The 115,343-nt window shown below is 57.3% G+C and carries 104 protein-coding genes, 1 tRNA gene, 1 other RNA gene and 2 pseudogenes (1 of these 108 running past the window's edge); 73 read left to right on the forward strand and 35 right to left on the reverse strand.

Annotated elements, in window-relative coordinates; all coding sequences use genetic code 11:
• From QP888_RS01935 to QP888_RS01955, 5 genes are all read left to right on the forward strand, one after another.
• Window positions 1–261 (forward strand): transposase (locus QP888_RS01935; RefSeq protein ID WP_284811861.1); only part of this gene is annotated, 261 nt, incomplete at its 5' end.
• A 24-nt stretch (window positions 262–285) separates the two neighbouring features.
• A complete protein-coding gene (locus tag QP888_RS11235) occupies window positions 286–969 on the forward strand; it encodes a recombinase family protein (RefSeq protein ID WP_502869100.1) in 684 nt (227 codons plus the stop codon).
• A 144-nt stretch (window positions 970–1,113) separates the two neighbouring features.
• Entirely contained in the window at window positions 1,114–1,695 is a 582-nt protein-coding gene (locus QP888_RS01945; RefSeq protein ID WP_193387120.1) for a hypothetical protein, read from the forward strand.
• Window positions 1,696–2,687: 992 nt separating this feature from the next.
• Window positions 2,688–3,074 carry a phospholipase A2 gene (locus QP888_RS11055; protein ID WP_350338212.1) on the forward strand — a complete coding sequence of 129 codons (387 nt, stop codon included), beginning with the start codon at window positions 2,688–2,690 and terminating at the stop codon, window positions 3,072–3,074.
• A gap of 14 nt (window positions 3,075–3,088) precedes the next feature.
• Complete coding sequence (locus QP888_RS01955; RefSeq protein ID WP_284811863.1) at window positions 3,089–3,490, forward strand: hypothetical protein; 402 nt, start codon at window positions 3,089–3,091, stop codon at window positions 3,488–3,490.
• 138 nt (window positions 3,491–3,628) lie between these two features.
• Here the strand turns inward: QP888_RS01955 and QP888_RS01960 are convergent, their stop codons facing one another.
• A complete protein-coding gene (locus QP888_RS01960; RefSeq protein WP_284811865.1) occupies window positions 3,629–4,231 on the reverse strand; it encodes a superoxide dismutase in 603 nt (200 codons plus the stop codon).
• Between the two features lie 188 nt (window positions 4,232–4,419).
• Here QP888_RS01960 and msrA point away from each other — a divergent pair, with 188 nt between their 5' ends.
• Genes msrA through QP888_RS01975 form a run of 3 tightly spaced genes read left to right on the forward strand, consistent with a single transcriptional unit; the run spans window position 4,420 to window position 6,777 of the window.
• The gene (gene msrA, locus QP888_RS01965; RefSeq protein WP_419145610.1) at window positions 4,420–5,082 is read left to right on the forward strand and encodes a peptide-methionine (S)-S-oxide reductase MsrA; all 663 of its coding nucleotides are present in this window, start codon (window positions 4,420–4,422) and stop codon (window positions 5,080–5,082) included.
• 35 nt (window positions 5,083–5,117) lie between these two features.
• Complete coding sequence (locus QP888_RS01970; protein WP_284811867.1) at window positions 5,118–5,846, forward strand: glycerophosphodiester phosphodiesterase family protein; 729 nt, start codon at window positions 5,118–5,120, stop codon at window positions 5,844–5,846.
• A gap of 10 nt (window positions 5,847–5,856) precedes the next feature.
• Entirely contained in the window at window positions 5,857–6,777 is a 921-nt protein-coding gene (locus tag QP888_RS01975; protein ID WP_284811869.1) for a DUF5926 family protein, read from the forward strand.
• Window positions 6,778–6,842: 65 nt separating this feature from the next.
• Here the strand turns inward: QP888_RS01975 and QP888_RS01980 are convergent, their stop codons facing one another.
• Complete coding sequence (locus QP888_RS01980; RefSeq protein WP_502869101.1) at window positions 6,843–8,147, reverse strand: LCP family protein; 1,305 nt, start codon at window positions 8,145–8,147, stop codon at window positions 6,843–6,845.
• A 916-nt stretch (window positions 8,148–9,063) separates the two neighbouring features.
• Between QP888_RS01980 and pheA the strand changes: the two genes are divergently transcribed.
• Complete coding sequence (pheA, locus tag QP888_RS01985; protein ID WP_284811873.1) at window positions 9,064–9,984, forward strand: prephenate dehydratase; 921 nt, start codon at window positions 9,064–9,066, stop codon at window positions 9,982–9,984.
• Between the two features lie 37 nt (window positions 9,985–10,021).
• Window positions 10,022–10,675, forward strand: a complete 654-nt coding sequence (locus tag QP888_RS01990; protein ID WP_284811875.1) for a histidine phosphatase family protein — start codon at window positions 10,022–10,024, stop codon at window positions 10,673–10,675.
• Between the two features lie 114 nt (window positions 10,676–10,789).
• On the opposite strand, the gene QP888_RS01995 is transcribed toward QP888_RS01990, so the two are convergent.
• Together QP888_RS01995 and QP888_RS02000 are read right to left on the reverse strand one after the other, a co-directional pair.
• Window positions 10,790–11,137, reverse strand: coding sequence for a metallopeptidase family protein (locus QP888_RS01995; RefSeq protein WP_018121566.1), 348 nt, complete (start codon window positions 11,135–11,137; stop codon window positions 10,790–10,792).
• Window positions 11,138–11,169: 32 nt separating this feature from the next.
• On the reverse strand, window positions 11,170–12,192 hold the full coding sequence (locus tag QP888_RS02000) for a septum formation family protein (RefSeq protein ID WP_284811877.1): 1,023 nt from the start codon (window positions 12,190–12,192) through the stop codon (window positions 11,170–11,172).
• 44 nt (window positions 12,193–12,236) lie between these two features.
• Here QP888_RS02000 and serS point away from each other — a divergent pair, with 44 nt between their 5' ends.
• The 4 genes from serS to glpK are packed head-to-tail and all read left to right on the forward strand — an operon-like array spanning window position 12,237 to window position 16,771.
• On the forward strand, window positions 12,237–13,487 hold the full coding sequence (serS, locus tag QP888_RS02005; RefSeq protein WP_284811879.1) for a serine--tRNA ligase: 1,251 nt from the start codon (window positions 12,237–12,239) through the stop codon (window positions 13,485–13,487).
• A complete protein-coding gene (locus QP888_RS02010; RefSeq protein ID WP_284811881.1) occupies window positions 13,484–14,362 on the forward strand; it encodes a lysophospholipid acyltransferase family protein in 879 nt (292 codons plus the stop codon). The genes serS and QP888_RS02010 overlap by 4 nt, the downstream gene beginning before the upstream one ends.
• Entirely contained in the window at window positions 14,359–15,213 is an 855-nt protein-coding gene (locus tag QP888_RS02015; protein ID WP_284811884.1) for an HAD family hydrolase, read from the forward strand. The genes QP888_RS02010 and QP888_RS02015 overlap by 4 nt, the downstream gene beginning before the upstream one ends.
• Window positions 15,214–15,220: 7 nt before the next feature.
• Window positions 15,221–16,771: a glycerol kinase GlpK gene (gene glpK / locus QP888_RS02020; protein ID WP_284811886.1), complete on the forward strand. Its 1,551-nt coding sequence runs from the start codon at window positions 15,221–15,223 to the stop codon at window positions 16,769–16,771.
• 19 nt (window positions 16,772–16,790) lie between these two features.
• On the opposite strand, the gene QP888_RS02025 is transcribed toward glpK, so the two are convergent.
• On the reverse strand, window positions 16,791–19,070 hold the full coding sequence (locus tag QP888_RS02025; RefSeq protein WP_284811887.1) for an N-acetylmuramoyl-L-alanine amidase: 2,280 nt from the start codon (window positions 19,068–19,070) through the stop codon (window positions 16,791–16,793).
• Between the two features lie 276 nt (window positions 19,071–19,346).
• Between QP888_RS02025 and glf the strand changes: the two genes are divergently transcribed.
• From glf to rarD, 14 genes are all read left to right on the forward strand, one after another.
• Entirely contained in the window at window positions 19,347–20,537 is a 1,191-nt protein-coding gene (glf, locus tag QP888_RS02030) for a UDP-galactopyranose mutase (RefSeq protein WP_284811889.1), read from the forward strand.
• A gap of 95 nt (window positions 20,538–20,632) precedes the next feature.
• Entirely contained in the window at window positions 20,633–22,567 is a 1,935-nt protein-coding gene (locus QP888_RS02035; protein WP_284811892.1) for a glycosyltransferase, read from the forward strand.
• Complete coding sequence (locus tag QP888_RS02040; RefSeq protein ID WP_284811893.1) at window positions 22,557–23,087, forward strand: phosphatase PAP2 family protein; 531 nt, start codon at window positions 22,557–22,559, stop codon at window positions 23,085–23,087. The genes QP888_RS02035 and QP888_RS02040 overlap by 11 nt, the downstream gene beginning before the upstream one ends.
• Entirely contained in the window at window positions 23,088–24,071 is a 984-nt protein-coding gene (locus tag QP888_RS02045) for a decaprenyl-phosphate phosphoribosyltransferase (RefSeq protein ID WP_284811895.1), read from the forward strand. It begins immediately after the preceding gene.
• A gap of 228 nt (window positions 24,072–24,299) precedes the next feature.
• Window positions 24,300–25,322 carry an alpha/beta hydrolase gene (locus QP888_RS02050; protein WP_284811897.1) on the forward strand — a complete coding sequence of 341 codons (1,023 nt, stop codon included), beginning with the start codon at window positions 24,300–24,302 and terminating at the stop codon, window positions 25,320–25,322.
• 389 nt (window positions 25,323–25,711) lie between these two features.
• A complete protein-coding gene (locus QP888_RS02055; RefSeq protein ID WP_284811898.1) occupies window positions 25,712–27,712 on the forward strand; it encodes an alpha/beta hydrolase-fold protein in 2,001 nt (666 codons plus the stop codon).
• 98 nt (window positions 27,713–27,810) lie between these two features.
• On the forward strand, window positions 27,811–28,377 hold the full coding sequence (locus QP888_RS02060; protein WP_284811900.1) for a DUF732 domain-containing protein: 567 nt from the start codon (window positions 27,811–27,813) through the stop codon (window positions 28,375–28,377).
• A 98-nt stretch (window positions 28,378–28,475) separates the two neighbouring features.
• Window positions 28,476–29,387, forward strand: coding sequence for a cutinase family protein (locus QP888_RS02065; protein WP_284811902.1), 912 nt, complete (start codon window positions 28,476–28,478; stop codon window positions 29,385–29,387).
• 155 nt (window positions 29,388–29,542) lie between these two features.
• Window positions 29,543–31,387, forward strand: a complete 1,845-nt coding sequence (locus tag QP888_RS02070) for a FadD32-like long-chain-fatty-acid--AMP ligase (RefSeq protein ID WP_284811904.1) — start codon at window positions 29,543–29,545, stop codon at window positions 31,385–31,387.
• Entirely contained in the window at window positions 31,388–36,445 is a 5,058-nt protein-coding gene (pks13, locus tag QP888_RS02075; RefSeq protein WP_284811906.1) for a polyketide synthase Pks13, read from the forward strand.
• Complete coding sequence (locus QP888_RS02080; protein WP_021353479.1) at window positions 36,446–37,990, forward strand: acyl-CoA carboxylase subunit beta; 1,545 nt, start codon at window positions 36,446–36,448, stop codon at window positions 37,988–37,990.
• A 662-nt stretch (window positions 37,991–38,652) separates the two neighbouring features.
• Window positions 38,653–38,955, forward strand: coding sequence for an alpha-amylase inhibitor (locus QP888_RS02085; RefSeq protein WP_284811908.1), 303 nt, complete (start codon window positions 38,653–38,655; stop codon window positions 38,953–38,955).
• A gap of 319 nt (window positions 38,956–39,274) precedes the next feature.
• Window positions 39,275–39,694, forward strand: coding sequence for a hypothetical protein (locus QP888_RS02090; RefSeq protein WP_284811910.1), 420 nt, complete (start codon window positions 39,275–39,277; stop codon window positions 39,692–39,694).
• 130 nt (window positions 39,695–39,824) lie between these two features.
• A complete protein-coding gene (gene rarD / locus QP888_RS02095) occupies window positions 39,825–40,772 on the forward strand; it encodes an EamA family transporter RarD (protein ID WP_284811912.1) in 948 nt (315 codons plus the stop codon).
• A gap of 42 nt (window positions 40,773–40,814) precedes the next feature.
• Here the strand turns inward: rarD and QP888_RS02100 are convergent, their stop codons facing one another.
• The 5 genes from QP888_RS02100 to trmB all read right to left on the reverse strand — a co-directional run bounded on the left by QP888_RS02100 (window position 40,815) and on the right by trmB (window position 46,256).
• Window positions 40,815–41,213, reverse strand: a complete 399-nt coding sequence (locus tag QP888_RS02100) for a DUF3054 domain-containing protein (protein ID WP_284811914.1) — start codon at window positions 41,211–41,213, stop codon at window positions 40,815–40,817.
• A 5-nt stretch (window positions 41,214–41,218) separates the two neighbouring features.
• Entirely contained in the window at window positions 41,219–42,256 is a 1,038-nt protein-coding gene (locus QP888_RS02105) for a lysylphosphatidylglycerol synthase transmembrane domain-containing protein (protein ID WP_284811916.1), read from the reverse strand.
• A 12-nt stretch (window positions 42,257–42,268) separates the two neighbouring features.
• Window positions 42,269–44,680 (reverse strand): MMPL family transporter, encoded by a 2,412-nt coding sequence (locus tag QP888_RS02110; protein WP_284811917.1) that lies wholly within the window; start codon window positions 44,678–44,680, stop codon window positions 42,269–42,271.
• Window positions 44,681–44,688: 8 nt separating this feature from the next.
• On the reverse strand, window positions 44,689–45,348 hold the full coding sequence (locus QP888_RS02115; RefSeq protein WP_018121543.1) for an NYN domain-containing protein: 660 nt from the start codon (window positions 45,346–45,348) through the stop codon (window positions 44,689–44,691).
• Window positions 45,349–45,470: 122 nt separating this feature from the next.
• Entirely contained in the window at window positions 45,471–46,256 is a 786-nt protein-coding gene (gene trmB / locus QP888_RS02120; protein ID WP_026168083.1) for a tRNA (guanosine(46)-N7)-methyltransferase TrmB, read from the reverse strand.
• 277 nt (window positions 46,257–46,533) lie between these two features.
• On the opposite strand from trmB, the gene QP888_RS02125 reads away from it, so the two are divergent.
• From QP888_RS02125 to QP888_RS02150, 6 genes are all read left to right on the forward strand, one after another.
• On the forward strand, window positions 46,534–48,366 hold the full coding sequence (locus QP888_RS02125) for a phosphoenolpyruvate carboxykinase (GTP) (RefSeq protein ID WP_239258455.1): 1,833 nt from the start codon (window positions 46,534–46,536) through the stop codon (window positions 48,364–48,366).
• A gap of 234 nt (window positions 48,367–48,600) precedes the next feature.
• Window positions 48,601–48,846, forward strand: a complete 246-nt coding sequence (locus QP888_RS02130; protein WP_147579101.1) for a helix-turn-helix domain-containing protein — start codon at window positions 48,601–48,603, stop codon at window positions 48,844–48,846.
• Window positions 48,846–49,478, forward strand: a complete 633-nt coding sequence (locus QP888_RS02135) for a type II toxin-antitoxin system HipA family toxin (RefSeq protein WP_284811925.1) — start codon at window positions 48,846–48,848, stop codon at window positions 49,476–49,478. Before QP888_RS02130 ends, QP888_RS02135 begins: the two co-directional genes overlap by 1 nt.
• A gap of 22 nt (window positions 49,479–49,500) precedes the next feature.
• Window positions 49,501–50,001, forward strand: a complete 501-nt coding sequence (locus QP888_RS02140; protein ID WP_261792541.1) for a HipA domain-containing protein — start codon at window positions 49,501–49,503, stop codon at window positions 49,999–50,001.
• Window positions 50,002–50,037: 36 nt separating this feature from the next.
• Window positions 50,038–50,400 (forward strand): transposase, encoded by a 363-nt coding sequence (locus QP888_RS02145; RefSeq protein ID WP_222703922.1) that lies wholly within the window; start codon window positions 50,038–50,040, stop codon window positions 50,398–50,400.
• The gene (locus QP888_RS02150) at window positions 50,397–51,317 is read left to right on the forward strand and encodes an IS3 family transposase (RefSeq protein ID WP_284811930.1); all 921 of its coding nucleotides are present in this window, start codon (window positions 50,397–50,399) and stop codon (window positions 51,315–51,317) included. Before QP888_RS02145 ends, QP888_RS02150 begins: the two co-directional genes overlap by 4 nt.
• On the opposite strand, the gene QP888_RS02155 is transcribed toward QP888_RS02150, so the two are convergent.
• Both QP888_RS02155 and QP888_RS02160 read right to left on the reverse strand, forming a co-directional pair.
• Window positions 51,210–51,905, reverse strand: a complete 696-nt coding sequence (locus QP888_RS02155) for a peptidoglycan recognition protein family protein (protein WP_082936066.1) — start codon at window positions 51,903–51,905, stop codon at window positions 51,210–51,212. The genes QP888_RS02150 and QP888_RS02155 overlap by 108 nt on opposite strands.
• A gap of 11 nt (window positions 51,906–51,916) precedes the next feature.
• Window positions 51,917–52,411 carry a phage holin family protein gene (locus tag QP888_RS02160; RefSeq protein WP_064833205.1) on the reverse strand — a complete coding sequence of 165 codons (495 nt, stop codon included), beginning with the start codon at window positions 52,409–52,411 and terminating at the stop codon, window positions 51,917–51,919.
• 559 nt (window positions 52,412–52,970) lie between these two features.
• Between QP888_RS02160 and QP888_RS02165 the strand changes: the two genes are divergently transcribed.
• A complete protein-coding gene (locus tag QP888_RS02165) occupies window positions 52,971–53,285 on the forward strand; it encodes a hypothetical protein (RefSeq protein ID WP_187114733.1) in 315 nt (104 codons plus the stop codon).
• Window positions 53,286–53,503: 218 nt separating this feature from the next.
• Here QP888_RS02165 and QP888_RS02170 read toward each other — a convergent pair whose 3' ends face one another.
• Complete coding sequence (locus tag QP888_RS02170) at window positions 53,504–53,707, reverse strand: hypothetical protein (protein ID WP_064833206.1); 204 nt, start codon at window positions 53,705–53,707, stop codon at window positions 53,504–53,506.
• A 541-nt stretch (window positions 53,708–54,248) separates the two neighbouring features.
• Between QP888_RS02170 and QP888_RS02175 the strand changes: the two genes are divergently transcribed.
• The 11 genes from QP888_RS02175 to QP888_RS02225 all read left to right on the forward strand — a co-directional run bounded on the left by QP888_RS02175 (window position 54,249) and on the right by QP888_RS02225 (window position 68,241).
• Entirely contained in the window at window positions 54,249–55,940 is a 1,692-nt protein-coding gene (locus QP888_RS02175; protein ID WP_064833208.1) for a hypothetical protein, read from the forward strand.
• A gap of 80 nt (window positions 55,941–56,020) precedes the next feature.
• Window positions 56,021–57,544 carry a YcaO-like family protein gene (locus QP888_RS02180; RefSeq protein WP_284811936.1) on the forward strand — a complete coding sequence of 508 codons (1,524 nt, stop codon included), beginning with the start codon at window positions 56,021–56,023 and terminating at the stop codon, window positions 57,542–57,544.
• Between the two features lie 8 nt (window positions 57,545–57,552).
• The gene (locus QP888_RS02185; RefSeq protein ID WP_064833210.1) at window positions 57,553–59,085 is read left to right on the forward strand and encodes a nitroreductase family protein; all 1,533 of its coding nucleotides are present in this window, start codon (window positions 57,553–57,555) and stop codon (window positions 59,083–59,085) included.
• A complete protein-coding gene (locus tag QP888_RS02190; RefSeq protein WP_064833211.1) occupies window positions 59,082–61,676 on the forward strand; it encodes a lantibiotic dehydratase in 2,595 nt (864 codons plus the stop codon). Before QP888_RS02185 ends, QP888_RS02190 begins: the two co-directional genes overlap by 4 nt.
• A complete protein-coding gene (locus QP888_RS02195; RefSeq protein ID WP_064833212.1) occupies window positions 61,669–62,730 on the forward strand; it encodes a lantibiotic dehydratase C-terminal domain-containing protein in 1,062 nt (353 codons plus the stop codon). The genes QP888_RS02190 and QP888_RS02195 overlap by 8 nt, the downstream gene beginning before the upstream one ends.
• Window positions 62,731–62,806: 76 nt before the next feature.
• Complete coding sequence (locus tag QP888_RS02200; protein WP_284811941.1) at window positions 62,807–63,814, forward strand: hypothetical protein; 1,008 nt, start codon at window positions 62,807–62,809, stop codon at window positions 63,812–63,814.
• A gap of 34 nt (window positions 63,815–63,848) precedes the next feature.
• A complete protein-coding gene (locus QP888_RS02205) occupies window positions 63,849–64,031 on the forward strand; it encodes a thiazolylpeptide-type bacteriocin (RefSeq protein WP_082936067.1) in 183 nt (60 codons plus the stop codon).
• Between the two features lie 273 nt (window positions 64,032–64,304).
• Complete coding sequence (locus tag QP888_RS02210) at window positions 64,305–65,213, forward strand: ABC transporter ATP-binding protein (RefSeq protein WP_064833214.1); 909 nt, start codon at window positions 64,305–64,307, stop codon at window positions 65,211–65,213.
• The gene (locus tag QP888_RS02215; protein ID WP_284811944.1) at window positions 65,210–65,941 is read left to right on the forward strand and encodes an ABC transporter permease; all 732 of its coding nucleotides are present in this window, start codon (window positions 65,210–65,212) and stop codon (window positions 65,939–65,941) included. Before QP888_RS02210 ends, QP888_RS02215 begins: the two co-directional genes overlap by 4 nt.
• 211 nt (window positions 65,942–66,152) lie before the next feature.
• Window positions 66,153–67,595: a YcaO-like family protein gene (locus QP888_RS02220; RefSeq protein WP_147579106.1), complete on the forward strand. Its 1,443-nt coding sequence runs from the start codon at window positions 66,153–66,155 to the stop codon at window positions 67,593–67,595.
• The gene (locus tag QP888_RS02225) at window positions 67,549–68,241 is read left to right on the forward strand and encodes a hypothetical protein (protein WP_156519527.1); all 693 of its coding nucleotides are present in this window, start codon (window positions 67,549–67,551) and stop codon (window positions 68,239–68,241) included. Before QP888_RS02220 ends, QP888_RS02225 begins: the two co-directional genes overlap by 47 nt.
• 103 nt (window positions 68,242–68,344) lie before the next feature.
• On the opposite strand, the gene QP888_RS02230 is transcribed toward QP888_RS02225, so the two are convergent.
• The gene (locus QP888_RS02230; protein WP_222703923.1) at window positions 68,345–68,503 is read right to left on the reverse strand and encodes a hypothetical protein; all 159 of its coding nucleotides are present in this window, start codon (window positions 68,501–68,503) and stop codon (window positions 68,345–68,347) included.
• Window positions 68,500–68,676 (reverse strand): hypothetical protein, encoded by a 177-nt coding sequence (locus QP888_RS02235; RefSeq protein WP_222703924.1) that lies wholly within the window; start codon window positions 68,674–68,676, stop codon window positions 68,500–68,502. Before QP888_RS02235 ends, QP888_RS02230 begins: the two co-directional genes overlap by 4 nt.
• A gap of 238 nt (window positions 68,677–68,914) precedes the next feature.
• On the opposite strand from QP888_RS02235, the gene QP888_RS02240 reads away from it, so the two are divergent.
• Window positions 68,915–69,352 carry a hypothetical protein gene (locus tag QP888_RS02240; protein WP_147579108.1) on the forward strand — a complete coding sequence of 146 codons (438 nt, stop codon included), beginning with the start codon at window positions 68,915–68,917 and terminating at the stop codon, window positions 69,350–69,352.
• Between the two features lie 5 nt (window positions 69,353–69,357).
• On the opposite strand, the gene QP888_RS02245 is transcribed toward QP888_RS02240, so the two are convergent.
• A complete protein-coding gene (locus tag QP888_RS02245) occupies window positions 69,358–70,131 on the reverse strand; it encodes a class I SAM-dependent methyltransferase (protein WP_064833219.1) in 774 nt (257 codons plus the stop codon).
• Window positions 70,132–70,955: 824 nt separating this feature from the next.
• On the opposite strand from QP888_RS02245, the gene QP888_RS02250 reads away from it, so the two are divergent.
• The 5 genes from QP888_RS02250 (at window position 70,956) to QP888_RS02270 (ending at window position 75,423) form a co-directional block, all read left to right on the forward strand.
• Window positions 70,956–71,216 carry a hypothetical protein gene (locus tag QP888_RS02250; protein ID WP_284811947.1) on the forward strand — a complete coding sequence of 87 codons (261 nt, stop codon included), beginning with the start codon at window positions 70,956–70,958 and terminating at the stop codon, window positions 71,214–71,216.
• Window positions 71,217–71,322: 106 nt separating this feature from the next.
• On the forward strand, window positions 71,323–72,444 hold the full coding sequence (locus tag QP888_RS02255; RefSeq protein ID WP_284811948.1) for a glycosyltransferase family 4 protein: 1,122 nt from the start codon (window positions 71,323–71,325) through the stop codon (window positions 72,442–72,444).
• A gap of 62 nt (window positions 72,445–72,506) precedes the next feature.
• Entirely contained in the window at window positions 72,507–73,454 is a 948-nt protein-coding gene (locus tag QP888_RS02260; protein ID WP_284811949.1) for a siderophore-interacting protein, read from the forward strand.
• A 658-nt stretch (window positions 73,455–74,112) separates the two neighbouring features.
• On the forward strand, window positions 74,113–74,298 hold the full coding sequence (locus QP888_RS02265) for a recombinase family protein (RefSeq protein ID WP_283774549.1): 186 nt from the start codon (window positions 74,113–74,115) through the stop codon (window positions 74,296–74,298).
• Between the two features lie 447 nt (window positions 74,299–74,745).
• Window positions 74,746–75,423: a hypothetical protein gene (locus tag QP888_RS02270; RefSeq protein WP_249606114.1), complete on the forward strand. Its 678-nt coding sequence runs from the start codon at window positions 74,746–74,748 to the stop codon at window positions 75,421–75,423.
• Window positions 75,424–75,600: 177 nt separating this feature from the next.
• Here the strand turns inward: QP888_RS02270 and QP888_RS02275 are convergent, their stop codons facing one another.
• Window positions 75,601–76,974 carry a YibE/F family protein gene (locus QP888_RS02275; protein WP_238632809.1) on the reverse strand — a complete coding sequence of 458 codons (1,374 nt, stop codon included), beginning with the start codon at window positions 76,972–76,974 and terminating at the stop codon, window positions 75,601–75,603.
• Window positions 76,975–77,105: 131 nt separating this feature from the next.
• Between QP888_RS02275 and ffs the strand changes: the two genes are divergently transcribed.
• Together ffs and QP888_RS02285 are read left to right on the forward strand one after the other, a co-directional pair.
• Window positions 77,106–77,202, forward strand: an RNA gene (gene ffs / locus QP888_RS02280) — signal recognition particle sRNA small type.
• A gap of 117 nt (window positions 77,203–77,319) precedes the next feature.
• On the forward strand, window positions 77,320–78,135 hold the full coding sequence (locus QP888_RS02285; protein ID WP_284811950.1) for a hypothetical protein: 816 nt from the start codon (window positions 77,320–77,322) through the stop codon (window positions 78,133–78,135).
• A 23-nt stretch (window positions 78,136–78,158) separates the two neighbouring features.
• Here QP888_RS02285 and QP888_RS02290 read toward each other — a convergent pair whose 3' ends face one another.
• From QP888_RS02290 to QP888_RS02305, 4 genes and pseudogenes are all read right to left on the reverse strand, one after another.
• Complete coding sequence (locus QP888_RS02290) at window positions 78,159–78,404, reverse strand: hypothetical protein (protein WP_284586904.1); 246 nt, start codon at window positions 78,402–78,404, stop codon at window positions 78,159–78,161.
• A gap of 73 nt (window positions 78,405–78,477) precedes the next feature.
• A pseudogene (locus QP888_RS02295) lies at window positions 78,478–79,234 on the reverse strand (amino acid--tRNA ligase-related protein); the annotation flags it as partial.
• Window positions 79,235–79,255: 21 nt separating this feature from the next.
• The gene (locus QP888_RS02300; protein WP_021353505.1) at window positions 79,256–80,464 is read right to left on the reverse strand and encodes a globin domain-containing protein; all 1,209 of its coding nucleotides are present in this window, start codon (window positions 80,462–80,464) and stop codon (window positions 79,256–79,258) included.
• A 19-nt stretch (window positions 80,465–80,483) separates the two neighbouring features.
• Window positions 80,484–80,969, reverse strand: a complete 486-nt coding sequence (locus QP888_RS02305; RefSeq protein ID WP_023018828.1) for an RrF2 family transcriptional regulator — start codon at window positions 80,967–80,969, stop codon at window positions 80,484–80,486.
• Between the two features lie 501 nt (window positions 80,970–81,470).
• Here QP888_RS02305 and QP888_RS02310 point away from each other — a divergent pair.
• Window positions 81,471–82,323 (forward strand): annotated as a pseudogene (locus tag QP888_RS02310) (transposase); the annotation flags it as partial.
• A 96-nt stretch (window positions 82,324–82,419) separates the two neighbouring features.
• On the opposite strand, the gene QP888_RS02315 reads toward QP888_RS02310, so the two are convergent.
• Window positions 82,420–82,674 carry a DUF6968 family protein gene (locus QP888_RS02315; protein ID WP_284811951.1) on the reverse strand — a complete coding sequence of 85 codons (255 nt, stop codon included), beginning with the start codon at window positions 82,672–82,674 and terminating at the stop codon, window positions 82,420–82,422.
• A gap of 838 nt (window positions 82,675–83,512) precedes the next feature.
• On the opposite strand from QP888_RS02315, the gene QP888_RS02320 reads away from it, so the two are divergent.
• The 8 genes from QP888_RS02320 to recR all read left to right on the forward strand — a co-directional run bounded on the left by QP888_RS02320 (window position 83,513) and on the right by recR (window position 92,370).
• On the forward strand, window positions 83,513–84,703 hold the full coding sequence (locus tag QP888_RS02320; RefSeq protein ID WP_284811952.1) for an ABC transporter substrate-binding protein: 1,191 nt from the start codon (window positions 83,513–83,515) through the stop codon (window positions 84,701–84,703).
• Window positions 84,704–84,712: 9 nt separating this feature from the next.
• Window positions 84,713–85,606, forward strand: a complete 894-nt coding sequence (locus QP888_RS02325) for an ABC transporter permease (protein WP_284811953.1) — start codon at window positions 84,713–84,715, stop codon at window positions 85,604–85,606.
• On the forward strand, window positions 85,599–86,423 hold the full coding sequence (locus QP888_RS02330) for an ABC transporter ATP-binding protein (RefSeq protein WP_284811954.1): 825 nt from the start codon (window positions 85,599–85,601) through the stop codon (window positions 86,421–86,423). Before QP888_RS02325 ends, QP888_RS02330 begins: the two co-directional genes overlap by 8 nt.
• A gap of 151 nt (window positions 86,424–86,574) precedes the next feature.
• Window positions 86,575–87,843: an aspartate aminotransferase type Ic gene (locus QP888_RS02335; RefSeq protein WP_284811955.1), complete on the forward strand. Its 1,269-nt coding sequence runs from the start codon at window positions 86,575–86,577 to the stop codon at window positions 87,841–87,843.
• Window positions 87,844–87,898: 55 nt separating this feature from the next.
• Window positions 87,899–88,402 carry a suppressor of fused domain protein gene (locus QP888_RS02340; RefSeq protein WP_350338214.1) on the forward strand — a complete coding sequence of 168 codons (504 nt, stop codon included), beginning with the start codon at window positions 87,899–87,901 and terminating at the stop codon, window positions 88,400–88,402.
• 78 nt (window positions 88,403–88,480) lie between these two features.
• Window positions 88,481–91,243, forward strand: a complete 2,763-nt coding sequence (locus QP888_RS02345) for a DNA polymerase III subunit gamma and tau (protein WP_284811957.1) — start codon at window positions 88,481–88,483, stop codon at window positions 91,241–91,243.
• A gap of 128 nt (window positions 91,244–91,371) precedes the next feature.
• Window positions 91,372–91,710 carry a YbaB/EbfC family nucleoid-associated protein gene (locus tag QP888_RS02350; protein WP_018121069.1) on the forward strand — a complete coding sequence of 113 codons (339 nt, stop codon included), beginning with the start codon at window positions 91,372–91,374 and terminating at the stop codon, window positions 91,708–91,710.
• Window positions 91,711–92,370 (forward strand): recombination mediator RecR, encoded by a 660-nt coding sequence (gene recR / locus QP888_RS02355; RefSeq protein WP_284811958.1) that lies wholly within the window; start codon window positions 91,711–91,713, stop codon window positions 92,368–92,370.
• 32 nt (window positions 92,371–92,402) lie between these two features.
• Here the strand turns inward: recR and QP888_RS02360 are convergent, their stop codons facing one another.
• The 3 genes from QP888_RS02360 to QP888_RS02370 form a co-directional block, all read right to left on the reverse strand.
• Entirely contained in the window at window positions 92,403–93,344 is a 942-nt protein-coding gene (locus QP888_RS02360) for a siderophore-interacting protein (RefSeq protein WP_284811959.1), read from the reverse strand.
• An 81-nt stretch (window positions 93,345–93,425) separates the two neighbouring features.
• Entirely contained in the window at window positions 93,426–94,307 is an 882-nt protein-coding gene (locus QP888_RS02365; RefSeq protein WP_284811960.1) for a type 1 glutamine amidotransferase, read from the reverse strand.
• A gap of 13 nt (window positions 94,308–94,320) precedes the next feature.
• On the reverse strand, window positions 94,321–95,562 hold the full coding sequence (locus tag QP888_RS02370) for a Mur ligase family protein (RefSeq protein ID WP_502869085.1): 1,242 nt from the start codon (window positions 95,560–95,562) through the stop codon (window positions 94,321–94,323).
• Here QP888_RS02370 and QP888_RS02375 point away from each other — a divergent pair.
• Entirely contained in the window at window positions 95,561–95,746 is a 186-nt protein-coding gene (locus QP888_RS02375; RefSeq protein ID WP_284812173.1) for a hypothetical protein, read from the forward strand. The genes QP888_RS02370 and QP888_RS02375 overlap by 2 nt on opposite strands.
• A gap of 21 nt (window positions 95,747–95,767) precedes the next feature.
• Here the strand turns inward: QP888_RS02375 and QP888_RS02380 are convergent, their stop codons facing one another.
• Together QP888_RS02380 and leuA are read right to left on the reverse strand one after the other, a co-directional pair.
• Complete coding sequence (locus QP888_RS02380) at window positions 95,768–97,093, reverse strand: DNA polymerase III subunit epsilon (RefSeq protein WP_284811961.1); 1,326 nt, start codon at window positions 97,091–97,093, stop codon at window positions 95,768–95,770.
• Between the two features lie 59 nt (window positions 97,094–97,152).
• Window positions 97,153–98,976: a 2-isopropylmalate synthase gene (leuA, locus tag QP888_RS02385; protein WP_284811962.1), complete on the reverse strand. Its 1,824-nt coding sequence runs from the start codon at window positions 98,974–98,976 to the stop codon at window positions 97,153–97,155.
• Between the two features lie 374 nt (window positions 98,977–99,350).
• Between leuA and QP888_RS02390 the strand changes: the two genes are divergently transcribed.
• Window positions 99,351–100,616: an aspartate kinase gene (locus tag QP888_RS02390; RefSeq protein WP_284572080.1), complete on the forward strand. Its 1,266-nt coding sequence runs from the start codon at window positions 99,351–99,353 to the stop codon at window positions 100,614–100,616.
• 36 nt (window positions 100,617–100,652) lie between these two features.
• The gene (locus QP888_RS02395) at window positions 100,653–101,690 is read left to right on the forward strand and encodes an aspartate-semialdehyde dehydrogenase (protein WP_284811963.1); all 1,038 of its coding nucleotides are present in this window, start codon (window positions 100,653–100,655) and stop codon (window positions 101,688–101,690) included.
• 145 nt (window positions 101,691–101,835) lie between these two features.
• On the opposite strand, the gene QP888_RS02400 is transcribed toward QP888_RS02395, so the two are convergent.
• Both QP888_RS02400 and QP888_RS02405 read right to left on the reverse strand, forming a co-directional pair.
• Window positions 101,836–103,143, reverse strand: a complete 1,308-nt coding sequence (locus QP888_RS02400) for a YkvI family membrane protein (RefSeq protein ID WP_284811964.1) — start codon at window positions 103,141–103,143, stop codon at window positions 101,836–101,838.
• 88 nt (window positions 103,144–103,231) lie between these two features.
• The gene (locus QP888_RS02405) at window positions 103,232–103,780 is read right to left on the reverse strand and encodes an RNA polymerase sigma factor (RefSeq protein ID WP_284811965.1); all 549 of its coding nucleotides are present in this window, start codon (window positions 103,778–103,780) and stop codon (window positions 103,232–103,234) included.
• Window positions 103,781–103,932: 152 nt separating this feature from the next.
• On the opposite strand from QP888_RS02405, the gene QP888_RS02410 reads away from it, so the two are divergent.
• Both QP888_RS02410 and QP888_RS02415 read left to right on the forward strand, forming a co-directional pair.
• The gene (locus QP888_RS02410) at window positions 103,933–105,480 is read left to right on the forward strand and encodes a catalase (protein ID WP_284811966.1); all 1,548 of its coding nucleotides are present in this window, start codon (window positions 103,933–103,935) and stop codon (window positions 105,478–105,480) included.
• A gap of 261 nt (window positions 105,481–105,741) precedes the next feature.
• On the forward strand, window positions 105,742–107,259 hold the full coding sequence (locus QP888_RS02415) for a hypothetical protein (protein ID WP_284811967.1): 1,518 nt from the start codon (window positions 105,742–105,744) through the stop codon (window positions 107,257–107,259).
• Between the two features lie 113 nt (window positions 107,260–107,372).
• Here the strand turns inward: QP888_RS02415 and QP888_RS02420 are convergent, their stop codons facing one another.
• From QP888_RS02420 to QP888_RS02430, 3 genes are all read right to left on the reverse strand, one after another.
• Window positions 107,373–107,663 carry a peptidase M23 gene (locus QP888_RS02420; protein ID WP_284811968.1) on the reverse strand — a complete coding sequence of 97 codons (291 nt, stop codon included), beginning with the start codon at window positions 107,661–107,663 and terminating at the stop codon, window positions 107,373–107,375.
• A 300-nt stretch (window positions 107,664–107,963) separates the two neighbouring features.
• A tRNA-Pro gene (locus QP888_RS02425) sits at window positions 107,964–108,037 on the reverse strand.
• 123 nt (window positions 108,038–108,160) lie between these two features.
• Entirely contained in the window at window positions 108,161–109,063 is a 903-nt protein-coding gene (locus tag QP888_RS02430) for a metallophosphoesterase (RefSeq protein WP_284812153.1), read from the reverse strand.
• A gap of 109 nt (window positions 109,064–109,172) precedes the next feature.
• Between QP888_RS02430 and QP888_RS02435 the strand changes: the two genes are divergently transcribed.
• Complete coding sequence (locus QP888_RS02435; protein ID WP_284811969.1) at window positions 109,173–109,724, forward strand: GatB/YqeY domain-containing protein; 552 nt, start codon at window positions 109,173–109,175, stop codon at window positions 109,722–109,724.
• Here the strand turns inward: QP888_RS02435 and QP888_RS02440 are convergent.
• Window positions 109,721–112,132, reverse strand: coding sequence for a transglycosylase domain-containing protein (locus tag QP888_RS02440; RefSeq protein WP_284811970.1), 2,412 nt, complete (start codon window positions 112,130–112,132; stop codon window positions 109,721–109,723). The genes QP888_RS02435 and QP888_RS02440 overlap by 4 nt on opposite strands.
• A 152-nt stretch (window positions 112,133–112,284) precedes the next feature.
• Here QP888_RS02440 and QP888_RS02445 point away from each other — a divergent pair, with 152 nt between their 5' ends.
• The 4 genes from QP888_RS02445 (at window position 112,285) to QP888_RS02460 (ending at window position 114,261) form a co-directional block, all read left to right on the forward strand.
• Window positions 112,285–112,638, forward strand: a complete 354-nt coding sequence (locus QP888_RS02445; RefSeq protein ID WP_284811971.1) for a WhiB family transcriptional regulator — start codon at window positions 112,285–112,287, stop codon at window positions 112,636–112,638.
• Between the two features lie 139 nt (window positions 112,639–112,777).
• The gene (sp36, locus tag QP888_RS02450) at window positions 112,778–112,933 is read left to right on the forward strand and encodes a Sp36 family protein (RefSeq protein WP_018121090.1); all 156 of its coding nucleotides are present in this window, start codon (window positions 112,778–112,780) and stop codon (window positions 112,931–112,933) included.
• A 2-nt stretch (window positions 112,934–112,935) separates the two neighbouring features.
• Complete coding sequence (locus tag QP888_RS02455) at window positions 112,936–113,412, forward strand: RidA family protein (protein WP_049167812.1); 477 nt, start codon at window positions 112,936–112,938, stop codon at window positions 113,410–113,412.
• A 3-nt stretch (window positions 113,413–113,415) separates the two neighbouring features.
• Window positions 113,416–114,261 (forward strand): MBL fold metallo-hydrolase, encoded by an 846-nt coding sequence (locus tag QP888_RS02460; RefSeq protein ID WP_284811972.1) that lies wholly within the window; start codon window positions 113,416–113,418, stop codon window positions 114,259–114,261.
• Window positions 114,262–114,430: 169 nt separating this feature from the next.
• On the opposite strand, the gene glxR is transcribed toward QP888_RS02460, so the two are convergent.
• Together glxR and QP888_RS02470 are read right to left on the reverse strand one after the other, a co-directional pair.
• Window positions 114,431–115,114 (reverse strand): CRP-like cAMP-activated global transcriptional regulator GlxR, encoded by a 684-nt coding sequence (glxR, locus tag QP888_RS02465; RefSeq protein ID WP_018121093.1) that lies wholly within the window; start codon window positions 115,112–115,114, stop codon window positions 114,431–114,433.
• 108 nt (window positions 115,115–115,222) lie between these two features.
• Window positions 115,223–115,343 carry the 3' portion of a hypothetical protein gene (locus tag QP888_RS02470; protein ID WP_018121094.1) on the reverse strand. Its footprint extends 2 nt past the window's final position, so only the last 121 of its 123 coding nucleotides appear in the window; only part of the start codon is in view: it crosses the right edge, with 1 base visible at window position 115,343; it ends in the stop codon at window positions 115,223–115,225.

Genomic DNA, 115,343 nt, shown 5'->3' on the forward strand with positions numbered 1-115,343 from the left:
GCCCCGAAATCAGTGTGGAAGAAAGTCTGGTCGAATAACCCTACTGAACGGCTCAATCGTGAAATCCGCAGGCGTACAGATGCTGTAGGAATTTTCCCCAATCGTGACGCTGTCGTGCGCCTTGTTGGCGCTGTCCTGGCAGAACAACATGATGACTGGATTCAGCAAAACCGCTACATGTCACTAACCAGTCTGGCGCAAACCAGGGCGATGATCACCGCGAACGTCATTGATGCTGATACCACCAAGGAGGTCGCATGAACCAGTTAGAGCACCGAGCACGTGATGGCCCCTGACATCATCACACTGCATGCTTTATCGAAAGATAGAAACACCACTCAAACGGACTTGACCTCTGGTCGCAACATCGAGCGCGCCGGCCTTGGGCAGGTGATTGTGGCGTGCCGTGCGGGGGACACGCTTGTTGTGACGAAGCTGGATCGGCTGGCTCGTAGTGTCCACGATGCCTCTGGCATTGCGCAGGACTTGCAGCAGTGCGGAGTCGCGCTGCAGATAGGCCGTGATGTCTATGATCCGGATAATCCCACGGGGCGCTTGCTGTTTAATGTCTTGACAATGGTTGCCGAGTTTGAATCTGACCTTTCCCACACATTGTCTGGATCTAATCCACGTAGAGGGGCAAACGTCCACAGCAAAGACGCGGCAGGCGCGATCAGGTCAACCCGATCGGCATACAACAACGAGCTTCGAACAAGGCGGAGTTCATTGTGCAAGGCAACCGCACCACTAGCACTTCGACTTGTGGGAGCGGCCCCCACCGTGGGCGTAAAACCGCGGTCTAACCGCTGCTGTTTCCGGCGAGTATGGCGCAAGGGCCGACCTGGCTTCTTTCCCATGGAATCATTATCTCACCGCGGTAGCCCCCACCCGTCCTCGCTTCGAAAACAACAGGGCCGCTTTGCTTGGTGCCATCTCGTCACGGAACGGCTACAGCCGAAAAGCGGCTAGTGTCCTGGCGGTAAAGCACCTTCTTCTCCTTATGCACGGATAGCAGCTGTCTAATTCCGCGGTGGCTGTTTCCTGGCCGCAGCTCTCGTGGTTTGCACCCCACCATCATGGACGTTGGATGTGAACACTGGCTACAATTTCAGGGTGGAATCCCAGCTAGTCGCCTACATCGATGAGTCCTCCGCCCTCAGGCCCCCAGACCGGCAGGAGTACATGGTGTGTGCGGCCATCATCGACGCTCAAGACCTGGAACGAGTACGCGAGGAGCTGCGTCCACTGCGCCTTCCCGGCCAGGTCAAACTTCACTGGACCGACGAACGCAATAGCCGACGCCGGAAAATCGTGGAAACACTTTCTGGAATCGACTCTATGCACGCGATCATCACCCACCAGAGCGAAGTAAGCAAGAAGACGGAGAGACACCGCAGGAAATGCTTGGAGCAGATGTACTTCGAGCTCTCCGAGATGCACGTCCATAACGTCACTTTGGAAAGCCGGCAAGAGGCACAAAACAAGCGAGACCTCGCCCATATCGTTGCTTTGCAGGGCCAAGGGCAAAGTGCTGGCATCCGACTACGACACGTACGTGGTGGCGATGATCCACTGCTCTGGATTCCAGATGCCGTTCTCGGAGCACTTAACTCCGTTCATCTGGGCGAGGAACAGTACTGGGAGAAGCTGCATGAGAAAGTGGTCCTCAACCGTCCCACCCCGGATTCCCTCTAGAGACAGGCGAAGACCCTGGGTCCAGTCGTCCGGCTGGGGTCCCAGGGTCTTCTTCCGATCCTGTCGTAACAGGTGGCAATGACCCTAGGTTAGCACCCTTTGTCACCGTCTGTCACCCTTTGTCACTGCCATACAGAACCAGCTCGTCGTCGCTTACCTGGGCCGGCGGCTTCATTGAAGTGCCCTGGGTTTTGATCCTAGGCATTTGCCTTGATCTCCATTATTTCTTGACTGGGGTGATGTTCCCAAAAACTCGGCTTCGACTTCAGCCGGGGTGCGGTAGCCCAAGCTCTGGTGGAGCGGTGATTCGTTCCACCATTTGCCCCACTCGAACGTGGCGATTTCCACATCCACAACATCGCTCCACCTGCGGGTATGGATCAGTTCGTTCTTGTGAGGAGCCGTTGACATTCTCAGCCAAAGCATTGTCGTAGGAATCCCCAACAGTCCCGGTAGACGCACTAATTCCGTGTTCTTCCAGGCGCTGGTTGTAGACAATGCTCACATACTGCGACCCGTGATCTTCAATGGTGAATCAGAACCGTCGTTTCCATCTACTCAAACGGAACAAAACCTGGGACACTTCAGGTGCTGGTTTTCCGACCTTAGATTAGGAGTGGGGCAGGCATCGACGGATCTTAGTATTAGTCGCTAACCCTAGGGTAAATAACGTGGATCATTATAGGTTAAACAAGGGGGTCTTGACTTTGTGGCCCTTTTCGGTATTCTCTGTTTAAGTGATTAGAGTCACTTAAACAAGATTTGTTAATCAAGGAAAGAGGTAAGGTCTCATAATCGAACGTTTGAAAGGTTTGGTTATTTTTCATGCTTGATGAATGTGTCGAAGTCCGGATTTTGGGACGTTTTTCGTGTGAACTGACTGCGGAAATTGCTGCATGAGGTTTATCAGTTGGAAATGGTCCGTCAAGGGATTCAACGCCTTGCGGGGCTGAAGTGGTGAGCCTTAAAGTCCACCAATAAGGGTTTTAGTTATGTTTAGTTTGGATGAAATTTCAACGACTATCGAAATCGAACAACTTGTGGCTGTCATTGAGGCTCCTGAAGTAGTTGGGCAAAATAAAATTGCTACACGTGCTGTAGCCACTCGACAAAATGGTTGCTCGTTTACGCCAGATCGGTGGGGAAGTGCCAATTTTAAACCAATTTGTGACCGGCATGATATTTGTTATGGCCCTTCGAGTAGGACAAACCGTATCGACTGTGATAAACGATTTCGTGCGGGGCTGATAGCTGAATGCGTCCGGGCGTATGGATCGGGAGTTCGATCAGGGGCTTGTAAAGGAGTGGCTGAGGCTTATTATCGCGGCGTTCGTGCAGCCGGCTCGAGATTTTATAAGGGGCGAGGGCTCAACAATTAGGGAGTGGAATAAACATGCTGAAACCTCTGGAACGCATCACAATTTTTTCGGTTCTCGTGGCCCTCGCGCTCTATGTATTTATGAGCATTATTGCTGCCTCGGGTGACGGTTTTCCGTTTCTTGTTGGCGCATTATTTCTTCTAGCCACCGCTATCGCGGTTGTGCTTGTCGGGATAAATATTTCGCTCTGGAGTCATAAGCGGGCGCGGCATTGTTCATCCGCGATAGGAAAAATCGGCGCGTGGATAATTACCACCGGAATTGTTATTGCAGTTGCTTCTGTTATTACTCAGCTGTTTCGCGCCGGTGGTTTTTGGGAACCGCTGTTTAGTGAGCTTTTATGGGTAATAACTGCAGCCACCGGACTATTGTGGCTGGGGTTTATTCTACTTATGGTTTCCGGGAGAACTCGCTAAGCCAGAACGGTTGCCCGCGAGATAAAAACACCGAAAATAAAACCACCACTAAAAACCGCCATGAAAAAACGCCGTGTCCGGCACGTAAAGTGCGCGGGCACGGCGTTCCTTTAAGTCGCAACGGTGATGCGACGGAAGTTACTTCTTCGCTGCTGCGAAACGCTCTGCAACGTCGTCCCAGTTGAAGACGTTCCAGACAGCCTTGACGTAATCAGGCTTGACGTTCTTGTACTGCAGGTAGAAAGCGTGCTCCCACATATCCAGCATCAGCAGCGGGGTGAAGTTCACGGAGGTGTTGCCCTGCTGATCGGTTAGCTGCTCAACGAGCAGGCGGCCAGCGATATGGTCGTAACCCAGCACGGCCCAGCCGGAACCCTGCAGGCCGAGTGCTGCTGCGGAGAAGTGCGCCTTGAACTTCTCGAAGGAACCAAAGTCGCGGTCAATAGCCTCTGCCAGCTCACCGGTTGGCTCGCCGCCACCGTTAGGGCTCAGGTTCTTCCAGAAGATGGAGTGGTTGGTGTGGCCACCCAGGTTGAAAGCCAAGTTCTTGGACAGCGCACGGATGCGGTCTGGGTTGGCTTCGCCGTTGCGCTCTTCTTCCAGGGCGTCCAAAGCTGTGTTAGCACCCTGTACGTAAGTGTTGTGGTGCTTGGAGTGGTGCAGCTCCATGATTTCGCCGGAGATGTGTGGCTCCAAAGCGTTGTAGTCGTAATCGAGTTCTGGGAGTTCGTAAACAGCCATTATCGCTAAATCCTTTCGTTGGGTACATCGCCCATAATAGGCACGTATAAGAATTTCGCAACATTTTTATGACATAAAACTATTCACGCGATGCCAAGCATCAGAGAACGCTCTTATGAACAAATACACAGTTGCACGCGAGCTCCTTTCACAGTATTTAGCGAGCTACGCGGGCGTAGAATATCGGCATGTGGATGTTTGGAAATAACCCAGAACTCGTCGCCGAAGAAGACGCCCTGCATGGCGGAAAGCACCCGGTCCTAGAAAACCCACGCCCGCATGCCGTGTTGGGTACGCCAATTACTGGCATCTGGGAAGACGGCCAGGCCAGCCTGATTGTGGGCTTGGGGTGTTTCTGGGGCGTGGAAAAGCTTTATTGGAACCTCGACGGCGTGGTGTCTACGTCGGCTGGTTATGCCGGTGGCGTGACGCCGAACCCGACGTACCGCGAAGTCTGCACAGGGCGTACTAATCACGTGGAGGTTGTGCGCGTGGTTTATGACCCGTCGCGGGTTTCCTTGGAGGATCTGGTACGCGTCGGCCTCGAAGCGCACGATCCGACTCAGGGCTATCGCCAGGGCAACGACGTGGGTACGCAGTATCGCTCGGCGTTTTATACCGAAGGCCCACACGCGGCGGAAGAAAAACAGACCGTCGACAAGCTTGTCGACGCCTACGGTAAGAAATTGCAGGCCAACGGCTACGGTGAAGTCACCACGGAGATCGCTACGCTGGCCGAGACCCCGGCGGGCGAGTACTACTTGGCGGAGGACGAGCACCAGCAATACCTGGAGAAAAACCCACAAGGCTATTGCCCGCACCACGGCACGGGCATTGCCTGCAGCATCTAGAGTTGTTCGCGCACACTAGCGCAGGCGCAAATACTATGTTGACCGGCTGTCATATCGTTGCCCACCGTGGCTATTCCGGGAAGTACCCGGAAAATTCGCCCGAGGCGTTTCAACAAGCCTTGCAACTGCCTATCCATGGCCTGGAATGCGATATTCGCGCCAGCCGCGATGGGCAGGCGGTGGTGATCCATGATCCCAGCGTGGACCGCACCAGCACTGGCACGGGCATGGTCGCGCGCATGATGTGGCCCGAGCTGCAGCGGCTGAATATCGGTTCCGAGGATGCGCCACAACAACTCATGCTTGTCGACGATTTGCTGCGCATGCTCGGGAATAACTCGCACCACCTTTATATTGAGACCAAACCGCTGGTGCGGCAGGGGGCTGCGCTGGAAAAAGCTCTGGCGCGGGCGTTGCATCGTACCGGCATGGTTGCGGACCCTCGTGTGCACATCATTTCTTTTTCACATGCTTCGCTGCGCAGGCTCGCGAGTCTCGTGCCGCAGGTGGACCGGATTTATTTGCGCCGCGGTTGGGAACGGCGGTGGAACAGCCGCGATTTGATGCTCTCACGCCCGCATGCGCTGGGGCTTTCTCTGGACCACGGCAAAGCCAACCCGGCTGCGATTGGTGTGGGAGGCCGTCGGACGTACATGTGGACCGTCGATAAGCCAGAAGATATGCGCTGGGCGCGCGATCACGGGGTGAACCTCTTGGCGACGAATTGGCCGGAGCTTGCACTCAAGGTGGTCGGCGACCAGTAAACTGGCGCGCATGGCGAAGAAGAAAAAGAAGCAAGAAGACCTCCCAGAGGGAATGTCGCGTCGGCAAGCAAAACTTGCAGCCCGGGCTGCAGAACGTGCCAAGCTGGAAAAGGACCCACGCCCGTTCGCCGGGTTCGCGTGCGAAGCCGAACTAATTGCACTGCAAGAATTTGTGCCCTCCGGCTACGCGAAAGTAGATATCGCAGGCATCGACCGCACCGTGTGGCTGTGCAGCGTTTTGCCAGGAGCATCCGCAGCGATGATCCGCGATGAGCAATACGGCGGCGATGCCTTCGTCGCGCTGCAGGTGCAAGCCCACGGCGTGAACCCGCACCATGACCTGGCCTACGCCCTGAACTGGGTGAAAGAGCACTCGGCGGGTGAATCGCTGGTGTCCACGGCGGCCGACGGCAACCAGCCGGAACTCACGGAACTGCTGCCGCACGACACCACGCTGGATATCCAGTTAGAGCAGGACTTTTCCTGGTGGATGCCAGAAGGCGCACCCATGCCGGAGCAGGTTGCGCAGTCGATGCAGATGGCCAACGATTCCGTCATTGAAACCCACGCGATCGACGCCGACGCGCCGGGTACTTTGTGGTGGTCGGATACCGGTAGCGGTAAGACACACATCCGCTGGGTACGCCCGGTGGACAACGAAAATGATTTCCTGAACGCCCTGGCACGCGTGGCCGCCCGCGGTGACCTGCACGTGGGGGAAGACACCAAGTTTGCCGGTGTATTCCGGACCCACGGTGTGATTGCCCCAGTTTTTGATGTCACCCCGGAGCCAGCCGCGGATTCCTACCGCGAGCAGCTAGAGCGCGTGAACCAGGCTTTGGAAGAAGAAATCTCCAACGACGCGCAGCTTTCTGCCGACGAGCGCAAGCAACTGCAAAACATTAAATCGCGGCAGGTCACCATCCGCTAGATCTGCGGATGGTGGGGATTCTCACCGCGCCAGTGTGTACCACGCCAGTGTGCAGTCGGTATGCGCTAGCGCAGTGAGTTCCAGAGGTTTTCTGCCTCAATTTCGTCCCATAGCACCACGTTTCCGACGTCAGTATCAGCAAATCCACCGACCGGTACCGTCTTGGTTTCCACACCAGTACCCATTGACAATGCCAGACGGGCCAGGTGCCATACGTGATCGCTTTCGCCGACGGTAAACGATTTCGATACCGAGCTAATCATTGGGAATACGTCAAAAGGGTTGAGCAGTGTCGACGGGTTGGTGGCCTCATGCATCAGCGCAGAGAAAAACTCGCGCTGCCGTTCCACACGGTCCAAATCTCCCATCGCAGTGGCGCGGGTACGCACATAGCCCAGCGCGTTGGCACCATCCATTTCTTGGCATCCTGCGCCAACGTTGAGATTCGCCAACGGATCGTCGATCGGTTCGGATGGGCACAATTCCACTCCGCCGATGGCGTCGACAATATTGGCCAAACCGCCCATGCCCACTTCGGCGTAGTGATCAATGCTGACGCCGGTGTTGGCCTCAACGGTGTGCGTCAATAGCTGCGGGCCGCCATAAGTAAAAGCCGCATTGATCTTGTCTTGCCCAAAACCGGGCACGTCGACGTAACTGTCGCGAGGAATGGAAATCAGCTGTGCGCTGGTGCCTTCCAAGTGCAGCAACATGATCGCGTCGGTGCGACCCGTTCCAATATCGCCACCGGTACCCAGGCGTGCGATATCTTCTTCGCTTAAGCCCACGCGTGAATCCGAACCAACCAACAACCAGTTCGTGCCCTTGGTGGATCCGATAGGTGCCTCAGGCTCCGAAGCTACGCGGGTGAGCTGGGCATCTGCCCAAAAAGCGATGACCAGCAGTAGAACTATGAGCACTGCCAACGGCCAGCCCAAGCATCCAGCACAACCGAATTTTGGTCGGCGAAGTTTTGCGCGCAACCCGGCTGCGCTGAACTTTCCGAAACCGCACCCAGCGGTTGCGCCGGGGTGTGGATTACGTACATCGGCGTGGGCTTGCTGGTACTGCTGGCCTGGTTGCCCATACCCGCCATCGGGGTGTGGATAGTACTGTCCAGGCTGTTGGGCATACGGTTGCCCCACATAATTTTGTGGCGGGCGTTGTTGTGGTGGTCGTTGCTGTTGCAGCGGCTGCTGATACGGAGACTGCTGCCCAGGAGGCTGTTGCCCTGGCCGCTGGGGAAATTGTTGTGCGGCACGACGCTGCTGCACCTCGCCGTGACGGTCCTGCCCTGCAGTGCGGCCCTGTGCGTACCCTGCTGCGGCGCCACCGGCAGCACCGCCCGCTACTGATCCGCCCAAGTCCATGCGGGTCGGTTCCGAAGGGATTCGCCTCTGGTTGCGCGACTGGTGCAGTTGCTCGCGGTTGACCGGGCGGGCACCCGGGTGTTTGCGCCCGGAGCCTGGACGTGCACCATGCCCAGCATCGTGATTTGTGCTCTGCCGAGCAGAATTAGCCCGTTGCGCATCATAAATAGCGCGCTCACGGCGCAGCTTGTCCCGGTCAATCGGCGGGCGGTTCGCCCGCGAATCTTGCCGGTTGGTGCGCGCCGGGCGCGCAGAACGAGGGGTACGCGAAGGTTCCTGTGGAACTTCGGGCTTGGCATGCCGCCCGCCACCAGCAGCATGACGGCCGCTTTCCCGTGCACGGTCGGGCGCTGGGCGCGGGCGCCGTCGTACTGGCCGACCGTAGCGATCCAGCAGCGGTTTACCGTCGCGTCCCAGGACGACGTCGCCTTCTGCAGGCCCGTGGGATGCCCCGTGCCGTTCAGTTGGCCGTTCTCCGCGATCATTCATGGCAGATACTTTACCCACCCTTGCTCGCAGGCTGCCCGTTAGCCAAAAATCAGGCGTGCACATCAAGTGCGAGTCCGAGCAGCTCGTCGTCGCGGACGGGTATCAAACCCTAGTCTGAGCCCGCGCCATTGTTCGTTGTCGTCATCAAGCGGTTCGACCCATGCAGGCCATGTCGCTGCTTGAATTCCATCTTCTATGCTGATGCCATGTTTAGAAGCTGATTTTGTAACTCTCATGCAGCCGTCATTGAAGTAATCGCTTGTCGCATGAGTTCTGAGCGTGATAAATGCGTTTCTGCAGCTGTAACGGGCATGCCTATATCGGATAACGAAAATGTCCTCAACGGCACTATGTGCTTCCGTGCTTTCAATCGCACAATAATATGAAATCTCAGAATGATGTGAAGTAGCAGGGTAATCTAGCGGGCATGAGCACCGTGGCATACCTGGGACCCGCTGGAACTTTCACCGAGGCTGCACTGCACAAGCTACAGCGCGCCGGGGCGTTTGCTGGCGAAGGACAAAGTGCAGAGCCAAGTAATGGCTCCGGTGCCAGCGCTACTCGTGCTAGCGACGCTGCTCAGGGTATCACTGCTGTTCCGGTGGCTTCGCCGGGTGAGGCTTTACGACGCGTCAGCGCAGGCGAGGCCGACTATGCCGTCGTAGCCGCAGAAAGCTCCGTCGAAGGCGCAGTGACTGCTACGCACGACGCGTTGGTGGAAAACCCCGGATTGCAGATTTTCGCTGAGGCCACACTGGATATCCAATTCAGCATCCTGACTGGTAGCGAGGAAATCGCGGCAAAGCCGCAAGCGATTACCAGCATTGCCACGCATCCGGTGGCGTATCAGCAGATCCGCACCTGGGTGGACAATCATTTGCCGAATGCCGAGTTCATCCCAGCCTCATCCAATGGGGAGGCCGCGCGCATGGTCGCGCAAGGCCGTGTTGATGCCGCTGCCGCCCCGGATAATGCCGCTGATCTGCATGGGCTCGCGCGGCTAGCACAAGGGGTGGCTGATGTTTCCGGTGCCCAGACTCGTTTTATTGCACTTACTGCGGCGCAACGAAGTTCTGCACCCCGCACGGGGAACGACCGCACCGGAATTATTTTTCACGTGCACAACGAACCCGGCGCACTGGCCGACGTACTGCAGGAAATCGCTGGTCACGGGGTGGACCTATCGCGCATTGAATCCCGGCCGACGCGCACCGGACTGGGCACCTATCGCTTTCACGTCGACATGCATGGCCATATCGACGACGGACCGGTGGCCGCGGCAGTCGCCGCCCTGGAGCAGCGGTGCGAGAAAGTGCAATTCCTGGGCTCTTGGCCCAAAGCACGGTAATTCATAGGCACGGCAACTCATAGGCAGGGGTTTAAGCATGGGAAAAATCATTTTGCTCCGCCACGGGCAAACGCATTCCAATATCCACGGCTACCTGGATACTCGCCCGCCGGGAGCAGAACTCAGTGAGCTGGGGCGTCGACAAGCCCACGCTGTTGGTGAGGAATTCGCCCGTGATCTGGGAGAAATCCCGCAGTGGTGGTCGTCGATGGCCATCCGCACGCAGCAAACCTCTGAGATCGCTGCCCGTGCCTTCGAGCAATTCCGTGGGCTCGAGCCCTACACCATCCCGGTGCAGGTGACCCCGGGGCTGTTTGAGGTATTCGCTGGTGACTACGAAATGAGCCAAAACATGGGGAAAATCGCCGAATACCATCAGTGTTTGCTGCGGTGGCTCGAAGGCGACGAACAAGCAGCAACCCCTGGCGGTGAAACCTACCCCGAGATTCTGGCGCGCTATTTACCAGTGATGGAACAAGCCGCAGCCAGCGATAACACCACGGTCATTGCCAGTCACGGCACCGTGGTGCGCGTTGTGGCACGTTACCTCACAGGCCTGGATGCGAGGCAAGCATTTGAATGGTATCTGCCGAACTGCCGCTATATCGTGCTAGACCCGGCAGGGCGGAAATTTGGGCAGTGGAAGCTCGAACGCTGGGGCGATTATGATCTGGGGGCGCTGTATACCTGAGCCGTGCAGCTTACGGGCGCCGACAGTGCCGAACGCGCCAGCAATCAGGTTTAAGGTTGGAGCCAGCACAAAGGCTAGAGCTTAGGGCTTAGGGTTTGAGGCACCAAGCAACTGTTACCCAAAACCAGCGGCATGTAGCTGCTCTTCGTCCATACCGAAATAATGCCCAACCTCATGAAACACAGTCACCTCGACTTCGTCGGCAAGCTGCTGCACGCTGCTGCAATAACGCTTCAGCGCCTCGCGGTAGACAAAAATCGCATCCGGTAAAAACCCCGTGTGGTGGTGGGTGCGTTCCACCAAGGACACGCCCTCATACAGGCCTAAAATCTCGGGGTTTTCCGGGTGAAAATCCTCAATCAAAATGGCCACATTGCGCAGGCGATACGCAAAATCATCCGGGATTTTATCTAGAGCATCCAGCACTAGCTCCTCGAAATCCTCGTCGCTGATGTCCACCATGATCAGTTACCGCGATCCGTTACCACGACCAGCTACCGCCGCGGGTTACGCTTCGGACGTTCTTCCGGCGGGCCGCCATCGATTGTCAACGCACCGCGGCCTTCACGTGCCGTGCCTTCAATGGTGGAAAAACCGCCGCCATCGCGGGCATGCACCAGCGTGCAATTCACCGAATGGGAACCGTTGCGCCAGGACTCCTCACTCATTGCACCCCAATACGGTTGCAGCGTCGACTGATACAGGTTTTCTTCGCCGCCTACGTAATCCTCGGCGGCACGGGTGCAGACGTCGGCAAGAAACTCATCTTGCGCTTCTTCGGCCGGGTAGCCGTCTGAGAAATTTTCCAACAGATTGACCGTGGAAGTCACCTCCATCTGGTGCGGCTCGCCACAGGCGACCTCCGTCAGTGTCTGGGATTCCTCGATACGCAGGCATGATTGCGTGCTGTACACCCGGGCCTGGTCGCGCTCGGAGACTTTGCCGGTGGTCAACTGCGGAACGCCGCGTGAATCAGTGCTTTGCAAACCGCACAGCATGGTCCGGTCCCCGTTTTCCCAGGCAGGAGCGGGCGGCAAGATCGGCGCAATGGAATACTTCCCGGAAGAATCAAAGCGTCCATCCAGGTACCGCAACGTTGGTGTCCAGCAGAGCTCCTCACGTAATTGGGCCTGACGGGCGGTGCCAGGAATCTCCGCTTCCGGGCCGAACTCGGCAGTCGGGTAAGCACTCAGATCCTCGCGCGCGGAAATTTCAAAACGGTGTTCTTCGGCGCAATCGGCCTGCTCGAAGCTATTGATCTTGCCGTCGGCGTCAATATTCCAGGTCAGGCACGCGCCAACATCAGCGGTGGTAAACGATGCCACCTGTGGTTTCCGCTTCTGCGTAGACTCCGTTGTCGGGTCGGCGTTGACGGTGCCGTCGTTCGCCTGGCCTGTGGAGGCGGCGCCGTCGTCGGAAAACAGCCCGTAGCCGGTTAATGCCGTTGCGCTGGCGAGCGCAGCCACCAGCGCGGTGCGCACTGCTGCTGCTGATCGCCATGATGCCTGAGTACTCATCGGCAGCTAGTTTACCTTGTCGTTTCACGCTAAACTCTGGAGGCGTGATTGATCTGAAGTTTTTGCGCGAAAACCCTGACCTTGTCCGACAGTCGCAGCGCACCCGCGGCGAGGACCCGCAGCTTGTCGACGAGTTGCTGGCTGCTGATGAAAAGCGCCGTCGCGCCATTGCCACCGCGGATGATCTGCGCGCGGAACAAAAGGCATTCGGCAAAAAAATCGGTCAGGCTTCTGCGGAAGAACGCCCAGCGCTCCTGGAAGGTTCTTCGGAGTTAAAGCTCAAGGTCAAGCAGGCATATGAAGAGCAAAAAGCGGCCGAGGATGAGGTCACTGCTATCCAGTACCGGTTGCCTAATATCGTCGAAGGCGCACCGGCGGGCGGTGAAGAAAATTTCATCGAGATCGAGCGCGTTGGCGAAATCCCGAGCTTTGATTTCGAGCCGAAAGACCACCTGGAACTCGGCGAAAAACTGGGCCTGATCGATATGGCCCGCGGTTCCAAGGTCGGCGGTGCGCGTTTTTATTACCTGACTGGCGACGGTGCCTTCTTGCAGCTGGGCATGATGATGCTCGCCGCGCAGAAAGCCCGCGAAGCAGGTTTCCAGTTGATGGTGCCGCCGGTTTTGGTGCGCCCAGAAATTATGTCCGGCACTGGCTTTTTGGGTGAGCACGCCGACGAGATTTACTACCTGGAACGCGATGATATGTACCTGGTGGGTACCTCGGAGGTGGCGCTGGCGGGCTACCACAAGGACGAGATCATTGATCTTGCCGACGGCCCGATTCGCTATGCCGGCTGGTCGTCGTGCTTCCGTCGGGAGGCTGGTTCCCACGGCAAGGACACCCGCGGTATTTTGCGTGTGCACCAGTTCGACAAGGTAGAAATGTTCAGCTACTGCAAGCCTGAGGATGCAGCAGCCGAACACCAGGCTCTGCTGAACCTGGAAAAAGACATGCTGGCGGCCATCGATGTTCCATACCGCACCATCGACGTCGCTGGCGGCGATTTGGGCACTTCGGCTGCACGCAAATTCGACAACGAGGCCTGGGTGCCATCGCAGCAGACTTTCCGTGAATTGACCTCCACGTCGAACTGCACCACCTTCCAGGCGCGCCGCTTGTTGACGCGCTACCGCGATGAGCAGGGAAAAACTCAGACTGCCGCGACGCTCAACGGCACATTGGCCACTACTCGCTGGCTGGTCGCGATTCTGGAAAACCACCAGCAAGCCGACGGCACCGTGGTGGTTCCAGAAGCCCTGCGGCCGTTCGTCGGCAAGGAGATCCTGGCGTGACGCGCTACCGCAGCCGCGCTCGGCTCCGTGTGCCGGAAAACCTGCCGAAGCTGAAAAAGCACCCGAAAGAGGCCCGCGAGTTTCCATATGGCATCCCGGTGGTGCCGATGGCTCGCTGGCTGATGTTTCTGCAGGGCATCGAAGTGACCGTGGACGGCGCCGAAAATATCCCTGCTGATGGTGGCGCGCTTCTGGCGATCAACCACACCGGCTATTACGACTTCATCTTGGGTGGCTACCCGGCCTATGTGCGCGGACACCGCACCGTGCGCATGATGGCGAAAAAGGCGATTTTTGATACTCCGGTGGTGGGCGCTGCACTGCGGATGATGGGCCACATCAGCGTGGACCGTTCTGCAGGAAAAGGTGCTGCATCCAAAGATGCAGCGGTGCAGAAATTGCGTGAGGGCAAGCTGGTGGGGATTTTCCCTGAGGCTACGATCTCACGCTCATTTGAGATCAAAGACCTGAAAACCGGTGCTGTGCGCATCGCCGACGAAGCAGATGCGCTGTTGCTGCCAGTGATTATTTGGGGTTCACAGCGCGTCTGGACCAAAGGCTTACCGAAAAATTTACTGCGCCCCAATGTGCCTATTCGGGTTGCCGTCGGCACGCCCATTGACGTGAGCGGTTCTGCAGAAAAAGACACCGCAGTACTCAAAGAAGCGATGGAAAAGCTGCTGGAAACCACCCGCGAGAAATACACTGAGCGCCACGGGCCTTTCGAGCCTGGCTTGCCGTGGCTGCCCGCATCGCTGGGCGGGGCCGCACCCACCCTGGAACAAGCCGCCGAGATTGATGCTGCCACACGGGCCGAACGCGACCGGAAGAAAGCTGCGAAAGCAGCGAAAGCGGGAAAGAAAGACCACAAGTGAGCCAGCCTTGCGGAACCGACGCCGTCGGCCCGGCCCCGCGGCTGATCGTGAGTGACATCGACGGTACATTTCTGAACTCGGCAGACCGCGTTCCACAGCGAGTCCGCGATGCCGTGCACCAGGCCACCGCGCAGGGAATGCACTTCGCACTTGCGACGGGGCGGCCTTTTCGCTGCTTGCAGCCGGTGCTGGAGCAACTCGTCGTGCGCCCAGTGTGCGTAACATCCAACGGTGCGGTGATTTATGACTGTGCCGCCGATGAGGTACTTAGCGCCGCGGAAATTTCGCCAGAGTTGATGGAAGAGGTCTACTACACTGCGCAAGAAATCTTTGCCCCCTATGGCGGGGTCAGTATCGCTGCAGAATACGCAGGGTATTCTGTGCGGCAAGACCCCACCGAGCTATTTATTGCCGCGGAAAATTATGCGCACACGTGGGCGGATTCGCAATTTATTACCACTCCCACGGAACAGGTGTGGCACAAACCCGCCGTGAAATTCCTGCTGCGTAACCCGGCTATGACCGCCAATGAGATGTACGCGTTGCTGGCAGATCACGTTGATAGCCGTCGGGCACACCTGACGTATTCCATCGACGCGGGATTGTTGGAGGTCGCAGCACCAGGCGTAAACAAGGCCGCTGGCCTGGAATTTCTCGCCAAGCACTCGGGGGTCGCCGCCCAGGAAGTGGTGGCTTTCGGCGATATGCCCAATGACATCGAAATGTTGCACTGGGCCGGTTTAGGGGTTGCGGTAGAAAACGCACACCCGAGAGTGCGCGAGGCGGCTGATATGGTGACTGGGTCTAACGACGATGCCGGGATCGCCGAAATCATAGAACGGTGGCTGTAGAACAACCATGTATATCGCTGCACTCGACCAAGGCACCACATCCACGCGGTGCCTTATTTTTGACCGCGACGGGACAGTGGTCTCGCAGGCTCAGCTGGAACACCAGCAGATTATGCCGCGGAAAGGGTGGGTGGAGCATGATCCGAATGAGATTTGGACGAATTCGCGCCGGGTGATCTCGTCCGCGATGGTGGAATTAGATATCACCGCCCGCGACGTGAAAGCCTTGGGGGTGACCAACCAGCGCGAGACCGCCGTCGTCTGGGAGAAAGCTACCGGTAAGCCTATTTATAACGCGATTGTCTGGCAGGATACCCGCACCGGCTCGGAGTTTTCTGATGCGACGGTTTGGCAGGCGAAGACCGGGCTATTGGCAAATTCCTACCCCGCGGGACCGAAGATTGCCTGGATTTTGGATCATGTCGACGGCGCACGTGAGCGCGCTGAACGCGGCGAGCTATTGGCCGGCACCATTGATTCGTGGCTGGTGTGGAACCTCACTGGAGGGACCGAAGAAAACAGCAGCGCCGACGATGATCGGGGCAGTGAGTACGACCGTGACAATGGTTCCTGCGAAGCGCTACACATCACCGACGTGACTAATGCCTCGCGCACCTTATTGCTCGACCTGCACACTCTGGATTGGGACGATGAACTCTGCGAAGCTTTACGCGTGCCTAAGCAGATCTTGCCGACGATCGTCCCCTCGATTGGAGAGCTAGGCGAGGTCCGCCATCGCGGTTCATTGACTGGTGTGAAAATCACCGGAATTTTGGGTGACCAGCAAGCGGCGATGTTCGGACAACGGTGCTTCCACCCCGGTGATGCAAAAAATACCTATGGCACTGGTTTATTCTTGCTGTTGAACACCGGCACAGAACCGAAGTTTTCTGAGCATGGGTTGCTCACCACGATCGCGTACCAGCAGCAAGGTGAAGAGCCAGTGTATGCGCTGGAAGGCTCGGTTGCAGTTGGTGGCTCATTAATTCAGTGGCTGCGTGACCAACTGGGAATTATCCCAGACGCTGCCTCAAGTGAATCGGTTGCGGCTGATGACAATGGCGGGGTGTATATTGTCCCGGCGTTTTCTGGGTTGTTTGCTCCGCGTTGGCGGCCCGATGCTACCGGTGTAATCGTGGGATTAACCCGCTATGCGGACCGCAGCCACATTACTCGTGCTGCTTTGGAAGCGACGTGTTTTCAAACCAGGGAAGTGGTTGAAGCCATGCAAAAAGATGCCGGACGGGAGTTATCGGGTCTGTGTGTTGATGGTGGAATGGTGGCGAATGATCTGCTCATGCAGATGCAGGCTGATATTTTGGGATCGTCGGTACAGCGTCCGGAAATGATTGAGACGACCGTGTGGGGTGCCGCTCTGGCCGCTGGCATTGGTATTGGGTGGTGGGATTTTTCGAATGACGACTACGCTGCTGATCGGATTTGGGAACCAGAGATGCCAGAAGCCCGGCGTGAGCAGCTCTACTACATGTGGAATCAAGCGGTAGAACGCACGTTGGGCTGGGAAAATGCCGCAGACGATACTGGGGCTGGGCAGTAACGACTACGGCTAGTTGTGACTAATCAGCGTTGATTTCCAGCTCGCCGGTGGACGGATCATACGTGATATTCCCGCCTTGGAAGTTCACGCGAATCTTTTGCCCATGCTGGTACTGCTCACTGGTCGGCAGGCCTAGTTTCTCAAATCCGCCGTCGGCCCAGGCCTTGGCGATATCTCCCCAGAGGGCATTGGTGCCAGCGGTATCGGAATCGATGATTATGCCGTTATCGAATAATGCAAAGTCTATGTCATCCGAGGCACGTACGATACCGGTGGCAGGTGAGCCTAATACAGGGCCAATCACTTTATTGATGCGGGCCCAGTTCTGCTCAATTTTGCTGTTCCCGGTTAGTTCTACAACCTGGGTGATCAGAGCGGGGACGTCGCCAAGCTCTATGCCCGATGAGGTGGCCAGACGCTGCAAAGTTTCGCCGGTGGACTCGTTTGGTGCTTTGTCGGCAGCACTATTGGCTTGTTGCAGAACCGCCATGACTAGTGGGGCGATGATTCCGATGGTTTTGCGCGCGGTTTGTAGCGGTCCATCGCTATCCGAGTTTGAGCTTGCCTGCGAACTTTGCGAGCTTTGGGCGCTGCTCTGGTTTCCCTGGTCTGTGGTGCCAGACTTGGTGCCAGATTTCGTGGCCGAGTCGCTGTCCTTGGAGTTGTTGTCCTTAGAGTTGTTGCTGGCCGAGTTCTTACTGTCGGAGCTCTTGTCGTCGGATGTAGTACTCTCCGATTTGCTGTTTCCGGAGTTGTTGCTGCCGGAATTCTTGCTGTCTGAGTTTGTGCTCTCAGAATCTCCGTCGTCTGAGTTGCTGGCGGCTGACTGCGACTGCCCGGTGGTGTTGCTTGCAATCTGACTTGCCACCTGCTGGTATTTCTTGTTGGTAGCAGTGCGGATATCGTCCCAGCGTGCCACCGCGTACTGACCTGGGCACGTGGTCGCTCCTACATCGCGGTGACCATGGAAACGCTGGAAAGTGCGGGTGTCACCGGATGGGTATTTCGCGTGGCCACCGCCGCCAGAAGTCATCTGAATGGTGCCGGATGGATCAAAATCGGAGTGCGCGGCGCGCCACCCGGCGATCTGGCCGACGGATTGCACGATCGCCTCGTTAATCGGGGCAATATCGTAGTTACCCACCATGGAAATGCCAAAGGTTCCCTGGTTGTAACCACCGGCGTGGGCGCCCATCACGCCTTCGCTGAGGCCACCACGGCGGCCTTCGTAGATGGTACCGAACTTGTCGACGAGCGCGTGGTATCCGATATCGCACCAACCCAGGGTTTGGGTGTGGTACTGGTATGCGCCACGGACCTGCGCGGCGGCGCTAGCAGGGCCATAGTTATTCGATCCCGCGGTGTGGTGCAGGGTCAAGGCGTTGTAGTCCATGCCAGTGTCGCCGCAGTTACCCCGATAAGACTCATTGGCGCCCCAACCTTGGCGGGTAACCACACTGGGCATGCCGACGGACAGGTTAGCGGTGTGCTCGATCGCGTTTTCTGCTTGGCCCGCGCCAGCTGCGGCGTTGCCGTTGACGAACACAGCGTTGAGGTCATCGGCGCCGGTAGCACCAGAGTCTGTACCAGAGCCCGTACCGGCACCTGCGCCGTCGGTGAGGTCTACGTCGTCTGCGACCGGTTGGATAACACCAGCAGAGGTTTCCAGGCCAGCTTTCGGCTGGGAAGCGGCGCCATTTGGGGTGGTGGTGCGCGCAGCTGTTCCGTTACTAGCAGAGGCGTCATCAGCAACAGCAGCGTCGTTACCAGTAGTAGCAGCGTCGTTACTAGCAGAGCCGTCGTCAGTAAACAGGTCCAGCCCGGCCACGGAAACCTGCACGGTGTGGGTCGGTTCGACGTAGATCAGCTCGGTGCCCTGTTGAGTTGCTTCGGCTGGGTTTGGGAGCGCATCGGCTTCGAACCATTCGGTCCAGCTGCCGTCGGCACGCTTCGAACGGAAATGTGCGTTGATATCGCGGTCGCCGCTCCAAGTCAGGGCAAAAGAATCGAATTCCTCATCCTTCGTGAATTCCTGAACCGCGCGGGACGGAGCCGGGCCATCGCCTTGGGTAGCGACAGCTGGGTCATCCACGACGGTGGCGGTACCACTACTGAAATTGGCGGTACTGATGCTGGCTTCGGCTTGTCCGGAACCGGCGTTTTGGGTCTGCAAAACCTGGTGGCCTCCGAAGGCAGCGGTGACCACGAGGGCCGCCGTCGCGGTGACAGCGACGACTGGGCTGGCGCTGGCCCAGTTTCGCAGCGACCCGGAGGTGCCAATACGGCGACGTAAGTGCATGAATACTCCTGTTTCCTTGAATGATTCAGCGAATCAATCAGCAACACACCCCTGAAAGCTGTGACACGCATATTCGTGTGAATTGTGTGTCGTATGTGTCAAGGGTGAAGATACAGAACCAAAGTTACCGACGACAAGATTGTTATTGATGTTGCGACACGCGGAATCATGCGCGCGGTTGCACAGGAAAAGTTTCCCGAAAAACTCTGCGCAACTTCCAGCGCGCGCCTTAGTTGCTCCCACTAGTGCGCGTAGTGCTCCACTAGTCTGTAGTGCATGACTGCATATGACCTCATCGTTGTCGGATCCGGATTTTTCGGCCTCACCATCGCAGAACGCGCGGCCAATGAGTTAGGTAAAAAGGTGCTCATCGTCGAAAAGCGCCCCCACCTTGGCGGAAACTGCTACACCGAGACAGACGAAGAAACCGGCATTGAGGTGCATAAATACGGTGCACACCTGTTCCACACCTCAAACAAGAGGGTCTGGGATTACGTCAATAAATTCACGGACTTCACGGACTACCAACACCGCGTTTTTGCCATGCATGATGGCACCGCCTACCAATTCCCGATGGGGCTGGGCCTGATCAACCAATTTTTCGGCCGCTATTACAGCCCGGAAGAAGCGAAAGATTTGATCGCGGAGCAAGCTTCGGAATTTGACTCGGACAAAGCCGAGAACCTGGAAGAAAAAGCAATTTCGCTCATCGGTCGCCCGCTGTATGAGGCGTTTGTGAAAGGCTATACCGCTAAGCAGTGGCAGACTGATCCGAAAAACCTCCCGGCTGGCAATATCACCCGACTGCCGGTGCGTTATACCTTTAATAACCGCTACTTCAATGACGCTTATGAAGGCTTGCCAGTTAACGGCTATACCACGTGGCTAGAGAATATGGCGGCCTCGGACAAGATCGACGTGCAACTGGAAACGGATTGGTTTGCAGTCCGCGATGACATCCGCGCGCAGTCGCCGTATGCTCCTGTGGTCTACACCGGCCCACTGGACCGCTATTTCGATTATTGCGAGGGGCGTTTGGGCTGGCGCACCGTGGACTTCGACAAAGAAATCCATGACGTGGAAGATTTCCAGGGCACCGCGGTGATGAACTACAACGACCAAGACGTAGACTACACTCGCATCCTGGAATTTCGGCACTTCCACCCAGAGCGCAACTACCAGCGCGATAAAACGGTGATTTTCAAAGAATATTCCCGTTTCGCTGGTGACGACGACGAGCCGTACTACCCAATCAACACCCCGGAAGACCGCGAAAAACTCGCTGCCTACCGCAAGCATGCGGCGAAAGAGGTCACCGACAATAATGTGCTGTTCGGGGGTCGCTTGGGTACCTACCAGTACCTGGATATGCACATGGCCATCGGCGCGGCGCTGTCGATGTTCGACAACAAGCTGGTGCCGTATTTCCAAGACGGTAAAGCGCTGGAACAAGAACGCGGCCACTAAGTGAGCGGCCACTAAGAAATAAGTTGTGCAGCACTTTTTGTGCATATTTTTCAGCACTGCCCATCCATGAACCAACCCCTGTGAACTGGAGAACCGTGAACCATCGCGAAGCCCTGCAACGCATTCTTTTACCGAAGCGCGGCGAACCTTTCGATGTCTGTATGCTTTACCTCATCGAATCCCCGCAGAACAAAGAGCGTTTGAGCTGGGATACCCGCACTGATGTGACCGTGCCCGCCGGCGCGGAGGCCAGCTTCGAAACCTACTTTAACGCCTTTCCGGCATCGTATTGGCGCCGCTGGTCGCAACTCGATTCCGTCGTGTTGACCATGAAGATCGAGGGCACAGCCAATATCTCGGTGTACCGATCCAAGGTCGATGGCACCCGCGTTGGCGTGAGCAACCACTTGGTCGTCGACGACACCCTGGACATTGAACTATCGCTGAAAAACTTCGAAGACGGCGGCTGGTACTGGTTCGACGTCACCGCAGAAACTGACACCAGCATCAGCGACGCCGCCTGGTGTGCCCCACACGCCCCGAAGCCACAAACGCTTCCCGACGGCTCCACCATTGAGCCTTCGGAGAAGAAAGTCGCCGTCGGCATCCCGACATTTAACCGACCGGACGATGCCGTCGCCGCACTGCAGGCCTTGGGGGAGGACCCTGTCGTCGAACAGGCGATTTCTCACGTGCTCATGCCGGACCAGGGCAACCAACACCCAGCTGACGAGCCGGGATACGATGACGCCGTCGCGGTCTTCGGCGAGCGCTTCCATGAATTCCGGCAGGGCAATCTTGGTGGCTCGGGTGGCTATTCGCGGATTATGTACGAATTCGTGGAGAACACGGATGCGCCTTTCGTGCTGTTCATGGACGACGATATCGCCATTGAGCCGGATTCTATCCTGCGTGCCGTGCAGGCAGCCCGTTTTGCGGCCAGCCCGATCGTCGTCGGCGGACAAATGTTGAACCTGCAGCAGCGTGCCCAGCTGCGCACCACAGGCGAGACTATTCACGGCCGCGATTTCATGTGGGGACCAGCCCCCTATGGCGTATACGATCACGATTTTTCTCAATACCCGCTGGGCTACACACTCACCGAAGAACAACAGCGCAACCCCCATGCGAAAAGCAGTGCAGACTTACACCGTCGAGTTGACGTCAGTTACAACGGCTGGTGGATGTGCCTGTTCCCGCGCGTGGTTGCCGAAACCGTCGGCCAGCCGTTGCCGCTGTTTATCAAGTGGGATGACACAGAGTATTCGCTGCGCGCTTCCGAATTTGGCTTCCCGACGGTCACTTGGCCGGGCGCTGCCATTTGGCACATGGCCTGGGCAGATAAAGACGATGCTATCGACTGGCAGGCGTATTTCCACCTGCGTAACCGCCTGATCACCGCCGCGATGTACCACCGTGGCAGCTTTAAAGGCGTGGCACGCTCGATCATGAAATCCAGCTACAAGCACGCGATGTGCATGGAATATTCCACCATGGCCATCCAGATTGAAGCCATGCGTGATTTCCTGGCGGGCCCGGAGCAGCTTTTCGACGTGCTAGAGACCTCGCTGCCAAGGATCCAGAAGATCCGCCACAACTACGATGATGCCGTGATCTATGAATCCGCGGCGGATCTGCCCGCACCAACGGGAGCCGATGTGCCCCTGCGCAATGTGGGCGGGCGCTTAGGCAAGGTGAAAAAGATCCCATGGGCGCTGAAAACCCTGCGCCACATGGCGCGGGAAGCGGATCCAGCCCACCACGAGGCACCACAGATTAATCTGAATCCGAACGAGGCACGTTGGTTCAACCTATCCCGAGTCGATTCGGCAACCGTGACTACCGCCGGTGGCACCGGCGTGGCCTTTAGAAAACGTGACAAGCAGCTGACCAGCGATTTGCTTTCACAAACCCGGAAGCTATTGAAAGATATTGCGGCTCGTTTCGATGAGCTGCAGACCACCTACCGGAGTGCGCGTCCGCAGCTGACCGCACGCGAATCGTGGAAGAAGGTCTTCGATGCCCAATAAAGCCAGCAAAAACGAACCCAACAAACTGAGCCGTGCAGAATCACGTGTTCTGCAGAGCATTCAGGCGGTGGCATTTGAGACGCCAGGCGTGTTGCCGACCGCACGTGGGCTGTCGCATTTCGGCGAGCACGCTGCGGGATGGATCGCCAGTGCAGGTGTTGGGGCAGTCGTCGACAAGCAACGACGCGGCCAGTGGGTGCGGGTTGGTGCCTCGGCACTGACTGCGCATGCCGCATCTGTGGTGCTCAAACGCATTGTGCGGCGTCGTCGTCCGGATTATCCGTATGTACGCGTCGGGGTAGCAACGCCGTCGAAATTGTCGTTTCCGTCGTCACATTCGACATCCACGGCAGCATTTTGTACTGGGGTTTCGGAATTGACGGGTTCGAAAACGCCGTTGGCTGGTATCCCGGTGATGATGGCATCGCGTATGGTGTTGGGGGTTCATTACCCGACAGATACTCTGCTGGGTGCAATGATTGGTTATGCGACCGCTAAGCGAATGATGAGGCAAGGCTAGATGGAAAACGACGGTCACCAAAGCGTGTTTCACTCGGAACCACACACCTCCGGCGTGGATACCGGCCGGAAGCGTCAACCTCCGAAAAATCTGCTTGATGGCATGATCAAGGCGCTGCGTCCGAAGCAGTGGGTGAAAAACAGCCTGGTGGTTGCCGCGCCGGCTGCTGCTGGCGCCGGTGTTTTGCTGGATGGTCGCACGCTTGCCGACGTCGCGTTGGCGTTTATCGTCTTTTGCATGGGTGCATCCTCGATTTATTTGGTCAACGACGCCCGCGATGTGGCATCGGACCGGGCGCACCCAACCAAGCGTTTCCGCCCGATCGCTGCCGGTGTGCTTCCGGTTGGTCTGGCCTATGCGATGGCCGTCGGATTGATTATCGCAGCCGTCGGCTTGTCGTTCTTGGCCTCTGATGGGCTGGGTCTGGCCGCGGTGATTGCAGTGTATATCGCGCTGCAGCTGGGGTATTGCTTTGGCTGGAAGCATATGCCGGTGATTGACATTGCGCTGGTTTCATCCGGTTTTATGCTGCGTGCCATGGCCGGTGGCGTGGCCGCCGGTATAGAGCTTTCGCAGTGGTTCCTACTGGTAGCCGCGTTCGGCTCGCTGTTTATGGCGTCTGGTAAGCGCTACGCGGAGCTGCTGCTATCCGAGCGCACCGGCGCGAAGATCCGCAAAGCCTTGGAAGGATACACCCCGACCTATTTGCGTTTCGTGTGGACGCTGGCGGCTACTGCCGTTGTCATGTCCTATGCCCTGTGGGGCTTTGAGCTTTCCGAGGCTACTGAGGGCTTGGCGTCGATCATGTATCAGGTCTCGTTGGTGCCGTTTACCATCGCGATTTTGCGCTATGCCTCGAATGTGGACCGTGGTGAAGGTGGCGCGCCGGATGAAATCGCCTTGGAGGATCACGCCTTGCAGGTGCTGGCACTGCTGTGGATCGCCTGCATCGTGGTGGCAGTGTATATCGTTCCAGCGGTCTAACGGCTAACAACCGTTTTCAAGTAGCGATTATTTTTTGCCCCTAAACTTGCCCCAAGCTGTGTAACGAAATTATCTTGGTTATCGATACACGTATCAGAATCCGTTGCCGCCCTGGTTTTGCTGCTGGCACTCGCCGGACATTGCCTTGCTGGTTATCGCGTGCGGGTGTTAGCCCGAAAACCATGGAGCATACAGGCGGCAAATGAATAATTTCCGTGAAGGGGAGTAATGACGTCGATCGTGAATATGCGCCGCGCGGTGGTCACAATGGTGACTGCCGTGGCGGTCGCGCTGGGGATGATGGCCAGCCCTTCGGTGGCGACCGCACAAGATAATCGGCACTGGTTGCGGCCAGATGCCACCGGCACGTGTGAGTGGGACCCAGATGTTGCTTACTGGATCCAGCGCTGTGATGTGTACTCGCCCGCCATGGGCCGCAATATTGCTGTCCAGATCCAGCCTGCCTCCCGTGGCGGCAACGCTGGCCTGTACCTGCTGGATGGCCTTCGTGCGAACAACCAGCAGAATGGCTGGAACCGTGAGGGCATTGCTCACAAACTCTTCGCAGATGACAACATCACTTTGGTTATGCCGATCGGTGGTGAAGCATCTTTCTATGCGGATTGGAAAGGTGCTCCGAAGTATTTCTCTAGTGACACAGTCGGCCCCTATATGTGGGAAACTTTCCTCACTTCTGAGCTGCCCGCTTATCTACAGCAGCACTTCGGTGTGGCTCCCAATAACAACTCGGTTGCTGGTCTTTCCATGGGGGCCACAGCAGCAATGAGCCTGGCCGGTAAGCACCCGGATCAGTTCCGCCAAGCTTTATCATATTCCGGTTACCTTTTCACTACCGCGATTGGCATGCAAACGCTAATGCGTGTGGCACTCCTCGATGCCGGTGGCTACAACATCAACGCGATGTACGGCACGCTGATCAACCCGGCTCGTTTCCGGAACGACCCTTTCCACTTGGTCGGTAATCTGCGGAATACCGATGTCTATGTGTCGGCTGCTTCAGGTATACCTGGACCGCCAGATCTGCAGTTGCCACCGCATTACCAGGCACCTGGCATCGCCCTGGAGTTCATGTCTATGATCGGTAGCCGTACCTTTGAAGCGAACGCTCGCTTGCAGGGTGTCCCGATTACCACTGATTATCCAGCTCAAGGCCTGCATAACTGGTACCAGTTCAACTACCAGCTGGAACGGACTCGGGATCGCATCTTGGATGTCATGGGTGCTCGCTAAGCGATTATTCCGCCCAGCATTTCTGGAGATCTCTGGATCTTTCTAGACAGCCCTTAGGAATCTCTAGGTCCGTACAGGGGGGGGGAGAAGCTTCTACAGCCAGATTGGTTGTCGCAACACGGCGACGCTAGTCTGGCTTTTCTTGTGCGTCGGGCTCATGTCTGTTGGGGTCAGCCCTGTGCATGAAACGGAATTGCGCGGCAGAAAGTGCCGGGCGAGAATTTTTCTGGGAATTTGCGGAGTGTCTTACCAACAGCTGTCTAGTTAAACCTAAACTTTAGACTTGAAAACTACACGAGTAGGCCAGCCGTATCCCGGAAGCGGGGAACTTCCGGGGTGCGGACAGGCCTGAATTTTGGCTACCCTGCACATACTTTCAAGGAATCACTATGCGTCTAGACCTGTCTTCTTCCCCGCACGTTCAACCACAGACTACCGGTCAGCAGTCACGTGGTTTCCGCGGTCGCGCCTGGTTTAAGGCCTTGGCGGTGCCTACCGCCGTTGCTACCGGATTGGCTGTCGTGCCTATTTCTACGCAGGCTCCTGTAGCGCAGGCACAAAGTTCATTCCCGGGAAGCCCGAATCTGCTGCCACAAAATGAGGGCATTACCGATTCGATTCTGCCGGGAGAGGCCCCGGAGCGCAGCACCATTGAGACGGAGTACCCGAGCTCCGATGGTCTGCCAGAAGGCGTCGAGATAGATCGTGTGGAATACAAATCACCGCGTCACGCATTCGTCTACGTTAAATCCGCTGCTATGCCGGATCAGGAAATGAAGTTCCAGGTGCTGCTGGCTCGTGATTACTACGCTAAGCCGAACCAGAAATTCCCGGAATTGTGGTTGATGGACGGTCTGCGCGCCCGCGAAACCGAATCTGGGTGGACCATCGCGACTGATGTGGAACGTTACTTTTCTGACAAAAATGTCAACGTCGTCCTACCGATCGGTGGCGAGTCCTCTTTCTATTCCGATTGGCAGCAGCCGGATAACGGTAAGCACTACAAGTGGGAAACTTTCTTGACCAAGGAAGTTATCCCGATCATGGACAACAAGTTCCGTTCCAATAAGCAGCGCGCAGTTGCGGGTCTGTCCATGGGGGCAACTTCTGCTATCAACATGGCTGAGCGTAACCCGCACTTGTTCAATTTTGTCGGCTCTTTCTCCGGTTACTTGGATACCACCAGCAAGGGCATGCCAGAAGCTATTCAGGTCGCGATTGCCGACGGCGGTGGATACAACGCCGAAGCAATGTGGGGTCCGCTGTATAGCCAGGGCTGGATTGATCACGATCCGAAGCTGGGCATTGAACAATTGCGCGATATGACCGTCTACGTCACGGCTGGAAGCGGACGGCCAGACTTTGGTGATCCGAACTCCGTCGCCAAGCACAGCCCAAGCCTGCCGGGTGTCGGTTTGGAAGTAATTTCTCGCATGTCGACGCAGACCTTCGTCGACCGTGCCAAGGCCCAAAACGTGGATGTCGTCGCGAAGTTCCGCCCGACCGGTATTCACACGTGGGAATACTGGGAATTCGAACTGAAACAAGCATGGCCATACATTGCGAACGCACTGGATATCCCAGATGAAGGCCGCACTGCTCATTGTGAAGTCAAGGGTGCTATTGCCGCTGACGTGTCTGGCCAGGCGCACTTTGAAAAGTGCCTGACTAACGAGTACCAGGTGGGTGAAACCGACGGCGTGGCACAGGACTTTACTGGTGGTACTGCTTATTGGTCGCCAGAAACCGGCGCGCATGGGGTGTACGGCGCGATTAACGCGCGTTATGCGCAGCTGGGTGGAGCAACCTCGTGGTTGGGCTTTCCGAAGTCTTCTGAACTGGGTGCTCCAGATGGCAAGGGCCGGTTTGTACAGTTTGAAAACGGCAATATTTATTGGCACCCAGATACTGGTGCTTGGGAAGTGCCGAATGATTTGTTGGAAGGCTGGAAAGAATACGACTACGAGCGTGGCCGTTCCGGATACCCTACTGGCAAGGATGAACACGTGAGTGGCGGCAAGCTACAGCCGATGCAGGGTGGCTTCCTAGCGCGTAACCGCGAGGGTAAGACCCACCTGGTCATCGGTGCAATCGCTAAGAAGTATGCATCCGTGGACAAGGCTGACTTGGGTCTGCCGATCAGCAATGAGTACAAGATCGATGGCGGATGGTTCCAGAAGTTCGAAAACGGCAATATTTATTTCTCGCCAGAATCCGGAGTTCAGGTGATCAAGTACGGCAAGATCTTCGACGAGTGGGGTAAGTACGGTTACGAGAAGGGCAAGTATGGCTGGCCAACCGCTGATTATGAGTCCAAGCCGGGCGTGAATGAGCAGAAGTTCCAGAACGGAACCTTGCAAGAGATCAACGGCGGCGTACGGGAGAAGTAATGCGATTTACGCGAAGCTTCGGTCCTGGCAAGACGGGGCAGGGAAATACGGGGCGCTGCAAGACGGACAATGGCAAACCGGGAGCAGGTATACCGAGCGTGAGTGCAAAGCGTCGGAAAGTGTCGGTGGCGGCAGTGTTGGCTTCTGGTGCGCTGGTGTTAGCGGCGTGTGGTTCAGCCACCGTAGAAGATGAAGAACCAGAGACTCTGAGCAAATCCTCTACGGTTACCTCGGAATCCACTGCGGCTAGTTCTTCGCAGTCGAAAGATGCTGATAAAGACAGCAAGAACGGCAAGAGCAGCAAAGAGTCCGAAAAGAAGGACTCTGGCACGAACACGGCGGGGCACAGTAACGCTGAGCCAGCACCGCAAGCTGGAGGCAGCGGCGGCAGCCGTGATCGTGGAGCACACGAAATCGACGAAATTCCGGATACCAACAACTTCGAAGGCGATGACGCCGCATTCCTCGATGATGTGCGTGCACTCGGTGTCGATCTCGACGGAGTTGAAGACCAGGTTATTTCTGCCGGTTACTTGGTCTGTGATGACCAGACTGCGATTTTGCAGGCGGTAGCCGGGCAACTGGTTGGCCAAGACCGTACTGACAGCGAATTCGAAGAATTGGCTGATAATTTGACGGAGTCCGCACGCAAACACTTCTGCTAGTTGTGGTCGCTTCCTAGTGATGGGTCACTGCCTAGTACTGGTGTCGTGCTTGTGCGGGCGTAAAACCGCGGTTCTGCTCAAACAAGAAATGTGAAGCTATGAGAAAAGTGTTCACGGTTATCGCCGTGATCGTCCTGGTCCTGTTAATCGGTGCCGGGGTGATGCAATATTTAAGCGGTGAGGGTCCGATGGCTCCCGATGATCAAGCCGGCCCTGCCGAAGAAGCGGAAGAGCCTGTGCAACCGGAGTGGTGTCCGAGGGTGGAATTCATTTCTGCTCCGGGCACCTGGGAATCTGCTGCGGATGATGACCCGTTCAATCCGCAGGCTAATCCGCATTCCTTTTTGCTCAATGTCACCCGGCCGTTGCAGGAGCGCTACGCTCCGGACGACGTGCGGGTGTGGACTCTGCCGTATTCTGCTCAGTTTGCCAATGTGCAAAACCAGGATCAGTTGAGCTACGACGAATCCCGCGAACAAGGCACGCAGAAGGTTCGCGAACGCTTGGCTGCCACGCATGAGGAATGCCCGCTGACGGATTTCGTGATGACGGGCTTTTCCCAGGGCGCTGTGATCATGGGTGATATCGCTAATGAGACCGGCAACCACCGTGGGCCGATTCCACCGGAGCGTGTACGTGGCATTGCCTTGCTTGCCGACGGCCGCCGTACTGCAGACCAGGGGATTAACCCGGGAGTCCCGGTTGGTGGGGTAGGCGCCGAGGTTGCTTTGCAGCCTCTCGAAGGATTGGTGCAGGGCGTAACCCCGGGAGCGTCGATGCGTGGTGCGCGCGATGGTTTCGGTGCGTTGCACGATCGCACTTTCCAGATTTGCGCCCCGAGTGATCCAATCTGTGCCGCGCCGGAAAGCGTGTTGGATGCGTTTGGTCGGGCTCTGGAACTGGCGAATAATTCGCATGCCCAGTACGGCACCAATGAGGAAGTAATTCCGGGTACGACGGCGGATGAGTGGATTAAGAATTGGGCTATTGAGATAATCGATCAGGGTTAGCCGGATTTGATAGTGACGTTAACGTTTCTTGTTTTGTTTCCGATAGTACCTGGTAGTTGCATGACTTCTGCGCCAACGTAGGCTGGAATCTTAGACAAACAAACATTTCATACTGGTGCTAGATGTACCGGTGTTAGCTCAGCAAAGGAATCACCATGGATCTTAAAGCAGCAATGAGTCAGTTTTACGACGGCCAGGGCAATTTGAAACTCGCGCCACAATTGTCACTGGTGGGGTTGGCTGAATTGCTGTACCAGGGTGATCTGCACACCGGCGGAGCAGACCGGCACTGCTTGCGGTTCTGGGATTACTCTCAGTCGCGAGCAGGCACTCCGGTTGATTTCACCCGGCAAGAGATCAATATCCGTATCAAGTCGGTAGCAGCTCGCCTGCAGCAGGTCGCCAAAATGGGTGACCGAGTTGCGATCCTGATGGGTAACTCTCCGGAATACATTTTCGGTTTCGTCGGGGCAATGTATGCCGGTATGGTCCCGGTGCCGCTCTATGACCCGAACGAGCCGGGCCACGAAGGCCACCTGACTGCCGTGTTTGCCGATTGCGGGCCAAAACTGGTGCTGACCAACCGTCCGTCGGCGGCCGCGGTGCGCGATCACTTCAAGAAGCTGCCATCCCGCGAGCGTCCGCGCATCTTGGCGGTGGATTCGCTGCCGAATTCTCTGGCGGATTCTTATGTCAATCCGCAGCAAACCATTGAAGGCCAGCAGCGCATGGCGTCGTCGACGGTTATGCCCATCGACGAACCTGCCTTTTTGCAGTACACCTCGGGTTCCACCCGCACCCCAGCTGGTGTGGAGCTGACGAACCGTTCGATTCTGACCAACGTGCTGCAGATTTTTGAAGCCGCCCGCCTACGCCTGCCGTTGCGCCTGGTCTCATGGTTGCCGCTGCACCACGACATGGGCATCATTCTGAATCTGTTTGCCACGATCATGGGATTGCAGACCGAGCTGATGTCGCCGAAAGACTTCATCCAGCAGCCAGCACGCTGGACACGCATGATATCGGCTCGGGAGGGCGACGATCACCGGGGCGTTTATACCGTGATCCCCAACTTCGCGCTGGATCTGGCCGTGCGCTACGGCAACGAAGACGGCCTGGATTTCTCGAATATTAACGGCATCATCATTGGTTCAGAGCCAGTGACAGTGAAAGCGCTGAATTCCTTCCTGGATGCCTTCGAGTCGAAGGGGCTGACGCGTCGCATGCTGCGCCCGTCGTACGGCTTGGCAGAAGCTTCGCTGATGGTGACTACGCCGCAGACTGGCGACCGCCCGAAGATCAAGTATTTTGATCGGGACGAGATCTCTGCTGGCAAAGCTGTCGAGACCGGCAGCGATGACGGCGTGGCGTTCATTTCTAATGGTGAAGTGGTGCGTCCGCAGTACCTGGCTATCGTCGATCCAGAAACGAAGGCTGAGTTGCCGGAATTGAGCGTCGGTGAGATTTGGTGCCATGGTGATAACATGGCCGCTGGCTACCTGAACCGCCCGGAAGAAACCGCGGCTACTTTCCGTAACACGATCGGCGAGCGTCTCGACAATTCCCACGTTGCTAACGCCCCAGCTGATAATTGGATGGCCACCGGAGACCTTGGCGTGCTCATCGACGACGAGCTGTATATCACCGGGCGTCTGAAAGATATGGTGGTGATTGCCGGGCGCAACCACTACCCGCAGGATATTGAGCACACCGTGATGTCTGCCAGTGATCACGTGCGCAGTGATTCCGTGGCCGCATTCGCGATTGCTGCGGATAACACTGAAGAATTGGTGCTGTTGGTAGAACGCGGTGACCAAGCTGAAGAATCAGGCGATGAACAGGCAATTCAAGCCATCCGCGCGGAAGTTACTGCACGCCATGGTGTGCGTCCGTATGATATTCAGTTCCTGGCTCCTGGCGAGCTCTCCCGTTCGTCGGCAGGCAAGATCGCGCGGCAGGTAGCAAAGAAGAAATATGAGGGATCTGAGGGAGAAGCCTAAATGACAGTTGAGCAGCTGAAGAGCTGGCTGACCGAGTGGGTAGTGAAGGTTACTGACCTTCCTGTCGAAGAGGTATCGGAAAACAAGCCGCTGGAAGCGCTGGGGCTTTCTTCGCGCGATGCGGTGATCCTGTCGGGTGAATTGGAAACCTTGCTGGATACTCGGTTGGATCCGACTATCGCTTACGAATACCCCACCATCGCCTCGCTGGCTCAACGGCTGGTCGACGGTCCGGCGGAAGGTAGTGCGCGGGCCGGGGCTGCTCAGCAGTCTTATGAGCGTGCCGACGTCGCTGGTGCCGGAAACGGTGCGCATGGCGGCGCTGGTGCCTTTGGTGGTGATATCGCGATCGTCGGTATGTCTGCCCGCTTCCCGCAGGCAGATGGCTTGGACGAATACTGGAAGCTGCTGGCAGAAGGCCGCACCGCCACTGGCGAGCTGCCGCTGGGGCGTTGGAGTGAGTACCAGTCTGACCCGGTGATGTCGGAGAAGATGGGCAAGATCAATCTTTCCGGCGGCTACCTGGACGATATCGCCAGTTTTGACCCGGAATTTTTTGGCCTTTCTCCTATTGAGGCCACCAATATGGATCCGCAGCAGCGCATCATGCTGGAGCTGACCTGGCACGCCCTGGAAAACGCGCACCTGCCAGCCAATGAGCTCAAGGGCAAACCCGTCGGCGTGTTCATGGGTAGTTCGAATAATGACTACGGCATGCTGATCGCCGCTGACCCGGCCGAAGCCCACCCATACGCGCTGACGGGTACTTCTTCGGCTGTGATCCCGAACCGCATCAGCTATGCCTTCGATTTCCGAGGCCCATCGTTGAACGTGGACACCGCTTGTTCCTCGTCGCTGGTTTCGGTGCACCAGGCGGTGCGCGAGTTGCGTTATGGCTCGTGCGAGGTAGCTATCGCCGGTGGCGTGAACATCCTGGCGTCGCCGTTTGTTTCCACTGCCTTTGGCGAGCTCGGCGTGATTTCCCCGTCGGGTGCCATTCACGCGTTTTCCGATGATGCCGATGGTTTCGTGCGTGCCGACGGCGCCGGTGTAATGGTGCTGAAGCGGCTTGCCGACGCCGAAGCCGCTGGTGATGAGATCTTGGCGGTGATTAAGGGCAGCGCGACGAACTCCGACGGACACTCGAATGGTTTGACCGCGCCGAACCCAGAGGCACAGATCGACGTGTTGCGTCGGGCTTATGCTGATGCCGGGATTGATCCAGCGACCGTCGATTACGTGGAAACACACGGCACCGGCACGATCCTCGGTGATCCAATTGAAGCCAGCGCATTGGGCGCGGTGCTTGGCCCGCGCCGGGAAACAGACACCTTGATTGGATCGGTGAAGTCGAATATCGGCCACTCGGAATCTGCTGCCGGTATTGCCAGCCTGATCAAGGTTGTGCTGTCGATCCAGAACGATACTGTGCCGCCGTCGGTGAACTTCTCGGAGCCGAACCGTTATATCGACTTTGAGAAAGAACGCCTGGAGGTTGTCGAAGACCCACGAGAGTGGCCTTCGGACAACAAGATCGCCGGCATTTCTGGCTTCGGTTTTGGCGGGACAAACGCGCACGTCGTGGTGCAAAAATACGATGGGGCTCGGGCGTCCCAGAATGTTGCAGCGCAGAAGGCCGCGGAGCAGGACGCTACAGCGCAGGACGCGTTGGCGCACGATGGCGCTGCGGACGTGGCTACGGAAACTCAGGCGCGCCTGAATAGCGACCACGTGGTGTTGCCGATTTCTGGCCTGGTGCCATCACGGCGTCGGCAAGCAGCGGGCGATTTGGCCGATTACCTGGAAGGCGCCCAGGACGACAAGGATTTTGATCTCACCGCGGTTGCGCGCACATTGGCAAAGCGTAATCATGGCCGTTCGCGTGCTGCCATTGTTGCCGCGGATGCCAGTGAAGCTGTGAAGCGCCTGCGTAAGCTCGCCGAGGGCAAGGCTGCGACGTCTGCGTTTAGCGGAGACGCACCGGAAACTCCGGGCCCGGTATTTGTGTACTCCGGTTTTGGTTCCCAGCACCGGAAAATGGTCAAGGACTTACTGGAACAGTCACCGCAATTTGCCGCCAGGATGGCGGAGCTCGACGAGATCGTGGACTTTGAGGGCGGTTGGTCCGTGCTGGAATTGGTTCGGGACGATGAGCAGACCTATAACACCGAAACCGCGCAGGTCGCGATCACCGCAATCCAAATTGCGCTGACGGATTTGCTGGCGCAGTGCGGTGCACGCCCAGCAGCCGTGATTGGCATGTCCATGGGTGAAATCGCCGCAGCCTATGCTGCCGGTGGTGTGCGCGCCGAGGATGCTATGTTGATCGCCTGCCATCGTGCTCGGCTGATGGGCGAAGGCGAAAACGCACTGACCGGTGATGCGCAAGGCGCGATGGCTGTTGTTGAACTGTCCGCACAGCAGATTGCGGACTACGCCGAGCAAGAAGAATTCGCTGATGTGGAACCCGCAGTGTACGCAGGTCCGGGAATGACGACGGTCGGTGGTCCACGGGCTGCGATTTTGCGCCTGGTGGAAAAGCTCGAAGACGAAGGTAAATTTGCCCGTGCGCTGGACGTGAAGGGTGCCGGCCACACTTCCATGGTGGAACCGCTGCTCGGTGAGTTGGAAGGTGCTATCGCAGGCATCGAACCTGCTCCGTTGCACACCCCGTTGTTCTCTTCAGTGGACAAACTTCACCACCAGCGTGGTGCGGTGGTGCATAACGAGGATTATTGGCTGGAAATGACGCGCCAGCCCGTGTATTTCCAGGATGCGGTCGCGAGCGCCTTTGCCTATGGGCACAACACGATGGTGGAAATCAGCCCGAACCCGGTTGCTCTGATGGGCATGATGAACACTGCTTTTAGCGTCGACAAGGCTAATGCGAAGCTGCTGAAGACGCTGAAGCGCAAGGAAGATTCCGCAAACAACCTGGTGGATCTGCTGGCGCAGCTTTATGTTTTGGGCCAACCGGTGGATTTCTCGCAGTTGTATGGCAGCGGTGAGTACGCCGCGGTGCCCAACACACGCTTTAAGAAGCAACGGTATTGGACGAATGCCCGCCCGAGTGCCGGTGCTGCCGGGTTGCCGGGCACCCGGGTGAATTTGCCGGATGGGCGCACCGCGTTTTCCGTGGATGCTGACCAGGTGCCTTCGGCGCTGGCGTTGCTGGAAGCAGCTGCCGAGGCAATGCAGCCGGGCGCGCAGCTGGTGGCAGCAGAAGAACCGCGCACGTTGCCCGCCCAGGGCGAGTTGACGACGATCGCGCAGCGCAATGTCGGTGGCGTGGCTTTGACTGTGCACGATATGACAGCGGGCGTTGTGGTTGCAGAAGGTTTTGCTACCACGTTGGCGCTTGCCGACGGCGGTGGTGCTGGCGAAGGTAGTGCGCAAGCTCAGAATTTAGGGGTGGCGCCGATCCCAGAATCACCGCCGGCCGGTGCAACCGGTGCCGAAGGTGCAGCCGCTGCCGCAGCGGCCGGAAACAACCTGGGCATGCCTGGTGCGGATTCGGCGGTGCGTTGGGATCCGGAGACCGAAACCGTCGAGGAGCGCCTGCGCGCCATCGTTTCTGAGTCCATGGGCTACGATGCGGAAGATCTGCCTGGCGAGTTGCCGTTGATTGATCTGGGGCTGGATTCGCTGATGGGCATGCGGATTAAAAACCGCGTGGAAAATGATTTCCAAATCCCGCCGCTGCAGGTGCAGGCTTTGCGTGATGCGTCGGTGGCGGATGTCGTGGCGATGGTCAACCAGGCTGTTGCGGAAAAGCACGGCTCTGCTGGCCAAGCACAGGAAAGCGGTGCTGCCGTGCGGGATGACCAGAGCTCCTCGGCGAAGAGCTCTGCCGAGCAAGGATCTGCCGATCAGTCTGAACAGTCAGATCAGTCCGAACAGTCCTATGCCACGCAGGCAGAAGGCGTCGGTGTGGCGCCACGCGATGCTGCTGAGCGCCTGGTGTTTGCTACCTGGGCCAGCCTGACTGGTCGCGCGGCCGCTGGTGTCACCAGCACGTTGCCGGAGATCAACAGCGAAGTCGCAGGCAAGATCGCCGAGCGTCTGAGTGAGCGCAGTGGCATGAGCATCGGGTCCGAGCTCGTCGGCAAGGCAGAAAACCTGGAAGAAATTGCCGACGTGGTGCGCCAGGGCCTGGAAACCGACGTCGAGGGCAATATTCGCGTGCTGCGTGAGGGCAGTGCTGATGCGCCGGTAGTCTTCATGTTCCACCCGGCCGGTGGTAGTTCGGTGGTGTACCAGCCGCTGGCACGCCGCTTGCCGCAAGAGGTTTCGGTCTACGGTGTGGAGCGTCGCGAGGGCAGCTTGGAAGAGCGCGTGGCGGATTACCTGGGCGATATCCGCAAGTATGCGAAGGGACGCTCGGTCATCCTGGGCGGTTGGTCCTTTGGTGGAGCGTTGGCGTATGAGGCGGCTTCGCAGTTGCTTGCCGACTCTGGTAACGCTGACAATGCTGATAACGCCGACAACTCGACCCACGGCATTGACCTCGCCTATATTGCGTTGTTGGATACCACCCAGCCGTCTGAGCCGATTCCGGATACTTTGGATGAGACCAAGGCCCGCTGGGAGCGCTACGCCGCATTCGCGGAACGTACCTACGGCTTGGACTTCCCGGTACCGTACGAGCTGCTAGAAACCGCCGGCGAGGAAGCCTTGATGCAGATGCTGGAGCAGTTCCTGGCTAGCTCTGATGCTTCTGAGCATGGGCTATCCGCGGGGGTTTTGGAACACCAGCGCGCCAGTTTCGTGGACAACATGATCCTGGGCAAGCTTGATTTTGCGCGCTGGGCGGATGTGGACCTGCCGGTGCTGTTGTTCCGCGCGGAACGTATGCATGATGGTGCAATTGAATTGGAGCCACGCTACGCCGATATTGATCCGGATGGCGGCTGGGGTGCTATCGTCGATGAGTTAGAGATCGTTCAGCTGCCGGGCGATCACCTGGCGGTGCCGGATGAGCCAGCAATTGGCATCGTCGCAGAGCACATGGACCGTTGGATGAAGAGCAAGATCCCCGCTGCACGGGAGGAGCACTAGGTGACTAATACCGCCGAGAAACTCGCTGACCTGCGTCGTCGTTTAGAAAAGGCGCAGGATCCTGGTTCGGAGCGGGCGCGGGCAAAGCGTGATGAGGCCGGGCGCACCACTCCCCGGCAGCGCATTAATGCTTTGCTTGACGACGGCTCCTTCATGGAGGTCGGCGCGCTGGGTAAGACCCCGGGCGATGACGATGCGGTGTACTCGGATGGTGTGGTCACTGGGTATGGGCGCATCGGCGGCCGCCCGGTGTGTATCTATGCGCACGATAAGACTGTCTATGGCGGTTCCGTTGGTGTGACGTTTGGCCAGAAAGTCACGCAGGTGATGGATATGGCTGCCCGCATCGGCTGCCCGGTGATTGGTATTCAGGATTCTGGTGGTGCGCGTATTCAGGATGCGGTGACGTCGCTGGCGATGTATTCCGAGATCGCGCGTCGGCAGATGCCGCTGTCGGGGTATGCGCCGCAGATTTCCATCATGTTGGGTAAATCCGCTGGTGGAGCGGTGTATGCCCCGGTGACCACGGACTTTGTTATCGCGGTGGATGGTGAGGCCGAAATGTATGTCACCGGCCCGGCTGTGATCAAAGAGGTCACCGGCGAGGAAGTCAGCTCCGCGGAACTCGGTGGTGCGCGCCAGCAGGAGCGTAACGGTAACGTACAGGCCGTTGTTGACAGCGAAGAAGATGCCTTTGAGCTGGTGCGTGATCTTTTGGATCACCTGCCGTTGACGTGTCATGATCCGGCACCGTCGTTTTTGGCGCCTAGTGACGAGGAAGTCGCGCACACCCCAGAGCTCGACGAATTCATGCCGGATGACACGAATGCCGGTTACGACATTATTGATGTGCTGAAGTTGTTGGGTGACGACGATCAGCTGATTGAGTTGCAGGCAAATTTCGCGCCGAATATGGTCACCGCTTTTGGGCGTATTGATGGTCAGGCGGTGGGTTTTGTAGCGAATAACCCGATGCACTTTGCTGGTTGTATCGACGCCGATGCTGCTGATAAGGGCGCGCGGTTTATCCGCATTTGCGATGCCTATAATATTCCGCTGATCTTCGTTGCCGATACCCCTGGGTATTTGCCGGGTGTGGAGCAAGAAAAGGCCGGGTTGATTCACCGGGGAGCTGGTTTTGCTTTCGCTTTGGTGGAGGCCACGGTGCCGAAGATTTCGTTGGTGGTGCGCAAAGCCTATGGCGGTGCGTACGCGGTGATGGGGTCGAAGAACTTGTCCGGTGATATCAATTTTGCGTGGCCGACCGCGCAGATCGCGGTGATGGGTGCGGCCGCGGCCGTCGTCATGATCCAGGGCAAGCAGTTGGAGCAAACCCCGCCGGAGCAGCGTGGGTACATGAAGAAAGTGTTCATGGACTTTTACGACGAGAATATGACTTCGCCGTATGTGGCTGCTGAGCGCGGCTATATCGATGCCATGATCCAGCCTTCGGAGACCAGGTTGAAGCTGCGGCAAGCGCTACGCCAGTTGGCGACTAAGCATGTGGAAGACTTGCCGAAAAAGCACCCGATCGCGCCGATGTAGGTTGCTGGGCTGCCAGCTGTTGCAGGCTTTGCTTTGCACCTGGTAGCTATAGGAGCTTAGTTAGTGAGGAACCGGGGTGCGCATCTACGCCCGATGCTCGATACTAATCGCCTTTGGGCTACTCATCGCTACGCGATACGCCTACTTGGCTCTATGGATGCTGATTTTGCACAGATTATTGCGGGACAAGCCACTTTTCCGTCTGTTATTAAGGATAAGCCCTAGGCTCTGGAACGATGGCTCAATCTATCCGGTGATGAAAGGCGTTCCGGGGCATGGGTAACGCCACAGTTTCGAGTTGGAAGTCGGTGGGCAGATTGTGCATGCGGCGATGCGATTACCGTCTTTGGTGCGTGAGTTTGTTGATGAAATAATTGTTGGCAAAACGATCGCGTGATTATTTCCGCACTAATTTGAGCCAAGTCAGGTTAAAGACTTCAAATACTTGCAGGTAAACGCGTCAAGATCGAGGATATGCTAAAGCCATATGAAATTCTGTGTCAAATCAGACTATCCTATGCTACTGTGGGGCATGTCATTAACCTGGTCGAGTTTGGAGCCGTAAGAATGAAAAAATCATTACGCTTTTATGTTCATTATTAATTCTTCAATCAGCCCAACAGAACACCGTAGCCTCTGCCGGTGAACTGGAGGAAAGTACTGTGACTGTATTGGATGCGGGGAGTTCGCTTATGGTTCCCCGAGGTACAGAAGTTCATATATCTGAATTGGATGAGTTTGACTTTATGATGGAGGAGCGCATCTCTACTCCTCCGGCCTGCATTGAGGCTAAAAAAGAGGCCGGCGGATTCATACAAGTCTATAACAATTGTGGGATAGATTTAAGAGTTAAAGTGATTCTCGCCTTTGCCCCTGATAGTAGGTGTGCGGTTGTGGTAGATAATAGTAGACATAATATTGCTTGGGCACCAACTGGGCGTGTAGATCGAATCGAGCTCTGTTAAAATGATTAGGCTAAAAACAGTGTTGAGAGCCTTATTGGCTATCTTTTTCGCCCTGCTGATGGTTTTTAATGGTTCTGATCGAGCTGTTGCCCGTCCGGCTTTTATGGACTCCGTAATAAGTCCGCATTTGGCGACGCAGGGGTACGTTGAGGGCCGAAATTTTGATCATGTTCTTAAGTGGACGCATTCGAAAGCAGAATGTCTTTCATTTCGGAAACTTTTCCATAACAGCCACCCTAACTATTCTCGTTTACGATGCGAGTATCAAGCATCATATGGGCTGTGGGCTCTTGTTCAAGCCTAAGGGTTAGGTAGAAGTGTGTTCATTGACAATACGTCTTTAAGCCTTTTTATCGATTTTGCTCAAGAATCTACCGATGATTTAATTTCTCGGTTCAATTCTATTGGAGCAGATCCCAGTGATCCGTGGAGTCGAAATTCTCTTTGTGCGGTAGCCGTAGAATTCCTCGAAGGATCTATGGTTTCGCACCAAGACGTAACTCTACTGATAGGGGAAGGGCTGGTTCGTTTACGTGGAGGCTATTGGTCATTGCAACCAATGGGAATTCGCCGTGGTGTCGAGGACTTTATTGACTTTTATCCAGATCTGACAATTCAATATCTATTAGGGGTTACCTACGGTCAAAATGAGAGCGCGACTATCCCTTCAGGGTGGGTGCATGTACTAAGAGAATACAGAGAACCGAATCTACTATACGATGTAATACATTTATTCTAAGTTACTAAGAAAAAATGATTCTAGGTAATCGTAGCTTCTATTATGTATTGATATAGATTATTTTCGGGGGGCAGTAGCCTGCAGCCAGCTAATTGTCGGCCAGCGGCAGCGGTCCGGCTACGGTAGTGGAATGCAATATATCGTCGCCGCCTATGTGCTGTGGGGTGTGTTTCCCGCGTTCTTCCCACTGTTGGATCCTGCTAGCCCGCTCGAAATTCTGGCGCACCGCATCATCTGGACTGCGGTGTTGATGGTGGGAATTTTGTTGGTGACTGGCCGGTGGCGCGAGGTTTATGAGGTGCGTGCGGCTACCTGGTGGCGTTTGGCCGCTGCTGGCGTGGTGATCACCGTGAATTGGGGCACCTACGTGGTGGCGGTGATGAATGATCACGTCGCTGATGCCTCACTGGGCTATTACATGAACCCGCTGGTTTCGGTGGCGCTTGGCGTGTTGATTTTGCGTGAGCACCTACGCCGTTGGCAGATGGTGGCCGTGGCTATCGCGGCCGTAGCCGTGGTGTATTTGACGTTCCTGAGCGGCCAGCCACCAGTGATCGCGCTTGCGCTGGCCTTCAGTTTTGGTACCTATGGCCTGCTGAAGAAGAAAGTCGCCGTGTCCGCGTTTTTCTCCGTCGGGGCAGAAACGATGATCATGCTGCCATTCGCGCTGGGCTATGTGGCATATATCAGCGTGCACCCAGAGCAACAATCCACTTTCGCCAGTGATGGCTGGGGGCATACCCTGCTGATGATGTCGTGCGGTCTGGTCACAGCCACCCCGCTGCTGTTTTATGCCCGCGGTGCGCACATGCTGCCGCTGTCGACGATCGGCATGCTGCAATATCTCACCCCGACGATTCTGATGTTGTGGGCGCTGTTTATTACGCAAGAACCGATGTCGCAGCAGCGCTGGATCGGCTTCATCATCATTTGGGTGGCTGTGGCGGTGTATGTCGCTGACTTGGTGCGGATGCGTCGACACAGCAGGCGGGAGCAGCGCGAGCAACGACGGGTGCAGGAGCTTGCCGATGTCGGTGACGTCTCGCATTCCGGAAGCGAGAAAGAAGCTAGGAACTAGCGAGAAACTACTAGGAACTAGCTAGGAACTCTGGGCTCGGTATCATTTGCGGGAACCGGCCAGCGCGACGGCAGCGCGCCAACCGAACATGAACAGTGCGGACGTCGCACTGGCGACCAACACGAATGACCAGTGCGGCACCGCACCATTACGCAACGCCCAGATGACCAGCCCCACGATGACGGTGCACAACCACACGATGGCCGCCCCGCGGCCGTTGCGCGCACCGCTAACCATTGTGGGCGCCGACGCGCGGGAAAGCAATAACCAGCCGAGACCCAGCCCAATAAGGAATGGCCACAGCGTGGATAACCAGCCCACGAAAGACAGTGGCATGTCCGCAGACTGGTGGGCAATACGTGCAAGTAAGGCGAAAACTGCCAGCGCGATGGCATCGAAGATGATCGGACGGGCAGGTGCGTGGCGGGTAAACGTCGGCATGCCAGTTATTTTACGTCGCTGGTTTCTTCCGGATCAGTCTGGCGCAGCGCGGCATAGGACATGCCCTTGCGTGCGTAGTAGGCGAAGTAGATGACCCAGCCGATTGCGCTGTAGAAAACGAAGGTGATCAGCCGGTAGACCAACACCGTGCCAGTGGCATCGACAGCCGTCATGCCGGTGGCCACTAGCGCGGTGATAATCGCGATTTCCACGGTGCCGACGCCCGCCGGGGTGATTTGCGCGGAACCCGCCAGCTTGGCGGTAATAAACGCGACGCTAATGCCCATGATGGTGGTGTGGTCGTCGGCAGGCCAGAATGACGGCATATTACCGGTCACTGCCCAGGCGCAGGCCCACAACGAGATGGCGTCGAAAGCTCGGTTCAAAAACGCCATGACAGTGACCCAGGAAAATTGCCCCAAGTTCAACGACACTTGGTCGAGCTTGTTGACGTGTTCGACGAGCTTGTCGGTCTTTTTCCACGGGAGGTTTTTGAACCAGCGCTCCACGGTCCGGGTATTGCAGGAAGCCCAGTACAGGCCGCTGCACAGCCCCAACATCAACGCCAGGGATACTATTAATGACCACAACGCCACATCCGCGCCCCAGAAAAATACGCCGGTAAAACCAATCAACACGACCCAGAGCGTGGAAATTGTAGAAGAGAGGACAAAAAACCAGCCGCACAGCACCACGGACGCACCCCAGGCGCGCTGCACTTTATACGTCAAGATCGCGGCGAAGGCTGGGCCACCGGGAAGTGTCGTCGACCAGGCATTGGAGGCGAAGACAATGTTGTTGCACTCTTTGAATGAGACGGGCACACCACCGGCGACAAACAACTTGCGCATCACCTCGGCCATCGCCAGCAAGGAAAACGCGAAGGTGAGGAACACGACGACGATGGGCCAAGGTTGCGCGTGGCGAAGAGTGCGGAAACCCTCGCTGAGGAAATCTAGCTCTTCACGGAAGAAAATTCCCATGATGGCGAGCACTGCCAGCGGCAGTATCCACCGCAGGCATTTTCCGACCTTGCTCTTCATCGTTGCCACCACCTACTTTTCGTTTTCTAAACGTTTCATCAGTTCCGCGAACGGAATCAGATCGCGATCTTGGTCAGTGGTGCGTCCGCTGCGAATGGCTTTGGTATCGGCGACGACTTCGGACTCATGCAGCTCGCGCGGTTCATCTAGCTCGTACTGCTCCTCGTACTGCGCATGGTCATCGTCCGGGGCAAGGTCGTCTTCCGGGGCAAGGTCGTACTGTTCATAGTCACCGTCCGGGGCACGGCCGTTTTCCGGGGCAAGATCACCCTCCGGACCAGAAGCATCCGCCATCCGCCCAGCCGGGACCACGGTTTCTTCGTATGCGCCGTGCCCCATGCGCTCATAAATTCGGTGCACGAAGGCTGGTGCCCACCAGTTGTCTTCGCGCAGCAGGTGCATCACAGCTGGTACGAGGAACATGCGCACGATAGTGGCATCCAGGAAGAGCGCGAAGATCATGCCGAAGGCGATGTATTTCATCATCACGATATCGGAGAATCCGAATGCGCCAGCCACCACAATCATGATCAGCGCGGCGGCCGTAATGATGTGGCCGGTGTGCGCGGTGCCGTAGTTGATGGCGTCGTCGGTTGACGCTCCACGCTTGCGGGCTTCCACCATGCGCGAAACCAAAAAGACCTCGTAGTCCGTCGACAAGCCATAAATGATGGCGATGATCAGCACCAGGATCGGGCTCATCAGTGGGCCCGGCGAGAAATCCAATAGTCCGGAACCAGCGCCGAGGACAAACATGCCGGTCAAAATACCCAGGGTGGCGCCTAAGGTCAGCACCGTCATGATGATGGCTTTTGCCGGAATGATCAGCGAGCCGAACACCGCGGCCATCAGCAAGAACGTGGCGACAATAACGTACAGCGCCATCCACGGCAGTTTCTCAAACAGCGCTTCGAGTGATTCGACTTCCATCGCCGGGGTACCGCCGACGTAAAGTTCCACGCCTTCCGGTGCTGTAATCGCGCGCAGTTGTTCGATAACTTCGGCGTTATCTTCGCGGTCTGCAATACCGGCGCTCAACACAGTGGTGCCGTCTATGGTCTGGCTGGACGGCGCCATGGGGGAGGTCAGCCCTTCGATCTCACGGGCTTGCAAGACGACGTCGACAAGCTGCTGGTTATCGGCCCCCTTGACTACAAGTTTGATGGGCTCGGTGCGGTGTTCCGGGAATTCCTCGTTGAAGCGATCCTGGGCCTGGCGGGTTTCGTGGCTCGGTGGCAGATAGGTCTCGTTGATGCCGCCGAAGCTGACACCCAACAGCGGGATGGTCAGTGCGAGCAGCAGGGCGGTGATGCCGACGGTGAACCAGCGAGCTTTGCTCATGGCCCAGCGTGGCACGCGGTACCAGAAGGTTTCCTCGATTGGGCGGGAGCGTTTGGTCTTGCGTACCGTCCACTTGTCGATGTTGTGGCCGAGCATGCCGAAAATTGCTGGTAGCACCGTTACCGAAAGCAGTGCTGCGAGGCCGACGGCGGAAATCGCGCCATAAGCCACGGATTTCAAAAACGCCTGCGGGAAAATCAGCAGGCTGGAAATGGCAACGGCCACCATGAGTGCGGAAAAGACCACCGTTTGCCCAGCGGTGGCGGTGGTAATCGCAACGGCTGTGCGGGTATCACGGCCTTTATCTAGTTCTTCGCGGAAACGCGAGACCATAAATAGCCCGTAGTCGATGGCCAGGCCTAGGCCCAGCAACGTGACGACGGCCTGCGAAAACACGTTGACCTGGATAAACCCGGCCAATACCGAGAGAATGCCGATGGAGCCCATGATCGACAGCGCGCCGACGATCAACGGCATAAACGCGGCGACGACGGAACCGAAGACGAACAGCAACAGCAAGCCCACCAGCGGTAATGCTGCGCGTTCGGCAACCGAGATATCGTGCGCCATGCCGTCGTCCAAAGCATCAGCAACGGCGGTGGCTCCGGCAACCTCGATATCTAGGCCCTGGGCGGTTGCGGCGCCGGTGAGATCATCCTGGATGGTGCGGAAATCACGCAGAGTTTGCTCGTCGTCACCTGCTAAACCGATGGCCGCGAACGCTACCGAGCCGTCGTCGGATAGCAAGTTTGGATTGCGCGTATCGAAATAGCTGGTGACTTGCGCGATCTGGTCTGGGTACTGTTCTTGCAGGTAATTCAGGTGGGCGCGCGCAGCCTCTAAGTTTTCTTGCGGGTTGTCGAACAGCAAAATGACATCGCCGTTGCGGTCCCGCCCGAAGGTCTCGGCCTCAATTTCAGCAGCGGTGGTCGATGCCGCGCGGGGGTCTTCCCACCCTTCCTGGCTGAGGCGATCGTCGAGCTTGGTGCCAAAAACCGTGAAGACCACGGCGATAGCCGCGATGATTAGCAGTGGAATGATCCTGCGATGGGCATAGGAAAACTGCCCCCACCTGAAAAACATGCCGGTTCCTAACGGTTAGACAACAGTGACGACAGCGGGCGGAAGGGTGCCAACCAGGCGCCTTCTTCCGGCAGCGCATCCAGACTAACCCGCGGCAGTGGTTCGAGGAAGACCCCCTCGATATCTTCCAGGTCCACAAAACCGATATCTTCGTGGCTCACAGCCCACGAGCAGTGCTCCTGGAAACCCAACACGGTGGCGGGAATGCCGGCATTGATGAGTTCTTCGAGCAGCTCCTGGAAGTTTTGGCCGTCGGCAGAGGCGACGACGATCTCGCTTAAGCTGCCTTCCTCGAACCGCTGCCGGATATGGGCGACCATGTCAGGGTCCACATCAGATTCTTCGGTGATTTTTGGTTTTGCGAATACGGCATAGCCGACGTTGCGCAGTGCTTCTACCCATGGGCGAATGACCTCCGCGCCGCCGGGTGAGACATTGGTGAACACGCAGGCTTCTGGGGTGAGGTTTTCTTCTTCAGAGATTTCCAGAATCCAGCGGCCGATGGCGTCGAAACGCGGACGGGAATTAGCGGTGGGGCGGCCACCCAGGATGGAGCCCAGCCCCATGTCCAGGTTTGGTGCGTCCCAGATCATCAGCAGAGTGTTGTTGTGCGCTGAACTAGTGTGCGCAGAATGATTCTGCGCGGTGTGTGCGGTATGTGCGTCCATATTTTCGGTATATCCAGTATTTCTCGTATTTTTTCGGGTTTTATGAGGCTATGGGGTGTGCAGCCGTACGTGCCGCACGGCTGCTACGGGTCCTGCGGGTTCATGGGGCGGGGCATTTCTGCCTAGCGCTTCACCCACAAGTATTCATTAATAATGTGGTCTTTTTCTAGGCCTTTGCCTTCGAATTTGGTGATCAGTTGGCGGTCGGTCAGCTGTGGGCATTCCGGCCATGGCCAGCCTTTGTATTCTAGTTGCGGCTCGACCTCGACCAACTCGTTAATCCATTCGGCATAGTCCGCGTGGTCGGTGGCCACATGCAGCACTCCGCCGGGTTTTAGGCGAGAGGCAAACAGGTTCAACGGCCCGGATTGGATGATGCGGCGCTTGTGGTGCTTGGCTTTCGGCCATGGGTCCGGGAAAAACACGCGGATGCCATCGAGCGATTCTGGGGCGAACATGCGCATGAGTACTTCCATGCCGTCGCCGCGGATCATGCGGATATTCGGGATGTCTTCGCGTACTACCTGCCCAAGTAGCTTCGCCAGGCCGGGCTTGTACAACTCGACGGCAATAATATTGGTATCTGCTTCTTTTGGTGCCATTGCCGCGGTTGAAGTACCTGTGCCGGAGCCGATTTCCACGATCGTGGGTGCGCCGCTGCGGCCAAACCACTTGTCGACGTCGACGTGTTCGTCGGCAAGCATCGCGCCGAGTTCTGGCCAGTGCTTTTCGAAGGTCGCCAGCTGGTTGTCGCTGAGCGAGCCGCGGCGAAAAGTCACGGTGCCTAGCCGCGGGTAGTCGAGGTCATTGTTGAAAACCTCGTTGAAATCGGTCTGTGGGGGCCGACCGGCAGGAAATTCGCCGATGCCGCGGGATTGCTGGTTATTGTGTGTATTGACTGTATTCATTGCGTTATTCATTATTGCCTATTGTTCCCTGTCAAAAATAGTAGAACAATTCGGGGGCTTTCACTGTGGGCACAGGTGTTTTCGGGTGATCCAAACCTGCGCGATATTACCCCTGTATGAGGGTGGTAAGTGCACATTTTGCAGAATCAAAATGTGGATAAGCAGGGGTAGTGGCAGTGCGTGCATACACGCTTATACGTGGTTATTACCTTTCACCCCTGGTAGTCGCTACCCTGGGGCATGTCCAACCTGCTGTAGTGACCGATCAGGAGTCTAAATGAGCGCCCCAATCACGGGACTTGTTGGTGAAGCGCCAACGCAGAACAAAGAATTGATCAACTGGATCAACGACGCCGTTGCTATGTTTCAACCAGAAGACGTTGTGTTCGTCGATGGTTCGCAACAAGAATGGGATCGGCTTGCAGGCGAACTTGTCGACGCAGGAACCCTCATCAAGCTCAATGAGGAAAAGCGTCCAAACAGCTACCTAGCACGCTCGAACCCATCGGACGTCGCTCGTGTGGAATCGCGCACTTTCATCTGTACAGAAGACCAGGAAGGTGCCGGCCCAACCAATAACTGGGCCCCGCCGCAGGCCATGAAAGAGGAAATGGTCGACGTCTACACCGGCGCCATGAAAGGCCGCCGCATGTACGTCGTACCTTTTTGCATGGGTCCGATCAATGATCCAGACCCAAAACTGGGCATCCAGCTGACGGACTCGGCGTACGTCGTCATGTCCATGCGCACCATGACCCGCATGGGCACGGAAGTCCTGGATAAGCTTGGCGACGAAGGGTCCTTCGTGCGCTGCTTGCACTCCGTGGGCGCCCCGCTGGAACCAGGCGAGGAAGATGTTGCCTGGCCATGCAATGAAACGAAGTACATCACCCAGTTCCCGAAGAGCAAAGAAATCTGGTCCTATGGCTCCGGCTACGGTGGTAACGCCATTTTGGCGAAGAAGTGCTACGCGCTGCGCATCGCCTCGGTCATGGCGAAAGAAGAAGGCTGGATGGCTGAGCACATGCTCATCCTGAAGCTGACCAGCCCAGAAGGCAAAAACTACAACGTTGCTGCCGCATTCCCATCCGCTTGTGGCAAGACCAACCTGGCCATGATCACCCCAACGCTGGATGGCTGGTCCGCAGAGGTAGTCGGTGACGATATTGCGTGGATGCACCTGCGCGAAGACGGCCTGTATGCCGTGAACCCAGAAAACGGCTTCTTCGGCGTCGCGCCGGGCACCAACTATGCATCCAACCCTATTGCGATGCGCACTATCGAACCAGGTAACACCTTGTTCACTAACGTTGCGCTGACCGACGACGGCGACGTCTGGTGGGAAGGCATGGATGGGGAAGCCCCAGAGCACCTGATTGACTGGAAGGGTAATGACTGGACCCCGGATTCTGCGGAGAAGGCTGCGCACCCGAACTCCCGTTACTGCGTGCCAATTTCCCAGTGCCCTGTCGCTGCCCCGGAATACGACGACTGGCGCGGTGTGAAGATCGACGCCATCCTGTTCGGTGGGCGTCGTGCCGACACTATCCCGCTGGTTACCGAAGCTTTCGATTGGGAGCACGGCACCATGATCGGTTCGCTGCTGGCTTCCGGCCAGACTGCCGCTGCCGAGGGAACCGTCGGTGCGCTGCGCCACGACCCAATGGCGATGCTGCCGTTCATGGGCTACAACGCTGGTGAATACCTGCAGCACTGGATTGACATGGGCAAGAAGGGCGGCGACCTGATGCCGTCGATCTTCCTGGTTAACTGGTTCCGCAAGAACGACGAAGGCAAGATCATCTGGCCTGGCTTCGGTGAAAATTCCCGCGTGCTGAAGTGGATCACCGAGCGTGTCGACGGCAAGGTCGGCGCAGAAAAGACCATCGTGGGTAACACCGCGCGTGCAGAGGACTTGGACCTGACCGGCCTGGAAACCAGCTTGGATGAGGTCAAAGAAGTTCTGGCTGTGGATCCTGCAGAGTGGGCTAGCGATGTCGACGACAACGCTGAGTACCTCAACTTCTTGGGCTCACGGGTCCCAGATGAGGTTCTGGAGCAGTTCGAGGCTTTGAAGTCCCGCATCGAGGAAGCTTCTGCAGCGAAGTAAATCTGGCATTCTGCTCTGTTGCTGGTTCAGGTTTAGGGCAGGAAAGCGCTGAGATAAGACTTCCTGCCTGGGGCCTGGCGTTTGAGCGCAAACGGAAAGATCATTCCGTTTGCGCTTTTTGCGTGCGAAAACGGGGCGATGAAGAACACTAACGGAAGGATCTTTCCGATCTTGGTTTTCTGTACTAGGATTTAACTTAAGAATACACCTAAACGGAAGGATCTTTCCGTCCTGATGTCTGGCCCTCACGTTGGAGCTGGTTGTTTGCAACCTGCTGATAGTGCGACGCAAGCGCGGAAACTGGGCAGCGTAATCCGGCGTACCCGCAAGGAATACATGCTCACCCAACCCCAACTTGCCTTGATGATTGGGATCTCCGATCGCACGTTGCGTGAAATTGAGAAGGGCACTGGTAGCCCCAGTGTGAAAGCTGTGCTGGCAACCTTGGAGACCCTCGGCTTGGAGCTGGACATTCGGTAATGGAAAGTCTGAAACGAATCACGCACGCTGATGTATATAAAAATGGTGTCTTAGCCGGGAAAATAGTTAAAGACCAAGTAGGGGTTCTCTCGTTTACTTATGTCGGAGAGTATTCCGGGGCGCCTGTAGCGACTACCTTGCCGGTTAATTCTGCATCAGTGACGATGCCGGGTGGAGGATTGCCGAGCTTTTTTGCAGGGTTGTTGCCTGAAGGGCACCGTCTCACCGTGCTGCGGAAAGCTGTGAAAACTTCTTCTGATGATGAGTTAAGCTTGATATTGGCAATAGGCAATGATTTACCTGGCGATGTGCAAGTAGTTCCTGAAGGCACGAAACCTCAAGAGCAAAAGTCACTGGTCATGGGAGATGTGAGACTGCAAGATTTTGCAGCTCTCACCTCGTCAGTGGATGGTGTTGGCATTGCGGGCGTACAAACTAAAGCGTCTTCATCGATGGTTAATGCTCCTGTGCGCATCAGGCATGGAATCCTAAAGATTGACCCACCGGAGCACCCACATTTAGTCGCTAATGAGGCTTTTCACTTACGACATGCACGGGAGCTGGGTATACCCGTTGCCAAGCATGAGGTAGTGCATGACCAGGTAGGGCGTCCGGGATTGTTGGTGCCGTAGTGATGCCGGGCAACGATGGGCGATGGAGGACGCAGCCCAGTTATTGAATATTTTGCCGGCAAAGAAATATGATGTTTCGGCTGAAGACGTCGTGCGTGCCGTGCAACAAACGGTGAATGCACCGCCGGTTGCCACGAGAAATCTTTTCATGCAATTTTTTTATGCCTGGTTGACTGGCAACGGTGATGTGCATGCCAAGAATATCTCTGTGCTGCAATCGAGTTCCGGGAAGTGGAAGGTATCGCCAGTCTATGACGTGCCATCGACTGTGTTCTATAGGGACATGACGATGGCGCTTCCGATTGCGGGAAAAACCAAGGCTATTCGGGCGCGACACTGGGAAGATTTTTGCGCGAGTATTGGACTACGGCGTCAGGTGATGCAGTCGGCTGTAAAAATAGTTTTCGACGTGGTGAAGCAGATTGATTTATCCGAGCTGCCTTTCGAAGGCTCGGCGCGGTACGGAGCAGAAAGAGAATTACGGTTCCGTAGCTTGGAGACCGAAAAACTATTGAGTAGTTAAAACTCCATTCTCGGTACAGCGAGGGTGTCAGGTGAAGTGTCCCAGGTTTTGTTCCGTCTGAGTAGATGGGAAAATCTGGAACATGCCCAAAAATTTGACCAGGATGCCAAGGACCGCGTCGTTCGCTTGGTGGAGGATCGCATCCTGGCAGAAAACATGTCGATGCAGGCTGCGTGCCAGGCAGTGGCGCCGAAGTTGGGCGTCTCATGGCATACTGCTCGGCAGTGGACACAAGCTGCTCGCCGCGACGGTCGTATTGCCGAGCCGTTGCCCGAAGACCTCGTGGCAGAGGTAGCCAAGCTTCGGCGTGAGAATCAAGAGCTTCGCGACACCAACGAGCTGTTAAAGGCCGCGTCGGCTTTTTTCGCATCGGAACTCGACCCAAAACGTCGGAAATGATCCAGTTCATCGATAAACACCGGAATCATTTCACCGTCGAGTTCATCTGCACGACGTTAAACACACACCGTGTTGGCGGTTTCCTTACCTCTCGTGGGTACCGCCAATCTAAGGCTCGGGGATTAAGTGTCCGTAGCCTTCGCGACGCCGCCCTAGTAGAGCGCATTACCGAAGTTCATAAACAAAACTACGGTGTCTACGGGATTCGCAAAATGTGGCACGCGCTGCGCCGTGAAGGAATCGACATTGGACGTGAACAGACCGCGCGTCTGATGCGCCTTGCAGGTGTGTCTGGCAAAGGTAAAGGCCGTTCTCCTGTGACGACACATAAGCCCAAGAGGCCCGACACTCGCCCCGACTTGGTGGGTCGTGAGTTTCGAGCCTGTGGGCCTAATCGGTTATGGGTGGCAGACATTACCTATGTGCGCACCAGAAAAGGGTTTGTGTACGCCGCCTTCGTGACTGATGTGTTCTCCCGGAGGATCGTCGGCTGGGCGTTGTCTGACTCGATGCGCACCGAAGCGTTGCCGTTGCAAGCACTCAATCAAGCCATTGTGTGCGCCAAGAAGACCACCGGTCTAGTTCACCACTCGGATCACGGCTCGCAATATGTGAGCATTATCTACAATGAGCGTCTTGCTGAGCATGGAATTATCGCCTCGACCGGTACTGTTGGTGACTCTTATGACAATGCACGGGCTGAAAACGTCAACCGTTCCTACAAAAACGAGCTGATTCATACCAGGTTGTGGACCGACGTGGTTGATGTTGAGATTGCCACGTTTGAGTGGGTGAATTCGTGGAACGAGTCAAGGCTCCACCAGAGCCTGGGCTACCGCACGCCGGCTGAAGTAGAAGCCGAATTTTGGGAACACCACCCCAGCCGAGAAATAATGGAAATCAAGGCACAAGCCTAGGAGCAAAACCCAGGACACTTCAAGGGCATCAATATCCACCGACGGCTTGGGCGCAGGCGTAGCCGAGGCGGGTGTAGTGCCGCTCATCTGGTCATACCAATACTGAGCACGGGCCATATACTTGCTGTTTTGGCTGCCTGCGATTTCACCTGGGCAGGAGGTTGCGGCGAAGTTTTTGTGTCCGAACACGTTCTTACCCCACTCGGGGCGACCCAGCTTGTAATACCGGCACAGGGCTGCAACCAAGTGAGCTCCGTTTTCGAGCGTAGCCTCGCTGATTGTCCAGGGATAGCCTGTGTGATTGTTGGCGTGCTCGATGCCAATGCTGGTGGTGTTGGCTTCCCAGTTCCCGGCATGCCAGGCGGTGTCCTTGTCCCACACCAACTGGCCGATAAGACCGGCGGCGTCTACTTGGTAGTGGGCGGAAGCTTCACGTGTCTGCCAGGTGTTCCAGCAGTCTTTGATAGTGAGGTTGCCGGCGTTGTGATGCAACACAATCTTCGTGATGCTCTTGCCGCTGCGGCCTTGCGTGTAGTGCTTGTTCATCAGCAGGTTTTCATCTGCTTGTAGTTCATTCCAATTCTTCATGGGTGTTCCTTTCACTTGAGGTTGGTGGTTTCTCGGGGTACTGGGAGCGGCAGCGTCGGCTGAGCCTCAGGAGGGCGGGCATCGCTATCGGCCGGTAGGGGCGTGGATTCGTCGTGTTTGGCGAGGGCAGTCAATGTGTCGCGTAGTTGAGCTGGTACGGGTAGTCCGAGTCTGGTGGTGTTTTCTAGGAGGGAGATGCCTTCGTTGGAGAGGTAGAAGAAGATGGTCGCGGTACGTAGCACCGTCCCGGCACCGAGCACGTAGACGTCGAGCAGGTTTGCGAGACCGATGAGGGTGAAGATGAGGATTTTGCGGGCGATGCCTTTGAACCCGACCGAACTCGACAGCTGCTTCTCGCTGATGGCGGCTAAGACGCCGGTGAGATAGTCAGCAGCGACGAAGCCAATGAGGGCGTAGAGGAAACCATCAAGACCGCCGAGGAACCAGCCGAGGAATCCTCCTAGGGCGGTGAATGTGCCTTGAAACAAAAACCAGAGCGTTTTCATGAATGTGTCCTTTCAGGTGTTTTGGGTATGAAAAAGGCACCCACCATCAGGCGGATGCCATCAAAAGGGATAAATTAAGGAGCCTATCGGCTCGTGAGTTCGGTGAGTGTGGAGTCTGCCGTGCCGGGGCTGGTCAAATAGTCAAGGAGTGTTTCGGCAACAGCGGGAGCAGATACGATCTCGGCGTTTAAGATGAGTGAGCCGGTTTGCATCTGCGGCAAGGGTGGCTGTTCGACATTGTTATCAGCAGGCAGGACGGCGGGGATTTCATCAATGCCGGGTGGTGTTTGTACGTCTATACATCACTCAGGGTGCGTGTTTTATCCAGTTGGAGCGCCGTATGAAGCCGCCCAATCGGAGGATAATCCCAAGCTATCAGGCCACTGGGCAAATTTAGGAGTTATATTCCTAAATCTCACCCCCACTCAATCACAATAAGCGTAAAATGCTCCTTTTGGGACTTTAACTCAGGGCCTTCCAATGACCGTTGCGGTTGGCTCCTATGCGAACGAGCTTGCCTTCTTGCTTCGTGCTGGAGACGATACGCTCGGTCTGACGTGTGCTTGCCCAGCTCAGATGCCATTTGTTTGATGGTCATACTCGGGTTTTCACGCACGAGCAAAAGCAGCCGCTCAAGCATGGCTTCAGCTTCGTTCGTTATACCGACATTTATACCTTTGTTTATGCCGACATTATTTTCGAAAGCAAGTGCGTCATCAAGTGGCTGGGAGATCATGCCGAGCATGAATTAGATAAAGTGCGTGCTATCTCCTTTCTCATCGGAGTTGGCAAGCACGTTGTAGTATTCTTTCTGTCGCTCCTTGACCAGCGTCTCGACGGGCAACCATGCAAAGAGAGGATTCCATCTGCTTAGAATGAAGCGGGTGGCACGATCCAGGCCAGCAATAATATGTTTACGTGCGTTATTTCGGCAGACTTCTAAATGTACCCAGCCGGTGAACACGTCCGTGAGTGAGAGAGTACGAGCATACTCGCCTTTAAATAGTTGGCCCGCAATGAGCAACCGTGTCGATCTCGAAAAACCCAGGCTCGGCCTCAACCTCGGCGCTAGTGGTACGGATCTGGATCGAGTTACGGAGCAAAGCCCCGGGTTTCGTTGTTGATATCCCCTTTCAGTTCGAGTTTCTCCCGCTCGTTCTTCAAATAACAATCGATCGTGGCGCCACTCATTGCCAGCACCTCTGTTTTGGTGTCGGACGTGTAATGATCCTTACCCTCGATTAGCTCCCCGTGATGTTCAGGCGCCTCAATCCACTCCTCCAGGTTTGATATCATATATTTCCCGCATGGCATACCCTCTAAGTGCTACAAGCGAACCAAGAGGTGTGTGGATTCGGCAGAGTATGTCGTTGGTTTGATTCTGCGCTGATCCAAGCGTAACACTTTCGGATTTCCAATCGTCTCGTCCATTAAATACTGCCTGGCCGAGGAGGGAGACAATCCCATAATCTCGCAAAACCTATCCAGGACTGCGGATTTCTCTTTCTTCGAGCCTACCCGATACGCCGCCCTCAGCTTCTTCGTCACTTCCACACGCGCCATACGCGAAATCACACCCTCATTCATACCCCTGATTATCCCGAACGTATTCGCTCTCAAAATACGTGAGGAACCACAACCCGTTCGCGCTCATTTTCCATAAGGTACGTCGAGCCCTTGCAGCTCAGTGGTCACTACGCTACAGTGGTTTCCGCTCGTGTTCCTCACTGGGCTACCTCAGCCCACAGCGATATGAGGAGCAGTGGATACAATCAAACATAGTCATCACTTAAACCGACTGGACTCAATTCTTAAGCCAACTTTACTCTGAAAGATAATGATGATGCGAGATTCTGATCGCCCTTGGCTTAGACGAGACACCATCTTCGCCTCGGCACCCGGGGGAGTGCTTATCTCCAATGCGACGACGGGTTGTGAGATCGCCGGTGAGTCCGCTTATGAGCTCTTCAGCCGTGTTTTCCCGCTCTTTAACGGTCAAGCGACGGTAGGCGAGATCAAGGGTGCGGTCGCCGAACGCAACTGGAAACTGATTGAGGCAATCGCGGCTCCGCTTGAAGAGAAGGGTTTCCTGCGATGGATTCCCGAATCCGACTATGAGCTTCTCGACAACGAGAAACGGGAAAAGTACGCGGACCAGATCGCCTTCCTAGCACAATTCACCGATGCTCCGCACGAGGCATTTCTGGCGTTCAATCAGGCGCAGATTTTAGTAGTTGGCAGCGACGAGGTCGCTGACTCGTTGCAGGCCAACCTGATCGATAACGGTGCGGAATTGGTGACGTCCGCCGAGTCGTTCGCCGTCGATCAGTTCGAAGAGCTCGCGCCCGACCTTACGGTGTTGGGTCCCACGGCGCTTAGCGGGATCGACCACCTCCGCAAGGCAGGAGTCCCCTTCCTAGGGGTGTGCCCGGCAGGAGACTACTTGTGGGCGCTACCAGTTGGGTGGATCGAAGGCAGTGCGAGCTGGCATTCAGCAGACAGCTCTCTGCGGCGGGGCTCCATGGGCAAAGAGTGGGCCGAGGCTATTGAGCAGGCTCAGGCCGGGCAGCCCCAGTGGACCTCGGCAACGTCCTCGCAGGCAGTCCAGCGCCTTTTTGGTGCACTCTTGGCCTACGAGGTATTCAAGGGTATTACGGGCGCCATCACACCAGAGACCAGCGAAAAGATTCTCGCGTTCAACGCGTTGACGGGCGCCACATCGACACATCCGATGACTCCGATCTACTCAGAGGTGTCGCGCGAAGTGCACGCTCAACTAGCCGGGGCACATCCGGAGGACGCCGGTAGCGAGACCCCGGCGAGCATCCACGTCTCACATGCGGATGAGTACGACGACGTGTGGGCGCCTTTGGTGGATAGGTTCACTATGCCCGCGTACGACTTCGATGATCTCGATATCGATCAGGTGCCTGTCAAGGTCTCGTTGGTGGAAACGGCAACAGGCAAGGTTTTCGCGGCGAGCCCGTGGACCACGGCCGATGCCCGGATTGAAGCGCTCGCACGCGCCTATGGGCAGTCGCTTAGCTGGCACTGCACGTGGGCGTCAGACGCGCCGCGCGTGGTCGGCATCGGCACTACCCGAGCCGACGCGATTCGGCGCGGCGTCGAAGCAACAGTTCGCAGGGAAATGCTTTCCGGATCGGGGCTGACGGAGCCCGTGCAGAGCGTCCTCGGCGGTCGGCTAGGCACATTCGTCTCCGACGTCGCTGAAGGATCACTGGAGTTTTTCGCCCACGATCCATTAGCCGGCCAACACGTGGCGATCGCGTGCTGCGATGAGTACAGGGCGGTGGGCGCTGGAAGCAGCCAGGAAGAGGCGCAGGCGCGCGCGGCGATCGAAATTCTCGGGCGGCGCCAGGTGGGCCTCGTCGATACGGGTGATGCCCAGCCCATCGGCGGAGAGGTAGCACTCTCAACCGCCCGCATCGGGCAGTGGCACGTGGCGGTTGTCGCTCCGGCTGGCTCTCGGGCGTGCGCTGACGATTCAGCTCTCGAGGCTGTGCGATGACAGACACGATTCAGGGGTGGCGGCACGCAGTACTCCCAGGCAGTGACACGTGCATACGTTGCATGGCCGAGCAGATAGCAATGACGGACCGCTTCTTCATGCGGACGGGCCGGCAGCTCATAGCTACGTCACCGCGGCACGACAATCCTTTCTTCAAGGGCTGCGTGGAAGCCGGAGGCCGCCTGGGGTTAGCGCATGGCATCTCGATCGACCGCGCGAGCCTTCAGGTGAGGAGTGCCGCGACGGTATGCCGCCACGTTCGATCCGAGAAGATGACCACCGAGGCAGACGGCTACCGTGCCCGCACCCTCTCAAGCTACTTCCACGTTGCCCCGGTGGAGCGGTACGTGAGCCCGGTCCACGCAGTCATAGGTGCGGAGATCGATTTTGACGTCACCGGACTCGTCACGGCAAAGGCGTCAGGCTTTCTGATTCTCTACGTGGGAGACGACTACTACACCCGGCCGTGGGGCGGACATTGCGGCAAGTTGTCGGACGCGCTCTATTTGGGCGTGCTCGAAGGAGTTGAGCGCCTGAGCGGGGAGGCCGATCACGATGCGCAGGTCGCCGTGCAACCTCCAGTCAATACAAGGCTGATCGACCTCGACGCGTTTGGAGTGCCACGCGATTGCTGGAAAATCCCTCACCCGAAGGTCGGCGCATGGGTCAAGGCGAGTGTGATTACTTCGGGCCCAGACGGCGCTTTCTTGCTGGGGGAGACGGTGATGATCCCCGAACGTCTCGCATATTACCGCGCCGCACACGACCACGAGCCGTGGGTCCAGGACTCCTCGAACGGATGCGCCGTTGGTGGATCAGACGAGGAAGCGATTCTCTTCGGAATGCTGGAGGCAATTGAACGCGACGCGTTCATGATCGCATGGTACGGAAACCTTGACCTATCCCCGATCGACCCAGCGAGCATTCACGACGAAGAATCCTGTGCGTACCTTCGCCGAATGGACCTGTGCGGGGTCGACGTCATCTTCCTCGACGCGACGGTCGGCGTCGGCGTCCCTACGGTGATCGCTGTGTGTGCCGAGCCCTCCGGCGCTACTTGCGTGGGCGCCGGCGCGCACCCCGATCCAGAGCGCGCGTTGAAAAGTGCCCTCGTGGAGATCGCGTCGGACTTTCAGGTGGTCTCCGAACATGGGAAGGATCGCGCCGCAGAGATCGAGTGGATGCTCAACGACTTCTCACTCGTGCGAGCGATGGAGGATCACGCGGACCTGTTCGCGCTTCCCCAGACGCGCCAGTACATTGACCACTGGCTGCATCCGATCCGCAGCCACGTGACGCTAGATTCATTGCGCCGAGCTCCCGAGGCTGGATTGAGCGTGTGCGACGATCTGGCTACGACGCTGCACAGTTGCCGTGACGCCGGTTTCGAACCGTTGGCAGTCGATATGCGTTCCCAGATCGCGAACCGTATGGGACTAGCGTGTTGGAAGGTCGTCGTCCCCGGCCTCATCCCAATAGATTTTGGTTCCTATCAGCGGGCCGTGCACATGCCACGCCTAGCTAAGCGAGTAGCCGCCGTTACCGGCGCGCCCGCCTCGCCCGCATCGTTCGTTGCGAACCCCGTACCCCACCCCTTTCCGTAGGAGCGAAAATGTCTCAGTGGTGTGAACCCGGAACAGCGGCCGTGGCGTATGCGGATCTCATCTACCACCGCGTCCGCGACGGAATGCTGATTAATGACTGGACAGTGGACTGGTCAAAGGAACCGTTGACGCATTCATTCTATCCGGAGGCGGCTGCAATTAATCTCCCTCTTCCCGGGGAGGGAGCCGATGTTTTTCGTGGCGTTGCAGGAAACGCCCCAGAATTCCTCGCATCGCTATTGCATATCAGTTACGGAATCACCGGAGTGCGCCTCGCAATCAACCGCAACGATCACATGCCGGTGTACCGCAACGCCGAATACGCGAAGTGGGGCCGCACCACCGCGTCTGGCGGGGGACGGTACTGCGTGGATTTCTATCTGGTCGACAGCGGAATAGGGCACGACCAGCTCGATGCGGGGATGTACCACTACACACCACTTCGCCACGCTTGGGAACTTCTTACCGCGGGCGACTTCACCGGCCGGGTCGCCCGCGCCCAGGGATATGCCCGCGCCGCCGATCGTTACCTCATCATGACGATCAACTACTGGCGCAGCGGATTCAAGTACAACGATTTCGCCTATCAGGCGACGGCGATGGACGTCGGGACAGTCATGGCGACTATGGCTGAAGCGGCCGGTGACAGGCTGGCCTCGAGCTGGGACATGTGGGTCAACGAAGATCAGCTTGCACCCTTGCTGGGCCTCGATCAAACCAAGGACGGTATCTACGCCGTCCAAGCGTGGGGAAACGAGCGTGACGTAAACGCCGGCTGCGAACCTGACGTCGCTGCCTTTCCCGGAAGGGTGACCTCCAACTACCCGGGCACGATTGATTTCACGACGACGATCGCCCTGCAAAACGACATGATGGGCTTTCCGCAGCGGCCCGCAGAGCTTCTTCCTAACGCCGTGTCGGACGAAAGCCCGAACGGCATCGCCGGAAACTGGTGGAGCGACCTCATGCGCCGCCAGTCGAGCTTCGGACGCTTCACGGGGCGGGGCTTTGGCAAAGAAGATTTGCTTGGCCTGCTATCGCGTGCCGATCGCGTGAGCGCCCTCGTTGCTCCGCCTTCGTCAGTCGTGTGGGAATACTTGGTGTATGTGGCGCGAGTCGACGACGTCGAACCCGGGCTCTACCGCTACCGGCCTTTTTCTGGCGATCTTGAGCTCGTCAGCACAGAGGACCAGAGCGAGTTCCTTGCCAGCACCTACTTCCTGAAGAACTACGACGGAAAGAAGGCTGCCGCAACCGTCATCCCGTGCGCGAACGTGTACGAGTGCGCACGCAAGTGGGGTGTTCGCGGATACCGCTTGGTCAACGCGGTGATTGGTGCGGCGTGCCAAGCGCTATCGGTTGAGGCTGCCCGGCGCGGCCTCGGTTCCGGAACGGCTCTGGGGTTCGACGCCGAAGCCCATGCGGACCATGCGGGCCTCGACAAAGAATCCATGACGCCCATGCTCATGATCATGACCGGCGTCGACGACCCTCTATCAGGGCAGTTCCACTCCAATGCGACGGCGCGGAGGTTGGTATGAGCGTTCTCGATCCCTACTGTCAGGTGCGCATTGGGGGGCTGGACTATAGCCACGCTTCTGAGCTGCTGGACCCCACACTGGCCGACCATGTTTCGCAGGTGCGTGAGGCGTACGCACGGCTGCAAGCCCATGCCGAGGACATCAGCGATCTCCTTTACCCCCTCATCGGAGGCGCGGAGGCAAGCACGAAGACGGGTCTTATCAACGTCCGCCGTCACCTGTATAACGGGAACTATGCGCAGGCGTGGGAGCGCCTCGAGGAACTGGACGAGACCTCGCGGGAATCGGTTCGCGACGCCTTGGGATCCTTCGCTACCGACCTGCAGACCTTCATCACTGGGCTCGACTATGTGCGGAACCACTTTGACGATGCGCTCGCCGCGGAGCGCGAGAAGCTCGTGGCACACGTCGCCAACCCCCTCTTCATGGCGGGTATCGCGGTGTCATCCCCGTCGCTCGTTCCGGCCCTCCTCCGCCTAACATCGCACGTAAACAAGGGAAAGGTCGACAAGAAGGACAGGAAGGCTGAACGGTCTTTGCAGTCTTACGTGTTACGCGCCGCCACCAAGACGAGCCCCTTCTCAACGCTCGGCCCCATCGCTATCGGGTATACCCGGCAGGCTGAGGTAGAGCAGTCGCACCGAAGCGTCTCCTTGCCGTCGCTCTACCCGGTGGTTCGCGCCCTGCACGCGCTCGCGGAAGATCCTAAGAATTTGGCAGGCTTTGAGGTGCGGGTATCCGACTATGTTCGGGGCACTGATGGCGTCGTCTCCGTGGATCGCACCCAGTGGGACTTCAAGGACGCCTCGACCCGCACCGACTACGCGAAGCCAACCGAATCCAACGTGATAATCAACCAGCGGCCACTCGTTGACGCGGTGTATCAGATCCTTGGCGGCGCTCTGATGACGTTCGGCGAGCTCAATGACGAGCTATCGCGACAGAGCGGAATCCCTCCCGAGACGACGCTCGAGCTCCTCGCCGACCTCATGAGGCTCGGGTACCTTCATGTTCCTGCGCTAAGTATCCACCCGCACGACGCGCCACGGATAGATGGCATCGTGGATGAAGTTCGCCAGGCACACCCCGAATTGGGCTGTCTCATTGCGCAGTTCGTGGAAAGATCGCGCTCCTTTAGCCGACTTGAGGATCCTCAGATGCGCCAACGCGAGATAGGCGATATCCAAGAGCTCGTCGCTAGCATCTACTCGCTTGCGGGCGTCGACGGCGATATGCCCCGCTCGGTCCTCTATGAGGACGTCGTCGCCGGCGGATTCACAGGAAGCGAGCTTGCCCAACTCGAGCTGTCTGACTCAGAGGTCAGCGAGATCTTCTTGCTTCTCGACCTCCAGGACGATTCTCACGTGAAGTCAGCCCTCATGGAGGGGTACTTCGATAGTCGGCAGCGTCTGGAGATTCCCGCCACCGACTTCATCGGCGGGTTCATCGACGAGCTTTTCGATTCTTTCGAGGCGTACGATCTGGGCGGCATCGCAGACGATGACCTCCCTGACGATCCATGGCTTCGCTGGGGTGAGGCGTGGCGCTGGGTGCTCGCGCGGCGTCGTTTCGTCGATCACCTGAGTCGTTACGTCGCCACACACCCGCGGGGGAGCCGCGCCGCGAATCTATCTGATGCGGGCGAGGTTAATATTTCCGAGGCTCTCGCCCAGGCCGCAGCCATTCTTCAGCGGCCCCAGCACGCGTTCCGGCACGCCAATACTCTTATTCAGTTCGACGGCGAGGCGGGGAGCGTCATTCTCAACGACGCGTTCGGGGGAATCGGCTTCCAGATCTCGCGATTTACGCATCTCCTTGATGAACCAGCTCACGAGTATCTCGCCGACGTCGAGCGGCTGGCGAAGAGTAAAGGTGTGCGGTTGGTCGAGCTCAGCGGCGGCGCACTGTTTTCAAACTTGAATCTTCATGAGCCGCTCTTCTCGACCAGCTTGGTGCTCTCTGGGGAGCCGGTCTCGTCACGCGACGTGCCCGCGATCCGGCTCGAGGACCTCGTGGTCACCAAACGAAACGGCGTACTCGTGCTCACCGACGGCCGCGAGGATATCCATCCCGTGTATGCCGGATACCTCGTTCCGGCTGCCACTCCGCGCCGCAGCCAAGTGGTGAGCCTCTTCGCGCCTTCAGCGCAGATCAGTCGAAAACTCACCAGCCTTGTGACGGCGACGCCGGACATCGAGACCATCGCAGTGTTTCCGCGGCTCACGCTCGGACGCATTGTGGTGGCGCGGGCGCGCGCGATCATGGCTGCCGATGCGCTACCTACAGACAGCCCGTTAGAGGCTGACGGCTATCTCGCTTGGCTGAGGTTCTGGGCAGATAACGGATTGCCGGAACGGTGCTTCGTCAAGATTATCGATGAAGCCGTTCAGGCCGAGAAGCCGAGCTACTTTGACATACGTTCTGTGATCTCGTGTTCGACACTCCTCAACGACGTCAAGAATGCGGAGGGCAAGGCGTACGTGGAGGTCGCAGAAGTCCTTCCCGCATCACCCACGGCGACCCATGACGGGAGATCGGTTGTCAACGAATACATGCTCGGAATCAGTCTGATGGGAGGAAGCGATGCCTGACACCATGGTCATCCCCGAGGTATTGGCGGACGAGGCTGAACTTCGCGCGACCCACGTGTGGCGTGCCTACCACATCTTCTATGGCGGAAATCCGCTGATCGTCTTGCGTGAATGCATCCTTCCCCTAGCAGAGGACCTGCAGAGGGAAGGCGTCATCCTGGACTACTTCTTCATCAACTACTGGCTCGAAGGCTCCCACGTCCGCCTGAGGCTGCGTGTTCGCCCCGAAAGGGTCGAGGAACTTGACGCTCGAGTTCTCGAGAGGGTCAGGCAGTATCTCGCCGCCTCGCCGTCGTATCACCCCATGGCAGAACTAGCCGACAACAACTTCTACGAGAGCCTGTTCGCCGGAGAGTTTACCGACGCCGATCGTCCGAAGTATTTCGATGCGAACGGCGATCCGATGTTCGCCGAGAATAACTCGATTGAGATCCGCGAGTATGAGCCCGAATGGCTGCGCTATGGCGGGGAAGTCGGAATGCTCATCTCCGAGCGCCAGTTCGTGGAGTCGACCCAACTCATGGTTCGTCTTATGCACCTGGGGAATCTGGGCGTGCGCACCATTCTGCTCGGGATCGCAAGCCAAATCTCGTTCATCACGGCCGTGTGCTTACTGCAAGACGCGGACCTTGTTGAAGATTTTTTCGTCGCCTATCACCACAGGTGGGCTGACGGATATGACACGAATCCGGCGTACGGCACGGAGGAGGGGCGGCGCCAGCACCAGGTGACCGTCGAGAACCTCAGGAAGAAGATCGTACCTCGCGCCGATGCGATTCGGCGCGGCGACGTCGGCGACCTCCCGCAGATCCTGCGCGACTGGGTTCAGGTATGCCTCAAGGTCCGATTCCAGATCGAGCAGGCGTGCGAGCACTCCGCGCTTCGGTTTAAATACGACGACGGCGTGCGAAGCGTCACCAACGTCGATGATGCGGCGTGGTCCCTGTGCCACTCATACATCCATATGACGAACAACCGAATGATGGTTTCCGTTGCCGACGAGGCGTTCCTTGCCTATCAGCTTGTCGAGGCCATGAGGGGGAGCGATGACTAAGAGGGGCATTGACTGGGTGCCGCGGCTCAATCCGCTCCTTCGCGTTGGGCCTCCGCGGTGGAACGGCACGGCGATTGTGACGGACATCGGGATAGACGGCGAAGAGCGGCTGATCGAAATCGGGCTCGCCGAACGTTGCGTGCTCGACGAAGTGGACGGCAGCAGGGATGTCAGCACTATCGCCTCCGAGCTCTCCGCCAAGGGAATGCCCGTGGATACAACACGGATCGTGGGTGTGCTGAATCGCTTCGCATACGTCGGGGCAGTCGAACGCCCCTTCTCGATGAAAGCGGGACTTGCGGATATCGATTGGGCGGCCAACGAGGGCCAGCGGGTGCGGCCAGACCAGATAGCGGGTGCCGCAGATTCGGGGGCGGGTCTTGGCCTGTGGCGCAAGCTGACGTTCTTGGCCCGTCCAGTCGTTTTTGGGATCTTGGTTGTTGCCGGAATTGCCGGTGCTGCGTTCCTCTCTATTAACCTTTCAGATGCCCTCGCTACCGTCTTAGACGCCACGGTCTGGCAGGCGATTCTTGCGGGTGTTGCGGCTGTGGTGTGGACGGGTGCCGTGACGATGCTACATGAAAGCGGGCACGGCGCGCTGTTCCATCACGAGTCAACAAGGTCTCCGTTCCTTGCGCTCACGAGGTTCGGATTGATTCTCATGCCGAACACGCACATGCCAGGATTCTCGCTGCTTGGCGCTCGCGAGAGGGCACGAGTTCTCGCCGCGGGACCGCTGGTCTCAATGGTCTTCGCAGCATTGCCGGTCGTGCTCTTTGTGACGGTTGACGAACCACAGGTTCGGATCATTGCGGCGATGTGTATGTGCTGTGATACTCTCATTATTGCCCTCGGGATCTCTCCCTTCCCCAACACTGATGCGACGCGGCTTATCGAAGCATGGGTCGGCGTCGATCAACTCCAGGCGGTCGCCTTCCGGACCTTGGTCGGAAAATACAGCCTGCCGGCGGGTCTTCCTCTGCGCAGCAAGGTCGCGATCCGCCTCTATCCGGTCTTACTGCTGGTCACGATAGCTCTGTGGCTTGCAGTAATCGTGTGGGCCGCCCGGCTCATACTGAACTAGAACCCGCAAGGGTATTACCCGAAAGGAAATCATCATGAATCTCCAGAATCTCGCTGCTGAGCTCGATAGCTTCACTGCGGAGACCTTCGAGGTCAAGGATTACGTCGATTACGCAGATATGGCCTTCGGCTCGACCTGCTCGTCGTCGTCTTCTTCCTCGTGCTCGTCGACCTGCACCTCGTGCTGCTCGTCGACCTCGTCCTGCGCCACCGCCTAAATCAGCGAAACCGTCACCAGTCCGACCGCTTCTATCAGCCGCACAATCTGGCGGGCGACGGGCGAAACAGGCAAAGACGCTCGTCTCTCATCAAACTGCAGGCAGTTCGATGTAACAGGAATGTATCACGCACAGTTATTCGAACACGATCCTGGAGTTCTCCACGGTTGACGAAGCAACTCGAAGTGATTCACTTCGGTTCCGCGGTGGGTGGGATACGCTCACAGATGTCCGTATCCCACCCACCGCAACAGCACTCGAGAAAGGTCACACGTGACTGACTATGCAGTTGACGTACGCGACGTAAGCGTCGTCATTAAGGGGAAGACGATTCTTTCCCACCTCGACCTCCAGGTGGAAGAAGGTTCGTTCCACGGGATCATCGGTCCAAACGGGGCGGGCAAGACGACGCTCTTTAACGCGATCCAAGGGTTTCGAAAGCCGACGGAAGGAACGATCCGAGTCCTCGGCCAGTCGCCCTATCCGCGCAATCTAGCCCTGCTGTCCCAGATCGGGATCCAGCCCCAGCAGTCGGCGTTCTTCCCGAAGACGACACTCCGCGAGCACCTTCGCGCGGTCTGTGCGATCCAGGGCGCAGAGCACTCCACGATCGACACGCTCATCGAGGCCCTCAACCTCGCGAAGGCGGCTGACACCAAAGTGGAGAATCTCTCCGGGGGCGAGCGCCAGCGACTCGCCGTCGCCACCGCGATTGTGCACCGGCCGAAAGTCCTCTTCCTCGACGAGCCGACGGCAGGCCTCGATCCCGAAGCCAGGTACTCGTTGGTCTCCCTGCTCCAGTCGACCAATCTTCTGGAGATGACCACCCTTTATACGACGCACTACCTCGACGAAGCTGAGCGGCTATGTGACACGGTGTCGATCGTCGAACAGGGCAAGATTCTCACGACGTCGAGCCCGAGCCGCCTCGTCGCCGAGGCCGATCTCGGCTCGACGGTCATTCTCCCCAATGCTCTCCACCAGGCGGATGCGGTGGCGACGCTTCTTGGCCCGGACGCGGTGCGGGTCACCAAAGACGGGCTCGAGGTTCGGTCTCACGACACGGCCGCTCTGTTCGCGCGCCTCGCTGAAGGCGGGATCGATACACGGCACGCCCAAGTCCACGATGGGCGCCTCGAGGACGTCTATCTCCAGCTCACCGGAAAAGATTACGTAGCATGACCAGATACCGCGCATTAACCAATGTCCTTCTTCGCTACGACCTACGCGACTGGGCGACCCTTATCTTTACGTTCCTCTTCCCGGCGGGCCTACTCCTTGCGCTCGTGTTGACGATGGGTGACAGTATCGAAGGAATGGACCTCACCGGGCCGATCAGCGCGAACGTCATGGCCTTCGGCGCGGGCTTCGTGGGAATCTTCGCGGGCGCCACCCACCTTGCGCTGTGGCGCGAAAACGGAATGTTCGTCGTCCTACGGAGCTTCCCCATCTCCTCAAACACGGTCATTGCCGCACAGGCGACGGCGGGCATGATCTTCCTGATAACGCAGGCCCTTGCCCTCTTCGGCATCGCAATGGCACTCGGCATGACTCCGGAGGCGACCGCGCCGATTGCACTCCTGCCCTTGATCCTGGGCTTCCTGCTTTTCTTCATGCTTGGGGTACTCGTCGGAATCATTCTGCCGTCGATGGCCGGCGTCTCCATGGCAGCGGTCGCCATCATCATCCCCTTGGGAATGATCGGTGGAGCCATGATGCCGATTGAGACGCTTCCGAGCTGGGCGCAGACGGCTGCACCGTACACTCCGATCTACCACATGCGCGAGGCCGTGACGATGCCGCTCAATGGCGAGGGGACGTGGGGTGACGTTGGAATTGGGCTCGGCTATCTGGTCGCTGTGACCGCGATACTCACGTTGATGGCGCAGCGAGCGATGAAGTGGAAGTAGAGCTGTGCCTTCTTTGCTCAACACCTGTACGCAGGAAGCCTGTGTGATCGCAGATGGCTTTCTCGCGGCAGGCCCGCACAGTCTCACGGCGGAGGAGCTGCGCGAACGTTGGTTGCGGACGCGGTCTACGGCGCTGAATCGGGTGCTAGGCTCCCCGAACTCCACCGCTGTCGGGACTTTCGGGGAGTTCTTTTCAGGGATTCGGCGAGCCATGACGCGATTTGCTGGTCAGTCGCGAGAAGCCGCCGCGTGGGAATTCAGTTTCACGCACGGCCAGATTCGGCGCGGCTGGCTAGCCCGGCCGGCAGTCGCCGTCGGCGGAACGGCAGGCGTACCAGATTCGGCGGGGCGCGATCTTAGAGCCCGGCCTATTGACGACATTGCTTTGCCAGCCGACGTCTTAGTGAACCCCGTCGCTGGATACCTTGGCAGGCGGCTGAATCTCGAGGTTGGCTGGGAGACGACGGCGCCCGCCACCGGAAGTACGCCGAATTGGAACGGCAAGGAAGTCAGGACTCTCTCGTGGTCGGGGCACTCAACTCGCTTTCGCCATAGCGAAACCGCCGCGCTCCTTGAGGGAATAGAGCGCCGGGTGGGCGCCCTCCAAAGCTCATGCACCGTGCGTGTTGCGCGCGCGAGAGACCTGGAGGGTCGGGTCATAACGCCGAACGATTTCCCGGCCTACCCGTCCCGCTACTACGGCCGCCACGGAGCGCCATACAGTGCTGACGAGCCGCATGAGTGGGTGGTTGTGGAGAACTTAGCTAGCGGGGAGTCTGCCTGGATCCCCCGTGAGTACATCTACTACGGCGAGCAGATGGCGTACAGGTTGTGGGCTTTAGCGACGTCGTCGGGATGCGCGACTGGTTCAAGCATCGACGAGGCGAAGCTCTTCGGCTCGCTAGAACTCATCGAGCGCGATGCCTTCATAGCCTCGTGGTACGGACGAATCGAACCCGTGCGGCTTGACCTGCGCGATCTTTCCGAACTGCGTGCAACTTTCCAGCGCGCACAGCTGTTGGGAATCACGCTGGAGGCGGGGCTCATGGAGAGCGCGTTGGGGGTGCCCGCGGTCATTTCCGCCGCCACTATGACGTCCGAACTCGGCGACGTCACATCTGTGGGGGCGGCTGCACACCCCTCCCTCCTCGGGGCAATCAAGGGAGCGGTGAAAGAAGCGTGGACGTATATTGCAGAGCGTGCTCGAGTTGCCGAGACGAAAGCCGAGAGGATTGCCCAACTCCACGCCAATCCTACCGATGCGGAGGGGATCGTTGACCATCCGCTCCTCGTGGTCGGGTCGAGGCGCCCCGAGTACATCAACCTGTGCGGCACCAATCAGCCGGTCCCTGTGCAGGATCTCCCACGCACAGATTGGGAACGCTACCAGCACGGCCCACCCGGCCCGCTCCTTGCCCAGTTAACCGAGCGGTTAGCTGCCGAGGGCATCGACGTGTGGTCGCATGTTCAAACGTCGGACGTTGAAAGAGGCATGGGGCTGGAAACCGTCATGGTTGTTGCGCCGAAGCTGCTGCCCATCGACTTTGGGTGGGACCTCCAGCGAGCACTCCAGACCCCTAGGCTACGCGAATTGATTCGGAGGCATCATGGCACGGACGTCGAACCGCGGCAACTACCCCACCCATTTTCCTAAGAAGGCGGTCACCGAGGAGGAGCCTGATATGACGGCGGAAGAACGCGAGCGTGTAGCCGCAGGGCGCGGTGACGCGGCTGCGCAGTGGGCTCGAGAAAACCGTATCCGCGCGGAACCGATGCGCCAATCGGTTCGAAGCAACGCCTACCTGCTCGTGGTATTCACTGCCCTCTACCTTGTGCCGCTGGTATTCGCGAACTCGTGGCACGCGCGCGGCCTGGGGGCAGCGGGTGCTGGGCTTGTGTTCGTGGTGGCGATTGCGATCTATATCAAGACTCCGGGCAAACTCCGGAGGATGTCAGGAGCTGAAGGCGTGGCCGTCGGCGTGACGTCCATGCTGGAGTTCGCGGCCTCGCTGGCTGGGCTCGTTGCCGGATGGGTCACCGGGAAGTGGTGGTGGCTCGGTGCGCTACTCCTCAGTTCGGTCGCTCTACATTTTGTTGCACTGACGGTCGCATTTCGTCGGCCGATCGACGTTTTTCTTCTCCCTGTTGCCTGCGTGGGAGCGGCGATCGCCCTTTCGGCGCCTGCCGCTGACCTGTGGAATCACTGGGCTGTCGCGGGCGGCCTCGTGGCCGGTTGCACCGCCGCGTATTCCTTCGCCATGTTCCGCTCCCTGAAAGCGTTTCCGGGGGCGGCCTCGTAGGTGAAGGTCGTGGCACATAGGCGGACGCGGTGCCGCGCGCGGCGCCACGTGACACGCCGCGACGCGCGCGGCGAGGATTTCCAAGAAGCCAATCGGGAGGCTTTTAGTCGGTGACGTGGTAGTCGATGACGTTGTTGGCATCCAGGTAGCGCAGCTCGCTCACCATGGCAACGGCGCGCTGGTAGCCTCCGGCTATCTTCTGGATTTCGCCTGCGTTGAGGGCACCGTAGGCAGTGGTCTGAATTACCCATTCTCCGGTCACTGCATCGCAGGTGAGTTCTGGCGTGTAGGGGGCGAGCGCGAGGGCATCACCTGCACACGAGCGCCATCACCGTTGATGCGGATTGAGACGATGATGTACCCTAGTCGGACCGCACGCCCGATCACGCGCTGGGTGTTTTCTTCTTCGATGCTCATTTTCGGCTGGGTGTTCATGGCTATTTTTCCTTTCAGGTTGTACCGTTTTGGTATGTATATACTGTGAGATCTTTTGAAGTGGCTGGTCTGAGATCTGAAGTGTCCCAGGTTTTGTTCCGTTTGAGTAGATGGGAAAATCTGGAACAGACACTCTCGGCTAAACAGCGTGGCGATACCCGGATTGCAGGGTTATTCGAGCAAAAGCAAAAGGTCACGAATCAAGAAGCTGGATTTCGTGGATCAGGAAAGGTGCAGTTTGGATAATGTGAAAATTTTCGCCAGCCTCATTGCGAGGATAGTTTCCCTCATTCTTATTGTGGCTAGTCCATTTGTAGTCGCATTGGGAACGGTGCATATCCTAGGTGGGCTGGCAACCGCTAGCTTGGCCTCCATGTTGCAATGGGGAATTATTGCACTCTTGGTGGGAATTTCACTTGATGGGTTGGTGCGCACCGTAGCACGTGCTGCTTATTTTTTATCTGGTCTATCGGTATTTCAAACGCAGGCTTTAGGAAATGTGATTGGGCTGGTTTTGTTAACGGTGTTGTATTTCTTCGTTACGGAAAATATCTGGTTTGCACTGCTTGCTAGCCTGATCAATGCCGTCGTAGCAGCAGCAATAGCTAAGATTATCCCAGGTGGGAGTGAAACCAATTCCAGGCCCGGTGTGCTGGCAAACCGAATGAAACTTTGAATGCGCTAGCTCCGCGTCTTATCTACCACAATCACCAGGTTTGAAGTGCCCAATTCCCGCAACCCGGGTAGCTTCGTAATCCACCAGGCCCAGCTGGGGTGGTAGCGCGGGAAGCAGTAGGTACGGTAGCCGCATTCGGCTGCCCAGCTGAGACCTTCGCGGGCGGAGACGTCGAAAAGCGAATGCCCCCAGATATTTTTTGGTGGATGCCCGTGCTTGCGTTCATAACGACGCCGGGCGAAATCGCCACCAATATAATGCGGCCACAACCCTGTTTCGTGCCCGCCGAAAGGACCGAGCCACACCGTGTAACTGATCACCGCCAAGTTGCGTGCAACCCGCACCATTTCCTCGGCCATCTCCCAGGGGCGCGCGATGTGTTCGGCCACGTTGGAGGAATAGACGATGTCGACGCTGTTATCCCGAAAAGGCAGCGCTGTGCCGGAAGCACGAACCGCGGTATCCAGGGTGATTCCGGCTGCAGTCATTTCCGAAACGTCTGGTTCCAAGCCAATATAGTGCGCGCCGTGCTCGGCGAAAGCCGCCGAAAAATATCCGGGGCCGCCGCCGACATCCAGCACCGATAGCTTGTCTAGCCCCGTGCCGTGCACATCTCGGTGGATTGCTGCCAGTTGTTGCGCGGTATCACGGGCCAGTGGCTCATAAAATTTGCGTGGCTGCGATTGCTCGTAACCGAAAGAACGCAGCAGGCGGATCGACCGGGCTAGAGTGGCGTGGCGACGGAGGTGGCGTAGGGGGTAGGACAGTTCGGGACGCATAGGTTCCCAGGATATAGCGTGTTGGGCTTGTAGTTGGGAAGTTCAGTTGCTGTTTTGTTGCTCTGCTGAGGGTATTTGCGGGCACCCCTCGTCCTGGTCAAATTTCTTCGAGATGTTTGAGATTTTCCCATCTATTCACGCGGAACAAACCTGTGGCACTTCAGTTAAGTGATTTCGGAGGAAATCTGATTTTTGGGGCAAGAAACTATATAGTGATAAAAACTACTTAAATTAGGGAAAGTGACTCGAACTATGTTGATGATTGTGTGCGGCACTTCTGGGAGCGGTTCCCTTATCGACCGTACTTGGATGGGGTTTATCCCTAGGATCGGTCTAAGCCCCTGAAAGTGGACGCGTCGGGGCAGTCCCGAGTTAAAGGGTCTGATTGGGCAACTAGTTAAAATAATGTGAAAAAGGGTTGAAGCGAAGAGGATCGCAATTTTTCAAAGGATAGGTCCATTGTGGATAATTTTGATTTCCCGATTTTTCTAAACTTGGTGTTATTGTTCAGTATTATTCCTTCGATGATAATCGGAGGTGTCATTTGGCTCAGCTATCTGATTTCTCGGAGGAAAGCTCTGCGTGAAGAGTAATCGGCGTCGAACCCTAAGGTGCAGCGGAGGATAGACCAGCCTCAGCGTTCTTATCCGGTTTGGTTATTGCTGATGTGTGGTGCGGCAGCCGGTGTGTTTGCCCCGATTGTTTGGTTGACATGGGCGCCTAGTGATGGGGCGCAGCAAGTACCTGAACCACCTGGTGATTACCCTCTATGGCAAATATTAGGTTGTGTAGTAACTGTTTCTGTCTGCTCTATTTTCGTCAGTATGAAGTTGCACAATACTTTTCGGGGTTGTGTACTCGCATCGATTGCTGTCGCCGCAGGCCTTGCAGTGCCTATGGCTGCTGTTGAAGCTAGCGAATATCCTGATTCGTTCATTGGACTTGGAACAATGGTCACCTATATTTACTCTGCGTTTGCCCTCTTTTTCGTAAATCTCCTGGTTGCATTTGTCATGGAATTAAAAAAGGTTCGCATGTACGGTAATCAGGTTCCACTAATCAAGAATGGCCCCATTCACAAGTAGTCTGGCAGCTCGGGGAATATTTCGGGCCAGTGTTTTGTGCTGACTGCGTATAGTTCTAGTCCTTCTGATGTGGATGCAGCCCTACCCCGCTAAGCTGGTACGGAATATGAAGATCTTATTGCTGTGTTGGCGCGATTCCACCCACCCGCAAGGTGGCGGCTCCGAGCTGTATTTGGAGCGCGTTGGGGAATACCTCGCGCGAGCAGGGCATGAGGTGATTTACCGATCCGCCGCGCACACTGATATGCCACGGCGTTCGGTGCGCGATGGCGTGCGTTATTCACGCAGCGGCGGGAAGTTCACGGTGTATCCGAAAGCACTGTTGGGCATACTCGTCGGCAAGCTGGGGCTGGGCACGTTGGCGAACCTTGATGTGGTCGTCGATACGCAAAATGGAATTCCGTTTTTTGCGCGCTTGGTGTTTCGCCCAACGGTGCTGCTCACGCACCACTGTCACAAGGAACAATGGCCGGTTGCTGGGCCGGTGCTGGCGCGGATTGGGTGGTTTTTGGAATCGAAAATCGCGCCGAAGGTGTACCGGGGCGCGCCCTATGTGTCTGTTTCGCAGGCCTCCAAGGAGGATTTACAGTCCCTCGGGGTGCCGGACGCTGCGATCATTGAAAACGGTGTGGATGAGGTGCCCGCGCTCATACCGCGCTTGGAGCGTCGTGGGGTGCACATTGTCACGCTGTCGCGGCTGGTTCCGCATAAACAAATCGAGCATGCCATCGATGCGCTAGCCGGGCTGCTTGGGGCAAATGGGCTTGCAAACGACGTCGTGCTGGATGTCATCGGTTCCGGCTGGTGGGAAGACAAATTGCGGGCCTACGCGGAGGCGTCTGGGGTGGGCGAGCGCGTGTTTTTTCATGGGCAAGTTACCGACGACTACAAGCACGCGTTATTGGAGCGCGCCGAAGTGCACGTGATGCCTTCGCGTAAAGAAGGCTGGGGTTTGGCCGTTGTCGAGGCAGCTAAGCATGCCGTCCCGACGGTCGGTTATAGCTTTGGTTTGCGCGATTCCGTCGGGCACGGGCGTACTGGGTTGCTCGCTGATACTCCAGAGGAACTGGCGGTACAGCTGCAAAAAATTCTTGACGACGACTCCTTGCGCGCACAGCTCGGTGCGGGTGCGAGGAAGTTCGCAGAACAGTTTTCCTGGGAAAAGACCGGTCAGCGCTTTGCCGAGTTATTGGAAGGTGTGGTTGCTCGAGATGCTGGGCGCGGCTGATGGGGATTGTCGCAGTGGCCTAGACAATGTCGGCTGTGTTTTAGAAAGGTAGGCTATTCTTTATGAATTCCTCGGAGATGAACACGACAGCTGAAGAGAAGCTAGAGAACACAAAGAGGCTAGAAAACACAGAGCAGCCCGTCACTACAGAGAAACCTGAGAAGTCGGAAAAGCCAAAGAAAAAACGACAAGTACGGGAAGCTACCGTCACGGGGCGTACCCAGTTATCCCGCACTATGGTGCGCCTCAGTTTTTCTTGCTCGAGCTTGGCTGGAGGCGAATTTCCGTTTACTGATCATTATGTCAAGCTGCTTTTTGCGCCAGCAGGGGCTGACTACAGTTGGCCATTTGATGTAGAAGAAATAAAGAAAACCCAGCCGAGGGAGCACCAGCCGGTGCGCCGAACTTATACCTTCCGCCGGATTGATCCGGCCACGGGAGATTTTGAGATCGATTTTGTGGTGCATGGCGAGCACGGCGTTGCCGGGGTGTGGGCGCAGAACGCGAAGATTGGTGAACGCATCGGTTTTCTAGGACCTGGAGGAAAATGGCACCCAAGCGATAGCTACGAACATTTTGTCTTGGCTGGTGATGAAGCCGCAGCACCTGCGATTGCCGCCGCGTTGGAAAACTTGCCGGAAAATACTAGCGCCGATGTGTACCTGGAGATCCCTGACGCAGAGTGCACCGTGCCCATGCCGGAACCAGCTGGGGCCAACCTGCATTGGGTGCTGCGGGATGGGCGCATGCCAGGAACTGCTTTGGTTTCTGCTATCCGCGAGGCAGGTTACCCAGCGAAGCGAACCAGCTGGTTTGTCCATGGTGTTGCCGAAATGATCAAAGACGTCCGAAAGTTTTTGTACGTGGATGGTGATATCGCGAAAGAGGACATTTCGATTTCTGGGTACTGGCGGTTGCGCATGACCGAAGATGAATGGCAGGCATCCAAGATGGAGTTCAATCAAAGCGTCGAAGACGAAGAACGCGCACTCCGTAGTCAACGGAAATAGCTTTGCTGCGTTGTGGGGCTGACCCAAAAGTCGACAACGTCAGAAATGCACGCTTGCTGGCCTGGTCAAGCATCTGTTTGCTGCTGCAGTAATGATACAACGCGGTGGGTGCCGAAGCTAAGGAATGTAATTGCAGAACTTGCAAAGTTCTCCCGGACTACAAAGCCTAAAGCTGACAGAGCTCCGGCAGCTATCGCAATGGCATTAACGGCGATTGGAATCGTCGTCTTGTAATGATGAATTTGCCAGGCGGTGAGCGCCGTCCCAAAAGCAGGCGAACAAGCACAATTGCATTGTCTTGCATGTAGATAGCCCACAGAGACGGGGAAACCGCTAATATCCCCAGCGATATATAAGTCATCCGGTTTTCAAACATAGGCACATCCGTGTTTTGTTGACCTGCTGTTTTAGCATCTTCCCAATCAGTGGCGAATATTGCACTTCCACCACTAGCTACGCATCCGATAGCAGCAACAATGACCAATGTTGCGCTAAAAACTTGGTGAAATAATAGCTGATTTCATGATTTTCTCCTTGAGTTTTGTCAACCTTCCCGAGGGGTCACGGGTTCCGGTAGAAGTGATAATGCCGTCCCAGCTTTAGGTACAGTTTAGGCATGACAACCGAAGACACAGGAAACAGGTAGGTCAGGGCGGCTATCTATTGCCGTATCAGCCTCGACAAATGGGGCGAAGGGCTCGGCGTCGAACGTCAGGAAGCGGAGTGCCGGGAGCTCGCCGAACGCAACGGGTGGATGGTGACGAAGGTGTTTCCCGGCCGTCAGAGTCACGCGCTGTACCGGCCCGGGGAGACGAACCCACACGCCCGGCTGACCGAGGCTTAGGTGATCGAGGCCCGGCGGCGGGTGCGTGAGACGCCGGGGTGTGTTGCCGGACTCGCGCGTCAGTGGGGCGTGTCGGCCGACGGCCTACGGCAAGCGGTACAGGGCGTGAACCGGTCGTATCTGGACGCCGTCGAGCCACCGGTGAAGCAACGGACCATGAGCCCCCGACACGAGTACACCGACTACGAATGTTGTGACCTGCTGTTTTTCCTCCGTGGCATGACAGCCGCCGGGGCTACGGTCGCCGAAGCGGCCCGTAATGTCGGGCTGTCTGACCCGACGGCCCGCCGTTCACTTCCTTTAGGTGAGTGCCCCGAAGGCCCCCGGACAGTGTGTGGTGACACTGTCCGGGGAGGGGCCGGGCGGGGAGCACCGTGTCGGCGATTCTGCCGGGGTCGATTCGTGTCGTTGGTCAATAAGTGTTCTCCCCTGCGGTTGGATGGTGACGTGGTAGATGGCGAATGGATAAACGTAGCGTTTGGTCTTGTGGGAACACTGATGGGTGGTGGGATCACATGGTGGACGCAAGACAGGGCTCGTAGGCGGGACTTCGAGTTTGACCGGGCTATTAAGCAGTTCGAGGCATGCCTAGATCTCTATGATTACATTGCTTCCACGCCTTTGAATGAGTCCAGATTTGAGATTGAGAATATTCTTCCCAACGATCAGAGAAGTGTTTCCTCGGGAATTGCAGAGTTCATAGATATATCTGCCTCAATCGAGCGCCGTGTTAAGCGATGTATATGGCTATCGGCCGATTCGCTCGTAGCCCAAGGTATCGCCGAGATGGGGCTCCACATTGGAGTCACGGTTGAGATGTGGAGGCGACATATTCAGTGGCTTAAGGACGGTGATATTGACAGGCTAGAGATAGTTGAGTATCCGGGAGGGCTGGACTCTCCCGCAACGGTCAAGAACAGGTACCTTGCATACGCTAAGGATATCTGTTCGGCGGCCCGGGCGGAGAAAGACCGTGTCATATTCGAGACGGGGCTTATTGATCGTGGGATGCTCGCTGTTAGTAAGCGCTGGCGAAAGCTGAAATTCCGAGCTGGTTTGCTGCTGGACAAACGACCATACCGCCGCAAACGTCCCGAAGACGCAGACTGGGAGGGTGTGGAGTAGCCGGGCAGTCAGGGAATAGTGTCCGACGTGCCACGCACGCCTAGGGGTACCCCCAAACCCGGTATTGGCAATGCCATGCTGGACGCGCCGCTTGGTTGAGCAATTTTTTGGGCATAGTCCAGCTTGTCCATCTACTCAGACGGAACAAAACCTGGGATATTGCAGTTGGTTGCTAACTTATGCTTCCCGCGGGGCAGCATCGACGGCGGCAGGGGCGCGTACAGTCAAAGCCGCAATGGCTGTGGTGAGTGGAACCGCCAAGACCAGGGCAATAGCGCCGGTCACCGAACGTAGAATTTCCGTAGCCATGATGTCACTGCTGAGAATCTGCCCCAGCGGACGACCAGAAATACTCAGCAGCAAAAGCGTCGGCAAGGCCACACCCGTATAGCTTAAAACCAGCGTGTATACCATCGACGCAATATGGTCACGGCCGACGCGCATGGCACCAGCGAACAAGCGTAGGGGTTTCGCGCCGGGTTCCAGTTCGCGCATTTCGTTGACGGTGGAGGCTTGTGCGATGGTGACGTCGTTAAGAACACCGAGCGCGCCAATGATCATGCCTGCGAGCATCAACCCGGAAATGCTGACTCCTGGCAGGTAGACCAGGATATTCAAATTGTTTTCATCGCCCAGCCCGCGGATGCCGGCAGTGGCCACCGCAAGCGTCGACAAGCCCACGGATAGGCACAATGCCAACAGCGTGCCGCCCATGGCACTAGCGGTTTTCCAGCTGAAACCATGTACCAAAAACAGCACCAAGAACAGCACCGCGGCGCCACAGGTGAGTGCAAGCAGAATAGCGGAACCACCGTGGATGAGCCCGGGAATAAGAAACGCTGCGATCACAGCCAGGGTGATGACCAGGCCGAATACTGCGCGTAGGCCACGCCAGGCGCCAACCGCGATGATCAGGATGACCGCCGCTGCCAGCCAAAGCCAAATAGTGGTGCTGCGTTGGAAATCTTGAAAACCATAGCTGCCGGCGTCGTGCTTGGAAAGAGCGATCTTGTCGCCTTCTTCCAATTGCGGATTACCCGGGATTTCTGGGTGGATCTCCAGCAGTGTGCGTTGGCCTTCGTGCTCACCGGAAGTTAAATCGATTATCGCGTGGGTGCAATCGTTTGGCGCCTCTGGGTTGGTTTGCGGGGAAGTGTCAAAGACCTGGCCATTCGACGGGGAACCGCACATGCCGGGCTGGACGATGGCGACGGTGCCGTCGACAAGCTCACCGGAAAGTGACGAGGTTTGCTCGAATTGCTCACTGACCGGGGGCTCTTCATTGGGCGGCCATTGGATGATAAACCCAATGATGGTCGCCGCAGCCGCGAGGATGAGCCCGGCTGCGAGTACGCGCTGAGGCCACGTCCAGGTTTTGATGGCGCTGAGGCTGCGACCGGATGGCTGATGTTCGGGTTGCGCCGATTGTTGGCCCGGCCGTGTGGTCTCCGTTGTTTGCGGGGCGGGTGCTGCTTGGTTGGCGGACTGTTTTTGCTGTGCAAGCAGCGATTGTGCGGACTGCGACGAACTAGTGCGGTGATGGCGACCCATGGGCTAAGAATATCGCCTGCGTGCAGTGTTGCCTAAAAATCTGGTGACAGAGCGTTGGTTCAGTGCATGTTTCCGTGGTCTCGTGATGCCGTGAGGTTAGACCACAGCGGTGGCGATGTGGTAGGTTTATCTGCAGGATCTCGCGTGGCGTTCATCCTCTCAACTCCCCCAGGGCAGGAATGCAGCAAGGGTACGGAGGCTCTGGCGGGTGCGCGGGGTCCGTTTTTATTACCTGCTTTGTAAGGGTTGGGTTATGCGGGTTATGGGGATATGCGACAAAGTCGGGTTAAACGACAAGGGTTAACCGGCAAAGTAGTGCACCCGAGTAGTAACGAGAGAAAATAAATGAAAACCGTGTTTAGAACGCTGCTGGCTCTCGGAGTCATTTCCGAAATCGCAGTGGTGACCCTCTCGGCGACGTTGCCGTCACTCTCTGGCTGGTGGGTATTAGCCCCTATCTCCGTCATCGCCGTAGCTTTCATGCTGTTGTTTGTTGGGATGGCTATGGACCGGCGGAAGAAAGGATCTTGGTCGGTTTCACTCTCTCAAACTGCCGGACGTTTCGGGGTTCCTAGACTGGCACTGGCTTTGCTGGTTTCGGAGATCAGCTCGCTGTGGTCGCTCACCAAAATTTTTACATGCCCCGCTTCCCCTGCCGGTGCCGACGCCCACCCCGGGTACAAGAACCTACGAACCGTGGTTACCTTAATCGTCGCTCTAGTCATCGTTGAAATCATTGTCATACACCTGGCTGTGCCCAGCCAATTTTGGCGCATTTTGCTGCTGGTGCTGAGCATCTACGCACTCTTATTATTAATCGGGTTTTACACTTCTATTAAGGTCAATCCGCATCTTCTCACACCGCGGGGCTTAAAAATTCGACGTGGCCACAGATTCGTGTGTGAGATTCCATGGGAAAACCTGGCACGGGCGCAAAAGGCTGGTCCCGGGCAGGGCGGTGACATCATTATCAATGAAGACGGAGAAGTTAGGCTCCCAGTTCTGAGCGAAGTTAACGTCAGACTTGAGATGGAACCACCGGTCTCGGCGGAAGACCTGCACAAAGGACGGGTCGATGTGACTGCAGTCGAAATTTACTGCGACGACAGAAATTCTTTCCTTGATTCGGTTGCTGAGGCGTGGCGGTCACGCACTATGTGAGAACTTAACGCAAGAGCTCACGATCACTGTTGGGGGTTAAACGACAAAACGAAGTGCGGACATTCCGCCGTCGTGGTGGTTTGTGATTGCGGCCAGCCCATCACAATCAACCAGTCGAAATGATCCGGAGTTGGCAGCCCATCACCTTCATATACACGTGAGTAGGACAGCTCATGGCCACGAGCTTGCGCCCATTGCGCATAAGCCCCGGGGGCCTCAAAGGCCTCGTGCACGACGAAGTGAATGCGGCTATTGGGGCGATTGTCCATATTCGAATCCTCTCCTCGCCTGCACTATAGCTGGAAGCAGGTACAAGGTGAGGCGGAATAGCAGGATTGCTGCCAGCGCCTCGTTCAGCGAGGGATACATTTCAATTTCTTTCCACTCGCCACCGAAGTCGTATTCGGTGCCGTCTGCCAGGCGAACCTTGCCAGTGCCCTCCAGGTCGGTGCCTTTGTTTAGCTGCTCCACGATGTACTGGGTGGACTCGCGGGTGGTGCGGGCACAGTCGTCGTAGTCGACCCAGGCAGCGTAAGTCTCGAGCATTGCAAACTCCGGGGGTGCGACTTATCTACGCCCTCGTTGCGGAAGTTGCGGTTGATCTCGAAGACGCGATCTATGCCGCCGACCACAGCGCGCTTGAGGAATAGCTCTGGAGCAATGCGCAGGTACAGGTCGATATCCAGATCGTTGTAGCGCTATCGCACGCGCGTTTCTTCGTTCATTTCAGCGAAGGCCACGGGTAGCGGGCGCAGGGACTTCGCGGCTATGACCCACTCGCTGGCCATCACGGATAGCTCGCCCCGGAGGGAGGCAATAACGCGACCGGTCACCCCGATGAAGTCACCGAGGTCGACATCTTGGGTTTCTTCGCCTGTGGCGAGGTAAGTGATGCCCTCATTCTCCGCCGACGTAGCTTCCGCTTCGCCGTCATCTTTCCGCACAGCCCAACGTGCGCGAACCTCGGACAGGGAGTGGGTCCGCGGCACTTCTACTGGGTAGGCATCCTCCCGGATTCGAGAATCCGCTGACGCTTGTCGCGCCGGATGCGAAGCTGTTCTGGAACGTTGAAAGCTGGGGTTTTCGATGCGTCAGTCACGGGTCATAAGTCTTGCGCATCTTAAATCAACCAGTCATTAGGGCTAAACAGCTCGAAGTGGATTCCCTTCGGTGCCAGCGCATCGGCGTTTTCGGCCAGCTGGTCGCGCTGGTTCTGCAGGAAGTTGCTGCCACCACAGAGGTACCAGCGGGCGCCCTGCGGGATCAGCCCCTCTTCGGCCAGTGCCTTCAGATCGACCGATTCTCCATTGTCGCGGTAGCGGGCGATATGGCGGGCTTCGCCCTTATCGGCCAGGCCGACAACGTGGGAGTCCGTGATGTCGCGTTGAGCGTAGGAGTCTGGGGTGGCGTCCGCATGAATAACGGTGACGGCGGGTACCGCGCTGGAGGCAGAGCGGGCAACCAGTGCGGCCAGCATGCCGGTCATTGGGGTCGAACCGATTCCCTGAGAGACGAGCACCGCGGGCGCGTCGTCTTCCTGCAGCACCAGGTCGCCAGCCGGAAGTGTGGCTTGCACCTTCCCGTCGATTTCCACCTCATCCATGAGGAAGGAGCTGACCTCACCATCGCGCTGCACGGCGATGGTGAAGCTTTCCGCAGTGGTGCCGACGATCGAGTATTGGCGCAGCTGGCGAGCACCATCTGGGAGCTGTACACCGACGGAAACATACTGGCCAGGTAGCGCATCACTGAAGTCCACACCACTGAAGGTGAACTCCACGACATTGTCGGAAAGCTGCTTTTTCTCCTGCAGGGTCACGGTACGGAAGACGTCGCCGTCGGCCACGTCGGCGGAGCGGTAGAGGTTGCGTTCGAAGTCGATGAGGACCTTGGCCATTAGCCAGTAGACCTCATCCCAGGCAGCGGCGACCTCGGGGGTGACTACGTCCTCACCCAGCACTTCAACAATCGCGGCGAACAGGTTGTCGTGCACGATCTGGTACTGGGCCTCGGTGATACCGAGAGAGACGTGCTTGTGGCCGATGCGAGAGAGCATGTCGCGCGGGTCCGGGGCATCCGGGGTGACCAGCATGGAGGCGAAGGTAGCAATCGAGGCGGCCAAGGCTTTCTGCTGCTCGCCGGAGCGCTGGTTGCCGCGATTAAACAGGTCCGAAATCAGTTCTGGATGCTTGCCGAACATGGTGCGGTAAAAGACGGGAGCGATGTCTTCGATTGCACCGCCGACGATGGGCAGGGTCGCCTTGACGATCTCTTCGTTTTCGGGGGTCAGGGCGATGTCGGTCGTCTGTGGCTGAGTTGAGATATACATGGTGTTTGCTTCGAACTCCTTATGCCGTCACGCCAGAGCTCTGCTGAGTGCGCGGTAAGCCCAGAGCCTGTCGTGTTGGGTTTTCTCCGAATGGCGCGGGCGCGGTATTCGCGATCAAGTCGCCAATTGTGTCTCCATCCAGCTCCGCAAAGAAGGCTTCACGGGCGGCAGCAAGGCGGCTCCGGAGAGCACAGTCGCGCGAGGCCAGAGGGCAGTTTTGGCCCCCTTCGCAATCCACGACTTCGCCGGGGCCTTCCAATTGGCGCAGGATTTTTCCCACGCTTGCTTGGCGGGTGTCATCCGCCAGATACACTCCACCGTTTCTGCCCCGCACGGCAGCTACCCATCCCAGTTCAACCAAGCGGGCGTTTACCTTTGCCACGTGGTTGGTTGATCCGTTGATGCGCGTCGCGAGATCAGAGATCGTCACTCTCTGTCCTGGCTGCAGATCCCCTAAAACCATGAGGGTCCGCAAGCCCAGATCTGCGAACGTGGTCAAGTGCATAATTCCACCCTAAGCGTCAATCAATAAAAGATCTATCTCAGATGCATCTTTTATTGTGGTTTGTAGCCAACGCAACATTTCCGCATTTTTCAGAGTCAATGCGACGTTTTTTAATGCCCTAACCACCGCCGGCACTACCCCTCATCCCCTAACGGGCTATCCCATTACGTTGTTAGCAGTTCCACATCAGGGCCCCGAAGGTTCATAGCCTGTCCACCCGATTAGGCGAGCTATATTTATGTTCGTTCACACCGTCCGAAAGGACAGTGGAACTAGTCGCTGGCTTCGGTATGGCTTATTCCTGTCCCTGTCTGACAATGATCCAGGGGGTGATGTCGTCGAAGACAGTGACATATTCAAACTGCTAATAGGAACCTGACCCAGCCCAGGTGGTATGAGGTCTCACAGTAATGTGGATGCCAGTGCCAAGTATGTCCGACAACCCCAGCGATGAAGCTTAAATAATCCAACTTCTAATTCATCGCTAGCAGGCACACACCCATGGCTTATGACTTCGTCATTGGCATGGACGTCGGCAAATACTTCCACCACGCCTGCGTCCTCGCCCATGCCGGTCTTCACCTTCCGGATACCCTGCGCAACCTCGACCGCGTTGAGGAAGTCTTCTGCCAGCTGAAAGTTCTCAACGGTATCGACGAAGACCTTGCCCGGGCCTACACACGCCTGATTAACCAGATGCGATCCGCGCTCGTGAGAACCTATCCTGCATTCGAACATGTCCTGCGCGGGCAGATGATTCACCGAAAGTGGATCCTCCACCTACTTGCGAAATACGGTGGTCCCACCGAGATTCGACGCGTCGGTAAAGTACGCCTTAAAGCCTTTGCGCGCAGTCACAGAGCGCAATCCTGAGCCTGTCATCGATGCCATGCTTGCTGCCATCGATGGGCAGACCGTGTCCATTGCCGGCGCAGAATACGCCGAACTTGGCGTAGCAATGTCCGCCACAGATGCACTGGCCAAACTAGGCCATCGTAAGGAAATCGAGGCGCAGGTACTTGAACTTATTCAGGACATTCCGCAGACCGAGATTCTTTTATCCATGCCCGGTATCGGCCCGCGTAGCACCGCGCAGATCCTCATGACTGTTGGCGATATGTCCGACTTCCCCGATGCAGCGCACTTAGCGTCCTATGCAGGCCTATCACCGCGGACGAATCAGTCGACAACGTCCATTATGTCGAATTCGCCTAACCAGGCTGGCAACAAAAAATTAAAGAACGCCCTATGGCAATCGTCTTTTGCATCGATCAGATTCCACGAGCGTTCCCGGCAATTCTATGAACGAAAACGCAAAGAAGGCAAAGGACACAACGCCGCCGTCGTCGAACTCACCCATGGAGTTGACAACCTATATAGGAATACCCCCTGCTAGAGGGGCGCAAAGCCAGCAAGGGGTTGCAGGTCTTAGTGAATTTAGCTGAATCCGCTAGAAGCGGCCGGTTATGCCGTATGCTTCGGCTGAGGGGCGGGTTTTGATCAGGGCGTCGAGCATATCCACCGCCAATCTGATGGATTGTAGTGCGTCTATGCCGCCGACTGACAGGTTTCCGGCGTCCAGGCCTTCTGTGAAGATTTCACAGATCCAATCGTTTCCATCTTGGTAGGGGGCGCGTAGCCCCACGGTGAATTCTCCTTCATCATCGCGGTCGGTTCTTTGGGCGATGACCCTATGTTCGCTCATCGGCGGCAGTTTGCGTATTGAACGGCTGCGGCAGATCCCATACTGCTGATGAGAGAGCCGACGATTGCGGCGCTGATGATTAGTTTTTTAGTGGAGAGGTGTTTGGACATCTCGGTTCTTTCTAGTTGTGGGATGTGAGCCGGGCTGGTTGAAGTGTCCCAGTTTTTGTTCCGTTTGAGTAGATGAGCATCTCTTCAATTACGCCAATGAAATGTGACCACGAGGCAAAGACAACGTGCCCTGCGTTGTTGATGACTATATCCCGGCAGAAGACTTGTCGATCCAAGCCGCGCTCGCTGTCAACCATTCGTGAATAACGAGTGTGTGGACTCCTCGGTCCTGAGGCTTGGCCATTCAATTCAGCCATGGTGCATTTTTGCAAATAGGGCCGCTGAAAATGGCCTTTTTTAGTCCCTATTTGCAAAAGTGCACCATCTGCGAATACAAAGCGCCGAAAGGACGGCGAAAAGAGGTTTCCCTGGGGTAAGGAAGACGGTTAAGGGGGGGGCAAAGTGAGAGTCAACGGACCAACAAAGCTTCCGGCACCGCGCAAAGCCGCAAACACCCCCGGTGCACACTTTTTGTCGCATAACCCTTCCCGTGTTGGGGCTAGATATGGAGCCTTGGGACTTTGCCAAACCGGCACTCTGGTAGACAAGCCTGTCTATTAATCTTCCATAGCTGACGCAGCGTTACTGAATGGACTGAAAAGTTACGTTAACTGCACTTGTGCTCAATACCGGTTGTATAGCTATGAATTTAGAAATTGACTCTGCCATGTGTTCTGGCTTACGTTTAAACCCTTACTGAACCGACTGGTCTACTTAAGGAAGAACGCATGGTCTATAACCGCATTCTGTCTCGGCGACAGTTGCTGCGTACAGCAGTAGCCATGGGCGGGGTAGCCCTGGGAGGCGGCATGCTTTCTGCCTGTTCTACGCAGTCAGAAACACGACAGCCGCAAACAAGTGCTTCCGGGCCCGCATCTTCTGCTAGTTCTGCTTCCCGGGAAGAACTGGTCATCGGTTTTGTACCCATTGCGTGTGCCTCACCACTGGTTGCCGCAGACGCGCTCGGCGCATTTGAAAAACAGGGACTCCACGTAAAATTACGGAAATACGCCGGATGGGCTGATCTTTGGACGGCATATGCAACCGGAACCCTCGACGTTGCACACATGCTCTCACCAATGCCACTGGCAATTGATGCTGGTGCGACGAACGCATCCCGGCCGACAGAATTGGCTTTTACCCAAAACACCAACGGCCAAGCGCTTACCTTGTCTACCTCTCATCTGGGCGCGGTCTCGCAACCGACAGATCTTGCGGGGATGGTGCTAGGAATCCCCTTTGAGTATTCGGTGCATGCATTACTCCTGCGCGATTATTTGGTCGCCGGTGGTCTCGACCCAGTTTCAGATGTGGAATTGCGGCTCTTGCGGCCACCGGACATGGTGGCGCAATTGGCGGTCGGCGCCGTCGACGGTTTTATTGGCCCCGAACCGTTCAACCAAAGAGCATTGACCACGGGATCAGGCCGTGCGTTCATTCCCACCCGGCAGATGTGGGAGAACCACCCCTGCTGCTCGGTTGCTATAGCCAAAGAAATTGACCGCGGGGTGCGCGATCGTGTGGTCGCGGCGCTGCGCGAAGGTGCCCAATTTGTCGACAGCCCGCACCACGTACACGAATCGGCGTCGATGTTGGCAGAAGAAAAATACCTGAACCAGAAAGAAGAATTGATCTCGCCTGCTTTAGCCGGATCCTATACCACCTGGGATGGCACCGATGTGGTGGATCCGGACATGATCAATTTCGGCGGACAGACTTCAGCTACCGCGATTACCTGGATGGCTGCGCAAATCGCGCGCTGGGACCTCGGCGGCACGGCCTTGACGATGGACGACGATGTGCTCTTAGCAGCGACGGAATCAGTCTTGCCGCCTGAGGCAGACCGCAGCACGGGCCCGGTTGACATCAATGGCCGGATATTTGATCCGCTAAAGCCCACGGCTGGATACCAGCGTTAAGGACCCACTATGTCTCGAACTCACACGCTTACTACTCAAACTTCCACCGGCCGAACTTCCGCTAGCCGAACGTCTACCAGCCAAGCGTCCGCTGGCCGAACTTCCACCGGCCGAACGCTGCCAAGGGAAAAGTCCGGCCCGTGGAAACCCGTTGCCCTCGGCGTCGGCCTGTTTCTCGCTTTCCTTCTTGTATGGCAATTAATAGCGGCTGCGGGGTGGCTGTCGGATATCGCGCCGACGCCTGCTCGCACCTTCAGCCGCGGTGCTGAAATCTTGGCTGATCCTTTTTACCGGGATGGTCCAGCTTCCGTCGGCATATTCTGGCACATGGTGGCATCGCTGCGCCGTGTTCTACTCGGTTTTATCATCGCGATGCTCATCGCCATTCCGCTGGGATTCTGGTTAGGATCGTCCACCACCTTCCGCCGAGCGACGGACCCCTTTGTGCAAATTCTGCGGCCGGTATCCCCGCTGGCGTGGTTGCCGTTGGGGCTTGCGCTGCTGCGTGATGCGGAAAATACCGCGGTCTTCGTTATCATTCTCTCCGCTTTGTGGCCCACCCTGCTCAACACAATCGAGGCCGTACGTGGCGTGCATCCGTCGTACAAAAACCTCGGCGCCACATTGGGCACCAGCCGTGTGGACCGGCTGTTCTACATCATCGGGCCTGCCGCGCTGCCCGGAATCATCACGGGCATGCGCCAATCGCTGTCTACTGCGTGGCTGGTGATTGTGGCTGCGGAGATGCTCGTCGGCGGGCAAGGCGTCGGCTTTTTCGTGTGGAACATGTGGAACCGCCTGGATATTGATGCCATCGTCGTGGTCATCGTTCTCATCGGTGCCATCGGCTTGGCCCTGGATTACCTGGTTGCTTCATTGCAGAAAGTGGTGCGTTATGACTAATACCTCAACCGATACTGTGCCAAATACCGTCGATGCGCCTAGCACCAGTGGTACGGGCACCCCGCATATCGAATTTAAAAATATTACAAAAAGCTACGGGCCGACGACGATCATCGGCGAGACTTCCGTATCTATTAAGGAAGGCGAGTTTGTCTCTTTGCTCGGGCCTTCCGGCTCAGGCAAATCCACCATGCTGAACATGATTGCTGGCTTGGCGACGCCGTCGACAGGCGAGGTCCGTGCCCGCGACGAGGTGATCACCGGCCCGGGGCCAGACCGAGGAGTGGTTTTTCAAAATCACGCCCTGTTGCCATGGATGACAGCACGCGGCAATATCGAATTCGGGCTGCGCTCTGCACGGCCGGACTTGTCGAAAGCACAGCGTAAGACAATCACGCAGGATTTCTTGGATGCAGTCAGTTTGGGACATGCGGCTGACCGTCGTCCCGCACGATTGTCTGGTGGCATGCAGCAACGGGTGGGGTTGGCGCGCGCTTTTGCCATTGGTTCGGATATTTTGCTGTTGGATGAACCCTTCGGTGCGCTGGATGCGCTGACCCGGAGGCAATTACAGACCTTGCTGCTCAGCGTTTGGGAAGAAAACCGCCGCACGGTGGTGATGGTGACCCACGATGTTGATGAAGCGATCCTGCTGTCCGACCGCATCTTGGTTATGTCGCCGGGGCCGGAGGCAACCATCATGGAAGATTTACGGGTTGGCCTTGCCCGCCCACGTACCGGTGCTGCGGACCCAGCCGTCGGCAAGCGCAAAAATGAACTGCGCCAGCACCTGTTGTCGCTGCTGGAGCACAAATAACGGCAAATTGGGTGTGCTGCGTACCCGACCGTCGGCGGAAAGCATCGCGTTCGGCCGGAAGCTTTGCTTTTGGGTAGGCAACACAGATCTCACACAAACTCGCTACCATGGCAAGCAGCACAGATGTAACGGAAGGTAGGCGAGTACCCCAATGTCATTGCTCGACTTAGATACTGCACAATTTAACGAACTAGCCCAGCAAGTGCGCCGGGATTACCAGGACTTGCAGGCGAAAAACCTGAACCTGAACCTGACGCGCGGTAAGCCGTCGAACGAACAGCTCGATTTTTCTCATGACCTGCTTACCTTGCCTGGCGATGATCCGATCGACGCTGATGGGGTAGACGTGCGCAACTACGGCGGATTGCTGGGAATTAAGCAGCTGCGCGAAATTTGGGCGAATGCCCTGGGCCGCTCGGTGGACAACACCATCGCAGCTGATTCTTCTTCGCTGAACATTACTTTTGACCTGCTGCTGTGGTCCTATACCTTCGGCAACAATGATTCTGTACGCCCGTGGAGCCAGGAAGAAAAGATCCGCTGGATCTGCCCGGTGCCGGGTTACGATCGCCACTTCACTATCACCGAAAAACTCGGCATCGAGATGGTGTCTGTTCCTATGCTTGACGACGGCCCGGATATGGATGCCGTCGCAAAGCTGGCCCAAGATCCGCAGGTGAAGGGCATGTGGGCCGTGCCGGTGTTCTCCAACCCAACCGGGGTGAGCTTCTCTAAGGAAGTCTGCGAAAAACTGGCGGCTATGGACACTGCCGCGCCAGATTTCCGCATTGTGTGGGACAACGCGTATGCTCTGCACACGCTAACCGACGAATTCCCGGAAAATTACAACGTGCATGAGATGGCGGCAGCCGCCGGTAACCCGAACCGCTTTTGGGAAATGTCGTCGTCGTCCAAGGTCACGCATGCGGGCTCTGGCGTAGGCTTTTTCACCTCATCAGAGGAAAACATCGCGTGGTATTCCTCCATCGCGAGCGCCCGCGGCATCGGCCCAAACAAGGTCAACCAGCTGGCGCACGCGCGTTTCTTCGGAGACGAAGAAGGCCTGAAAGCGCTGATGCGCAAGCACTCCGGATCGCTGGCACCGAAGTTCGACGCTGTCCTGGACCTGTTGGAAAAGAAACTGGGCGGATATGACGTTGCTAGTTGGTCGCACCCAGAGGGAGGCTATTTCATTGACCTTAACGTCATCGATGGCACCGCGACACGCGTGTGGGAGCTGGCGAAAGAAGCCGGAATTGAATTAACCAAGGCCGGTGCTTCCTTCCCATATGGCGAAGATCCGCACAACCGGAATATCCGCCTGGCACCATCGATGCCTACCGCCGATGAGGTCGCTGTCGCCATGGATGGTGTGGCCACCTGCGTGCTGCTGGCTGCGATTGAGAAGAAGGAGGCTTAAGGCCCTGCAATTCGAAGAAACCGGCTATTGGCTCAGCCAACTCATCCCGGCCAAGTTGGAATTTCGCAGACTCGATCAGTGGCGTATTGCCAGCGCACAGATCGACGAGCAACAAGCGTTAGCGGCAACCGCTAACTTTGGCGACGTTGATACCGGGCTGACCAGCGATGAATCCGGCCAGTCCGTGCGCTGCGAGCTACTTGCCGTGGCGCAAGCCGAACAGCCCGCCATTGCGACAGCCGTTTTGGCAGCTGCAGAACTGTTACGTTCGGCAAACGGTGTTTTGCCAGCACAGCCGGGCGTGCTGCTGCCGGATATTGGCCAGAAATTCGCTGAGCTGGAACAAGATCATCTCACCGTGCGTCACGGGTTGCTAGCCGTGCCGTATTTGTGGTCTGGGAAAACGCCACGCCTGGAAGAAGACGACCGGCTCACGTTGATCTGCCAGCTGATCATGCTCACCGATGCGGAATATGAATTTGCGGTGGAACATGGCGTCGGCAAGCTGCAAGACAAGTTCTCGACCGAAGGTATTGATCCGGGTAACTGGGGTCGTTAGTGGGGCTGGATATGGTAGCCAGTAATGACTCGCACCGGTGGCTGTTGGGTCTTGTGGGGATATCGGTAAAGTAGTGGCGTGGCTCTTTACCGGAAATATCGCCCCGCAAGCTTCGCCGAGGTCATCGGACAATCGCAGGTCACTGAGCCTTTGTCAGTGGCGCTCGATGCCCACCGCATCAACCATGCTTACCTTTTTTCGGGCCCGCGTGGGTGCGGCAAAACCTCCTCGGCGCGCATCCTCGCACGCTCACTGAACTGCGTCGAAGGGCCGACCTCGACGCCCTGCGGGAAGTGCGATAGTTGCCGTGCGCTCGCCCCCGGTGGTCCCGGCAACCTGGATGTCACGGAGCTCGACGCGGCCTCCCACAACGGTGTAGAGGACATGCGTGAGCTGCGCGACCACGGCCACTACGCGCCGGCGGAATCGCGCTACCGTATTTTCATCATTGATGAGGCGCACATGATCTCACAACAGGGCTTCAATGCTCTGCTGAAGATCGTCGAAGAACCGCCTGAGCACCTAATTTTTATTTTTGCGACCACCGAGCCGGAAAAAGTCATCGGCACGATCCGCTCGCGTACGCACAATTACCCGTTCCGTCTGCTGACGCCACCGGATATGAAAGCACTGCTGCAGCACGTGGTGGAAGAAGAAAACGTGCAGGTAGAAGATGCGGTCTACCCCTTGGTGATGCAAGCCGGTGGAGGCTCGCCACGCGATACTCTCTCGTTACTGGACCAGTTGTTGGCCGGTGCGAAAGACGGGCAGTTGACTTACCAACAAGCGGCTCCGCTGCTGGGCGTGACGGACCTGGCGCTGATTGATCGTGTGATTGCCGCGCTTGCCGACGACGAAAAAGGCGAATTATTCCGCATCGTCAACGACGTCATCAATGCTGGGCACGAGCCCCGCCGTTTCGTGGAAGACTTGCTGGATCGCCTGCGGGATCTGTTGATCATCCAGGCTGTGCCTGAAGCTTTTGCCGAGGGTCTGGTTTCTGCCCCGCAGGATCGCGTGGCTGTGTTGCAGGAACAAGCCGGGTGGTTTAGCCCGGAGGCGCTGACTCATTACGCGGATGTGGTTAATGAGCGCTTGCCACAAATGCGTGGGGCGACTTCACCGCAATTGTTGCTGGAGATTTTGTGTGCGCACTTGTTGGCGCGGCCATACGTGGCAGCGGTGGGTAACGCAGCTGGTGCTGGAATTGGGACTGGAGCTGGTGTCCCGCAATCAGGCAAGTCTGGTCAGTCTGGAATAGATCAGATTGGTGCAGGTCAGGGTGCTGTAGACCAGGCGAATCGGCAACCAAGCGGACAAGGTGGTCCGCGCGGTGCTGCCGCGGCGTTGGCTGCTGTGGCTGCGATGGGTTCGTCGAAACCGCAGACAAAATCGATGCCGTCGCACGGTCCGGCGCCCAAGCCTAAGCCAGGCGAGCAAGCTGCCGGACAGGCACAGCAGCCTGAGCATGATCAGCAAACCCAGAATATTGCGCAGGCGCAGCAAGCTGCCGAGACTGCCCTGGAAAAGCCACAAGCATCTGGCGCTGGGGAACATGGTGGGGAACATAAGGAAGTTCCGAAGAATAAGCAGGAATCCACAGTTGCTGCTGGCCACGTGCAGCGAACCGAAGAATCTGCGGAAATACCACAGGCGGACCGACGACAGAGCGAACAACCACAGCGGGAACAACTGCGTGAGGAACAGCAACATGAGGAGCGGCCTTCCGAGGAACAGCCACACGATGAGCGGGTAAGTGCCGAGCAACCCAGCGAGGATGCCCTCGATATCATTCGTAGCCAATGGACAAAAATTCGCTCGAAGGTGGGGCAGACAAACCGCGTTGCTGAAGTCATGCTCACCGAAGCAAAAGTTTTGGGCATTGACGGTGACACCGTCGTGCTGGGGCACAACACCGGTGCTTTGGCAGAACGCATCAATTCTGAGGGCAACAATGCTGTGATCGTAGAAGCGGTAAGCGCCGCCGTCGACCAGAAACTACAGGTCAAATGTATCGTTGGTACGAAAACTCCCCCTGAGCTGACAGCACAACGGCGCGCCACTCCGCCACCGCAGAGATCTGCCCAGCAGAGTACGCAGCCGCAGCAAAAGGGGCAGCCCCAGCCAGCAGACCAGCCGCAAAGATCTCAGCAGGCAAACAACGACAGTGTCTGGCCAGAACCGCAACAGCCGCCATCACAGCGGCCGGAAAAACAGCGGTCAGAATCACAGAGGCCGGAAAAACAAGAGCCGGAAAAACATAGCACGAACGCCACTGAGAATGTGCCCGCGAACCCGAAAAATCAAGATTGGCGCGAGGTAGCCAACCAGGCAAAAAATCGGGCGCGTGAACGCGCAGCACGATCCAGCGGCGATACCTTCGGCGACGGTGTCCCACTGCCACCTGAACCGGCTGTGGAAGAGTCCGCACCGGACGAGCCGGCGCAAATGCAGCCAACACAATCGTCGGCAAGCCACATGCAGAACGCGCAGAACGCGCAAAACGTACACGGTGCACAAAACGCGCAGAACACAGAGAACACAGGCGGTGCACAGAACACACACGGCGCGCCGGGTAGCACCGAAACCAGTAATGCTGAAAGCGGCAATACACAAAACGGCAATGCGCATAACGACAATGCGTACAACAGCAAGACAAAAAACGGCAATGCGCAAAACAGCAGTGCGCACAACGGCGGGGACGACACAGGAACCAGCACCAGCACCAGCACAAACACGGACACTAACGCCAACACCAGCACCGGTGAACGCAGCCCGGAAGAAATCCATGCCGCCGCGCGTAAGCTGCTGGAAACCGAGCTGGGCGCGCGTCCGCTGTAGTCTGTCCGAGTCCGTTGTAAACTGGGGCCGATGTGCGCGTCCCACTCGCGCAGACGCCTAGTTATCGGGCTGATGCCCATAGCTATGTGTAAGAACACACCACTACACCACAACAAGGAGCATCGACGATGACGCAGCCACAAGACATGCAACAGCTCATCGCCCAGGCCGCCGAAATGCAGGCCAACTTGCAGAAGGCGCAGGAGGAAATCCTGGCCACCTCAGTTACCGGCAAAGCAGCCAACGGCCTGGTTGAGGTCACCATGACCGGTGGAGCTGAAGTTACCGACATTAAGATTGATCCGCAGGTTGTCGATGCCGACGACGTCGACACGCTGCAGGATCTGATCCTGGGTGCATTCCAGGACGGCCACCGCCAGGCTGGTGAGCTGGCCAAGGAAAAGATGGGCCCGCTGTCACAGGGCATGGGTGATGGCGACATCAACAACCTCATGGGTGGAATGTAAGTGTTCGAAGGTCCTTTACAAGACCTCATCGACGAATTCTCGCGCCTGCCTGGGATTGGGCCGAAAAGTGCCCAGCGGATCGCCTTCCATGTTCTGCACACAGAACCGGAAGACATCGACCGCCTCCAGCAGGCGCTTGCTGGTGTCCGCGACGGGGTTACGTTTTGCCGCATCTGCTGCAATATCTCCCGCGAAAGCGTGTGCCGCATCTGCCATGATTCCGGGCGTGATCGCTCGATGATCTGCGTGGTCGAAGAACCCAAAGACATTCAGTCCATCGAGCGCACTGGCGAATACAGCGGCCGCTACCACGTGCTCGGTGGTGCGCTGGACCCACTGGCGAATATTGGGCCGAAAGACCTCAACATCAGCCAATTGCTGCAGCGCATCGGTGGCGTGGTGCAGGACCGTGAGCTGGCAGATTCCACCTCAGAAAACCCGCTTTACGACGACGCCCCGGAGATCACCGAGGTGATTCTCGCGATGGACCCGAACACCGAGGGTGAGGCGACCGCGTCCTACCTGGTGCGCCTGCTGCGGGATTTCCCGGATTTGAAAATTTCACGGCTGGCCTCCGGAATGCCGCTGGGTGGCGATTTGGAATTCGTCGACGAGCTCACGCTATCCCGCGCGCTGTCTGGCCGCTTGCCCGTGCGCTAGCCTGCGCTGGTGCCAGACTCGCTGGTGCCAGACTATGGCCGCGGTTTCCCTGCGATCCAATACACGCACCACTGGATCGCAGCCGAGTCCAAGCCGAAGATGGACATGCCCAGTTTGCGTGCGGTTTTCGCCATCCCAGATTCCCCACTGGCCCACAGATACTCCGGCTGAAACTCCGGGTGTTGCCGGGCCAGTTCTTGCACGTGGGCAGCCAGTAGTTCCTGGTGCTGCGCATAAGGTCCCGTGACGACGTCCACGCCACCCGTTGTTTTCTGCCATTGATGCAGCGCGGCGGCTTCAATATCCGCGTCGGTTTCCGCGAGTGCGATCACCCGGATGGTGCGCAGTGTATCCGGGTGGAAACGCTGGCAGTATTCCAGAATTGCCCACACCGACGGCAGCGCTGAAGGGTCCGCGATGAGTAGCTGCCTGCTACTGGGGTGGTGCCACAATCCGCGGGAACCATAGATCGCGCATTCGTCACCTGGTTGTGCACGCAGCACCCAGTTCACCCCCGGGGCGGGGAAGGCGTGGTCGTCGGTGCTTTCCCGGCCTGTGCGTTTGCCGTGCGTGGCCACATCAAAACAAGCGGTAGCGTTTTCTCGGTCCAAGGCGCGGAAAGTGTACCAGCGCAGTTCTGGGCGCCACGCGGAATCGCAGGAGGCAATGACGGCGCGCAGGTTCGCGCGGTCGCCGTCGGCAAGCGCGTTTTCTAAGCCGTCCAGACTGGTGTCGGAGGTAGGCATAATCAGCCCAAAAAACTCATCCGGTCCAGTGAGACGCAGATCCGCGAAAGCGGGGGAGTGCAGGTGCACCCGAAGGAGTTCGTCGGCAAGCACCTCTATAGATTCCACCCGGCAACGCACAAAAAGGTGGCGTGCGTCGCCGGGTGGGTTGGACAGGGTGGTGTCGAGAAACTCGTCGAGTGTGTCAGAGTGCTCGGCAGAATGTTGCGAGGTATGTCCATTAGCCATGTGGTTTATCTTAGGCTAGCGTAAGATTCATTGGCCAGTGGGTTGCGTCTGGGCCCGAGGTCACAATGTTGCGGTGCGCGCTTAGCGCAGGCGCTCGGTGCGCAGCTGCTCGATGGCCGGGATCTCCAACGGTTCCAGCTCATCTAACGTGCAACCCAGTGCCATGGACAACACCAGATCCGCCAACTGCGGATTGCGTGCCAGGGCAGGGCCGTGCATGTAGGTCGCGATGACCGATCCTTGTACCGCCCCTTCGGCTCGAGCTTGCGCCTCAACATCGTCGGCTGCTCCAGCACGGGCAGCATCGATATCGCAGTTACCAATACCAGTGGTGATAGCACCCAAAGGGCGGGCGTCTGGGCCGAGCACACTGGCGCCCATGTGGTTTTCGAAACCAGTCAGCGGGGAGGTCAGGCTACTGGTGACACCGGCCTGCGTTGGTTGCGAAGCGACCTCACCAATCGCACGCTTGTGCAATGTGACGGTCCGGGCATCGATTAAGCCCAGCCCCTCGACTTCCCGTCCCGCAGCACGGAAAGTCTCGCCGACCAGCTGAAATCCAGCACAAATAGCGAACACTGGCGCACCAGCGCGGGCAGCTTTGTGCAGACCGCCGTCGGCAAGTAAATGCTCTACTGCCAGGATCTGCGCGCTATCTTCGCCACCACCCACGGTATAGGCGTCAAGCTGGCTCGGCACCGGTTCCCCAAGCTTGATCGGGTGAATCTGCGCCGAAAACCCCCGCATGCGGGCGCGCTGACGCAGCACCAGCGCATTGCCGTCGTCACCGTAGGTGCCCAACACGTCCGGCAGCACCAGACCAATATTCAGCTCGGCTTTTGTCGCTGCCTGGCTGGCGTCGGCAGTGCGCTCAGCTGCGTTATTGTCAGCCGCAGCGTTGTCGACCCCAGCGTTGTTAGGCGCAGCGTTACCGGCCGCAGCGCTGTGCTTATCGTGTGCCATATTCGCTGATCTCCTAAGCTTCCTCGGAACGGGCGGTGGAATTATTCGGCGCGGAATTCCGAGACAGTGCTGCCTGGGAACCCGACGATTCGCCGCGCTCTAAAGCCTTCTTCAAATCCCGGAAGGCAGTGTAATTCGCCAACACCTCAATACGCCCAGCTGGGCACGCATCGATGGCTTTCACCGGATCAGCGATTAACTCGTGGCTGATATCGGCATATACCAAACGCACCGCCAGGTCCGTGCCACGCTCACCGGAGGCCTTCACGGACTGCTCTGCGAAATCCTCAAAAGTGACATCCCACAGCCAGGACAAATCCTCCCCGTCGGCGACCTGGCCGTTCACCGCGATCACCAAACCTTCGGCGCTGCGATCCACCATCGACAACGCCTCTTGCCAGCCAGCCGGATTTTTCGCCAGCAACAACCGGATTTCATGATCGCCGCGGGTGATCGTGGAATAACGCCCGGCGACATCATCCACCTGCTCGGTGGCGGACACAGCCTGCTCGAAGCCGACACCGAAGGCCTCTACCGCAGCGGCAATGGCCTGGGTAGCGTTGCCCCGGTTGGCCCGGCCCGGCAGGGCCAGGTTCAGCGGGTGCGCGGCGTCGTCTAGCGATGAGCTGCGCGTAATTCCCTCGTTCGTGATCGTCCAGTCTGGGGTGGGGCGCTCGAAGATGGAGCCGTCGGCAAGCTTCTTCGCTGCGTACCAATGCTCGCCGTCGCGCACGATCGCGCCACCCGTGCGCGGGCAGGTGGTGGACTCACCGAGCCAGCCGCCGCCAGCGGCCACCCACACCACGTTCGGCGCATCATAAGCTACGGAGGTGATCAGCACGTCGTCGCAGTTCGCAATGACAGTCATTTCCGGGTGCGCTTCAATGGCGCCGCGCAAAGTGCGCTCAATCTTGTTGATCTCCCCGACGCGGTCCAACTGATCGCGCGACAGGTTCAGCAGTACCAGCGCCTGCGGGTTGATCTTGTCCGCAACCTGCGGCACGTGCAGCTCGTCCACCTCTAAGGCGAGGACTTCAGCATCACGGCCCGCCAACAGTGCAGAGATGATTCCGGCATCCATGTTGTCGCCGCCTTCATTCGTGGCGACGGAATACTCACTGCGCAGCGCATTCGCCAGCATGCGGGTGGTGGTGGACTTTCCGTTCGTGCCGGTGACCAGCACGGCCGGGCGATCGTCGGCAAGATTATGCATGACGTTCGGGTCGATCTTGTCCGCCAGTAAGCCGCCGATCATGCCACCCGCTCCCCGGCCGGTTGCGCGCGAGGCCACCGTCGCCAAACGAGCAACAGTGGTGGCTACCCGCGTGCGGGCACGAGACACGATAGACGCCGACGATGAGGAGGGTGACGACGGCGATGACGGTGATGATAGTGACGACGGTGACGATGACGCAGAAGACTTAGTCATAGGCACCTAGGATAGTAAAAAGGCGTGGTTACTAGTCGGATGTGTGTGTTGTGCCACTCGCAGTATTCGAGCTTGCTTTGCGCGAAGAGCTACGGCGTCGTCGATGGGAGCGGGATTTTTTCCGCGGCTGCTTTCCTGCTTGTTTGTCATTGTGTTTTTCTGCCTGCTTGGGTTGCTGCTTGCCGGATGTTTTCCCCGCAGGCTGGCTCGGTACCGCCCGCGGATGCGTGGCTTGCTCCACTGGCGCATCCGGGGCCGGGTGCGGCTTCACGCGGTTTAGCGCATCCAAAAAAGCGGTATCCCCGAGCAATGGAATGCCTTTGCGTACCGCGTGCATAGCCTTGCCCCGCAGGTCAGTGGTTCTATTGCACACCACTACCGATACCCCACGGTGCAGATGCTCGCGATACACTAACCCGGCCTCAGTCAACGCGGTGATGATGGTATCGGGGCTATATCCGATTTCATCAGCAACCACGACCTCCATGCCCTCGACTAAAGACCGACCCGGCACGTATTTTCCGGGGTTGGCTAAGGTCAGCTCGGCTTCGGCGGATTCCACGCGTATGTGGCTGCGTTGTAAACCGCAGCGATCCGCCCGGAGATCATCCGGGTGGTAGCTAGCGATCAGCTCATGGTCGGCGCCCGATAACTTCTGCGCGGCTTCGTGCTGACGCTGAAAAATATCCCACAACAAATGCGTGGTTTCGCGGGTGGTTTCTTCTTGGCTGCGCCCAGCCCGCACAGCTGATGCCACCGGACTAATCGCAGACAAGCCCATCGCGCGAGCCACACCGGCAGGCCGAATATCCGTGAACGCAACTTCTTGCCGACGCGCAGTGGCCAGCGTGTCGACGATTGTGGCAGGCTGCGGCACATGCCCGACGCGCTGGCGCTTGCGGTTGCCCTTGCGGGAGCGCCGCCGGTTGGCACGTGCAGCGGCACTCATTGCGCGCTTGGCTTCGGAAACCAGAAAACCCCAGGTTAAAGGAATATCGTGGACGATCAGAGTGCGGTCGTCGATAAGCCGGTCGAGTGGCTTCAGGATCTTGGCAAAGCGCTGGCCGTTGTTCACTTCTTCGCGGGAAAGCCCGTGGTAATGGCGTGGACCGGGGTCTTCGCCCAGGTTGAGTACGGCGTGAAAGGCCTCTCCGGTCTCGCCATCGTCGTTAAAGGTCACGGCATCGACTGCCACCAGGCGAGCAGTCGATGGGTGAATACCAGAAGTCTGCACTGTGAGTGCCACGAAAGGATAGGCGGCAACTGCCTCACGGCGGGCCTGCTCTTTCGGATGCAGCTCACCCGAGGATTCCTGAGTATTCGTGCCGTTGTCGTCGGTATCGGTATGCGAGGTCATTAGTACAGCAGTCTAGTGCACCTACTAGAGAGACGAATGCACGTATGAGAGGCCGGGGACTACAGGCTGGAATGCGCGCGGTTGGCGGCCGAAACCAGTGCCTTCAGTGAAGCGTATGTCGTCGAGCCTGCAATACCCACGCCCCAGACGCTGGAGCCGTTAATCGTCGCCAAGATATAACATGCGGCTTCGGCATCGTCACCGGCGGTGCGGGCGTGCTGGGAGTATTCCAATACCTCGATGTCCAAGCCCAAGTTGCCCAGCGCATCGGCATAGGCAGCGATAGGTCCGTTACCGGAGCCTTCGATGGTGCGCTCGGTGCCTTCGTGGATGACTCTGGCAGTAACACTGGCGTCTTTGTCTTCGGTTTCCGCGTTGTTCACAGTGACAGAAACCTGTTCTACCGGGGAGTTTGTCTCCAAGTACTCATTGGCGAAGATATCCCACATGGCTTTCGAATCGACTTCACCGCCTTCAGCATCAGTGACTGCTTGCACAACGCGGGAGAAATCGACTTGCATGGCGCGCGGCATAGCGATGCCGTGGTCGGTTTTCATGATGTAGGCGACGCCACCCTTGCCGGACTGCGAATTCACGCGGATGACGGCTTCGTAATCGCGGCCGATGTCCTTTGGGTCGATCGGCAGATACGGAACTTCCCAGGTGGTCTCGCGCAGCTCTTCCCATGCCACGTCGGAGCTGCTGGCCTGGGGATGCACGTTGGCAGCCATCGCATCCAAGCCCTTGTTGATGGCGTCTTGATGGGAACCGGAAAACGCGGTAAAGACCAGGTCGCCGCCGTAGGGGGAGCGCTCGTGTACGCGCAGCTGGTTGCAGTATTCGACGGTGCGGCGGATTTGCGCAATATCGGAGAAATCGATCTGTGGGTCCACGCCCTGGGTCAGCATGTTCAGGCCCAAGGTCACCAAATCCACGTTGCCGGTGCGTTCACCATTGCCGAACAAGCAACCTTCAATGCGGTCGGCTCCGGCCAGGTAGCCCAGCTCAGCAGCTGCGACGCCTTCGCCGCGGTCATTATGCGGGTGCAGCGAGATGATCAGCGACTCGCGGTTGTTTAAGTTGCGGTGCATCCACTCGATGGAGTCGGCGTAGACATTAGGGGTGATCATTTCGACTGTCGACGGCAGGTTGATGATCAGCGGGTTTTCGGGCGTCGGCGCCATGATTTCCGCAACCGCATCGCAGACTTCCTTGGCAAAATCGAGCTCAGTACCGGTGAACGATTCCGGGGAGTATTCCCAGCGCCAGTTGGTGTCTGGGTAATCCTGCGCGATGGTTTTGATCAGCTCGGCTGCTTCGGTTGCCAGTGCCTTGATTGCTGGGCGGTCCTTACGGAAGACGACGCGGCGCTGCAACTTCGACGTGGAGTTATAAAAGTGCACGATGACGTTTTTCGCGCCCTCACAGGCCTCGAAAGTTCGGCGGATCAGGTGCTCGCGAGCCTGCACCAATACCTGGATGGTGACGTCGTCAGGAATTAAATCCTGCTCAATGATCTCGCGGACGAAGTCGAAATCAGTTTGGGACGCAGAAGGGAAACCCACTTCGATTTCCTTGTAACCCATGTTCACCAGTAGCTCGAACATGCGGCGCTTGCGCTCTGGGCTCATTGGATCAATCAAGGCCTGGTTTCCATCGCGCAGATCCACCGCGCACCATTGCGGGGCGACGGTGATCTTTTTATCCGGCCATGTGCGGTCCGGCAGTTGGATGTCTTCGACCTCTTGGGCGAAAGACAAGTAGCGATCCACCGGCATGAACGAGCCCTGTTGTTTGTTCCACGCAGGTTGGTTCTCATTACGCGGGCCGTTGGGCTTGCTTATCTGGCGGGGTGCAGAGATGAAAGCGTCGTTAGGGGACATGATGATTCCTTTTGGTTACAGCGGTGTTCGGATTGAGCGGTGCCTGGTGTTCACAGGAGGTTTGTTCGGCCGGCATATGTGCGTGCCCGGGGCGAGGTGCAACAGCTACGCGAATGACCGCGACGGGGCGCCGACCAAACTGTCATTGTTGGCTCTAAAACCCGCCGCGGCTGCTAAGGAGAAGAAAGCGTGCCCCGGAAATCATGTGGTACAGACTACACAAAATTTGTTGTGTGTGCGAAAGGCGCCTGTTATTTCGGCATGCATATAAGTCTGGGACGCAGGGCACATACTATGATATGAATGAGCATTAACCTGCGTTTTTGAGCCGCAAAGACAGCAGAAACGAACGATCAGGAAGGGCACCTGGCCTCATGGCACTAGTTGTGCAGAAATACGGGGGTTCATCCCTAGAAAGCGCGGAGCGGATCCGGGCGGTAGCAGACCGTATTGTTGCCACGAAAAAGGCTGGCAATGACGTCGTCGTGGTCTGTTCGGCGATGGGGGATACTACCGACGAGCTGCTGGATCTTGCGGCGTCGGTGAACCCAGTTCCTCCGCAGCGCGAACTCGATATGTTGTTGACTGCCGGTGAGCGCATCTCGAACGCTCTGGTGGCGATGGCTGTGGATTCGTTGGGGGCGAAGGCGCAATCATTTACTGGTTCCCAGGCTGGTGTGTTGACTACCGAGCGCCACGGTAATGCCCGTATCCTTAACGTCACCCCGGAGCGTCTGCAGGAATCGCTGGACGAAGGCAAGATCTGCATCGTCGCTGGTTTCCAAGGCGTCAACAAGGACACCCGTGATGTCACCACGCTCGGGCGCGGTGGTTCGGATACTACTGCTGTGGCTTTGGCGGCGGCTTTGAACGCGGATGTGTGCGAGATTTATTCCGACGTCGACGGTGTGTATACGGCTGATCCGCGCATTGTGCCGAATGCCCGCAAGCTGGAACAGCTGTCATTCGAAGAAATGCTGGAAATGGCTGCCGTCGGCTCCAAGATCTTGGTGCTGCGCAGCGTCGAATATGCCCGCGCGCACAACGTCGCACTGCGTGTGCGTTCGTCTTATAGCAACGACCCCGGCACTTTGGTGTCCGGTTCAATGGAGGATATCCCAATGGAAGATGCAGTACTGACTGGTGTTGCCACCGACAAGTCCGAAGCCAAGGTGACCGTGCTGGGGATTCCCGATAAGCCGGGCGAAGCTGCCAAAGTGTTCCGTGCCATCGCGGATGCTGAGATCAACATCGATATGGTGCTGCAGAATATCTCCACCGTGGAAGACGGCATCACTGACATCACCTTTACCTGCCCACGGGAAGACGGCCCACGGGCGGTGGAGATCTTGTCGAAGTTAAGCCGCGAAGGTAACTGGTCGCAGGTGCTGTACGACGATCAGGTGGGCAAGGTTTCCTTGGTTGGTGCTGGCATGAAATCGCACCCAGGCGTGACCGCTGATTTCACCGAGGCATTGCGCGATGCCGGTGTGAACATGGAACTCATTTCAACCTCCGAGATCCGTATTTCCGTCCTGCTGCGCGAATCGGATCTGGAAAAAGCTACCCGTGCGCTGCATGATCGTTTTGATCTTGGCGGTGACGAAGATGTCACCGTCTATGCTGGAACCGGACGCTAACCGCCACCACAACTGCTCTGGGAGGAAACCTCAACTATGACCACACTCGCCGTCGTCGGTGCCACTGGACAAGTAGGCCAGGTGATGCGCCAAATTCTGGAGGAGCGCGAATTCCCCGCGGATAAGGTGCGTTTTTTCGCGTCTGCACGTTCGGCTGGAACAGAGCTGGATTATCGCGGCGAGCGGATCACCGTGGAAGATTTGTCGAAGGTGACCGTCGAGTCCGTCTCTGACGTTGATATCGCACTGTTTTCCGCCGGTGGCGCCACGTCGAAGGAGTGGTCGCCGGTGTTTGCGGAAGCTGGCGCGATCGTGGTGGATAACTCCTCGGCATTCCGCAAGGACCCAGAGGTGCCGTTGGTGGTTTCTGAGGTCAACCCGGAGGCCGTAAAAGAAACGCCGAAGGGTATTATCGCGAACCCGAATTGCACCACGATGGCCGCGATGCCGGTGATCAAAGCGTTGCACGACGTTGCTGAGCTGAAGCGGTTGAATGTTTCTTCTTACCAGGCGGTTTCTGGTTCTGGTCTGGCTGGCGTGCAGGCGCTGGCGGCCCAGATTTATGAGGCCGGAGAGCACGCAGTTGATCTGACTTACGATGGCAGCAAACTCAATGGTTTGGATACTGCCCCGTACGTTGCTCCGATTGCTTATAACGCGTTGCCGATGGCTGGAAATCTTGTCGACGACGGTTCTTTGGAAACCGATGAGGAACAAAAACTGCGCAATGAGTCGCGCCGGATCCTTGGTTTGCCGGATTTGCGCGTTTCCGGAACCTGCGTGCGCGTGCCGGTTTTCACTGGGCACACCATGACGGTGCATGCGGAATTCAGCCGCGATATTACTCCGGACAAGGCTGTGGAAGTATTGGAGCAGGCTCCGGGAGTGAAGGTTGTCGATGTGCCGACTCCGCTGGCCGCGACCGGCATTGATGATTGCTTGGTGGGACGTATCCGCCAGGATCAATCGCTGGATGGAAACAATGGCCTGGTGCTGGTGGTCTCTGGCGATAACCTACGTAAAGGCGCGGCACTGAACACGATTCAAATCGCTGAGCTGCTGCTAGAGCGTTAGCGGTAGACGCCGGGGCTGCGGCTATTACTGACACAGGGCCGTGGCAATTGCTTAAGAAAACTTAAAAGCAGGCACCAACTGGGTTTTCCGGTTGGTGCCTGCTTTCGTGTGTATTCCTGCTCCGTGCTTGCCCGGGTTTGGTGGTTTATTCGGGCTTGGTGTGTTCCACGTAGACCACGCTGCCAGCAGGCATATCCCGGTCGTAGTCAACGTCGGGATCGTTTTCTAGCTCGTCGTCGATTTCTTCTTTGATGCTTTGCAAGAATTCCTCGGAACCCATGTTGGACTGGGCTGCCAGGGTCGTCAGCTCGCGGTCGTTCTTTTTGCTGAAGCGTACGCGCGGGTCAACCTTGCGGGCCATGAGTTCGCGGCCGCGGCGGCGACGCTGGCCTTCGGTGCGCATGGTGCGGAAATTACGCACCCAAGCCCAGATCAGTACGACGATCAGTAGCATGCCGATATAGCCCAGCACTGGGTAGACGTAACTGACGAGCTGGCGGAAGCCAACGAAGGACAGCACGAAACCGATCAAACAAGCCGCGACGTAGACGCGGAAGAACTTTTCTGGTGAGTTGCGTGTCAGTCGTTTCGCCAACGCATAGAACATACCGATGGCGGTGTTGAAGACCATGCCGTAGAGCACGACAGTCATGATGTGGCCTAATGCTGGGTGCAGGCTGATCATCAGTGCCAACATCGGCATATCTGCATCTTTGGTGGTCTCGACGGTGAAGTACATGCTCATGACCAGCAACAGCAGCAACGAGAGGAAGACTGCGCCGCCGATGGCACCGCCGATTCCTGCCTCGCGGGTGTCCATGAAGCTACCGCCGATCACAATGGCCATGGACACGGCGACGATAACCTGGAAGGCAATGTTATTGATCGCAGAAATCCACCAGTTTGGCAGAGTGGTGTGCACCTCGGTGGAAGCTTGCTGAATATTATCCCAGTTCGGGTCTACCGTGATCACCGTGTAGATCGCGGTACCCAGCACCATGATGATCAAAAATGGTGTGATGACACCGATGACCGCGGTGGTTTTTTCGACATTCAGCAATCCCACCAGGATGGTCATGATCAACATCAAGGTCGCACCGATCGGCGTCGGCCAGCCCCAGGCTTCTGTGAGGTTGGAGCCACCACCGGCGAACATCACGAAACCGATGGAAAATAGCGTCGCGATGGTGCCCCAGTCCAAAATTTTCGCAATGATTGGGCTGTTGGTGATGCGGTCAATCACGGCTGTGTGCTCGCGGGCTTGGTAATAGCTTCCGAGCTGCAAAATGGCGATGCCACAGATGATCATGACGACGGAGCCGAGCAATGCTCCGACAATTCCCCAGTTTCCGAAGGCCACGAAATAGGTCATGGCCTCCTGCCCGGATGCGAAACCGGCGCCGGCCAGGGTTCCGACGAAGGCCATCGAGATGGCTAACGATCGTTTGAGCATGAAGACAACAACTCCGAATCTGTGAGCGCACTGTGAAAGCGCGTCCGAAAAACTATAAACGTTGAACGGAATATAACAGTTTCTGTGATTAATTGTCGTATTCTGCGAGAATATCTTTCCGTGCCCGCGCCACGCGCGAGCGAATCGTGCCAATGCGAACGCCCGCGATTGCTGCGGCTTCTTCGTAGGAATAGCCCAACACTTGGGTAAGCACCAACGCTTCACGACGTTCATTAGGCAGTGATGCGATCATCTGGCGAGTATCGATCCAGTCGCTCCAGGTGGACGAATCTTCGTGGGTGGGCTCGAGATCTTCTAATTCGGAGTGTGATTTTCGGGGGCGGGCGCGCTCGTGGCGGATGTTGTCGATCCAGACGCGGCGGGCGAGTGAGATCAGCCACGTGCGCGCGGTTGAGCGTCCGGCGAAGCGGGGAAGTGCGCTCATGACGCGCACATAAGTGTCTTGGGTGAGGTCGTCGGCAAGCTCGGGCCCGGCCAGGTGGGCGAGAAAGCGCCAGACGTCGTCATGCGTTTCTTTGATGAACGCGCTCAGCGCTGCGCGATCACCACGGCCGGCTTGTAATGCCAGCTGCGTGGTGCGGGCGTCGCGGCTCGCAGGCGATGGTTGTGCGTTCACTTAGATGAGGTTACCAGCGCCGATATTTATCCCTGAGTTGAGATTTGGGGCCTGCCAGTGTGATTGCGCACTCTTATGTATGCAAGTAGACTATCAATTGACCTCATCCCCATAAGAGCGTCTAATCAATTGCTAACAGGAGTGAGCATTCCATGACTAAGAACATTGATGACAAGCTGGATCAAGGCCAGCGGGAGGACGCCCCAGGCACCACCACTCGCCAGGGTGGCCAGCCGATCGCCTCGGAAAACATTTCCATCACCGCCGGCCCACAAGGTCCAAACGTTTTGAATGACTTGCAGCTGATCGAAAAGCTGCAGTCCTTCAACCGTGAGCGCGTTCCAGAGCGCAACCCCCACGCGAAGGGCCACGGTGCATTCGGTGAATTCCACGTCACCGAAGACGTGTCCGCATACACCAAGGCTGACCTGTTCCAGCCGAACAAGGTCACCCCAATGGGTATCCGCTTCTCCACTGTTGCTGGTGAGCAGGGTTCCCCTGACACCTGGCGTGACGTTCATGGCTTTGCCCTGCGTTTCTGGACCGAGGAAGGCAACTTCGACATCGTCGGTAATAACACCCCGACGTTCTTCCTGCGCGACGGCATCAAGTTCCCAGATTTCATTCACTCCCAGAAGCGCACCGGTGCCTCCGGCCTGCGCGACGCTGATATGCAGTGGGATTTCTGGACTCGTACCCCTGAGTCCGCGCACCAGGTCACTTACCTGATGGGTGACCGCGGTACACCAAAGACTTCCCGTCACCAGGACGGCTTCGGTTCCCACACCTTCCAGTGGGTTAACGACAAGGGCGAGGCTTTCTGGGTGAAGTACCACTTCAAGACCCAACAGGGTTGGGAGTGCTTCACTGACGAAGAAGCTGCTGAGATGGCAGGTCAAAACGCTGACTACCACCGTGAGGATCTGTTCAACGCCATCGAAAATGGCGACTACCCACGCTGGGACGTCTACGTCCAGATCATGCCTTTCGATGAGGCTGAAAACTACAAGTTCAACCCATTCGACCTGACTAAGGTGTGGTACCAAGAGGACTACCCACTGCAGAAGGTGGGCTACTTCGAGCTGAACCGTAACCCACGCAACAACTTTGCGCAGATCGAGCAGATCGCCCTGGATCCATCCAATATCGTTCCGGGTACCGGCCTGTCACCAGACCGCATGCTGCAGGCCCGCGCATTCGCATACGCGGATCAGCACCGTTACCGCATCGGCACCAACTACCGTCACCTGCCGATCAACCAGCCAGTCAACCCTGTGAATACCTATAATCACGAGGGTTCGATGCAGTACAACTTTAACGGTCCAGACCAGCCGGTATACAGCCCGAACCGCTTCGACAAGGGCGCTGGCTACCTGGATGATGGCGAGACTTCCTCGTCGAACCACACCAGCTACGGTCAGGCTTCTGACTACTACGTCAACCCAGACCCACACGGCACTGACCTGGTTCGTGCGGCTTACGTCAAGCACGAGCAGGATGATGACTTCACCCAGCCACGCAAGCTGTACGAAGAAGTCATGAACGACGAAGAGAAGGACCGTCTGGCGCACAACATCACCAACGCCATGGCCGGTGTTTCCGAAGGTGTCGAGCAGCGCGTCTACGAGTACTGGGACAACGTCCACGAGGACTTGGGCGCAGCTGTACGCAAGAAGTTCGCTGAGAAGTACAAGAACTAATCTCTGCACATTCGCAGGCTCGGTTGCAGGCGGAGGTCGCGCGCCTGCTAGCTAGCTCGCGTAACCGCTTAGGGGTCGCAACGTGTATTCGTTGCGGCCCCTTCCCGTATGCCGGATGGTTTGTGGAATCACCTGCCTAGTGGGCGGATGAACCTGGGATAAGCCCTCGAGGGGTGTGCATGCCTGTGATTGTTGTTGTTTATGTGACTCGCCGAGGTAGCTGCCGCACAGAAAGCTGTTTCAGAACTAAAGTGCCCGGGTATGAACGATTCTTCGTCCACGGCGTACAACCGATTCACTTCAGCACATGGTGCAACGGCAGCGGGTACTAGTAGGTTTGGCCAACCACCTGCACGCGGGTCGCGTATGCGGGGGCTTGTGGCGCTGTTGGCAGTGGTATTGCCGTTGGCGGCGGGGGCGGTGATTGCCGCTATAGCCTCGCTGGGCCCAGAAGATAGCTGGTCGTCGGCAGCAGAACCAACGGGAGCACCTGCAGTAGAGAGCCCGGGTGTGGATACCAGCAAGTTGGTTGATGCACGTCGTGCTGCTGGACAAGCGTCGTCGCAGGCCGGAATTTTGCACAATGCCATCGATGAGCTGGTCCGCGAACTCGAAGGCGTCGGGGAGGACACACAAGAATTAGCAGGGGCCGTAGGCGACGCCGCGGATGGAGCTGACCGCCTGCGCCAGGGGTTGGTCGAGTTGCAGGCAGGTACTGGACAACTAGGCAACGGAGCCAGCGAGTTGGCCAATCGCGTCGGCCAGGCGGTGGATCACGTCGTTGCTTTTGGTGCAGTGCAAGGTCAACTCGTGGAGGCTGCCGACCGAGCAATTACAGAACTGCGCGGTGTTGATGCACCGAAGGTGAAACAAGCGATGTCCGATTTGGAAAGTCTGCGCCGACAGGTAGAAAATTTTAATTTCCAAACCGAGGTGGCTGATGACCTCCTGGCGATGAAAAAAGGCTCACGTGACCTGGCGAATCAGCTGAATGTTCCTGGTTATGGTTTCCATGATGGAGTCTACGAATTAACTAACGGCTCGAAGGCCTTGTCGGCTGGGCTGCAAGAACTGAGTGCGCGCGTCGACGAGGCCACCGCCGGCCTTGGTGAATTCGATAGCGGTGCGGAGCGCTTGGGGGCGATGGCGCAGAGCAATAAACAAAAATCTGATGCGGTAGGCCGTGCAATCCCGGCGGGCCCGCGTGGCGAGGAAGGTGCTGCGGAAAAGGCAGCACACGGAGTGTTGCCACCAGTGGTGGCCATGTTGGTGGCCGCACTGGTGATGTTGGCAGGTGTTGTCATGGCTGTGATGAGCCAGTTCTTTGCAGCTGCGTGGGCAGTACAGCTGGGCGGCGGTGTGTTGGCCGCTGCCAGCGGCGCGGTCTTGGTTGGTTTGCTGGGTGAAGGTCTCAGCGTGGCGACGGGTGCGATAGCCGCAGGCGTTTCGGCGTTAAGTGCCTGGGTTGCTGCCGGGTTCACCTGGGCCTTGATGCGGTTTGCTGGGCTGCGTGTAGGAATAGTGCTTGCCGCTGTTGCAGGCATTGCGCAGGTCGGCGTGGTCGGCTGGGTTTGGCGGGCTGCTGCGAGTGCAGAGATTTCACAAGCGTGGTCTGCGCTGGCTGGGTTATTGCCGCTGCATTGGTCTACCACCGCGTTGAGCACAACTGCTAACGACGGCGAAAGTCTGGGGCTGTGGATTGCGCTGGTGGCTTTGGCTATCAGCGCGATGATTGGGGTCGTGGTAGCGCCGTTGCTGAATCGACGTCGTATGAATTAGTGGTTTGCGTACGAGGTGTAGCACTGACAGTCGTGCGAGGTATAGCACTGACAGTGGTGTAAGTCGAAGTCATTTCTGCACCGCAAACCAGGTGCGCCACTTCGGGTACAGCGCTACAACGAGATTTCTTCCGGATCACCGTAAAATTCTTCTGGAACGGAGAGTGGGGTAGGCCCTTCTTTTTTGAACGCTTCTAGCCGCGGCTTCCACTCCTTGGGTAGTGAACCGAGCTGTTCGAGCTCATTAGTCTTGCGGTTGACCATGATCGGGCCTTTGCCGGGTTCGGGGGTAGCTGGGGCAAAAAGCCACCAGGTTTCAGTTTCAGCAGCGCCAGAAAGTTTGCCACGGCGTTGGTAGACCCATTTGGCGGCGTCGTAAAAAGTTAGTGGTTCTGCGGTATCCATGGGGACAGTTTAGTAGCAGATAGTGATCTTTACTACAGCGGACTAGACTTCATGTTTTTGGGGTCTTTTTTACAAATAGGCCCGCTGAAAGCGGCCTTTTTCGCTCACTATTTGCAAAAGAGGCACAATGCTCTGGTCGACGACCCGACCAGACATACTTTTTGCTACTTAACCCTACTTTTTGTCGCATATCCCGTTGTTTAACCCCTTAACCCACCCCTTAACCCGGCATTTGCCTCGGGCATCACCCGCGCGTAGCGAAAAGCCCGGGAAGAAAGATCTTCCCGGGTTTTCTTATTGTCGGGGCGACAGGATTTGAACCTGCGACCCTCTGCTCCCAAAGCAGATGCGCTACCAAGCTGCGCTACGCCCCGCCATCGCGATGAAGTATTAATTTCTGCGACTTGGATATCTTATTATAGCGCGCATAAAGAATACAAATCGGGCTGCAAAGGGTTAAGAAACTGCAGCGTACGTACAGAAAACGTCGACAAGCGCTAAGCGTCTTTTTCGGTAATGCGTAACAGTGTTGCTGATGGTCGGCAGAACAATCGCACCGGCGCATACTTCGAGGTGCCCAAACCGTTAGACACATGCATCGCCATGCCAGCGAAATCATGCAATCCCTGTACACGGTCACGATCAATACCGCAGTTAGTCACCAACGCCTTGGACCCTGGCAAACACACTTGCCCGCCGTGCGTATGCCCAGACAGTGAGAGCTGGTAGCCGTCGGCAGCAAACCGCTGCAGCACCCGCGGCTCTGGGGCATGCAACAGCGCCAGCGCCAGATCCGCATCCGGGTTGGGAGCGCCGGCGATCTCGTCGTAATCATCGAAATCATGGTGCGGATCATCTACCCCGGCGACCGCCAGACGCACATTGCCAACCCGGAATTCGTGACGCCGTTGATTCGCATCAAGCCAGCCGCGCTCAATAAATGCCGCACGCATATCGCGCCACGGCAAATCCACATACGAAGGCGTGCGCTTTTTACCCGTCAGATACCGGAAAGGATTAACCGGCTGCGGAGCCCAATAGTCATTCGTGCCCCACACGAACAACCCCGGGGTGTCGAGAAGCGGATCCAAGGCGCGGAGAACATCGGGAACCGCGTGTTCGTCGGAAAGGTTATCGCCGGTGTTAACCACTAAATCAGGCTGCAGCCGGGCCAGATCACGCACCCAGGCGATCTTCTTGGACTGACCGGGAATCATGTGCAGATCCGAGACATGCAGAATCCGAAACTCTGCCTGGCCGTGCGCGCTGCGCTTTTTGCCCAAGGTGCCTTTGGGTAGGAGCGGAACGGTGTGTTCTTTGAGCTCAAAGCGATTGAGTTCCGAAACCGCCCAGGCCAGTGTGCCCGCACCCGCACCGAAGGTGGTCACGGTGGTGGTCATTAGTGCAGTTTTCCACGAAATATTCACCCAGCCTAGTCTAGACGGACTTTACGTGGAATCTTGTCGTGATGTCGTTGCCCAGTCGGGCCAAGCGAGTATCTTTGGGCCTATGGCTAACAACACTGCTAATAACAATGCTGACCACACTGCTAACAACACTCCGGATAACACTGCACAGGCTCATAACCCGCAGGGTTCACTAAAAGAACGCATCCGCCAGGACCTGACTACGGCCATGAAGGCGAAGGATAAACCAACGACGTCCGCATTGCGCATGTTGTTGGCTGCTATCCAGGCCGAAGAAACCTCCACCGGAAGCCGCACGGAGCTCACTGATGATGACGTGCTGAAGGTCATTGCCCGTGAGATCAAAAAGCGCCGTGAATCCGCCGGGATCTACCGCGACAATGGCCGTGACGAGCTTGCGGTGGCCGAGGAAGCCGAGGTGACAGTGTTCGAAAACTATCAGCCACGTCAGCTGAGTGACGACGAATTAGGCGAGCTTGTCGACGGCGTCATCTCCGAGGTTGCCGCCGATGCGGGGGAGGAGCTGTCCATGAAGCACATGGGCCAGGTGATGAAGGCCGCGAACGCGAAAGCCTCCGGACGCGCAGATGGTAAGCGCATCTCGGAGGCAGTGAAAGCTCGCTTGCAGGGCTAGAAGTTAAACAAATTACGCAGTTCCTCGGCGGCGTCTTCTAGTTCCTGTTCAATATCGATGCCGCTCGGTGCTGGTGGGGCTTGGTTGCCGCCAGCAGCTCCGCCACCGGTGCTATTCAGGCCGGATTGTTCGCTTGCCGACGGCGCGCGGCGGGTGGAACCGTCGGAGATACGCAGAACAACCACGCTATTTGCGGGCCCGGTGAAATCCGCGCTGACCACACGGCCAGCGGGCATGCCGTTGCCGGCGACTCGCTCTGTACGCACTTCTAAACCGGACTCGGCCAAACGATTCCGTGCGTCGGATTCATGCAATCCACGCACCTCGTCGAGTTTGGCGGCGTCGAGCCCTTGGTTAAAAGCCGGGTCAAAATTAGCGCTGACGCCGCCGTTCAAGGCCTGTGTCAGATTATTCGCCATATTGTAGAACGAGCGGGCAGGTGCGGTACCGCCGAACAAGTTGCCGTTGCCGCACTGGCGTACCGGGCTGGTGCACAGCGACATCGTGGTGGTGCTGTCGTTAAAGATATACGGAGCAGCCGCGATGCCGGAGTTGAATGCCAAAAAAGCGGCCGAGAAGTTGTCGTTGGTGGTTCCGGTTTTCGCCGCCATCGTGCCAGAGAAACCTTCGGTAGCACGTGCGGTGGCTGCGGTGCCAGATTGTTCATCTTCAGTCATTGCCTGTGACAATGCATCGGCAGCGTCCGCGTCCATAACATTTTCGCACGGGGTCCGTTCCAGGTACACCTCTTGGCCGTTGCGGTCATAGACTGCATCGATGGGGTTTGGCTCGCACCAGTTACCGTGGGAAGCCAATGATGCACCAACGTTGGACAACTCCAACGCATTAACCGGGGTAGAGCCGAGCACATAGGAGCCTAGGTTTGCATCTTTCTGGAATTGCGCGATGGAGCGATCACCGTCGTGGGTTCCTTCCTCGGCGTAGCTTCGCAGCCCTAAATCAACCGACAGGTCCACTACCGCTGGTACCCCAACCCGTTCCATGAGCTGGACGAATGGCGTGTTTGGGGAATGCGCTAAGGCATCGCGCAAGGTCATTGAACTGGCGAATTCGCCAAAGTTTTCCACGCAGTAGCGGTTAGCTGGGCAATTCGGTGCACCGCCATGGCCCAGTCCCTCGGCTTCGTAGCGGCGCGGCACATTCAGGTATTGCTCAATGCCCATGCCGTCTTCGATTGCTGCGGCAGCGGCAAAAATCTTAAATACTGATCCAGCACCATGACCAACCAATGAATATGGCTGCGGCAGAATGGTTTCGCCGGCTTCTTGGTTCAAGCCGTAGTTGCGTGACGACGTCATTGCTAAGATGCGGCGGGAATCAGGACTTGGCTCAATAACGTTCATGACTTCTGCCGCACCGTTAGCATGTGGATTGGTATATGTCGATACCGCGCGACGAGCTTCATATTGCACGTCCGGATCCAGGGTGGTGTGGATGTCATATTTCCCGGCTAGCAGCTCATCGGTGCTGATGCCGCGGTCTTCTAAATATTGCAATGCAAAGTCACAGAAGAAACCGGCATCACCCGCGCCGATGCAGCCGTTGGCCAGCGTGTCTGGAGAGTCGAGAACCCCGAGAGGCTCGGTGACGAAGCCATCGGCGGCTTCTTGCTCCAAGTAACCATGATTCACCATGGCCTGTAATACCGTATTACGGCGATCTGTTGCACCATCCGGGTTGGTATATGGGTTCAGGTATTCCGAGGACTGAACCATCCCTGCAAGCATGGCGGATTGCGGGACGGTCAACTCCGCTGCCGGGATACCGAAATAGGTGCGCGCAGCCGCTTCAATACCGTAGGCGTGGTTGCCAAAGGGCACGAGGTTCAAATAGCCAGCCAGGATGTCTTCTTTGCTCAGACGGTCATCCAAATCGGCAGCAACGCGGATCTCACGCAGCTTACGCGTAATCGTTTGTTCAATGGCTTCTTGGCGCTCTTCGTCAGTGTCGGCGTCGACAAGCAAAGCCCAGTTCTTGGCGTATTGCTGGTGGATCGTCGACGCACCCTGCTGCACACCACCCGCGGCAATATTGGTGGCTAAGGCGCGCAGGTAACCCTGAAAATCGACGCCCTCGTGCTCGTAGAAGCGGTTGTCTTCGATCGCGACGATGGCGTCCTTCATGGCCTGCGAGATTTCCTCCGGCGGAACCTCATGACGACGCTGACTGAAGAAATTCGCCAATACATTGCCCTCACTGTCATACATTGTGGACACACCTGGTGCGCCACCTTCTTGGATATCAGTGAGGTCAGATTCCATCGCCTGCTCCGCGCGTGCTGCACTTGCCCCGGTAATGCCGACAATGGGCGCGATGGCCGCAGCGATAACCGCGGACACGGCGAGTGTTGCCAGCATTATGGTGATCATCGATTTGGAATAAGACACGATAGATACTTTACGCAGTAAAGGTGTGTGACAAAAGCGCTCACTCCCCCTGGAAGTGTGACACATTCGACAAAAACTGTGTTGCGCCCTAAACTATCCGGAACATCTCAGCGGAAATTACACCCTCGCTGTCAACCTTGAGGAGTCACTTCATGCCTGCCACGCCTGGCAATACCCAACGCAACTCGAGCTACCGCGGAGCCTACGGCCGGAAAACGGCGAAAATCTCTGCGGCGACTGTGGAGCGTGGTGAATGGGTAGCCCAGGCTAAGTGTCGTAATGGCGACCCGGACGCGTTATTTGTGCGTGGAGCAGAGCAGCGCAAAGCCGCCATGATCTGTCGGCACTGCCCGGTGGTCATCGAATGCTGCGCAGACGCGCTGGATAATGAGGTTGAATTTGGCGTCTGGGGTGGTCTCACTGAGCGCCAGCGTCGGGCTATCTTGCGCAAGAACCCACACGTGACGGATTGGGCCAGCTACCTTTCTAACGGTGGCGAGATTTAGGCCCTGCTGTGCGACTGTGCACCCGTGACACCGTGCACTCGTGACACTGGGACGCTGTAGATCAGGACGGACTTGGGGCGGTAAACACTCGATGTTGAGCTCTAGTCGTCGGCACGGAGCAGGCGGTAGAATTGGGCCCATGAAGAAATGGGAATACGCAACCGCACCTGTCCTTGTCCACGCTACCCAGCAGATCCTCAACACCTGGGGTGAAGACGGTTGGGAGTTGGTGACCATTATCCCTGGTCCGAACCCGGAAAACCTGGTTGCCTACTTCAAACGTGAGTTGGTATAAGCATGGCTGCCAACATCAAAGATCGCCTGGCAGAACTCGGCATTACGTTGCCGGAGGTGGCTAAGCCATTGGCGGCCTATGTACCAGCGAAGCGCGTAGGCAACCAGGTGTGGACATCTGGACAATTGCCGCTTGTCGACGGTCAGCTGCCGATAACCGGTCTGGTCGGCGACGAGGTCTCAGCAGAAGAAGCCTATTCAGCTGCGCGCACCTGCGCATTAAATGCCCTGGCCGCAGTGGATGCCGAAGTTGGTCTGGACAATGTCGCCAGCATTTCGAAACTCGTTGGTTTTGTTGCGAGCGCGCCGGGCTTTTACGAGCAGCCGGGTGTCGTCAACGGTGCTTCCGAGCTGGTTGGCGAAATTTTTGGAGATGAAGGCGTGCATGTTCGTTCTGCTGTCGGGGTAGCGGCACTGCCGAAAAACGCGCCGGTCGAAGTAGAAATGGTCGTCGAATTGCGGAGTTCTAGTACGGTATAAGGCATGAAGCATCCTGCTTATAGTCAGCTTCGCCCCGTGACTCCATCAGTGGGAGTGGTCCTGTGTGCCAACCCCAGCTACGCGGCACTAGAAGGCACAAATACCTGGATCATTCGGGCAGGGGAGGATGATCGTGCGATCGTCGTTGATCCCGGCCCGGAAGATGAAGGCCATCTCAATGTCGTTCGTGGGCAAGCCCGTGAGGTGGGGCTGACGCTACTGACCCATCGTCATTATGATCACGCAGATAGCGCCGAACGGTTCCGACAGTTAACCAACGCGCCGGTGAGAGCTTTTGATCCTGGCTACTGCGTGGATGGCGCAGCGTTGCAGGATGGCGAAGTGATTTCGATCGAAGGGGTCACCCCACAGGTAGAAGTAGTGCACACACCAGGGCATACCTCGGATTGTGTGTGCTTTTTTGTGTGGTCTTCTACTCCGCATGAATCCCAACTTGAGGGCATTATCACCGGCGATACGATCGCCGGACGTCATACCACCATGATTTCCGAAACCGACGGTGACCTTGGTCAATACTTGACGACGTTGCGGGTGCTGCAAGAACGCGGCCAGGGAGTGGCTCTACTTCCGGGGCATGGACCAGACCAAGACAATGTTGCAGAATGGGCCGAAAAATACCTGGAGCGTCGGCAATATCGTCTGGCACAGATCCGGGAAATTCGCGCTGAGCGTGGAGATGACGTCGACCTCCAGACGCTGATCGATGCGATGTATCAAGATGTGGACCCGGTATTACGCCATGCTGCTGAACAGTCGACTCGGGTGGCACTACGCTATCTCGACGGGAGGCAGCAAGAAAGCCCGGCGAAAACCGGGCAGACCTCATAACTTAGCTGTTTATAGCTCGGGGTTGGTGTGGGTCGGGATGAATGGGTTTGGGGTGAAGCCTTAGCCGCATCATAGCCGTGGTTATGTGGCGCGAGCAACGACGCTGCGCCAGCAACGACCACGGCGTGCCGAATGAAATGTCGGAACGGCCGAATGGCCGGATGCGTTTTTATCGAGCGCGGCGTGCCAAGTGCTCGGTGTCCACGATCAATACGGACTTGCCCTCAAGGCGAATCCAGCCACGGTGCGCGAACGTCGCCAAAGCCTTGTTGACGGTCTCACGCGAAGCACCAACTAATTGGGCGATTTCTTCCTGGGTCAGGTCATGGTTGACGCGCAGTGCGCCGCCTTCCTGTACACCGAAACGGTTTGCCAATTGCAGCAGTGTCTTGGCCACGCGGCCTGGCACGTCGGTGAAGATGAGATCTGCCAAGGAAGCGTTGGTACGGCGCAGACGGCGGGCCAGTACGCGCAACAGTTGCTGTGCAATCAATGGGTGATCGGACACCCATTTTTGCAGCATTTCCGAGTTCATCGTGGCTGCGCGTACTTCGGTGACGCAAATCGCGGAAGAGGTGCGTGGGCCCGGATCAAAAATGGAGAGTTCGCCGAACATGTCGGATGGGCCCATGACCGTCAAGAGGTTTTCACGGCCGTCTGGAGCGTGGCGGGCGAGTTTAATTTTTCCAGCAGTGATGATGTACAGGCGATCACCTGGTTCACCCTCTTCGAAGATGGTGGTACCGCGTGGGTATTTCACGGTTTCCATTTGCTCGATGAGGTTGTCGACTGCTTCCGGGTCTACGCCCTGGAAAATCCCTGCACGCGAAAGGATCTCGTGTACGTCTTCCACTTTTGTCTCCTTGGACTAGGCTCGTTGTAGCTGTGATTGCTGTTGTAATATACCCCACTCTAGTGGGGACGTTGCTCTGATGGGCGCGAATCCGAAGATCGATTATATTTACGCTTCCGCCTTGCCGCCAGGATTTTCTGTGGTGCTGGCCAAAGCGTTTGCTTCGAGCTTTTCCATCCCCATGGCAAAGACCGCAAGTGCGATCGGGACAATAACGGTAAGAGCAATC

It is taken from the genome of Corynebacterium sp. MSK297 (assembly GCF_030232885.1).
In the GTDB taxonomy this organism is placed as follows: domain Bacteria; phylum Actinomycetota; class Actinomycetes; order Mycobacteriales; family Mycobacteriaceae; genus Corynebacterium.

Coding starts and splice junctions, on each gene's coding strand:
- QP888_RS01955 (WP_284811863.1), top strand. CDS start 3,089: ATGCTGAAACCTCTGGAACGCATCACAATTTTTTCGGTTCTCGTGGCC.
- QP888_RS02350 (WP_018121069.1), top strand. CDS start 91,372: ATGACGCAGCCACAAGACATGCAACAGCTCATCGCCCAGGCCGCCGAA.
- QP888_RS02190 (WP_064833211.1), top strand. CDS start 59,082: ATGAGCGTTCTCGATCCCTACTGTCAGGTGCGCATTGGGGGGCTGGAC.
- QP888_RS02285 (WP_284811950.1), top strand. CDS start 77,320: ATGAAAACCGTGTTTAGAACGCTGCTGGCTCTCGGAGTCATTTCCGAA.
- QP888_RS02380 (WP_284811961.1), bottom strand. CDS start 97,093: ATGACCTCGCATACCGATACCGACGACAACGGCACGAATACTCAGGAA.
- QP888_RS02365 (WP_284811960.1), bottom strand. CDS start 94,307: ATGGCACACGATAAGCACAGCGCTGCGGCCGGTAACGCTGCGCCTAAC.
- QP888_RS02335 (WP_284811955.1), top strand. CDS start 86,575: ATGTCATTGCTCGACTTAGATACTGCACAATTTAACGAACTAGCCCAG.
- QP888_RS02275 (WP_238632809.1), bottom strand. CDS start 76,974: ATGGGTCGCCATCACCGCACTAGTTCGTCGCAGTCCGCACAATCGCTG.
- QP888_RS02320 (WP_284811952.1), top strand. CDS start 83,513: ATGGTCTATAACCGCATTCTGTCTCGGCGACAGTTGCTGCGTACAGCA.
- QP888_RS02395 (WP_284811963.1), top strand. CDS start 100,653: ATGACCACACTCGCCGTCGTCGGTGCCACTGGACAAGTAGGCCAGGTG.
- QP888_RS02290 (WP_284586904.1), bottom strand. CDS start 78,404: ATGGACAATCGCCCCAATAGCCGCATTCACTTCGTCGTGCACGAGGCC.
- QP888_RS02305 (WP_023018828.1), bottom strand. CDS start 80,969: ATGCACTTGACCACGTTCGCAGATCTGGGCTTGCGGACCCTCATGGTT.
- QP888_RS11055 (WP_350338212.1), top strand. CDS start 2,688: ATGTTTAGTTTGGATGAAATTTCAACGACTATCGAAATCGAACAACTT.
- QP888_RS02170 (WP_064833206.1), bottom strand. CDS start 53,707: ATGATATCAAACCTGGAGGAGTGGATTGAGGCGCCTGAACATCACGGG.
- QP888_RS02000 (WP_284811877.1), bottom strand. CDS start 12,192: ATGAGTACTCAGGCATCATGGCGATCAGCAGCAGCAGTGCGCACCGCG.
- QP888_RS02315 (WP_284811951.1), bottom strand. CDS start 82,674: ATGAGCGAACATAGGGTCATCGCCCAAAGAACCGACCGCGATGATGAA.
- QP888_RS01960 (WP_284811865.1), bottom strand. CDS start 4,231: ATGGCTGTTTACGAACTCCCAGAACTCGATTACGACTACAACGCTTTG.
- QP888_RS01990 (WP_284811875.1), top strand. CDS start 10,022: ATGGGAAAAATCATTTTGCTCCGCCACGGGCAAACGCATTCCAATATC.
- QP888_RS02180 (WP_284811936.1), top strand. CDS start 56,021: ATGACGGACCGCTTCTTCATGCGGACGGGCCGGCAGCTCATAGCTACG.
- QP888_RS02050 (WP_284811897.1), top strand. CDS start 24,300: ATGACGTCGATCGTGAATATGCGCCGCGCGGTGGTCACAATGGTGACT.
- QP888_RS02245 (WP_064833219.1), bottom strand. CDS start 70,131: ATGCGTCCCGAACTGTCCTACCCCCTACGCCACCTCCGTCGCCACGCC.
- QP888_RS02455 (WP_049167812.1), top strand. CDS start 112,936: ATGGCTGCCAACATCAAAGATCGCCTGGCAGAACTCGGCATTACGTTG.
- glpK (WP_284811886.1), top strand. CDS start 15,221: ATGTATATCGCTGCACTCGACCAAGGCACCACATCCACGCGGTGCCTT.
- QP888_RS01980 (WP_502869101.1), bottom strand. CDS start 8,147: ATGGACTTGGGCGGATCAGTAGCGGGCGGTGCTGCCGGTGGCGCCGCA.
- QP888_RS02360 (WP_284811959.1), bottom strand. CDS start 93,344: ATGGCTAATGGACATACCTCGCAACATTCTGCCGAGCACTCTGACACA.
- QP888_RS02160 (WP_064833205.1), bottom strand. CDS start 52,411: ATGAAAACGCTCTGGTTTTTGTTTCAAGGCACATTCACCGCCCTAGGA.
- QP888_RS02135 (WP_284811925.1), top strand. CDS start 48,846: ATGGAAAGTCTGAAACGAATCACGCACGCTGATGTATATAAAAATGGT.
- QP888_RS02175 (WP_064833208.1), top strand. CDS start 54,249: ATGATGATGCGAGATTCTGATCGCCCTTGGCTTAGACGAGACACCATC.
- QP888_RS02185 (WP_064833210.1), top strand. CDS start 57,553: ATGTCTCAGTGGTGTGAACCCGGAACAGCGGCCGTGGCGTATGCGGAT.
- QP888_RS02155 (WP_082936066.1), bottom strand. CDS start 51,905: ATGAAGAATTGGAATGAACTACAAGCAGATGAAAACCTGCTGATGAAC.
- QP888_RS02040 (WP_284811893.1), top strand. CDS start 22,557: ATGCCCAATAAAGCCAGCAAAAACGAACCCAACAAACTGAGCCGTGCA.
- QP888_RS02115 (WP_018121543.1), bottom strand. CDS start 45,348: ATGGACGCACATACCGCACACACCGCGCAGAATCATTCTGCGCACACT.
- QP888_RS01970 (WP_284811867.1), top strand. CDS start 5,118: ATGTTGACCGGCTGTCATATCGTTGCCCACCGTGGCTATTCCGGGAAG.
- glf (WP_284811889.1), top strand. CDS start 19,347: ATGACTGCATATGACCTCATCGTTGTCGGATCCGGATTTTTCGGCCTC.
- QP888_RS02065 (WP_284811902.1), top strand. CDS start 28,476: ATGAGAAAAGTGTTCACGGTTATCGCCGTGATCGTCCTGGTCCTGTTA.
- QP888_RS02225 (WP_156519527.1), top strand. CDS start 67,549: ATGGCACGGACGTCGAACCGCGGCAACTACCCCACCCATTTTCCTAAG.
- QP888_RS02390 (WP_284572080.1), top strand. CDS start 99,351: ATGGCACTAGTTGTGCAGAAATACGGGGGTTCATCCCTAGAAAGCGCG.
- QP888_RS02300 (WP_021353505.1), bottom strand. CDS start 80,464: ATGTATATCTCAACTCAGCCACAGACGACCGACATCGCCCTGACCCCC.
- QP888_RS02205 (WP_082936067.1), top strand. CDS start 63,849: ATGAATCTCCAGAATCTCGCTGCTGAGCTCGATAGCTTCACTGCGGAG.
- QP888_RS02255 (WP_284811948.1), top strand. CDS start 71,323: ATGAAGATCTTATTGCTGTGTTGGCGCGATTCCACCCACCCGCAAGGT.
- msrA (WP_419145610.1), top strand. CDS start 4,420: ATGTGGATGTTTGGAAATAACCCAGAACTCGTCGCCGAAGAAGACGCC.
- QP888_RS02045 (WP_284811895.1), top strand. CDS start 23,088: ATGGAAAACGACGGTCACCAAAGCGTGTTTCACTCGGAACCACACACC.
- QP888_RS02105 (WP_284811916.1), bottom strand. CDS start 42,256: ATGAAGAGCAAGGTCGGAAAATGCCTGCGGTGGATACTGCCGCTGGCA.
- QP888_RS02325 (WP_284811953.1), top strand. CDS start 84,713: ATGTCTCGAACTCACACGCTTACTACTCAAACTTCCACCGGCCGAACT.
- QP888_RS02260 (WP_284811949.1), top strand. CDS start 72,507: ATGAATTCCTCGGAGATGAACACGACAGCTGAAGAGAAGCTAGAGAAC.
- pks13 (WP_284811906.1), top strand. CDS start 31,388: ATGACAGTTGAGCAGCTGAAGAGCTGGCTGACCGAGTGGGTAGTGAAG.
- QP888_RS02415 (WP_284811967.1), top strand. CDS start 105,742: ATGAACGATTCTTCGTCCACGGCGTACAACCGATTCACTTCAGCACAT.
- QP888_RS02140 (WP_261792541.1), top strand. CDS start 49,501: ATGGAGGACGCAGCCCAGTTATTGAATATTTTGCCGGCAAAGAAATAT.
- QP888_RS02410 (WP_284811966.1), top strand. CDS start 103,933: ATGACTAAGAACATTGATGACAAGCTGGATCAAGGCCAGCGGGAGGAC.
- QP888_RS02220 (WP_147579106.1), top strand. CDS start 66,153: ATGACGCGATTTGCTGGTCAGTCGCGAGAAGCCGCCGCGTGGGAATTC.
- QP888_RS01995 (WP_018121566.1), bottom strand. CDS start 11,137: ATGGTGGACATCAGCGACGAGGATTTCGAGGAGCTAGTGCTGGATGCT.
- QP888_RS02055 (WP_284811898.1), top strand. CDS start 25,712: ATGCGTCTAGACCTGTCTTCTTCCCCGCACGTTCAACCACAGACTACC.
- QP888_RS02400 (WP_284811964.1), bottom strand. CDS start 103,143: ATGCTCAAACGATCGTTAGCCATCTCGATGGCCTTCGTCGGAACCCTG.
- QP888_RS02215 (WP_284811944.1), top strand. CDS start 65,210: ATGACCAGATACCGCGCATTAACCAATGTCCTTCTTCGCTACGACCTA.
- trmB (WP_026168083.1), bottom strand. CDS start 46,256: ATGAATACAGTCAATACACACAATAACCAGCAATCCCGCGGCATCGGC.
- QP888_RS11235 (WP_502869100.1), top strand. CDS start 286: ATGGCCCCTGACATCATCACACTGCATGCTTTATCGAAAGATAGAAAC.
- QP888_RS02130 (WP_147579101.1), top strand. CDS start 48,601: ATGTCTGGCCCTCACGTTGGAGCTGGTTGTTTGCAACCTGCTGATAGT.
- QP888_RS02070 (WP_284811904.1), top strand. CDS start 29,543: ATGGATCTTAAAGCAGCAATGAGTCAGTTTTACGACGGCCAGGGCAAT.
- QP888_RS02100 (WP_284811914.1), bottom strand. CDS start 41,213: ATGCCGACGTTTACCCGCCACGCACCTGCCCGTCCGATCATCTTCGAT.
- QP888_RS02250 (WP_284811947.1), top strand. CDS start 70,956: ATGAAGTTGCACAATACTTTTCGGGGTTGTGTACTCGCATCGATTGCT.
- QP888_RS02125 (WP_239258455.1), top strand. CDS start 46,534: ATGAGCGCCCCAATCACGGGACTTGTTGGTGAAGCGCCAACGCAGAAC.
- QP888_RS02025 (WP_284811887.1), bottom strand. CDS start 19,070: ATGCACTTACGTCGCCGTATTGGCACCTCCGGGTCGCTGCGAAACTGG.
- pheA (WP_284811873.1), top strand. CDS start 9,064: ATGAGCACCGTGGCATACCTGGGACCCGCTGGAACTTTCACCGAGGCT.
- QP888_RS02460 (WP_284811972.1), top strand. CDS start 113,416: ATGAAGCATCCTGCTTATAGTCAGCTTCGCCCCGTGACTCCATCAGTG.
- QP888_RS02370 (WP_502869085.1), bottom strand. CDS start 95,562: ATGATCGGCGGCTTACTGGCGGACAAGATCGACCCGAACGTCATGCAT.
- QP888_RS02445 (WP_284811971.1), top strand. CDS start 112,285: ATGCCTGCCACGCCTGGCAATACCCAACGCAACTCGAGCTACCGCGGA.
- QP888_RS02235 (WP_222703924.1), bottom strand. CDS start 68,676: ATGAACACCCAGCCGAAAATGAGCATCGAAGAAGAAAACACCCAGCGC.
- QP888_RS01975 (WP_284811869.1), top strand. CDS start 5,857: ATGGCGAAGAAGAAAAAGAAGCAAGAAGACCTCCCAGAGGGAATGTCG.
- QP888_RS02110 (WP_284811917.1), bottom strand. CDS start 44,680: ATGTTTTTCAGGTGGGGGCAGTTTTCCTATGCCCATCGCAGGATCATT.
- rarD (WP_284811912.1), top strand. CDS start 39,825: ATGCAATATATCGTCGCCGCCTATGTGCTGTGGGGTGTGTTTCCCGCG.
- leuA (WP_284811962.1), bottom strand. CDS start 98,976: ATGTCCCCTAACGACGCTTTCATCTCTGCACCCCGCCAGATAAGCAAG.
- QP888_RS02330 (WP_284811954.1), top strand. CDS start 85,599: ATGACTAATACCTCAACCGATACTGTGCCAAATACCGTCGATGCGCCT.
- QP888_RS02195 (WP_064833212.1), top strand. CDS start 61,669: ATGCCTGACACCATGGTCATCCCCGAGGTATTGGCGGACGAGGCTGAA.
- QP888_RS02420 (WP_284811968.1), bottom strand. CDS start 107,663: ATGGATACCGCAGAACCACTAACTTTTTACGACGCCGCCAAATGGGTC.
- QP888_RS02435 (WP_284811969.1), top strand. CDS start 109,173: ATGGCTAACAACACTGCTAATAACAATGCTGACCACACTGCTAACAAC.
- sp36 (WP_018121090.1), top strand. CDS start 112,778: ATGAAGAAATGGGAATACGCAACCGCACCTGTCCTTGTCCACGCTACC.
- QP888_RS02375 (WP_284812173.1), top strand. CDS start 95,561: ATGCCACCCGCTCCCCGGCCGGTTGCGCGCGAGGCCACCGTCGCCAAA.
- QP888_RS02430 (WP_284812153.1), bottom strand. CDS start 109,063: ATGACCACCACCGTGACCACCTTCGGTGCGGGTGCGGGCACACTGGCC.
- QP888_RS02150 (WP_284811930.1), top strand. CDS start 50,397: ATGATCCAGTTCATCGATAAACACCGGAATCATTTCACCGTCGAGTTC.